Source organism: Rhodococcus sp. GA1 (assembly GCF_024321955.1).
In the GTDB taxonomy this organism is placed as follows: domain Bacteria; phylum Actinomycetota; class Actinomycetes; order Mycobacteriales; family Mycobacteriaceae; genus Rhodococcus; species Rhodococcus pyridinivorans.
Genome location: NZ_CP097186.1, coordinates 862,131 through 977,473 on the forward strand (window position 1 = coordinate 862,131; position 115,343 = coordinate 977,473).

General features: G+C 65.9%; 80 protein-coding genes and 4 pseudogenes (2 of these 84 cut by a window edge). 45 read left to right on the top strand and 39 right to left on the bottom strand.

All coding sequences use genetic code 11. From position 1 onward, the window contains the following. Both M3330_RS04155 and M3330_RS04160 read right to left on the bottom strand, forming a co-directional pair. A protein-coding gene (locus M3330_RS04155; protein ID WP_019288924.1) for a long-chain fatty acid--CoA ligase crosses the window boundary here: on the bottom strand, positions 1–478 show its 5' portion. It extends 1,313 nt beyond the left edge of the window; 478 of the gene's 1,791 nt are visible here — the first part of the coding sequence; its start codon is at positions 476–478; its stop codon lies off the left edge, out of view. Next, positions 471–959: a MarR family winged helix-turn-helix transcriptional regulator gene (locus M3330_RS04160; protein WP_024103658.1), complete on the bottom strand. Its 489-nt coding sequence runs from the start codon at positions 957–959 to the stop codon at positions 471–473. Before M3330_RS04160 ends, M3330_RS04155 begins: the two co-directional genes overlap by 8 nt. A 175-nt stretch (positions 960–1,134) precedes the next feature. On the opposite strand from M3330_RS04160, the gene M3330_RS04165 reads away from it, so the two are divergent. Genes M3330_RS04165 through M3330_RS04175 form a run of 3 tightly spaced genes read left to right on the top strand, consistent with a single transcriptional unit; the run spans position 1,135 to position 8,029 of the window. Further along, positions 1,135–2,664 carry a DUF2397 domain-containing protein gene (locus tag M3330_RS04165; protein WP_255027079.1) on the top strand — a complete coding sequence of 510 codons (1,530 nt, stop codon included), beginning with the start codon at positions 1,135–1,137 and terminating at the stop codon, positions 2,662–2,664. Next, positions 2,661–3,806, top strand: a complete 1,146-nt coding sequence (locus M3330_RS04170; RefSeq protein ID WP_039587769.1) for a TIGR02678 family protein — start codon at positions 2,661–2,663, stop codon at positions 3,804–3,806. The genes M3330_RS04165 and M3330_RS04170 overlap by 4 nt, the downstream gene beginning before the upstream one ends. After that, on the top strand, positions 3,803–8,029 hold the full coding sequence (locus M3330_RS04175; protein WP_255027080.1) for a TIGR02680 family protein: 4,227 nt from the start codon (positions 3,803–3,805) through the stop codon (positions 8,027–8,029). Before M3330_RS04170 ends, M3330_RS04175 begins: the two co-directional genes overlap by 4 nt. 60 nt (positions 8,030–8,089) lie before the next feature. Here M3330_RS04175 and M3330_RS04180 read toward each other — a convergent pair whose 3' ends face one another. Together M3330_RS04180 and M3330_RS04185 are read right to left on the bottom strand one after the other, a co-directional pair. Further along, positions 8,090–9,274 (bottom strand): thiolase family protein, encoded by a 1,185-nt coding sequence (locus M3330_RS04180; RefSeq protein ID WP_006552890.1) that lies wholly within the window; start codon positions 9,272–9,274, stop codon positions 8,090–8,092. A gap of 192 nt (positions 9,275–9,466) precedes the next feature. Further along, complete coding sequence (locus M3330_RS04185) at positions 9,467–10,468, bottom strand: hypothetical protein (RefSeq protein ID WP_255027081.1); 1,002 nt, start codon at positions 10,466–10,468, stop codon at positions 9,467–9,469. A gap of 319 nt (positions 10,469–10,787) precedes the next feature. Here M3330_RS04185 and M3330_RS04190 point away from each other — a divergent pair, with 319 nt between their 5' ends. Both M3330_RS04190 and M3330_RS04195 read left to right on the top strand, forming a co-directional pair. Beyond that, a complete protein-coding gene (locus tag M3330_RS04190) occupies positions 10,788–11,084 on the top strand; it encodes a chorismate mutase (protein WP_019288919.1) in 297 nt (98 codons plus the stop codon). A 148-nt stretch (positions 11,085–11,232) separates the two neighbouring features. Then, positions 11,233–12,030, top strand: a complete 798-nt coding sequence (locus M3330_RS04195) for an SDR family NAD(P)-dependent oxidoreductase (RefSeq protein ID WP_255027083.1) — start codon at positions 11,233–11,235, stop codon at positions 12,028–12,030. 138 nt (positions 12,031–12,168) lie between these two features. Here the strand turns inward: M3330_RS04195 and M3330_RS04200 are convergent, their stop codons facing one another. Continuing rightward, complete coding sequence (locus M3330_RS04200; RefSeq protein ID WP_024103652.1) at positions 12,169–13,593, bottom strand: aldehyde dehydrogenase family protein; 1,425 nt, start codon at positions 13,591–13,593, stop codon at positions 12,169–12,171. A gap of 326 nt (positions 13,594–13,919) precedes the next feature. Between M3330_RS04200 and M3330_RS04205 the strand changes: the two genes are divergently transcribed. The 6 genes from M3330_RS04205 to M3330_RS04230 all read left to right on the top strand — a co-directional run bounded on the left by M3330_RS04205 (position 13,920) and on the right by M3330_RS04230 (position 24,981). Next, the gene (locus M3330_RS04205) at positions 13,920–19,415 is read left to right on the top strand and encodes a glutamate synthase-related protein (protein ID WP_255027086.1); all 5,496 of its coding nucleotides are present in this window, start codon (positions 13,920–13,922) and stop codon (positions 19,413–19,415) included. Continuing rightward, the gene (locus tag M3330_RS04210) at positions 19,412–21,166 is read left to right on the top strand and encodes a sulfite reductase subunit alpha (protein ID WP_255027087.1); all 1,755 of its coding nucleotides are present in this window, start codon (positions 19,412–19,414) and stop codon (positions 21,164–21,166) included. Before M3330_RS04205 ends, M3330_RS04210 begins: the two co-directional genes overlap by 4 nt. Before the next feature lie 151 nt (positions 21,167–21,317). Further along, complete coding sequence (locus M3330_RS04215; protein WP_255027088.1) at positions 21,318–23,360, top strand: elongation factor G-like protein EF-G2; 2,043 nt, start codon at positions 21,318–21,320, stop codon at positions 23,358–23,360. Between the two features lie 38 nt (positions 23,361–23,398). After that, complete coding sequence (locus M3330_RS04220; protein WP_039587793.1) at positions 23,399–24,172, top strand: PIG-L deacetylase family protein; 774 nt, start codon at positions 23,399–23,401, stop codon at positions 24,170–24,172. Positions 24,173–24,195: 23 nt separating this feature from the next. Continuing rightward, the gene (locus M3330_RS04225) at positions 24,196–24,657 is read left to right on the top strand and encodes an SRPBCC family protein (RefSeq protein ID WP_039587779.1); all 462 of its coding nucleotides are present in this window, start codon (positions 24,196–24,198) and stop codon (positions 24,655–24,657) included. 129 nt (positions 24,658–24,786) lie between these two features. After that, on the top strand, positions 24,787–24,981 hold the full coding sequence (locus M3330_RS04230; RefSeq protein WP_006552878.1) for a hypothetical protein: 195 nt from the start codon (positions 24,787–24,789) through the stop codon (positions 24,979–24,981). A 7-nt stretch (positions 24,982–24,988) separates the two neighbouring features. Here M3330_RS04230 and M3330_RS04235 read toward each other — a convergent pair whose 3' ends face one another. Continuing rightward, complete coding sequence (locus M3330_RS04235; RefSeq protein WP_255028821.1) at positions 24,989–26,119, bottom strand: iron-containing alcohol dehydrogenase; 1,131 nt, start codon at positions 26,117–26,119, stop codon at positions 24,989–24,991. Positions 26,120–26,235: 116 nt separating this feature from the next. Further along, positions 26,236–27,216, bottom strand: coding sequence for an ADP-ribosylglycohydrolase family protein (locus tag M3330_RS04240; protein WP_247848794.1), 981 nt, complete (start codon positions 27,214–27,216; stop codon positions 26,236–26,238). A gap of 61 nt (positions 27,217–27,277) precedes the next feature. Here M3330_RS04240 and M3330_RS04245 point away from each other — a divergent pair, with 61 nt between their 5' ends. Further along, a complete protein-coding gene (locus M3330_RS04245; protein ID WP_024103645.1) occupies positions 27,278–27,943 on the top strand; it encodes an NUDIX domain-containing protein in 666 nt (221 codons plus the stop codon). 30 nt (positions 27,944–27,973) lie between these two features. On the opposite strand, the gene M3330_RS04250 is transcribed toward M3330_RS04245, so the two are convergent. Further along, positions 27,974–28,882: a pseudouridine-5'-phosphate glycosidase gene (locus tag M3330_RS04250; RefSeq protein WP_033098016.1), complete on the bottom strand. Its 909-nt coding sequence runs from the start codon at positions 28,880–28,882 to the stop codon at positions 27,974–27,976. Between the two features lie 20 nt (positions 28,883–28,902). Beyond that, complete coding sequence (locus M3330_RS04255; protein WP_255027089.1) at positions 28,903–29,463, bottom strand: maleylpyruvate isomerase family mycothiol-dependent enzyme; 561 nt, start codon at positions 29,461–29,463, stop codon at positions 28,903–28,905. 36 nt (positions 29,464–29,499) lie between these two features. Here M3330_RS04255 and M3330_RS04260 point away from each other — a divergent pair, with 36 nt between their 5' ends. Both M3330_RS04260 and M3330_RS04265 read left to right on the top strand, forming a co-directional pair. Continuing rightward, the gene (locus M3330_RS04260) at positions 29,500–30,372 is read left to right on the top strand and encodes an AraC family transcriptional regulator (protein WP_255027091.1); all 873 of its coding nucleotides are present in this window, start codon (positions 29,500–29,502) and stop codon (positions 30,370–30,372) included. Positions 30,373–30,527: 155 nt separating this feature from the next. Then, positions 30,528–30,803 (top strand): hypothetical protein, encoded by a 276-nt coding sequence (locus M3330_RS04265; protein ID WP_006552872.1) that lies wholly within the window; start codon positions 30,528–30,530, stop codon positions 30,801–30,803. 102 nt (positions 30,804–30,905) lie between these two features. Here M3330_RS04265 and M3330_RS04270 read toward each other — a convergent pair whose 3' ends face one another. Beyond that, complete coding sequence (locus tag M3330_RS04270; RefSeq protein WP_094980693.1) at positions 30,906–31,685, bottom strand: maleylpyruvate isomerase family mycothiol-dependent enzyme; 780 nt, start codon at positions 31,683–31,685, stop codon at positions 30,906–30,908. 66 nt (positions 31,686–31,751) lie between these two features. On the opposite strand from M3330_RS04270, the gene M3330_RS04275 reads away from it, so the two are divergent. Then, complete coding sequence (locus M3330_RS04275) at positions 31,752–32,180, top strand: PPOX class F420-dependent oxidoreductase (protein ID WP_033098018.1); 429 nt, start codon at positions 31,752–31,754, stop codon at positions 32,178–32,180. A 78-nt stretch (positions 32,181–32,258) separates the two neighbouring features. On the opposite strand, the gene M3330_RS04280 is transcribed toward M3330_RS04275, so the two are convergent. Beyond that, positions 32,259–33,221, bottom strand: a complete 963-nt coding sequence (locus M3330_RS04280; RefSeq protein ID WP_071936348.1) for a nitroreductase family protein — start codon at positions 33,219–33,221, stop codon at positions 32,259–32,261. Positions 33,222–33,325: 104 nt separating this feature from the next. Between M3330_RS04280 and M3330_RS04285 the strand changes: the two genes are divergently transcribed. Together M3330_RS04285 and M3330_RS04290 are read left to right on the top strand one after the other, a co-directional pair. Beyond that, complete coding sequence (locus M3330_RS04285; RefSeq protein ID WP_006552868.1) at positions 33,326–33,523, top strand: DUF4177 domain-containing protein; 198 nt, start codon at positions 33,326–33,328, stop codon at positions 33,521–33,523. 90 nt (positions 33,524–33,613) lie between these two features. After that, complete coding sequence (locus M3330_RS04290) at positions 33,614–35,218, top strand: MFS transporter (protein WP_019288905.1); 1,605 nt, start codon at positions 33,614–33,616, stop codon at positions 35,216–35,218. Between the two features lie 64 nt (positions 35,219–35,282). Here M3330_RS04290 and M3330_RS04295 read toward each other — a convergent pair whose 3' ends face one another. Then, positions 35,283–35,765, bottom strand: coding sequence for a flavin reductase family protein (locus M3330_RS04295; RefSeq protein WP_006552866.1), 483 nt, complete (start codon positions 35,763–35,765; stop codon positions 35,283–35,285). Beyond that, on the bottom strand, positions 35,762–36,028 hold the full coding sequence (locus M3330_RS04300) for a hypothetical protein (RefSeq protein ID WP_019288904.1): 267 nt from the start codon (positions 36,026–36,028) through the stop codon (positions 35,762–35,764). Before M3330_RS04300 ends, M3330_RS04295 begins: the two co-directional genes overlap by 4 nt. Before the next feature lie 136 nt (positions 36,029–36,164). Here M3330_RS04300 and M3330_RS04305 point away from each other — a divergent pair, with 136 nt between their 5' ends. Continuing rightward, positions 36,165–36,824, top strand: coding sequence for a DedA family protein (locus tag M3330_RS04305; protein WP_230810661.1), 660 nt, complete (start codon positions 36,165–36,167; stop codon positions 36,822–36,824). 4 nt (positions 36,825–36,828) lie between these two features. On the opposite strand, the gene M3330_RS04310 is transcribed toward M3330_RS04305, so the two are convergent. The 13 genes and pseudogenes from M3330_RS04310 to M3330_RS04370 form a co-directional block, all read right to left on the bottom strand. Beyond that, positions 36,829–37,626: an energy-coupling factor transporter transmembrane protein EcfT gene (locus tag M3330_RS04310; protein WP_255027094.1), complete on the bottom strand. Its 798-nt coding sequence runs from the start codon at positions 37,624–37,626 to the stop codon at positions 36,829–36,831. Next, positions 37,623–39,620: a DUF2232 domain-containing protein gene (locus tag M3330_RS04315; protein ID WP_247848791.1), complete on the bottom strand. Its 1,998-nt coding sequence runs from the start codon at positions 39,618–39,620 to the stop codon at positions 37,623–37,625. Before M3330_RS04315 ends, M3330_RS04310 begins: the two co-directional genes overlap by 4 nt. Positions 39,621–39,669: 49 nt before the next feature. Then, positions 39,670–39,900 (bottom strand): annotated as a pseudogene (locus M3330_RS04320) (DNA polymerase IV); the annotation flags it as partial. A gap of 159 nt (positions 39,901–40,059) precedes the next feature. Continuing rightward, the gene (locus M3330_RS04325) at positions 40,060–40,860 is read right to left on the bottom strand and encodes an ABC transporter ATP-binding protein (protein WP_033098034.1); all 801 of its coding nucleotides are present in this window, start codon (positions 40,858–40,860) and stop codon (positions 40,060–40,062) included. Continuing rightward, positions 40,857–41,909, bottom strand: a complete 1,053-nt coding sequence (locus tag M3330_RS04330) for an iron chelate uptake ABC transporter family permease subunit (RefSeq protein WP_255027098.1) — start codon at positions 41,907–41,909, stop codon at positions 40,857–40,859. Before M3330_RS04330 ends, M3330_RS04325 begins: the two co-directional genes overlap by 4 nt. After that, complete coding sequence (locus tag M3330_RS04335) at positions 41,906–42,949, bottom strand: iron ABC transporter permease (protein WP_255027100.1); 1,044 nt, start codon at positions 42,947–42,949, stop codon at positions 41,906–41,908. Before M3330_RS04335 ends, M3330_RS04330 begins: the two co-directional genes overlap by 4 nt. Next, the gene (locus M3330_RS04340; protein ID WP_033098037.1) at positions 42,946–43,983 is read right to left on the bottom strand and encodes an iron-siderophore ABC transporter substrate-binding protein; all 1,038 of its coding nucleotides are present in this window, start codon (positions 43,981–43,983) and stop codon (positions 42,946–42,948) included. The genes M3330_RS04335 and M3330_RS04340 overlap by 4 nt, the downstream gene beginning before the upstream one ends. 141 nt (positions 43,984–44,124) lie before the next feature. Continuing rightward, positions 44,125–44,910, bottom strand: coding sequence for an AraC family transcriptional regulator (locus M3330_RS04345; protein ID WP_255027102.1), 786 nt, complete (start codon positions 44,908–44,910; stop codon positions 44,125–44,127). 60 nt (positions 44,911–44,970) lie between these two features. Beyond that, positions 44,971–47,520 (bottom strand): phosphoenolpyruvate synthase, encoded by a 2,550-nt coding sequence (locus M3330_RS04350; RefSeq protein ID WP_255027104.1) that lies wholly within the window; start codon positions 47,518–47,520, stop codon positions 44,971–44,973. Positions 47,521–47,634: 114 nt separating this feature from the next. Beyond that, complete coding sequence (locus tag M3330_RS04355; RefSeq protein WP_255027105.1) at positions 47,635–48,690, bottom strand: AAA family ATPase; 1,056 nt, start codon at positions 48,688–48,690, stop codon at positions 47,635–47,637. After that, positions 48,690–49,319, bottom strand: coding sequence for a nicotinamide riboside transporter PnuC (gene pnuC, locus M3330_RS04360; protein WP_064256648.1), 630 nt, complete (start codon positions 49,317–49,319; stop codon positions 48,690–48,692). Before pnuC ends, M3330_RS04355 begins: the two co-directional genes overlap by 1 nt. A gap of 121 nt (positions 49,320–49,440) precedes the next feature. Next, positions 49,441–50,319, bottom strand: coding sequence for a sulfurtransferase (locus tag M3330_RS04365; protein WP_112319981.1), 879 nt, complete (start codon positions 50,317–50,319; stop codon positions 49,441–49,443). A gap of 82 nt (positions 50,320–50,401) precedes the next feature. Continuing rightward, on the bottom strand, positions 50,402–51,622 hold the full coding sequence (locus tag M3330_RS04370) for an MFS transporter (RefSeq protein ID WP_006552828.1): 1,221 nt from the start codon (positions 51,620–51,622) through the stop codon (positions 50,402–50,404). An 11-nt stretch (positions 51,623–51,633) separates the two neighbouring features. On the opposite strand from M3330_RS04370, the gene M3330_RS04375 reads away from it, so the two are divergent. Next, positions 51,634–52,299 carry a FadR/GntR family transcriptional regulator gene (locus tag M3330_RS04375; protein ID WP_255027108.1) on the top strand — a complete coding sequence of 222 codons (666 nt, stop codon included), beginning with the start codon at positions 51,634–51,636 and terminating at the stop codon, positions 52,297–52,299. A 9-nt stretch (positions 52,300–52,308) separates the two neighbouring features. Here M3330_RS04375 and M3330_RS04380 read toward each other — a convergent pair whose 3' ends face one another. Then, positions 52,309–52,668: a hypothetical protein gene (locus M3330_RS04380; protein WP_255027110.1), complete on the bottom strand. Its 360-nt coding sequence runs from the start codon at positions 52,666–52,668 to the stop codon at positions 52,309–52,311. A gap of 82 nt (positions 52,669–52,750) precedes the next feature. Here M3330_RS04380 and M3330_RS04385 point away from each other — a divergent pair, with 82 nt between their 5' ends. The 3 genes from M3330_RS04385 (at position 52,751) to M3330_RS04395 (ending at position 54,957) form a co-directional block, all read left to right on the top strand. Then, positions 52,751–53,302 (top strand): helix-turn-helix domain-containing protein, encoded by a 552-nt coding sequence (locus M3330_RS04385; RefSeq protein ID WP_060654406.1) that lies wholly within the window; start codon positions 52,751–52,753, stop codon positions 53,300–53,302. Positions 53,303–53,442: 140 nt separating this feature from the next. After that, entirely contained in the window at positions 53,443–53,796 is a 354-nt protein-coding gene (locus tag M3330_RS04390; RefSeq protein WP_255027114.1) for a hypothetical protein, read from the top strand. 171 nt (positions 53,797–53,967) lie between these two features. Beyond that, entirely contained in the window at positions 53,968–54,957 is a 990-nt protein-coding gene (locus tag M3330_RS04395; protein ID WP_024103618.1) for a rod shape-determining protein, read from the top strand. Between the two features lie 4 nt (positions 54,958–54,961). Here the strand turns inward: M3330_RS04395 and M3330_RS04400 are convergent, their stop codons facing one another. The 3 genes from M3330_RS04400 to M3330_RS04410 form a co-directional block, all read right to left on the bottom strand. After that, on the bottom strand, positions 54,962–57,790 hold the full coding sequence (locus M3330_RS04400) for an FtsW/RodA/SpoVE family cell cycle protein (RefSeq protein WP_255027117.1): 2,829 nt from the start codon (positions 57,788–57,790) through the stop codon (positions 54,962–54,964). Beyond that, positions 57,777–58,877 carry a hypothetical protein gene (locus tag M3330_RS04405; RefSeq protein ID WP_255027119.1) on the bottom strand — a complete coding sequence of 367 codons (1,101 nt, stop codon included), beginning with the start codon at positions 58,875–58,877 and terminating at the stop codon, positions 57,777–57,779. The genes M3330_RS04400 and M3330_RS04405 overlap by 14 nt, the downstream gene beginning before the upstream one ends. Positions 58,878–59,214: 337 nt before the next feature. After that, a complete protein-coding gene (locus tag M3330_RS04410) occupies positions 59,215–59,952 on the bottom strand; it encodes a hypothetical protein (RefSeq protein WP_255027121.1) in 738 nt (245 codons plus the stop codon). A 109-nt stretch (positions 59,953–60,061) separates the two neighbouring features. On the opposite strand from M3330_RS04410, the gene M3330_RS04415 reads away from it, so the two are divergent. After that, positions 60,062–61,606, top strand: a complete 1,545-nt coding sequence (locus tag M3330_RS04415; RefSeq protein WP_255027123.1) for an HD domain-containing phosphohydrolase — start codon at positions 60,062–60,064, stop codon at positions 61,604–61,606. Between the two features lie 208 nt (positions 61,607–61,814). Here the strand turns inward: M3330_RS04415 and M3330_RS04420 are convergent, their stop codons facing one another. Next, the gene (locus M3330_RS04420) at positions 61,815–62,180 is read right to left on the bottom strand and encodes a VOC family protein (RefSeq protein WP_064061388.1); all 366 of its coding nucleotides are present in this window, start codon (positions 62,178–62,180) and stop codon (positions 61,815–61,817) included. Between the two features lie 533 nt (positions 62,181–62,713). Between M3330_RS04420 and M3330_RS04425 the strand changes: the two genes are divergently transcribed. The 5 genes from M3330_RS04425 to M3330_RS04445 all read left to right on the top strand — a co-directional run bounded on the left by M3330_RS04425 (position 62,714) and on the right by M3330_RS04445 (position 66,380). Further along, positions 62,714–62,926 carry a hypothetical protein gene (locus M3330_RS04425; RefSeq protein ID WP_255027126.1) on the top strand — a complete coding sequence of 71 codons (213 nt, stop codon included), beginning with the start codon at positions 62,714–62,716 and terminating at the stop codon, positions 62,924–62,926. A 362-nt stretch (positions 62,927–63,288) separates the two neighbouring features. After that, a complete protein-coding gene (locus M3330_RS04430) occupies positions 63,289–63,849 on the top strand; it encodes a hypothetical protein (RefSeq protein WP_255027128.1) in 561 nt (186 codons plus the stop codon). 343 nt (positions 63,850–64,192) lie between these two features. Beyond that, entirely contained in the window at positions 64,193–64,762 is a 570-nt protein-coding gene (locus tag M3330_RS04435; protein WP_255027130.1) for a hypothetical protein, read from the top strand. Between the two features lie 29 nt (positions 64,763–64,791). After that, positions 64,792–66,006 carry a hypothetical protein gene (locus M3330_RS04440; protein ID WP_255027132.1) on the top strand — a complete coding sequence of 405 codons (1,215 nt, stop codon included), beginning with the start codon at positions 64,792–64,794 and terminating at the stop codon, positions 66,004–66,006. Then, complete coding sequence (locus M3330_RS04445) at positions 66,003–66,380, top strand: hypothetical protein (protein WP_255027133.1); 378 nt, start codon at positions 66,003–66,005, stop codon at positions 66,378–66,380. Before M3330_RS04440 ends, M3330_RS04445 begins: the two co-directional genes overlap by 4 nt. Positions 66,381–66,412: 32 nt before the next feature. Here the strand turns inward: M3330_RS04445 and M3330_RS04450 are convergent. Continuing rightward, a pseudogene (locus tag M3330_RS04450) lies at positions 66,413–67,781 on the bottom strand (ISL3 family transposase). A 90-nt stretch (positions 67,782–67,871) separates the two neighbouring features. Here M3330_RS04450 and M3330_RS04455 point away from each other — a divergent pair. Next, complete coding sequence (locus M3330_RS04455; RefSeq protein ID WP_255027134.1) at positions 67,872–68,213, top strand: hypothetical protein; 342 nt, start codon at positions 67,872–67,874, stop codon at positions 68,211–68,213. Here M3330_RS04455 and M3330_RS04460 read toward each other — a convergent pair. Next, a pseudogene (locus M3330_RS04460) lies at positions 68,183–69,390 on the bottom strand (IS3 family transposase). The gene M3330_RS04455 and the pseudogene M3330_RS04460 sit on opposite strands and share 31 nt — an antisense overlap. Positions 69,391–69,434: 44 nt before the next feature. On the opposite strand from M3330_RS04460, the gene M3330_RS04465 reads away from it, so the two are divergent. The 10 genes from M3330_RS04465 (at position 69,435) to M3330_RS04510 (ending at position 93,555) form a co-directional block, all read left to right on the top strand. Further along, positions 69,435–70,892 carry a DNA/RNA non-specific endonuclease gene (locus M3330_RS04465; RefSeq protein ID WP_255027135.1) on the top strand — a complete coding sequence of 486 codons (1,458 nt, stop codon included), beginning with the start codon at positions 69,435–69,437 and terminating at the stop codon, positions 70,890–70,892. 258 nt (positions 70,893–71,150) lie between these two features. Next, positions 71,151–72,695, top strand: coding sequence for a hypothetical protein (locus M3330_RS04470; protein ID WP_255027136.1), 1,545 nt, complete (start codon positions 71,151–71,153; stop codon positions 72,693–72,695). Between the two features lie 202 nt (positions 72,696–72,897). Beyond that, complete coding sequence (locus tag M3330_RS04475; protein WP_255027137.1) at positions 72,898–73,671, top strand: helix-turn-helix domain-containing protein; 774 nt, start codon at positions 72,898–72,900, stop codon at positions 73,669–73,671. A 218-nt stretch (positions 73,672–73,889) separates the two neighbouring features. Beyond that, the gene (locus M3330_RS04480; RefSeq protein ID WP_255027138.1) at positions 73,890–79,031 is read left to right on the top strand and encodes a DEAD/DEAH box helicase; all 5,142 of its coding nucleotides are present in this window, start codon (positions 73,890–73,892) and stop codon (positions 79,029–79,031) included. Between the two features lie 5 nt (positions 79,032–79,036). Continuing rightward, positions 79,037–81,853 carry a helicase-related protein gene (locus tag M3330_RS04485; protein ID WP_255027140.1) on the top strand — a complete coding sequence of 939 codons (2,817 nt, stop codon included), beginning with the start codon at positions 79,037–79,039 and terminating at the stop codon, positions 81,851–81,853. After that, a complete protein-coding gene (locus tag M3330_RS04490) occupies positions 81,850–85,788 on the top strand; it encodes an N-6 DNA methylase (protein ID WP_255027142.1) in 3,939 nt (1,312 codons plus the stop codon). The genes M3330_RS04485 and M3330_RS04490 overlap by 4 nt, the downstream gene beginning before the upstream one ends. 45 nt (positions 85,789–85,833) lie before the next feature. Continuing rightward, positions 85,834–87,288: an McrB family protein gene (locus M3330_RS04495; RefSeq protein ID WP_255027144.1), complete on the top strand. Its 1,455-nt coding sequence runs from the start codon at positions 85,834–85,836 to the stop codon at positions 87,286–87,288. Continuing rightward, positions 87,263–88,456 (top strand): McrC family protein, encoded by a 1,194-nt coding sequence (locus tag M3330_RS04500; protein ID WP_255027146.1) that lies wholly within the window; start codon positions 87,263–87,265, stop codon positions 88,454–88,456. The genes M3330_RS04495 and M3330_RS04500 overlap by 26 nt, the downstream gene beginning before the upstream one ends. A gap of 118 nt (positions 88,457–88,574) precedes the next feature. Next, positions 88,575–90,668: a UvrD-helicase domain-containing protein gene (locus tag M3330_RS04505; protein WP_255027148.1), complete on the top strand. Its 2,094-nt coding sequence runs from the start codon at positions 88,575–88,577 to the stop codon at positions 90,666–90,668. A gap of 34 nt (positions 90,669–90,702) precedes the next feature. Next, positions 90,703–93,555 carry a DUF262 domain-containing protein gene (locus M3330_RS04510; RefSeq protein WP_255027150.1) on the top strand — a complete coding sequence of 951 codons (2,853 nt, stop codon included), beginning with the start codon at positions 90,703–90,705 and terminating at the stop codon, positions 93,553–93,555. A 169-nt stretch (positions 93,556–93,724) separates the two neighbouring features. Here M3330_RS04510 and M3330_RS04515 read toward each other — a convergent pair whose 3' ends face one another. Next, positions 93,725–94,456 carry an HNH endonuclease gene (locus M3330_RS04515; RefSeq protein WP_255027152.1) on the bottom strand — a complete coding sequence of 244 codons (732 nt, stop codon included), beginning with the start codon at positions 94,454–94,456 and terminating at the stop codon, positions 93,725–93,727. 927 nt (positions 94,457–95,383) lie between these two features. On the opposite strand from M3330_RS04515, the pseudogene M3330_RS04520 reads away from it, so the two are divergent. The 3 genes and pseudogenes from M3330_RS04520 to M3330_RS04530 form a co-directional block, all read left to right on the top strand. Further along, positions 95,384–96,574, top strand: a pseudogene (locus M3330_RS04520) (IS1634 family transposase); the annotation flags it as partial. Positions 96,575–96,725: 151 nt separating this feature from the next. Further along, positions 96,726–98,354, top strand: coding sequence for an IS1634 family transposase (locus tag M3330_RS04525; protein ID WP_255027154.1), 1,629 nt, complete (start codon positions 96,726–96,728; stop codon positions 98,352–98,354). A gap of 50 nt (positions 98,355–98,404) precedes the next feature. After that, entirely contained in the window at positions 98,405–98,788 is a 384-nt protein-coding gene (locus M3330_RS04530; protein ID WP_255027156.1) for a transposase, read from the top strand. 390 nt (positions 98,789–99,178) lie between these two features. On the opposite strand, the gene M3330_RS04535 is transcribed toward M3330_RS04530, so the two are convergent. From M3330_RS04535 to M3330_RS04550, 4 genes are all read right to left on the bottom strand, one after another. Beyond that, positions 99,179–101,797, bottom strand: a complete 2,619-nt coding sequence (locus tag M3330_RS04535; RefSeq protein WP_255027158.1) for a DUF3320 domain-containing protein — start codon at positions 101,795–101,797, stop codon at positions 99,179–99,181. 249 nt (positions 101,798–102,046) lie between these two features. Further along, entirely contained in the window at positions 102,047–102,931 is an 885-nt protein-coding gene (locus M3330_RS04540; RefSeq protein WP_204650704.1) for an IS3 family transposase, read from the bottom strand. Further along, positions 102,928–103,221 carry a transposase gene (locus M3330_RS04545; protein ID WP_006898371.1) on the bottom strand — a complete coding sequence of 98 codons (294 nt, stop codon included), beginning with the start codon at positions 103,219–103,221 and terminating at the stop codon, positions 102,928–102,930. Before M3330_RS04545 ends, M3330_RS04540 begins: the two co-directional genes overlap by 4 nt. Continuing rightward, positions 103,170–107,147 carry a DUF4011 domain-containing protein gene (locus M3330_RS04550; RefSeq protein ID WP_255027160.1) on the bottom strand — a complete coding sequence of 1,326 codons (3,978 nt, stop codon included), beginning with the start codon at positions 107,145–107,147 and terminating at the stop codon, positions 103,170–103,172. The genes M3330_RS04545 and M3330_RS04550 overlap by 52 nt, the downstream gene beginning before the upstream one ends. Positions 107,148–107,567: 420 nt before the next feature. On the opposite strand from M3330_RS04550, the gene M3330_RS04555 reads away from it, so the two are divergent. The 3 genes from M3330_RS04555 (at position 107,568) to M3330_RS04565 (ending at position 112,301) form a co-directional block, all read left to right on the top strand. Beyond that, positions 107,568–109,286 (top strand): alpha/beta-hydrolase family protein, encoded by a 1,719-nt coding sequence (locus M3330_RS04555; protein WP_255027162.1) that lies wholly within the window; start codon positions 107,568–107,570, stop codon positions 109,284–109,286. Between the two features lie 109 nt (positions 109,287–109,395). After that, complete coding sequence (locus M3330_RS04560; RefSeq protein WP_255027164.1) at positions 109,396–111,132, top strand: alpha/beta-hydrolase family protein; 1,737 nt, start codon at positions 109,396–109,398, stop codon at positions 111,130–111,132. A gap of 179 nt (positions 111,133–111,311) precedes the next feature. Continuing rightward, positions 111,312–112,301: a linear amide C-N hydrolase gene (locus M3330_RS04565; RefSeq protein WP_255027166.1), complete on the top strand. Its 990-nt coding sequence runs from the start codon at positions 111,312–111,314 to the stop codon at positions 112,299–112,301. A gap of 90 nt (positions 112,302–112,391) precedes the next feature. Here the strand turns inward: M3330_RS04565 and M3330_RS04570 are convergent, their stop codons facing one another. Then, positions 112,392–115,343, bottom strand: partial view of an AAA domain-containing protein gene (locus M3330_RS04570; protein ID WP_255027168.1) — the 3' portion only. The gene runs 1,392 nt beyond the window's last position; 2,952 of the gene's 4,344 nt are visible here — the last part of the coding sequence; its start codon lies off the right edge, out of view; the stop codon is at positions 112,392–112,394.

The window sequence follows — 115,343 nt, forward strand, 5'->3', positions numbered from 1 at the left end:
CCTCGGCACCGTCGGCCGCGAGCGTGTTCACCGCGCCGTCCTCGATCTGCAGGATGCGACGGAGGGTGTCGGGCATGTCGACGAAGAGCTTCTCGTGCCGCGCGGTTTCGACGACGGCGAGGACGGCCCCGGAGTCCTGGAGGATCCAGCGAATCTGCTCGGTGGACGAGGAGTCGTAGATCGGTACCGACACCGCGCCGGCCGTCCAGATCGCGTAGTCGAACAGCGACCACTCGTAGCGGGTGGCCGAGAGCAGCGCGACACGATCGCCGGGCTGCACACCGTTGGCGATCAGGCCCTTTGCGACGGCCTTCACTTGGTCGGCGAACTGCTGCGCAGTGACCGCGACCCAGTCGTCACCCTGCGGCCGGGAGTACATCACGCGGTGCGGAGTCTTCTCCGCATGGGTGAACACCGTGTGGACGACCGATTCGTCGTCACCGATGGTGAACGGGGCCGGGGTCGAGTACTCACGCACTGCAATCTCCATCGTTCTGGTCGGGAGTCCGGTCGTCGGAATCGATTCCTGCGCGGAAGCGGCGCAGGAGATCCACGAAGCGTTCGAGTTCGTTCTCGTCCCAGCCCTCGAGGCCGGCGCGGACGTCGTCGAGACGACGCACGACCGCACCTTCGAGAACTGTCGCTCCGTGGTCGGTGAGCCGGAGCGGATGTCCGGCACGTGCCGGACCCGTCCCCGCCTCGACCCAGCCCGCATCGACGGCGTGACGCAGTTGGCGCGACACGGTCGAGCGGTGGACACCGAAGACCTCGGATATGTCGGTGGCGCGGCAGCCCGGATTTCGGGAGATGAAGCCGAGAAGCGAATGCTGGACCAGCGAGAGTCCGCTGTCCTGCGTTCGTGCTCCGGACGTCAGGAAGCGCACGAGAAGCACGAACTCCTCGTATACGCGGGCAACGCCGTCCGTAGACGGCCGCCGGGCCTGCCGATTGTGTTGCACAGGGCAACTATAAACGCGAGTGAGGCACGGCACGAATCCGCGCGGTGTCCTGCCGATTTCCGGCCTGCCTCTCCACAGCCCGTGCGCGCACCCGGTGAACTCGTCCGCCCCGCTCGGCGTTCACCGGGCTAGCCTGTCTGTCCGTACGGCGTCAGCACTCGGGAGAAGGGGTCGGATGGGCGAACACATCGGTCGCGACCTGTTCCGTCATCTCGTCGCCGACGAAGCGGACGAGTACCTCGCGGTGATGGACTGCTTCACCGACCTCCTGCTCGCCGATCTGTCCGCCGACGATATCGCGGTCTCGTGTGCGCGGCGCGGGGTGGCGCTCGACATCGCGGTCGTCGATGCCCGGTGTCGCAGCCTGGTCCGGTGGGGCAATCTCGCACTCACCAGCGGCGGAACCGACGGTGGCGGCTCCCACCGGCGGAGCGCTCCCGAGACCGCCTCGACCGAGGTCCGTGCCCGATACCGGCCGACACCGGCCGGGCTGCGGGTGCACCGCGAGACCGGCAGGCTTCTCTCCACCTCCGACGACGTGCGCGGCGTGGCACGCGTGTCGCTCCGTTGTGTCGCGGACGGGCTCGCCCGCATCGAGGAGCTGCTGGTGGACGACGGGAACGTGCCCGATCGGGACGAGCTGGCCGCCCACGTCACCGCCCTGTTCGCGCACCACCGGATGTTCACCGACAGCGTCGCCGATTTCTATTCGCACCTCGCCGAGATCCTGAGCCGTCTCGAGCACTCCGGCCGTCCCGAACACTCATCCGATCGCGAACGCGCCGGGGCGGTCGACGATTACGCGGAGACCAAGAACCTGCTCCTCGACTACGTCGACGTCATCGGTTCGGACGTCGAGCGCCTCGCCCCTCTCGTCGCCGGCAGGCTCGACCGGATCAGGCCGCGTCTGGACTCCCTGCTCGGCGCGTTGCGCGAGTCCGGCCTGCCGAACACCGTGCCCGGGTCCCCCGGTCGCCGTCGCACCGACTGGGACGAACTGGCGCAGTGGTACGCCGAGGACGCCGGCCCGCGCCGCATGCGCGAGGCAGCGGCGGAGGCGCTGAACCGGCTGCTCGTGCGCACTCGGCGGATCATGGCGAGCACACCGGGCTTCTCGCACCGCGCAGATCTCCTGCGCCTGGCCCGGTGGTTCACCGAGTCCTCCGACGAGCAGGGCCACCGGTTGTTCGCCGCGACCTTCGGTGCCTTCCCGAGCCGGCACCTGCTGCTCGGCCCCGACGAGACCGACCCGCGAGTGGGTGCAGGCACGTCGTGGTGGCGGGCCGATCCCGTCGTCGTGCCCGTGTCGTTGCGCGAACGCGGCGACCACACGTCCCTCGGGGCCGTCGGCCGACTCCCCGATTCGATGCCCGGCCGGGTCCGGGCCGACGAACTCGCCCGGCGAGAGTCGCGCCGCCGCTCCGACGCCGTCGCCGAACTGAGTGCGGCGGGCGATCTGCACGGAGCGGACCTGTCGGCGGAGGCGCGCGACGTCCTGCTCGACGTCCTCGCCGCCGCGCTCGCGGGCCACCTCACCACCGACGGTCCGGTGCAGGTGGACGATCCCGATCTCGGGTTGTCGCTGACGGCGGAGCCCGGCGCCGACACCGTGGTGCACTCCCCCGACGGCGATCTCACCGTGCACGGTTTCCGGCTGCGCACGTCGGTCACGGCATCGGTCGATCACAGTGCGGCGGCGCCATGAGCACCTCGCACGCGAGCACGGTGTCCGGGGACGTCTCCGGTCGGCGGGACGCGGCGCGGGCGCTGCTGCAACAGCCGATCGTCACCGCCGCGAGCGAACGGGAGACCTTCGACCTCGTTCGGCGCCACGCCCCGGCCCTGAAGTCGATGTTCGCCGACCGCCTCGGATACCGGCTCGTCGTCGAACCGACCTTCGCCCGTCTGATCAAGGCACCGCTCGGGCCCACCTCACCGCACCGGGCGCTCCGCCACGCCGACGGCACCGAGTTCGGCGCGATCACCTACGCGTGTCTCGCGCTGGTGTGCGCGGCACTGCTCGAACCCGGGACCGGCGAGAGGGTGTCCGTCGACGACCTGCTCGAGCAGGTGCGCGCCGATGCGCGCGAGAACGGGATCGTGTTCGGCGACCCGGTGTCCGAGGAGCGGAACCTCGCTGCGGCCCTGCGCGTCCTCGAGGAATGGGGCGTGATCGCCGAGTCCGGTCACGGGGACGAGGTGAGCGGCGACGAGGTGAGGGGCGACGAGCCGCATCTCGACGTCCACCGCGACCTGCTCTCCCAGCTGCTCGACACTCCCCTCCATGGGATGCCCGGTCCCGCAGCGGCACTCACACGTCACGAGCACGAACCCGCCGCTCTCCGCCTGTACCGCAGGCTCGTCGAGGACCCGTTCGTCGCGCGCGACGAACTGGACGACGAGTCGGCGACGATCCTCGCCCGCGACCGGCACGAGCTCGCCCGGATGCTGGAGAACGACTTCGGCCTCGTGCTCGAGGTGCGTGCCGAGGGCGCGCTCGCGTACGACCCGGCCGGCGTGCTCACCGACGAGGCGTTCCCGGGGTCGGGCACCCTGAAGCACGCCAGCCTGCTGCTCCTGGCCGAACTCACCGAACGGTTCGGCGACTCCGCGGCGACCACATTGCACGTCGACGCGCACACCCTCGACTCGGTTCTCGCCGATCTCGCCGCCGCGCGTTCCCGCACCTGGAAGAGCATCTATGTCCGCGATTTCGCGCTCCTGCGCCGGGACGTCGTCGCCCTGCTCTTCCGGCTCGGGCTGGCGCGCCCGCACGAGAACGGACTCGAACTGACCGCACCCGCCGCCCGCTACCGCCCCGTCCCCGCCGAAAGCAAGTGTCGATGACCCACTCGTCCGACCCGTCCGCCCTCGACGAGAACTCTCCACCCCGTTTCCCGGATCGCTGGCGTCTCCACCGCGCCGGCATCGTGAACGTGTGGCACTACCTGGACGTCGAGTTCGTCCTGTCCGGTGGGCGGATGATCCTGCGCGGCACCAACGGATCGGGGAAGTCCCGCGCCCTCGAGATGTTGCTGCCCTTCCTGCTCGACGCCGACCGCAGGCGCATGGACGCGACGGGCGCCGCGAAGGTCGATCTCGACGAACTCATGCGTACCGGGGCCTCGGACACCACCGACCGTGTCGGCTATCTCTGGCTCGAACTGGCGCGCCCCAGCGGACATCTCACCGTCGGGGCGCAGGTCCGGCACCGCGCCGACGCCCGTCGCAGCGACGTGCACTTCTTCACGACACCTTTGCGTGTCGGCACCGAGTTGCACCTCATCGATGACGCCCGCATCCCGCTCTCGCGGGAGCGACTCGCCGAACTCGTCGGTGCCGACAACCTCACCCGTGATCCGGAGCGGCATCGCGAGACCGTGCGGAAGTCGGTGTTCGGCCTGCACGCGCAGACGGGACGCGAACGCTACGACGGCTTGTTGCAACTGCTGCACACCCTGCGCTCACCCGATGTCGGCCACCGCATCGACGAGGGACGCCTCCCTCAGATCCTGTCGGATGCGCTGCCACCGCTGACGGAGAACATGCTCGCCGAAGCGGGAGGTCGCCTCGACCTGCTCGGTGACACCCGCCAGGAACAGGTCCGTCTCGAAGCGGCGCACGCACACGTGCTGCGGTTCCACGAGGTGTACCGGCAGTACGCTGCGGATCTGCTGCGCGCCGGCGCCGAGACCGCGCGCGACCTCGCGCAGCGGGTCGTCGAGACGCGACGCGCACTCACCGTCGCGGAAGCCGAGGCGGCCGACCTCGACGCGCAGGCCGCCGCCGTGGACACCCGCCTGAAGGAGCGCCGCGACCAGGTCGCCGAACTCGACCGCGCGATCCGCGGACTGGAGACCCACGAGATGTTCCGGTCCGCGGACGATCTCGCGCAGCGCCAGCTCGCCGTCGATGCGCTCCGCCGCGCCGCCGAGCACGCAACCGCCGCCGCCGATCGCAGCCGCATGCAGGAACGGCGCCACACCGACCACGCGGCCCGCCTCCTCGACGAACTGACCTTCTCGGTCACGCGTGCCGCGAGACGGCTTGCGACGGTAGGTCGCGACCTGCTGTCGGTGGGTCTTCCGCACGACACCGCGCCGACCACGCTGCACTTCTCCGCCGACCGTCCACCCGCTGTGCTCGAGCCCGTGCGCACCGGCATCGACGACACCACCGAGCCGGTGGTGCGGCCGGTGGTCGCGACGGTCTCCCTCGACGCCGGGCACGTCGACGAGGTCCGGGGCGCGATCCTGCGTGCCGCCGAGGCGACCCGTCGCCGGCGGGACCAGGCGGGTCGGCGACTGCTCGAGGCGCGTCGACTCGACGCCGCCGCGCATGCGGTCCGGGAAGCCGAGGCGGCGGCCGACCGCGCGGCCCGCGACGCCGAGCAGCGTGCCGTCGAGGCCGCCGAGACGGATGCCGGTGTCGGTGCGGCCGCCGCCGGTCTGCAGCACCGGTGGCGCGAGTGGATCACCGCCGACCGCACGACGGCTCTGCTGCCGGAACTCGATCGGGATCGGGTCATCCTGATGCGCCGACTGTCCACGCGACTCGACGCACTGATCGACTCGTCCCCCACCGACACCGGCGACACGGACTCCGAGGACATCGACCTCGATTCGGCACTCGCAGAGCTGGATTCGCTGCCCACGACCGCCGCTCGGTCCGCCCTGAGCGACCTCGCCGGCGCCCCGGCCGAGCGCGAGCGCCGCGAACGTGAGGCGCGGACCGCGCGCGAGGACCTCGTCCGCGAACAGGCGGCACTCGACGCGATCGGCGAGGGACCGGAACAGGCGCCCTGGCACGTGCGCACCGACGGTGTCCCACTGTGGCGGGCGGTCGAGTTCGTCGACACCCTCGGGGACGACGATCGCGCCGGAATCGAGGCGGCGTTGCTCTCCGCGGGTTTCCTCACCGCCACGGTCGACGGCGAGGGCCGCTTGCGTGCGCTCGGCGGCCAGGTCCTCGTCTCGCCGCGCGGTGAACCACCGGCGCAGCCCCTGTCGACGGTCCTGCGTCCCGACCCCGAGGCCGACGTACCGCGCCCGGCGATCGAGGCGGTCCTCAACACGATCGGATTCGAGGACGCCACCGCGGTGGCCTCGGTCTCACGGGACGGCCGCTGGCACAACGGAGTTCTGCGCGGGCGCCACACCGCCGAGGCCCCGCGCAGCATCGGCAGTCCTGCCCGGGAGGCCGCAACCGCGGCACGTCGGGTGCGTCTCGACGAGATCCGCGCCGAACTCATCCGGATCGACCTGGCGGTGGAACAGCTGCGCGTCGACTATCCCGACGCGGCGCACCGGCGGGCGGAGATCGACGCACACCTGTCGACCGCGCCGACCTCACATGCTCTGCGCGCCGCGCTCGAACGACGTCGGCACGCGTACGCGCACGTGCGGTCCGCGGCGAACACCGCGGTGGAACTGCGCGAGCGGGCGACGACGCTGCGTGCTCGCTGGACCGCCGAGCTCGACGCACACCGCACAGCGTGCGAGCACTTCGGCGTGCCCGGCGATGTTCCGGAACTCGAGGCGCTGGTCGCCGGATGCGCCTCCGCAGAGACACTGTGCACCGAGCTGGCACGCGATCTCGGTGACGTCCTTGCTGCCCACGTCCGGTTCACGGATGCCGCCGAACGGTGCGTGCAGGCCACCTCCGAGCGGATCGACTCGGAGGAGATCGCCGAATCGTGCCGCTACGAATGGCACGCGAAGGCCGCGGTGGTCGCTGCCCAGACCGCCGCTGTCGACGTCGACGCCGCCGACCTGGCGCAGGAACTGCGTGACTCGGAGGCCGAACGGGCACGCGCCGACGAACAGTTCCGGCGCACGGTCGCCCATCGCGACCATCTCGGCCGTGCCGTCGCCGAGGTGCTGCAGCGATGTGCTGCCGCACGCGAACGGCTCGACCGCGACCGTCGCGAACTCGCCGCGGCCGCCGAACTGCTCGCCGCTCACCTGCAGCTGCCCGAACTACGCGGCGCACTCGAGGAGGATCCGGAGTCGGACTCCGCCTCTGCCCGGACGGTTCTGCCTCCCGTCCACCTCGAGGATCCGGATCACGTGCTCTCCGTGGCCCGCACCCTGCTGGCCACGTTGCCGCCACGCACGGGAGTCGACGAGAACGCGATGCTCGTCGCGCTGCAACAGTTCGACCGCGACCTCACGGCCCGGTTCGACATCGAGCACACGGTGACGCACGGCGCCCATCGCGTCCGGATCGCCGGGGCGGGTGACGACACCACGCCCGCGGGTCTCTCAGCCACCCTGACCCGGCAGGTCGAGGACGGCCGGCGGGCACTGTCGCAACGCGAACACGACGTGTTCACGGGATTCGTGCTCGGCGGTGTGGCCGACGAACTGCGCCGGCGGATCGAGCGGGCACGACAGGTGATCGCCGCGATGAACGACAGTCTCGCCGACAGCCGCACGACGCACGGGATCGGCGTGAGGATCGAGTGGCGCCCCGGTGGCGAGGACGCCGACGCGGCGCGGCTGACGCAGCTGCTCACCGCCACCGAGCGGTCACCCGAGGATGCGTCCGAACTGGTCGGGATGCTGCGGCGCCGGGTGGAATCCGCCCACACCGCCGATCCGTCCGCCGGCTACGCGCAGCACCTGTCGCAGGCACTGGACTACCGGCGCTGGCACGAGGTCGAGGTGACCATCCTCGGCCCCGAACCGGACCGGGAGAGGCGGATCTCCGCGCGCGCCAAGATATCCCAGGGTGAGACCCGATTCGTGTCGTACGTGGCGCTGTTCGCGGCGGCGGACGGCTATCTCTCGGGCCTACCCGACACCGGCACCGCACTGCGGCTCGTGCTGCTCGACGACGCGTTCGCCAAGATCGACGACCCGACGATCGGTGAACTCATGGGTCTGCTCGTACGGCAGGATATCGACTTCGTCATGACCGGGCACGCACTGTGGGGTTGTGTGCCGGAGGTGCCCGAGCTCGACGTCTACGAGGTCCGGCGACTCGCCGACGGCGCGGCCGTGACGACCCGCGTGCACTGGGACGGGCGCGTCCGGCAACTCCGACCGCTCACCGAGCTGCAGACATGACAGTGGTGGGAGCGATACGTATCGCTCCCACCACTGTCGGTCCTTCGAAACCTGCCCGGATCAGGATACGCGGCGCAGCAGCGCGGCGAGTGCCTGTCCGCCACCGATGCACATGGTGACGACGCCGAGTTCGAGATCGCGACGGATCAGGTCCTTGGCGACGCGCAGCGTCAGGATCGCGCCGGTCGCGCCGACCGGGTGGCCCAGGGCGATGGCACCGCCGTAGGGGTTGGTCTTCTCCGGGTCGAGCTTGGCGTCGCGCGCCACCGCCACGGCCTGCGAGGCGAAGGCCTCGTTGAGCTCGACGGTGTCGATGTCGGCCGGGGTCAGGCCGTTCTGCTCGAACAGCTTCACCAGGGCGAGGGTCGGGGCGTAGCCCATCAGCTCGGGCTCCATCGCCGAGGTGACGACCGACTCGAGCACGACAGAGGCACCGAGACCGCGTTCACGGGCGACCGACTCGCGGGCCAGGACGAGCGCGGCAGCGCCGTCGTTGATCCCGGAGGCATTACCGGCGGTGACGGTGCCGTCCTTGATGAACGCCGAGCGCAGCTTGCCGAGCACCTCGAGGGTGGTGTCGGGCTTGGGGTGCTCGTCCTCGGTGACGGTGACGGGCTTGCGGCCACCGATCTCGACCGGGGTGATCTCCTCGGCGAAGGCGGCCTTCGCGGCGTCGGTGGCGGCGCGGCGCTGCGATTCGAGGGCGAACTCGTCCTGCTGCTCGCGGCTGACGCCGTACTCGCGGGCGACGTTCTCGGCCGTGACGCCCATGTGCAGTCCGCTGAACGGATCGGTGAGCATGCCGACGGTGCCGTCGACGAGCTCGCGGTTGCCGAGCTTGTAACCGTTGCGGGCACCGAAGTCGTAGAACGGCATGCGCGACATGCTCTCGTCGCCACCGGCGACGGTGATCTCCGCGGCACCCCAACGGATCTCCTGGGCTGCGGACCACACGGCCTGCAGACCCGAGCCGCACAGGCGGTTGACGGTGAGGGCCGGGGTGGAGACGGGAAGTCCGGCGGCGAGGGTGACGCGACGGGCGTTGTAGGCGTCGGCACCGACCTGGCCGATGCAACCCATGACAACCTCGTCGATGTCCTCACCTGCGACACCCGCGCGCTGCAGCGCCTCGCGGACCGCGGTGGCGCCGAGTTCGTGCGCGGGTACGTCCTTGAGTGCGCCGCCGAAGCTGCCGACGGGGGTGCGTGCGCCGTCGACGATGACGATGCGTTCCGGAGCGGTCATTTCTCGTCCAATCTGGTCGAACACCTGGGGTCCACGCGCCGGCACCGCCGAGCGCACAGATCTTCGGGAAGGCGTCCTCCCGAAGCGTCTGACTCGATGCTACGGCACCGAGTGCCGCACTTGTGAAGGTCCGAACACGAGTTGCAGGAACGGGAACGGAAACGCCATTCTGCAATACGGACTACGTTATTTTCACTCGTCGTCGACGGTGAACGGAGGACCCTCCGCGAGACGTTCCGCAGCCGCCGGTGTGCCCAGTTCACGGCGGTGGCGAGGGTGCTCCACGTAGAACTCGAGGAAACGGTACAACTGCACCGGATCGACGGCCAGATGCCGTGAGTCCACCTCGATCCGGGGCTCGGACGGCAGGCGCTCGAAGGGGAACACCCGACTCGTGCGCCGACGCGCCCACGCCGCCGACCCGTGCCCCTCGATCCAGATCTCCGGGAACCCCCGGTCGACCGCACGAAGACCCCGCACCGACACCCACGGCAGATAGGACTCCACGAACCAGCCGCGCAGCCTGATCCCGTCCGGCCCGAGAACCAGCGAACCGGCCCGGATGCGCCCGAGTGCCACCTCCACGAGGAAGGCCAGACACACCCCGGCGACGAGCGCCAGCACCAGCGCCACGAGAGGTAGACCCTCGTTCCCGACCACGATCTCCACGGCTGCGCCGAGCGAGAGGAACGTCCCGCACAGCACCATCGCGAGCAGCAGACCGAAGACGGGGCGACGGCCCGCGATCTCGGTACTGCCGCGATCGGCCGTCTCGACGTACCGGAACCGCGGTGTGCGGCTCGGAGGCCACGACGACGGTCGCCGGGCCCCAGATCCGGCAGGCCACCAGAAGGTGGCGCCGAAGGCCGCCGTCAGCAGCATCAGCACCGCCAGGATCGAATAGAAGCGGTCGGCGCCCACCGAATCGGTGCCCCACGCGCTCGCTCCGCGGGCCGCGGCGAAAATCGCCACGAGCACCGCCGCACCGGCCGCTGCGTACACGTGCAGATTGCGCGTGCCGTGCTGCCATTCGCTCGGCGGTTCGATGTGGGATGTCGGTTCGGCACCGAAAGTCGGTTCGGCACCGGAAGTCGGTTCGGTACCGGAAGTCGGTTCGGCACCGGAAGTCGGTTCGGTACCGGAAGTCGCAGCCTCCGTGCCGCGCCCACCCCACGGGACAACAGGTCGTCGCATCGGTCTCCCCTCCAGGTGTACCGAGGAGCCCCGACGTCCTCGGCCCTGCCGGTCGGCCGGAACGCTACCTCGAGCGGCGGACCCGATGCGGACCCTTCGGGCGCGGCGTCACCGACGGACACACGAGTTGGCACCGGTCGGTGTGACAATTAACATACCCCCCGGCCATCAGGGTGTTGAACCAGGTCACGGCCGTTTATGAAGGAACAGGACGCGCATGGGAGAATCTCGCGAGAATTTTTCCCTACGTGTCGGTAACACCCATAGGTGTAAGCACGACACAATCTGTGACGATTCAGACGAGACCGGAGGAGTCTGCATGACTGTCCAGCTTGATTCGCCTGGCCTTGCGTCCGTCGGCGAAGCTTCGTCGGCCGAGGCAGAGCTCGGGGAGCTGTTCGAGCAGATCAAGGAGCTCGACGCTCAGCTGCTCGCGGTGATCAAGCGGCGTTCGGAGCTCGTTCAGCGCGCCGGAGCATCCGCGAAGGGCACCGACGCGAGCCGCGAAGCACAGGCCGAGGAAATGGCCGTCATGGGACGCTTCGCCGAACTCGGCACCGACGGCAGCACGCTCGCGATGACGCTGCTGCGCCTCGGCCGCACCCGCAAGGCCTGAGACCTACCACCGACGGCCCCCGCACCACATGGTGCGGGGGCCGTCGCCGTAGCCGTCCACCGCTTCGCATCACGCCGGTCGCAAATGTGGCCGCCCGCTCCCCTGTCGGCATACCGTCGGGACATCCCCGAAGAACGGACAAGGCAGCATGGATCTCGGACTCGCTGCCAAGCGGTCCATCGTCACCGGCGGTAGCCGCGGCATCGGCTACGCCATCGCGCGGGCACTGGCCACCGAAGGTGCCGACGTGGTGATCGCGGCCCGTACCGCGGCCGATCTCGACATCGCGGCGAAGACCCTCTCGGAGGAGACCGGGCGACGAATCGTTCCCGTGCCCACCGACACCAGCGACCAGGCCTCGGTCGACGCACTCGTCGCGCGGGCCGTCGCCGAACTCGGTGGCGTCGACATCCTCGTCAACTCCGCCGCCACACCCTGGACCGCCGACAAGCCGACGAGTTTCGCCGCGACCACCGACGACATCGTGCGCAACGAAGTCGAGATCAAGATCCTCGGCTGTCTGCGCACCGCACGCGCCGTCGCCCCCTACCTGATCGAGCAGGGCTGGGGCCGGATCATCAACATCAGCGGGCTCGGCGCGCGCAGCGCGAACTCCATCGCCCAGACGGTCCGGAACGTCAGCGTTGCAGCCGTGACGAAGAACCTCGCCGACGAACTCGGCCCGCACGGCATCAACGTCACCGTGGTCCACCCCGGCCGCACCCGCACCGAACGGCTGGCGGCGCGACTGGCCGAGGAGTCCGCCGAGACGGGCACGCCGATAGCCGAACTGGAACAGCAGATCGCGAAGAACTCCGTGAACCGCCTCATCGACGCGAGCGAGGTCGCCGACGTCGTCGCGTTCCTCGCGAGCCCGCGCAGCATCGGCATCACCCGCGATGCGATCGCCGTGGGCGGCGGCGTACCCGGCGCGGTCTACTACTGACCGGTCCGACGAAACGATACGGCACCGCCGTCAGCGCAAGATTCGACGGCACCGCCGTCAGCGCAAGATTCGACGGCACCGCCGTCAGCGCAAGATTCGACGGCACCGCCGTCAGCGCAAGATTCGACGGCACCGCCGTCAGCGCAGGATCGTTTTGATCTCCAGGAACTCCTCGAGCCCGAAGACACCGGCCTCGCGTCCGATACCCGACTGCTTGTAACCACCGAAAGGTGCGTCGGTGTTGAAGGCGCCGCCGTTGATGTAGACCTGACCGGTGCGCATACGGCGGGCCACGGCCTCCGCTCGCGCTGGGTCGGCCGACCAGACCCCACCGGACAGGCCGTACTCGCTGTCGTTGGCAATGCGCACCGCATCGTCCTCGTCCTGGTATCCGATGATCGACAGCACCGGCCCGAAGATCTCCTCGCGGGCGATCGTCATCTCCGGCGCGACGTTCGTGAACACGGTCGGGCCGACGAAGTAGCCGGTGGTGAACTCGGTTTCGCGTCCGTCGAGCACCAGTTCGGCCCCCTCCTCGACGCCCTTGTCGATGTACGCCTTCACGCGTGCCTGCTGCGTGCCGCTGACGAGCGGGCCCAGCTTCGACGACGGATCGTCGGGCAGCCCGAGGGTGTAGGCCCGCGCGACCTGCTCGGCGACGGCGGTGGCCTCCTGCAGACGGTCGGCGGGGACGAGCATGCGGGTCAGGGCGGTGCAGGTCTGGCCGGAGTTGAGGAAGCACTTGCCGACACCCTCGGTGACGGCGGCGGTGAGGTCGGCATCGTCGAGGATGATGTTGGCCGACTTGCCGCCGAGTTCGAGCGCGACCTTCTTCACCGTCTCCGCAGCGACGACCGAGACGCGCTTGCCGGCACGCGTCGAGCCCGTGAACGACACCATGTCGACGTCGGGGTGTGCGGCGATGGCCTCGCCGACGACCGGTCCGTAACCGCTGACGAGGTTGAACACGCCCGGCGGCAGGCCGGCCTCGTCGACGATGTCGACGAGCGCGTAGGTCACCAGCGGCGCGACCTCGGTGGGCTTGAGCACCACGGTGCACCCGGCGGCGAGCGCGGCGAACACCTTGAGCACCACCTGGTGCAGCGGGTAGTTCCACGGGGTGATCGCCCCGACGACCCCGATGGGTTCGCGTACGACCAGGGCGTTGCCGATCTCCTGGTCGTCGAAGTCGTACGTTCCGGCCAGCGACGCATAGGCGGCAATATTCTTCAGCGGCATCCCGACCTGGATGGCACGCGCGAAGTGAGCGGGCATCCCCATGTCCTGGGAGACGACGCTCGTGAGTTCGTCGGCACGCTCGTTCGCCAGCGAGGAGACCTTCTCCAGGTAGGCGGCGCGCGACGCACCACTGAGCGCGGACCAGGCCGGGAAGGCCGCCTTCGCTGCGGCGACCGCCCGATCGACATCGGAGGCGGCACCCTCGGCGACCGCGGCGACGACCTCTTCGGTCGTCGGGTTCACGACCTCGATGCGGCCGGCGCCGTCGGAGTCCACCCACTGCCCGTCGATGTAGATCTTCGTGCGGTCGAGAATGTCGGTCATATCGCTCTCCCTGCTCGTAGTCCGGCCTGTCGACGCGGTTGGGCGCGAGCGTAGCGAAGACCCTCCCGCAATAAAGCGTTTACTCCCGGCGGGTTGTGATGTATCCCGCCGTCACCGGAGTTAACACGTGCGCTACACTTGCCATTGCTGCTCGCGCGCTCCACCGTCGCAACGCACGGCGCATTCGGACAAAGACGTCTGCATTCACACACATCGTCTCCGGCACACGTCTATGCACCTCAGGAGCTGCGCCTTCCCACGCGTTCCCCTTCTTCGCATCGTCACTGCCGGTCGACGTCGAATTCGATGCACCGAGGAGGACGTCCGTGACGCACGCCAGTGACACCGGCCTGTACGACAGCACGCTGGACAAGAGCAGTTGTGGTGTCGGTTTCATCACCCGCAAGGACGGCGTGCAGACCCACGACGTGCTCACCCGCGGTCACGAGGCCCTGTGCGTCGTGCCGCACCGCGGTGGCATGTCCGCCGAGGGTGTCGGCGACGGAGCCGGCATCAACGTGGACCTGTCGGTCGCCTTCTTCTCCGAGATCACCGGAAAGCCCTTGCAGGAAGGGCACTTCGGCGTCGGAAACTTCTTCCTCCCCACCGATCCCGCGGCGCATGCCGATGCCGAGGAACTCGTCTCGTCGGCACTCGCCGGAGCCGGGGTCACCGTGCTCACGATGCGCGACGTCCCCGTCGACGACAGCGTGTTGCGTCCTGCCGCAACGAAATACCAGCTGCCGATCCGTCAGTGGATCTTCACGCGGCCCGATGCGTGCGACTCCGTCGACGAGTTCGACCGACTGCTGCACGGCGTGCTCCTCGAGGTCGAGGCCCGCGCCTACACCGAGCCGGAACTGGGCGGGCTGTACCCGCTCTCGCTCAGTGCGCGCACGCAGGTTCTCAAGAACCGCTTGAACTCTCACGAGGTCATCCCGTACTTCCGCGATCTCACCGATCCGCGGCACGCGGTGCACACCCTGTTCTTCCACACCCGGTTCTCGACGAACACCGATCCGCATCCGACGATGGCGCAGCCGTTCCGCCTCATGGCGCACAACGGTGAGCTGAACACCGATCGCAAGAACCGGCTGTTCGAGGGCGCCCTCGCCCGCGCGATGGGCCGTGACATCATTCGCCCGCCGGGACAGTCCGACAGCTGCCGCTTCGACCAGACCCTGGCCTCGCGTATCGCCCACAACGAACTCGACCTCGTCACCGCCGTCGTGCAGATGATGCCGCCTGCCTGGGAGAACGACACCGAGCTGTCGCCACAGGTCCGCGCGATGCTCGAGTTCTTCTCCCTGTACGAGGAGAAGAACGACGGCCCCGCGGCGCTGGTCTTCGGCAACGGCACCGTCGTCGGCGCGCGCCTCGACCGCCTCGGCCTGCGTCCGCTGCGCACCGTGGAGACCGAAGAGTACCTCGCCGTCACCTCCGAGGCCGGCCAGTTCGACTTCGCGCCCGAGACCGTGCTGCGTCGCGGCCGCATCGAGGCCGGTGGCATGCTGTACTTCGATCACCGCACGCGCCGCTCCTACGGAGCGGATGAGGCGCTCGAACTTCTTGCTGCCCGGCAGAATTACGCGTCGCTCGTCGACGAGGCCCGCCGCAATCTCGATGCCCTGCCCGAGGTTCCCGCCGAGAAGGCCGGTTCCCCGCTGCGCTACAACGGCGATCTCGAGCGTTACCAGCGCTACGTGTCCTACAGCATCAACCAGGAATCCTTCCGGTTCATGCTCGACCCGATGCTCGCGTCGGGTCAGGAGCGCATCTCCGCGATGGGTTACGGCAACGCCATCAACGCCCTGTCGGATCAGGAAGGCGGTGTGGCCAAGTACTTCTCGCAGCGCTTCGCCCAGGTCACCAACCCGTCGCTGGACTCGATCCGCGAAGCGGACGGCATGACCCTGCGCGTCGCGCTCGGTGCTCGCCCCGGTAGCGGTGCTCCCGTCTCGTCCGCGACCCAGATCGTGGTGCCCACCCCGATCCTCACGCACCTCGACATGCTGCGTATCCGCGAGCAGTCCGACACCCCGGTGCGGCGTTTCGAGATGCTGTACTCCCCCGTCTTCGACGACGCCAAGGCGAACGCGGCCGCGCTCGCCGCCGCGATCGACGGTACGGCCGAGGCCATTGCCGATTTCGCCCGCGAATCCGGTGGCATCGCCGTGCTCACCGACCGCCACGTCTCCACCGACCGCGCCGGACTGCCGATGGTGCTCACCGTCGCGGCGGTCAACCAGCGCCTGATCGACGAGGGATTGCGTCTGCGCGTGTCCGTCATCGTCGAATCCGGACAGCTGTTCTCGTCGCATCACATCGCCGCGACCCTCGGTTTCGGTGCCGCTGCGGTGTATCCGCTCACGGTGCAGATGCGCGCCGAGGAGAAGTTCGGCGACGATGCCGACGCCGCGTTCCTGAAGTTCCGCAAGGCGGCCGAGAAGTCGCTCATGAAGACGATGGGACGCGTCGGCCTGTGCACCGTCGAGTCGTACATCGGCGGTGAGTTCTTCGAGCCGAGCTATCTCGACACGAGTGACGAGGTGCTCGCGCGCTGGTTCCCGAACGTGAAGTCCCCGGTCGGCGGTGTCGGTTTCACCACCCTCGCGCAGGCCGTCGCCGACTGGCACCGTCGCGCTCTCACCGTGGAGACGGAGAAGGACGTCCCGCTGCTGGGTCTGTTCAAGGAGCGCGCCGAGGGCGCCGGTCACTCGTTCGGCACGACCGCCGTGCGCGGCTTCGTGGACATGACCGAGGAGCCCTTCGCGCTGCCCGTGGAGAAGGAGGCCGAGCCGGATCTGACCGACGCGCTGCGTCTGCTGCCGCTGCACCGGCTCTCCGACGCGCACGGTCTCGACGACGCGTCGTACCGCTACGGCGGCTTCCGCGCCCTGACACCCGCCGAGATCGATGCCTTCGAGATCACCCCGGGTTACCGCGCGTTCGCCCGCACGATGGCCGACGAGCGCACACAGCGTCCCGCGGCGCTGCGCGACGTGCTCGCCCTGCCCGCCGACGTCACCTACGCCGTCACCGCCGAGGACTTCACCAAGGAGATGGGCCGCTTCGCGCGGTTCGGCAACAACTCGATGCTCGTGCGCGGGATCTCCGCGGCGCGGGTCGGTGAGAGCGAATTCGTCCTGCGTCTGACCGGTCCGCTCGCAGACGACCACCGTCGTCCCGATGCGCTCGCGGCCTCGCTCGTCGCGCGCTTCGGTGACGGCATCGTCTCGCACCGTTGCTACGGCGACACCCTGACCGTGCACGCGATCGGTGACGCCGCGCGCTATCTCGAGCAGGTCCGCCAGGCCCCGCTGAGCGTGCGGCTCGACCGGGTGCAGCCGGCGCACGAGATCACCCCGGCGCTCGCGTCGGGTGCGATGAGCCATGGCGCGCTCAACTCCAACGCCCACGAGGCCGTCGCCCACGGCACCAACATGGTCGGCGGCATCTCGAACTGCGGTGAGGGCGGCGAGCACATCTCCCGCTACGGCACCATCCGCGGGTCGCGCATCAAGCAGTTCGCGTCCGGCCGCTTCGGTGTGTGGGCCGGTTATCTCGCCGATCCGATGCTCGAGGAGATCGAGATCAAGATCGCGCAGGGCGCGAAGCCCGGTGAGGGCGGCCAGTTGCCCGCCAAGAAGGTCACGGTGGAGATCGCCGCGGCGCGCGGTGCGACCCCGGGCGTCGAGCTGGTCTCGCCGCCGCCGCACCACGACACCTACTCCATCGAGGACCTCGCCCAGCTCATCCACGACGCCAAGGCGGCGCGGGTGCGGGTGATCGTCAAGCTCGTCTCCTCGGAGGGCATCGGCACGATCGCCGTGGGTGTCGCGAAGGCCGGCGCCGACGTCATCAACGTCGCCGGCAACACCGGCGGCACGGGTGCCGCCTCGGTGACCTCGCTGAAGTACGCGGGCCGGTCCGCGGAGATCGGTGTGGCCGAGGTCCACCAGGCCCTCACGGCCAACGGTCTGCGCGACAAGGTCGTGCTGCGCTGCTCGGGTGCGCACCAGACGGCGTCGGACGTCATCGTCTCCGCGCTGCTCGGCGCCGACAGCTTCGAGTTCGGCACCACCGCGCTGATGATGCTCGGCTGCGTCATGGCGAAGAACTGCAACGTCAAGTGCCCGGCAGGTCTGACCACGAATCCCGAAGTGTTCAACGGCGATCCGCGGGCGATGGCCCAGTATCTGCTCAACGTCGCGCACGAGACCCGAGAGCTGCTCGCCCGCCTGGGTCTGCGGTCGCTGCGCGACGCACGTGGCCGCGCCGACCTGCTGCACCTGCTCGACCACCCGTCGAGCGTGGGCCGGCTGGACCTGCGGGCGATGCTCGCGGTGCTGCCCGAGGTGCACATCGACAATCCGGTCTACATGGAGAAGGACTACTCGCTCGACGAGGCGTGGGTGGCCCGGCTGCGCGAGGCCCTCGTCGATGCGAAGGAGCTCACCGTCTCGCTCGGCGACGGCGTGCAGCTGACGAACAACAACAAGAGCGTCGGCGCGCAGCTGGCGATCGACATCGAGCGCATGCTCAACCACGAGGATCTCGGCGCCCTGCCGGCCGTGCTCGACGACGAGCGCGGACGCCGCTGGCTGCGCGACGGCACCGTCACCATCACCACCTCCGGTTCGGCGGGCCTGTCCTTCGGGGCGTTCTGCAACGACGGCATGCACATCGAGCACACCGGTACCGCCAACGACGGCGTCGGCAAGGGCCAGTGCGGCGGGCAGATCGTGCTGCACTCCCCCGGCGGCGGCAGCGACCGACGCGGCGGCAACGTGCTCATCGGCAACTTCGCGCTCTTCGGTGCGACCGGTGGTCGCCTGTTCGTCGAGGGTGAGGCCGGCGACCGCTTCGCGGTGCGCAACTCCGGCGCCACCGCCGTCGTCGAGGGTGTCGGCGAGTTCGCCTGCGAGTACATGACCAACGGCGCGGTGCTCAACATCGGCGAGTTCGGCAAGGGCTTCGGCAACGGCATGTCGGGCGGGTTCGTCTACCAGTACGACCCCGAGGGCCTGCTCCCCCGCAAGGCCAGCGCCGACTCGATCGTCCTCGGGTCGATCACCGGTGACGACCCGCAGGCCGCGATCCACAACGCCGCCGTGCTGCAGCTGCTGCACCTGCACGTCGAGGCGACCGGCTCGGTGAAGGCCCGCTTCCTGATCGACAACTGGCAGGTCGAGCAGCACCGCTTCGCGTACGGCATGCCGCGCGCGCTGCTGCAGTACCAGGACCTCGACGAGATCCTCGCCGCAGCGTCGCGCAAGGATCTCGCCGCCGAGGTCGCCACGGCGCTGGTCGCGCACCAGGTGCGCAAGTTCAAGGAGAACTACCGCTCGGGTGTTCCCGTCGCCGGTGGTGTCACCCCGGACGCGACCGACACCGAGGCCATGTACGCGCTGCTCAACAACTACACGGTGCTCGCCGCCGCGCAGGAGATGGCGCTGCAGAAGGTCCCCGACGCGACCGACGTGTCGGATCCGGCGGTGCAGAAGGCCGCTCGCAATCTGCTGCTCACGGAGGACTTCTTCCTCGTCGCGAAGCTCGAGCGCTACGCCCTCGCGGCGATCGCCGATCACACCGACGAGCAGCTCGCGGCGCTGGTCGCCGACAAGCGCCTGAACGACTACAAGCAGGCCCTGGCCCTGCGCAACGTCCGCTCGGTCGATGCGCCGGGTACCTACGGCTGGATCCTCTTGCAGAGCCGCAAGAATCTCGACGCCGCAGGTCGCCTGCCCGGTTACGAGGAACTGTTCGCACGCAACGCCGTCCCGAACGTCCTCACCTCCACGATGGGAGTCTCCGCGTGACCACCACCGGCCCGTTCATTCCCCTCGACGCTCCGTTCACCACCGATCAGCGGTCGTGGCTCTCCGGCTTCGTCGCCGGGATGCAGACCCGCCTGTTCTCCGGTGGTCCCGCCGCCGATGCCGGGACCGTCGGCTCGGCGCCTGCTCTGCACGTGCTCTACGGCTCGCAGACCGGCAATGCCGAAGCCGTCGCCGAGGACGCCGCGGCTGCAGCGCGCACCCAGGGCTTCGCGCCCGTCGTGTGCGCTCTCGACGACATGGACCTCGACCGGTTCGCCGGTCTGGGCCAGGTCCTGATCGTCACATCCACCTACGGCGAGGGCGAGATGCCCGACAACGCCGAGCTGTTCTGGGAGGCACTGTCGGCCGAGAGCGCGCCGCGCCTCGACGGCATGAACTTCGCGGTGCTCGCCCTCGGCGACACCGGTTACGACGGGTTCTGCCAGGCCGGCAAGCTCATCGACATGCGTCTCGAGCAGCTCGGTGCGCAGCGCATCGTGCCGCGGGTGGACTGCGACGTCGAGTTCGAGGAGCTCGCCGCGACGTGGATCGCGGAGACGCTGCCGCTCGTCGCGGCCGTCGAGGGCATCGTGGGCGATGGCGCTCCCGCCCCCGCGGCGCCGGCCCGGGCGAAGTCGCAGTGGACCCGCAAGAATCCCTATCCGGCGGTGCTGACGTCGAACGTGCTCCTGTCCGGGGAGGACTCGGCCAAGGAGATTCGGCACTACGAGTTCGCGCTCGCCGATTCCGGTCTCGAATACGAAGCGGGCGACGCGCTGAACGTGGTGCCCGTCAACGACACCGAACTCGTGCACGCGATCCTCGGTCGGCTCGGTCTCGACGGCGCGACCGTCCCCGAGGGTCACGACGACACGCTCGAGCACCTCCTCACCTACAACTACGAGATCACCGCTCCGTCCGTCGATCTCCTCGAGGAGATCGAGAAACACACGGGTAACGAGGAACTCACCTATGTGCTGCGGCACGGCGACAAGGCCGCGCTCGACGAATGGTTGTGGGGCCGCGACATTCTCGACGTGCTCCTGCTCGATCCTGCGCCCGAGCTGTCGGCCGAGCAGTTCCTGGCGCTGCTGCGTCCGCTGCAGCACCGGGCGTACTCGATCTCGTCGAGCCCGAACGCGTGCGACGGTTCGGTGCACCTGACGGTCGCGGCGGTGCGCTACGGCACCGACGGCCGCGAGCGTCGCGGGGTGTGCTCGACCTTCCTCGCCGATCGTGTCGGTGAAGGCAAGGTCGGCATCTTCGTGTCGAAGAACAAGGCCTTCCGCGTGCCCGCCGACGACACCGCACCGATGATCATGGTCGGTCCGGGCACCGGCATCGCACCCTTCCGCGGCTTCCTGCAGGAACGTCGCGCACGGGGTGCGACGGGGAAGAACTGGCTGTTCTTCGGCGACCAGAAGCGCGGCTGCGACTACATCTACGAACAGGAGTTGGCCGAGTTCGCCGACTCGGGTGTGCTCACGCGCCTGGACCTGGCGTTCTCCCGCGATCAGGCCGAGAAGATCTACGTGCAGACCCGCATGAAGGAGCACGGCGCGGAACTGTTCGCGTGGCTCGAGGAGGGTGGACACTTCTACATCTGCGGCGACGCGTCGCGGATGGCGAAGGACGTCGACCGTGCGCTGCACGAGATCGTCGCCGAGCACGGCGGCATGAAAGACGAGCAGGCCGCCGAGTACGTCACCACCCTCAAGCGCGAGAAGCGGTACGTGCGCGACGTGTACTGAGCAGGCCGGGGGTACGCACCGCCGCCGCGAGGCTCGCAACACCATCGGTCACCGGTGGCGTTGCGAGCCCCGAGCGCGTGTTGCGAACCTCCCCGGAGGCACCATCGGAATGCCTTAGACTGTGCTGCAGGTCACACGAGGGAGTAGCTCGATGCCCGATCGCTCCGCAGCACGCAGCCGGCAGGCACCGACCGCCGACAGTCCCGACCGGATCCGCAACGTTGCCCTGGTGGGGTGCAGCGGCTCCGGGAAAACCACCCTCACCGAATCCCTCGCCGTCGCAGCGGGCGCCGTCGGGCGCGCCGGGCGCGTGGCAGAGGGCACCACGGTGTCCGACTACGAGGGGATCGAGCAGCGCCACCGCAGGTCGGTGCAGCTGTCCGTCGTCCCCCTCGAATGGAACGACATCAAGATCAACCTGATCGACACGCCGGGACACCCCGACTTCGACGCCGAGGTCCGCGCAGCCCTGCACGCGGCCGACGCGGCGATCTTCGTCGTCTCCGCCACCGATCCCATCAGCGCAGCGACCCGCGCGCTCTGGCGCGAATGCGACGACGAGGCGATCCCCCGCGCGATCGTGGTGAACAAACTCGATGTCGCCCGGCACAGCTTCGACGACATGCTCACCGACTGTCACGTCGCCTTCGGATTGGGACCGGACACCCTGAGGGCCATGTTCTATCCCGTCTACGACGGCGACCGCCCGATCGGGTCGATGGGTCTGCTGACGGGCCGCAGCTACGGCGAACCCGGTCCGTGCCCGGTGTCCACCGAAGCGCGCGAGAGCCTCGTGGAGGCCATCTCCGGCCAGGACGACACGCTCATGGAGCGGTTCATCGCCGGCGAGCAACTCGACACGGCCTCCCTGCAGGAAGGACTCACCCGCGAGATCCTGGCGTGCACCCTGCACCCGGCCGTTCCCGCCGACGAGACGGGGATCGGTGCCGTCGAACTGCTCGAATTGATCACCACCGGATTCCCCGCACCGACGCAGCGCGGTCGTGGTGCACCGCCGTGCGATCCGGACGGTCCGCTCGCCGCGCAGGTCGTGCGCGTGGCCGGCGACTCCTATGTCGGGCGGATCAGCCTGGTGCGCGTGTACGCCGGCACGCTGCGACCCGACACGATCGTCGCACTGGCCGACGGCGACCGCGACAGCCGCGAACGCATTCCCGCCCTGACGAGCCCGTTCGGCAAGCAACAGCGCCCGGTCGGTGAAGCCGTGGCGGGAGACATCGCCTCCGTCGGGAAGCTCGCGACGGCACAACCCGGTGACGTCCTGTACGACCCCGACCATCCGGTCCCGCTCGACCGGTGGCCCACCCCGACTCCCCTGCTCCCCGTCGCGATCGAGGCACACACCCGCACCGACGACGACAAGCTGTCCCAGGCCCTGTCGCGCCTCGCCTCCGAGGATCCCGCGCTGCGCGTCGAGCAGAATCCCGAGACCCATCAGCTCGTGCTGTGGTGCACGGGTGAAGCGCACGCCGAACTGGTCCTCGAACGGTTGCGCACCCGGCACGGTGTCCAGGTCGACACGGTCGAGCATCGGGTGCCGCTCGAGGAGACCTTCGCCGGCCCCGCGAAAGGCCACGGCAGGCTCGTCAAACAATCCGGCGGGCACGGTCAGTACGCGGTCGTCGACGTCGAGGTCGAACCACTGCCGGTGGGCAGCGGGGTGGTGTTCGCCGAGAAGGTGGTGGGCGGTGCGGTTCCGCGCCAGTTCGTCCCGTCCGTGGAGAAGGGCGTGTACGCGCAGGCCGAGAAGGGCGTGACGACGGGATATCCGCTCGTCGACGTGCAAGTCACCCTGGTCGACGGCAAGGCCCACTCGGTGGATTCGTCCGACGCGGCCTTCCAGGCCGCCGCCGGGCTGGCCCTACGGGATGCGGCCTCACACAGCACCGTTCGCGTACTCGAACCGGTCGCCGCCGTGCGGGTGATCGTGCCGGAGGAGCATCTCGGCGCGGTCCTCGGCGATCTGTCGGCCCGGCGCGGACGGGTGCTCGGCACCGAATCCCCCGAGCCGGGTATCGCCCTGTTGCGCGCGGAGGTTCCCGAGCTCGAACTCGGCCGCTATCCGGTGGAACTGCGGGCCATCACGCAGGGCACCGCCGATTTCGCCCGCCAGTATCTGCGGCACGAACCGATGCCCGAGAATCTCGCGGCCCGCTACGGCGAGTCGGACTGACCGCTGCACCGCACGAGCAGCGTGTCAGCATGAACGCCATGAGCGTTCTGCTGTGCTTTCACGCACACCCCGACGACGAGGTGTTCCTCACCGGTGGCGTGATGCGCCGAGCCGCCGACGCCGGGCATCGCGTCGTCCTCGTCGTCGCCACCGACGGTGCCCGCGGCGAATATCCCGACGGGCTGCTCGCGCCCGGCGAATCCCTCGCCGCCCGCCGCACGAAGGAACTCGAGGAATCGGCCCGGGCGCTGGGTGCGGCGCGGGTGGTGCCCTTCGGATACGGCGATTCGGGGATGGCCGGCACCGCCGGCAACCACGACCCGAATGCCTTCACCAACGCCGATCCGAGCAAGGTGGGAGCCAGGCTGGCCGCCGTGATCGAGCAGGAACGCGCCGATGTCGTCACGATCTACGACGCGCACGGCGGCTACGGTCATCCCGATCACGTCCAGGTCCACCGGGCCGGGATCCATGCCGAACGGATCACCGGACACGACGCCGTCTACGAGGCATCGAGCAACCGGGACCACCTGATGCGGCTGCTCTCGGCGCTGCCGGACACCCCCGACGACGTGCGCCCACCGGACCTCGAGACGTTCGGCCTACCGGAATCGGAACTGACCACCGCGGTGGACGTGTCGACGGCGCTGGCCGCCAAACGCGCTGCCATGATCGGCTATGAGTCGCAGATCGGAGACTTCGGGCCGATGCTGAACATGCCCGAGGAACACCTGCGGGCCGCCTTCGGTGTCGAATGGTTCCGGCGCCGCGGTGTTCCGCCCGGGCTGCAGGAGACCGAGCTCCCGCTCTGACCCGAACGATCACGAGGAGAGAAGTGGAACAACGCATCGAGGTCTCGCGCAACATCGCCGCACCACCATCCGCGGTGTGGCGGGTGCTCACCGCGCTGGACGAGGCGCCCACCACCCTGCGTGCGGTGAAGGCCGTGGAACGACTGGACGGCACCGGCTACGAGGTGGGCACACGGTGGCGGGAGACCCGCGTGATGTTCGGGCAGTCGGCGACCGAGGAGATGCAGGTCGCCGAGGCGGATCCGGAGCGGCGCACCGTCGTCGTCGCCGAATCCCGCGGCGCCCGCTACCGGACCGTCTTCGATCTGACCCCCTCGGCGGGCGGCACGGATCTGTCCGTGGAGTTCTCCGGCGAGAGCGGACCCCTCGGCGCCTTCGCTCAGCTTGCGATGACCGTGTTCGCGCCGCTCGCGAAACGCGCGACCCGCAAGGCCCTCGAACAGGACCTCGCCGACATCGCCGCCGCAGCCGAGCGGGCGGGATGAGCTAGGCGGCGGGAACGGTCTCATCGAGCTTGCCGGTGGTGATCGGTGTGAGCAGAACCGTTGCCCGTTTGACCGTTCCGGCGCTCGGGTACCGCTCCCCTGCACCCTACGAACGAAGGACGGACGTCGATGGACAACGCCCCCAAGCACGGTTCGGGCCGCCCAGAGGACAACGACGACCTCACCGGGCAGAAGATCAAACATCTCGTCGACAAGCTCGAGCAGAAGGTCGAGAAGGAACGCGAGGAGGAGGGTGCGCCCGGCAACGTCGCGGACCGGGTGAGGACGGAGAAGGTCGAGCCCGACGATCAGGCTCCCGAATGAGTCGGCCTCAGGCGTAGATCCGCCCGTAGAGATCGCAGATCTCCTCGGCCGTCGGGATCCTCGGGTTGTTGTTCGGGGATCCCGACGCCAGCGCCTGCTCGGCCATGACCGGGAGCCTCTCGTCCCAGGTCTGCTTGTCGATGCCGTACGACTTCGGTGTCGGCACCTCCACGTCGCGGCACAGTTCCTTCAGCGCGACGACCAGGTCTGCGGCGGCGGTCGCATCCGAGGCGTCCGTCGAGGCCGCGCCGAGCGCGCGGGCGCAGTCGGCATAGCGGGACTCGGCGGCATCCACCGAGAACTCGGTGACCGCCGGGAACAGCATCGCGTTGGACAGTCCGTGCGCAACATGGAAGTGCGCCCCGATCGGACGGCTCATGCCGTGCACGAGCGCGACGCTGGAGTTGGAGAAGGCGATGCCCGCCTGCGTGGCGGCCAGCATCATCCGCTCGCGCGCCTCGGCGTCCTGCCCGTCCGCGTAGACGCGCCGCAGTACCTGTCCGATGGTGTCGATCGCGACGAGCGCGAGGCTGTCGGAGAACGGGTTCGCCTTCCTGCTGACATAGGCCTCGATGGCATGGGTGAGTGCATCCACGCCGGTGTCCGCCGTCAGGCGCGGGGGCATCGTCATGGTGAGCCGATAGTCGACGATCGCAGCGACCGGCAGGAAGGCCTGGCCCGTGCACAGCATCTTCTCGTCGGACTCGCTGTCGCTGATGATCGTGAACTGGGTTGCCTCCGAGCCGCTTCCCGCCGTGGTCGGCACGGCGATCACCGGTAGCGCCGGGCCGATGTTGTCGCGCGGCACCTTGTAGTCGCGCATGTGACCGCCCTTCCGGGCGAGCAGGCCGAGGGCCTTGGCCGTGTCCATCGGGCTTCCTCCACCGAGCCCGATCACACAGTCGGCGTCGTGCTCGGCGACCGCTGCGGCACCCGCGTCGAGCGAGGCGGTGGTGGGGTCGGGCACGGTCTCGGCGAAGACGGCCGGCCGCAGTCCGGCGGCCTCGAGCTGCGCGACCATCCGATCCACCGCACCGGTGCCGACCAGGAATTTGTCGGTCACCACCAGGGGCCGGGCGAGTCCGAGTCCGGCGACTACCTCACCGATCTCCTCGACGGCGCCCCCGCCGACGCGCATGATGCGTGGAAGTGCGATGGAAGCCACGTGCGATCCCTCCTCGAGTATCCGTCGGACGGGTCGTGTCTACCGCATCACAACCGCGAGTGGAGACATCCGGCGGATCTCGGGGAGTCTCAGCTCCGGACGATCCGTAGGACGTTCCCGCCTGCCCCGGAGCCCTTCCGCGCGGTGAGCAGCCCGAGGCGCTCGAGGTCGTCCGCGCGGTAACCGGGCCATCCGTGCAGCATGCGACGCCACCGTTCCGGCACTGCGGACGCACCCCACCGGGCGCCGAGCAGTCCGCCCGCGATGGCCGCGACCGTGTCGGTGTCGTTGCCTGCGCGCACGGCCAGTTCGAGCGCCTCCGGCAGGTGTCCGGGGCCGTCGGTGCGGGCGTGTGTGATCGCCCACCACGCCGCCTGCAGGGCGTGGACGACCCAGCCGTTGTTGTCGAACACGCGCGGACTCGGCGCGGTCTCCGCCTCGTCCAGCAGCGCCGTCCACCGCTGTGCGGCGGGCTGGGACAGGCAGGACAGGGCGACCCGCACCCCGTCGAAGGTGCCGTGGAGGACGGCGTGACGGATCGCGAACGACCACAGTCGGCATGCCTCGGATGCCTGCTCGTCCGCGTGGGTGAGGCTGCTGATCGCATGCGCCGTGGACAGGCACCGCTCGGCGTCGTCGAGGTAGGCGAGCCCGACGGGTGCGGTGCGCATGAGCGATCCGTTGCCACCGGTGCGTCCGGGGAGGCTGCGGGCGCGCGCCGTCATGGTGACGGCGGTGGGGCCCGCCTCGCGCAGGACGGCACGCGTCTGGTTGCCGATGTCCTTGGGGTTCGTGGCGTACCAGCGGAGGAACTGCGCCGCGACCGCGTCGAGTCCGGCGCCCTCACCGATGTCGACGCCGGTCGCCGAGACCTCGGCGATCGCGAGGGCCATGGAGGTGTCGTCGGTCCACTCACCGGGCGCGAACGGCCCGAGTCCGCCGCCGATCATGTCGATGGGCGTGGTGTCCGTCGGATACGTGAATTCGTATCCGGCCCCGAGTGCGTCGCCTGCTGCGGTGGCGAGCAGGACTCCGGCTGCCCGGTCGTTCTGTGCTGCGGTTGTTTCCATGAACCCCTCTATTCGATCAAGTCTGCGCTAACGTTAGCGCATCAATGATTGAATGTCCATCATGGGCACACCGACCGACTCGACCGGCAGGTCGCTCACCGACTACCCGCGCCCCTCGGTGGCCGTGGACGTCGCCGTCCTCACCATCGACGAAGTACTGAAGGTACTGGTCGTCGAACGTCCCGACGGCACCTTCGCCCTGCCGGGCACCTTCCTGCACCCCGGTGAGCGACTCGCCGAGGCCGCCGAACGCGCCCTGCGCGACAAGGCCGGACTCACGGGTGTCGACTTCCACCAGCTGGCCATGCTCGACGATCCCGAGCGCGACGACCGCGGGTGGGTGCTGTCGATGGCCCACGGCGCCGCGGTGCCGGTCGCCGAGATCCCCGCCGAGGCGTATCTCGTGCCGACCACCGAGACCTCCGACCTCGCCTTCGACCATGCCGAGATCGTCGACCTGGCCGTCGCCGACCTGCGACGCCGGTACTCCGCCGAGGTCGACCCCGGCAACTTCCTCGGCGAGCAGTTCACCGTGCTCGACCTGCGACTGCTGTACGAGACCGTCTATGCCCGCAGCTATCCCAAGGACACCTTCCGCCGGCACCTGCTGCACGGCCTCGAACCCACCGGCGAACTGCACAGGGAGGGCACGGGCCGGCCCGCCGAGATCTACCGCCGGCGCGGCACTCCCCTGCCGTCGTCCACCGCCGCCTTCCTCCTGCAGTGAGAAATCAGGCCGTCGGCCTGCAACGAAGAATCAGGACGCCAGCGCGTGCGCGATCTCCGCGGCGACCGCGACGTTCCCGCGATAGACCGCGACATTCGTCTCGAGCGAGTGCCCCTCGGTGGCCCGGTGCATGTGTTCGAGCAGGAACGGGGTGATCGCCTTGCCGCGTGTCCCGGCCTCGGCTGCGGCGTGTTCGGCCTCGGCGAGCACGCGATCGTGCAGTTCCGGATCGATCTGAGCCTCGGCCGCCACCGGATTCCCGACGAGCACCGCCGCCCGCAGACCCAGCCCGTCCCGCGCCCGCGCCACCGCCGCGGCCTGCTCCGCCGACTCCACCTCGTCGACATCGCAGCCGCTGTCGCGCACATAGAAGCCGGGAAAACGCGTGGTCCGATAGCCGACCACGACCACCCCGAGCGTCTCGAGCCGTTCGAGTGTGGCAGGGATGTCGAGGACGGATTTGACGCCGCCGCTCACCACGAGGATCGGAAGTGTCGCCAGCGCAACGAGATCCGCGCTCTCGTCGAAGGTCGACGAAGCCCCCCGATGCACGCCGCCCAGGCCGCCGGTGGCGAATACGTCGATCCCGGCGCGATGCGCGAGCAGCGCCGTCGCCGACACCGTGGTCCCCCCGTGCAATCCCTTCGCCGCCGCGACCGGCAGGTCGCGGATACCGAGCTTGACGACCGGGACGTCCTCGGCACCGAGCATGCGGATCTGCTGTTCCGACAAACCGACCGTCGGCGTGCCGTCGACAACCCCGATGGTCGCGGGCAGCACCCCGGAATCGCGCAGACGTTTCTCGGCCTCGAGGGCGACCTCGACGTTGCGTGGCCGGGTGAGGCCGTGTGTGAAGATAGTCGATTCGAGCGCCACGACCGGCCGTCCGGCCGCGATCGCTTCGCGCACGTAGTCCGCGACGCGGATCGTTTCGCTCATACGACCGACGATAACGCGGCCTAACCGATCGACGCGGCCGTGCGACGTCCCATCTTCGCGAGGATCCGGGCCGTGCGGTCTGCGTCCTCGGAAACCGGCACCGCCGGAGCACAGACACCGTCCATGTAGAGCGCGTCGCCGAAACTGTCGGCGCCGGCCTCCATCCGGTCGAGTTCGGCGTCCGAGAAGGTCACATCGACCCCCGCGCTGCGTGCGATGTCCCAGCGATGCACGAGCATGTCCCAGAGGTAGAACTGTTCGAAGGTCGCACCCACCGTGGTCGGCCCGAAGTATCCGTCGTATGTCGTCGAGACGAACGAGTCGTCCGCGAGGATCTCGGCGATCCGTGCCGTGTGCGTCCTCCACGCCTCGACAGGACGGTCGGTCTCGGGCCGCTCCCCCATCTCGACGCCGCGTCCGGCGAAGAAGTCCCGCTGCGTGTCGATGACGTGGGCCAGGACGTCGCGCGCCGTCCACCCCTCACACGGCGACTGCGCATCCCAGTCGGTGCCGCGGAGCGACGAGATCACGTCGGTGAGCGGCTTGTCGGCCTCTGCGTGTCGCAGTGCTGTTGTATTCATGACTCGATACTGACGACCGGCGAGCGTGAGGTATTGATGAAACCCGACGGCGGCGACCCCCTCGGCGGTCACGACGACACCGACCGTGTCGGCGGTCGCGACGACATCGAACGTGCCCACCTGAAGGATCCGCACGACGCCTCGCACACCATCCACCGTTATCCCGCCGCTTCCGACCTCACGGATCTGATGCAGCGGTACTGGATTCCCGTGTGGTCGGTGCCGGCCGGGCGGGAGGCACCCCAGCGGGTGCTGCGCTATCCGGTCTGCCAACTGGTGGTTGCGCACGATTACGCGCGCTTCTACGGTGTCGAACACGGACTGTCCACGGTCACCCTCACCGGCGAGGGCTGGGCGGTCGGGTCCATGCTCAGCCCGGCGGCCGGGGCACTGATCACGGGCACCTCGCTCGCGGCGTTCACCGACCGGGCCGTCGACCTCACCGATGTCCTCGGCGATGCCGGCGCGCGTCTGATCACGCGGGTTCGGGAGGCGATGGCACACGGCCCGGACTCTCGCGAGTCGCACCGCGCCGCGACGGAGGCGTTCGACGACGTGCTGCGCACCCATCTGCCGATCGATGAGGAGGGGCGACTGGTCAACCGGGTGGTGGCGTTCGTCGAGGAGAACTCCGACGTCCTGCGGGTCGAGCAGGTGCGCGCGGAGTTCGGTCTCGGCGAGCGCGCGCTGCAACGCCTCGTCCAGCGACGGATCGGGCTGACCCCGAAGTGGCTGATCCAGCGGCGGCGACTGCAGGAGGCCGCCGGTCGCCTGCGCGAGAAGCCCGGTTCGTTGTCGGAGGTCGCCGCGGTCCTCGGTTACGCCGACCAGCCGCATTTCGTACGTGATTTCGCGAGGGTCATGGGCATGACGCCGGGCGCGTTCGCGGCTCGCTACGGCGGTGGATGATCGCCCTTGTCCGACAGGTCCGTCGGATTCGGGCGGGTGTACCACATAGTGGAAGGTCCTAAACCTGCGACGCTTCTCGATCAGGTGAATGTAACGAAGCGCACAGTGAAGACGACCTACCTGTCGAAGCACGAGAAGGAACGAAGGGGTTCACCGTGGGACACGACCGCCTACTTTTCATCGGACGTCCGGATGCGGACGAGGTCGCACACTGGAGCACTCTGCGCGAGCTCGCTCCTCAGCGAGGATGGAAGCCCACCCGGACGTTCGAGCCCGGCGAAGTCGCCTGGGCCGTCGCCGCCGGTAGCGCCTTCGAGCAGTCCGGACCGATCGCCGAGGTGATCCATTCGCTGCAGGAAGCTCATATTCCCTGCACCAGCGCACTCGACGCGATCCGCCACGCGTACTCGGCCTCGCGCCTGTCGGTCTAGTTCATAGGTGGGGGCCGCGTCTCGCCGTCGCGGTGCGACTACTCGGGCCCGTCGCGGTGCGACCACTCGGGCCCGTCGCGGTGCGGCCACCCGCTGTGCGTTCTATCCGAAGGGACTGACGTCGAGCCAGGACGCCAGGAACCCGGAGTCGCCGAAGACCTCCACGTCGGCTGCGCCCACAGCGCGCCGACGATAGAGCACCAACAGCAGTTCCGTCAGCGGGCCGCGTACCGCCACGGCACTCTTCTCGTGGGCATGCCGCCACGCGAAGTCCTCGCCGGACAGGTCCACGACCCATTCCGCCGACGTGTCCGTCGCGTGGAAATGCAGCGTCCGGTCGGGTCCGTGCAACGCGCGGTGCCGTTCGACATCGAGTCGTGGCCAGGTGACGACCGCCAGGTCGAGCCATTCGTCCACGCAGTCCACCGCAAGATCGTGGGCCGGCTCGAAGTCCGCTCCCAGTGCGAGTGCAGCGTCGGCGCGATGCACCACGGTCTCGTGGGCGAAGCGTCGGGCGAAGAACTCCGGGGTCTTCTTGCCACCCGGGATCGGTGTCCACACCCGCATGTTCGGACCGACCTCCCGCAACGCGGCCCCGAATTCGCGCGCTCCTTCCCGTAACCACGGAATCAGCTCGTCCGGATCCTCGTCGACGTAGTCCGCCAACTCCCGCATCGCGCGGTCGGTGCGCGGCATCGACCCTTCACCGCGGACCGCCTCGCTCGCCCAGCGGTGGCCGTAGCCGATGTGTCGGGCGAGCTGACCGAGGTTCCATCCCGGGCACGACGGCACCGGTGTGGTCATGTCCTGCCCGGCCAGTGAGTCCACCAGCAGTTCCGTCTGTTCGACGATCTCTCCGCAGTAACGCGCGTAGTCCAGCATGCCTACCCTTCGTACTCGGCCCGATACCCGCCCCGATTCTGCACGGTCGGCCGTAGGCTGGGCGCCATGCCGGCCGACGAGAGCGCACTCGAAGCCCTGTTCCCTCCCACCGGTGTCGCTGTGCTCGCGACGATCAAGCGCGACGGGCGACCCCAGTTGTCGAACGTCACCTACCGGTACGAGCCCGCGACCCGCACGTTCTCCGTCTCCATCACCGACGACCGGGCAAAGACCCGGAACGTGCGCCGCGACCCGCGTGTGAGCCTGTTCGTCGACTCCGACGACAAGTGGTCCTACGCCGTCGCGGAGGGCGAGGCCGAGCTGACGCCGGTGGCCGCGGACCCCCACGACGACACCGTCGAGCAGCTCGTCGAGTTGTATCGAGCGGTGCAGGGCGAGCATCCGGACTGGGACGACTTCCGGGCCGCGATGGTCGCCGATCGCAGGTTGCTGCTGCGTGTACGGGTCTCCCGCTTCTACGGCGCCGCCCGCTGATCCGGGCTTTTGTTGTCCTCGAACTATTCTGGTGGTTTCGACGTCGCTGAGCTCGGTCGGGAACACCGAAGTTCGGGATCAGGATTGCTTGCGGAACAGAATCGCGGAAGTCGGACGGCGCGGCGTCGCCGCATCCGGACCCGGTCCCGCGCGTACACCGACCCGGATCATCACTTGCGGCACGCCCTCGATGCGGGCCGTTTCCCGCAGGAACGCACGTGAGGATTCGGATTCCGTCAGGTGCGTGACGGAGCAGGTGGCCAGTCCACGGGCGGTGCACGCGAGGAGCACGGCCGATAGGGCTTCACCGCTCCGCAGCCAGTCGAGCCGCGTGTCCGTCGTGGTCGACAGGAGAAGTATCGCGGCTCGGTCCTCCGTCTCTGCCGACTCGCCGGTCGCGTTGCCGGGAGGGAACTCCCGCTCCGTCGCTACCGTGCGCCGTCCCGGTGGGAGTGCGTCCGGAGGTATTCCGTCCGGGTGCATCCCGTGCCCGGCCCACCAGGAAAGTTCCGTCTGGTAGGCCGCATCGGAGCGACGCTCACCGCCGATGCGACGGGACAACTCTTCCAGTGCAGGTCGCTCGTGTTCGGCGATGGCACTCAGGCGGACACCCGCGGGCTCGGCGAACATCTGCAGAGCGCTCTCGGTCCGAGCCCACTCCTGCGGAGCCCCCATCGGTAACCGCTCGGTACGTCGGCGGCCGATCGCCTCTGCCATCCGGAGGTCGGTGTCGGTCACCGCGTCAACTCGGCGGAAGCGCAGCGTCGCGAGACAACGACGATTCGTCGCGTCCGGCATCCGTTCGACCACCGTGGCCCAGCGCCGGGCGGTGAGCGCCACCCGCAGATGGTGCAGCACCGCTCCACAGGACAACACCATCTGACGACCGGACGGATCGGTGGCCGGAAGGATGCGATCACTGTCGCTGAACAGCGCAAGCTCGTCCGCGTCCAGAGTCCACCGCCACGGCTGGCTGTTGTGAAGCGACGGCGCTCGACCCGCGAGCGCAACTGCCGACTCGAGAGTCCGACGGTCCGGCATCGTCTCCACTGCTGCCTCCGGGTTCCGAAAACGTCACCTTCCAGTGTCACGTACAGCCGTCGGATTTCGACGAGATTCTCGCGGGACGACCGTAAGCTGAACGGGTGTACTCGTACAAGGTGATCGAGATCCGCGAGGGCATGCTCGGCGGGAAGATGTCCGGCGGCAAGCTCGAGAAGATCCTCAACGATCATGCCCGAGATGGGTGGCGCCTGAAGGCGATCACCTCCGCCGACATCAAGGGACGGATCGGTCCCGGTGGCGTCGAGGGAATGCTCGTGACGTTCGAACGCGAAGAATAGAAGTCATGTCGCAGCGGATGCCGGTGCCCACCGGTAGCGGCAGTAGCTCCTGTCGGCCGTTGCCGGCGACCTGAGCCGAAGGACGGACAGGTGTCGTCGCAGCCGGAGGTCCGCTCGGGTTCGACACTGGTACTCGCAGTGCTGGCGTCGGGCCAGTTCCTGATGACGCTCGACAGCTCGGTGATGAACGTGTCGATGGCGACCGTCGCGCAGGACGTCGGCACCACGATCACCGGCATCCAGACCGCGATCACCCTCTACACCCTCGTGATGGCATCCTTGATGATCACCGGCGGGAAGGTCGGCACGATCCTCGGTCGACGTCGCGCGTTCGGTGTCGGACTGGTCATCTACGGCATCGGCTCGTTCACCACCGGACTCGCCCCGAACCTCGCGGTCCTACTGGTGGGCTGGTCGTTGCTCGAAGGCATCGGCGCGGCCCTGATCATGCCCGCGATCGTCTCGCTCGTCGCGGCCAACTTCGCTCCCGAGCGACGTTCCGCAGCGTACGGTCTGGTCGCGGCGGCCGGTGCATCGGCCGTGGCCGTGGGTCCGTTGCTGGGCGGGGCCGTCACGACGTTCGCGTCGTGGCGTTACGTCTTCTTCGGCGAGGTCGTCCTGGTGGTGCTGATCCTGCTGGTGCTGCGCCGTATCGAGGACGTTCCCCCTCACCGCGTCCACCTCGACCTCGTGGGATCCGCACTGTCCGTACTCGGTCTGGGATCCGTCGTCTACGGCGTCCTGCGTTCGAGCGAATGGGGCTGGGTGCGGGCCGAGCCGGGCGCACCCGCCGTACTGGGTCTGTCCCCGGTCATCTGGCTTCTCGTCGCGGGCTCGCTGGTGCTCTATGCATTCATGCGGTGGCAGAGCGCTCTCGTCAGCAAGGGTCGCGACCCGCTGATCGATCCGGGGCTGTTCGCCAACCGACAGCTCGTCGGTGGTCTGACGATGTTCTTCGCACAGTTCGCGGTGCAGGCCGGAGTCTTCTTCTCCGTCCCTCTCTTCCTGTCGGTCGTACTCGAACTCAGCGCAGTCCAGACAGGTGTGCGGATCCTGCCGTTGTCGATCGCGCTGGTGCTGGCCGCAACGGTGATCCCGAAAGTGCGACCCCACGCCGATCCCCGACGCGTGGTGCGTATGGGTCTGGGTTCGATGATCCTGGGGATCCTGATCCTCGTTGCCGGTATGGACCCGGGTGCCGATGCGGCCGTGGTGTCGATACCGATGTTGTTGATGGGTCTCGGCCTGGGAGCGTTGGCGTCCCAGCTCGGCGCGATCACGGTCTCGTCGGTACCGGATTCCCAGAGCGCCGAAGTCGGCGGTGTGCAGAACACCGCAACGAATCTCGGGGCGTCGCTGGGCACCGCACTGATCGGATCGATCCTGATCGCCACCCTCACCACATCGGTCGTTGCCGGAATCGAGGACAACTCCGACATCCCGCCGTCGGTGCAGCAGCAGGCGACGACCGAGCTGGCCTCCGGTGTGCCGTTCCTGTCCACGACCCAATTGCGGGCCGGGCTCGACGAGGCGGGTGTCGACCCGTCCACAACGGAAGCACTCGTCGCGGTCAACGCCGACGCTCGACTCGAAGGGCTACGCGCCGCGTTCGCTGTGACAGCGCTCCTCGCGATCGCGGCGCTGTTCGGAACCGGACGGCTGCCGCGACGATCGGTCGGAACACCACCGCCCTAGAGAACTTCGGTGGTTCCACCCGCGCTGAACGGGGGTGGAACCACCGAAATCGATCGTATGCAGGTCAGGACGCGAGCAGTCGACGGAACGAACTGCGGTGGAACACGATGGGTTCGACATCGGCGTCGGTGAGCAGTTCGTTGATGCGCAGTACGACGATCGCGTGGTCGCCCGCCGGAACCTCCTGCTGCACAGTCACGTCCATGCGCACGCTCGTGCCCGAGACGAACAGCGCGCCGCCTTCGCGGCTCTCGATGTCGATCCCGGCGAAGCGATCGCCGTTCTTCGCGGCGAGCACCCGCGCGGCACCGTCGTGCTCCTCGCTCAGCACGCTGATGCCGAGATGCGGGAGCGACGCCAGACGCGGCCATGTGGTCGAGGTGTTCTGTACGCAGAACGAGACGAGCGGCGGATCGAGCGACACCGGCACGAAAGTGCTCGCCGCCATCCCGATCCGCTCTCCGTCCATCTCCGCGCAGATCGCGACGACGCCCGAGGGGACGTGCGCGAATGCCTGGCGCAGAGACGGTCCGTCGAGAGTGGTCATGAGGCGGCCTCGTTTCGAAGTGCGGCGGACAGCACCGACGACCAGCGTTCGGCGTAGTCCGCAATACGGATCTCGGTTGTGTAGGTCGAATCGTGAAGATACAGGCCGGGGGCCGGGCATAGCGCCCCAGTTCTACCACCGAGTGTGATCACATCCACAACGTGATCGGGCTCTCGTCCGGTGAGGGCCGTGGCGAGGCGGGCTCCGGCGTCGAGGGTGCGGGACGCGAGCTTCGGGTTGCCCGCGACGACAACGATCGTCACTGGAGATCACCTTCCGGATCGGCCCTCGGGGTGGAGAGCGACATTCGCCGCCATCCTTCTCGCCGATCGAGCAGACCGGAACTGTTTCGATCCGTACGAGCGGAAACCTCGACGACCCCTCGGTAGGGTCGGGTGGATGAGTGTCGCGGATTCACAGTCAGCCCCCACGGACGGTCTCGCAGGATGGGCGCTCGAGTTGATGGATCGCCTCGGCGGTGTCGGCGCCGGCATCGCGATCGCTCTCGAGAACTTCTTTCCGCCGCTTCCCAGCGAGGTCATCCTGCCGCTCGCCGGGTTCGCCGCGAGCCTGGGCAGTTTCACCCTGTTCGGTGCGCTGTTCTGGACGACCCTCGGTTCCGTGGTCGGCGCTCTCGGTCTCTATTCGATCGGCCGTTGGGTGGGTGAGGACAGGATTCGCGCGGTCGTGCGGAAGCTTCCACTCGTCGATGTCGAGGACCTCGACCGTTCGACCGCCTGGTTCCAGCGGCACGGACGCAAGGCCGTCTTCTTCGGCCGGATGGTGCCCGTCTTCCGGAGCCTCATCTCCATCCCCGCCGGTGTCACACGGATGCCGATCTGGCAGTTCCTCGCGTTCACCACCGCGGGCAGCCTCATCTGGAACTCGATCTTCGTGCTGGCCGGTTATCAGCTCGGCGAGAACTGGAGCGCCGTCGAACCGTACGCCTCGGCGCTGCAGTACGTCGTGATCGCCGTCGTCGTGGCGGTGATCGGCTACGGGATCGTCCGGCGCATCCGCTCGCGTTCGAAGGACACCGCTTCGCACAACCGCAACTGACGGGTCAACCCCACACGGTGATCGCCGTGCACGCGCCCGCCACGACCAGCACCGTCAGGACGTCCCCGAGCCGCAGTCGCAGCGGCCGGCGGGTCGCCGATCGAGGACCCCGGCGGGTCGCCGATCGTGGTCCCCGTACCGCCAGCGCGTCGCCGAGATCGCGGACCTGGCGCATGGATACCGACACCACCGCGCCGACGGAGTCGGCCACCTCCTGCCACCATCCCGCCGGAGTGCGGATGCCGGGCCGGCCGCGGACCTTGCGCGCGGCGAACAGCACCCGCATCTCGGCGCGAACGGTCGGCAGCATCCGCAGCGCCAGCGCGCACACCGTCACCCATTCGTCGACGGGTAGCCGTAACAGTCGCAGCGGGGCGAACAACACGGGCAGGGCGTCGACGAGGTCGGACAGTCGCGTCGTCCACCCGACCAGCGACGCAAGGACCAGCAAACCCACGCCGAGCAGCATCGTCCGGACGTAGGCGGTGAGCCCGCCACCCGCTGCGTTGAGGACCAGGCCGACGGCGAGGACCGCGAACACCCACCACGGAATCGTCGGGACCACCCCGCGCGGGATCCGTGCGACGAGCACACCTACGACCAGCACGCTGAGCAGGATGCCGAGTCCGGTCCAGCTCGGAGCGAAGCTCGCCGCCACCGACAGCGCCGCTGCCGACAGGACCTTCGTGCCGGCCCACACCCGGTGCAGGGGTGTCTCCCGAGGCACGGGCCGCAGCAGGATGATCGGGCGCCGCTGGCGTGTGCGCGTGCGTGTGCGTGTGCGTGTGCGTGTGCGACTCATGCGATCACCGCTCCCGTCTGCTCCACGATGCGTCCGTCCTCGAGTACCACGGTGCGTGAACACACCTCTTCCATTCCGTGCAGGTCGTGGGAGATGACGACGACGGTGACGTGCTCGACCGCGCGTAGATGGGCGAGGATCGACACGACCTCGCGGCGGCCCTGCAGGTCCAGTCCGGCCAGCGGTTCGTCGAGCACGAGCACCCGCGGGGTGCGGGCGAGTTGGGCGGCGATCGCGACCCGCCGCATCTCGCCTCCGCTGAGCCGGTCGATCGGCCGGTCGATCAGTTCGGGACGCAGACCCACCCGGTGCAGGACGGCGGCGACGTAGCCGCGGTCGGTGTGCGGAAGCCCGGCCACCTCGGAGATCTCCTGGGCCACGGTCGGTCGTTGCAATTGCAGCCGTGCCTGCTGGAAGACCATGCCCACTTCTCCGTGCAGATCGGCCGTCGGGGTGTCGTGCAGCACGGCCGTTCCGCGCGTGGGGCGCATCAGTCCGGCGACGATCCACGCGAGCGTGGACTTGCCCGAACCGTTCTCCCCGACGACCAGTACCCCTTCACCGCGGCAGATCGTCAGCGACACGTCGCGCAGCGCGGTGTGTGCCCAAGGTGTGCCGGCCGCGTAGATGTGCGTGACGTCGCGCAGTTCGAGGATCGGCTGCGGGAAGGACGGGACGGTAGCAGGCACCGGCGCCGGGGGTGGCGGCGCCGCGACCCGCGGGACGATCCGGCCGTCGGCGATGTGCACGATCCGGTCGGCGGCGCGGGCCTCGTCGTCGAGGTGGGTGACGAGCACGACCGCGGTGCCCTCCCGCGCGGCGTCGGCGAGCAGGCGGATCAGGTCCGCGCGGCTGTCGGCGTCGACCATCGCGGTGATCTCGTCGGCGATGAGCAGTGCGGGTCGCCGGGCGAGTGCGCCCGCCAGTGCCAGTCGCTGCAGTTGCCCGCCGGACAGATCTTCCGTGGCGCGGTCCGCCATCCCGGCCAGGCCGACGCGGGCGAGCAGATCGTCGACGTCGACGTCGTCGATCCCCCACCGCAGGTCCTCGGCGACCGTGCGACCGAGCACCTGGCTCTCGGGATGTTGCAGGATCATCGCGGTGCCACCGGGGCGTCCCGGCCCGACGGGTCCGGGCCGGTCGACCAGGCCGACGGTCGGCTCGAGTCCCGCGAGCAGCCGCACGAGTGTCGACTTGCCCGAGCCGTTGCCGCCGACGATCGCGACGAACTCCCCCGGGTCGATCGTGAGGTCGATGTCCGACAGGGCGTCGCGGTCGGTTCCCGGATACCGGTAGCCGGCCAGACGCAGTGCGACGGGCAGCGGAGCCGGGTCGGCCGTGGGGTCCTGCTCGGGCCAGTCGACCGATCGGGTCGCCCACGTACTGCGCAGGGCGACCACCCGGAAGATCCCGAAGCACAGCAGTGCGGTGCCCACGGTCCCGATGAGCACTGCGCCACCGATCCACACCCACCACAGCCGCACCATGATCTCGAGGGTCCGGTCCCAGGTGTCGACGAACTGCTCACCCGCACCTGCGGCTTCGAACGCACGGAGCGTGCCGCGCATCGAGGCTTCCAGTGCCTCGAGCAGCAGGATCCGGGTCCGGTCGAACAACAGCAGCAGACCGCACGCGACCGCCGCGAGCAGCAGCCCGGCCGGGACGGATCCAGCCAGCACCGCGAGCACCGCCGCGTGACCCCACCGACGGTGCGCGAACCCGACGAGGGTTCCGATACCGGACAGGACGACGACCGCGGCGACGGCGAACGGCCCACCGGCCACGAGCGCAACGACCCCGGCGGCGACCGTCGCAGCGACGATCGCGCGCAGGCGGCCGGTGGCGGCGAGGAAGGCGACGGGGAGCGCGACGAGCACCTGGGCGACTCCGACGGGTATCAGTCCCGCGACGACCGACAGCACAGCCGTCAACGTCCCGAAGACCGCCGCTGCGGCGGCCTCCGGTGGTCGTAGAGGTCCCCGTGTCCTGGTCACCGATCGCACCGGGTCCAGTCTGCCAGCCGCTAGTGCGACCGCACGTTCCCGCGTCGGGGATCTTGCGCACGGCGACCCGCAGTGGCATCCCCGATCCCACCCCGTGCTCGCGCGCCTCGTAGGAGGCGGTGGAGACCACTCCGCGCGCGGTGGGATCGCCGCGACCGCCGACCACCACCGGCCGGCCCGCCAATTCCGGATTGCGCAGAACCTCGACCGCGGCGATGAACTGGTCGAGGTCGACGTGAAGGACCCACTGGTCGATGCCGGGCGTGCCCATGCCGACAACCGTAGGACGCTCGCCACGGGTGCGGGCCCGGATTCCGGGTGAGCGGTGCGGATCGACCGAACAGTCCTTGCCTCGAGCATTCGCTACCGCTCTTGCCGTCCGCTATGGCAACTGCCGTAGCGGATGACCATTCCTGTAGCGGATGGACGATCACATGATGTGGTGCCGACCCACCGGCAGCACCAGCGGCTTGCCGGAGACCGGATCGGAGATCACGCGACTGTCCAGACCGAAGACCGCCTTCACGGTCTCCCCGGTGAGCACCTCGGAGGGATCCCCCGACGCATAGATGCTGCCGTCGGCCATCGCGACGAGGTGGTCGGCGTACCGCGCGGCGAGGTTGAGGTCGTGCAGGACCATGACGATGGTCGTCCCGCGGTCGCGGTTGAGGTCGGTGAGCAGGTCGAGCACCTCCACCTGGTGGCTGACGTCGAGGAAGGTGGTGGGTTCGTCGAGTAGCAGCAGGTCGGTCTGCTGCGCGAGCACCATCGCGATCCACACGCGCTGCCGCTGACCGCCCGACAGTTCGTCCACGGAACGCTCGGCGAGTTCGGTGGTGTGGGTGGCGGCGAGCGCATCGGCCACTGCCGCGTCGTCCTCCCGGCTCCAGCGCGAGAGCACCCGCTGGTGCGGATGCCGGCCGCGGCCCACCAGATCGGCGACGACGATGCCCTCGGGGGCGATCGGCGACTGCGGCAGCAGCCCGAGCGTGCGGGCGAGCTTCTTGGCGGGCAAGCGGTGGACGTCCTTGCCGTCGAGCAGGACGTGGCCGCCGCGCGGCGACAATAATCGCGACATCGACCGCAGCAGCGTCGATTTCCCGCACGCGTTGGCACCGACGATGCACGTGATCCGCCCCGGCGGCACCTGCAGGTCGAGGTTCTCGACGACGGTGCGGTTGCCGTAGCCGAGTTCGAGGTTCTCGGCGATCAGGGCGTGCGTTGCGGTCACAGCGAGCCTCCTGCGCGGTTGGAGCGAATGATGAGGTAGACGAGATAGGGCGCGCCGAGCGCACCCGTCACCACCCCCACCGGGTAGCGCGTGCCGAAGGCGTATTGGCCGACGAAATCCGCGACCAGCACGAGCAGCGCCCCGACGAGTGCCGCCGGGACGAACAGCGACGTGCCCCGCCCCACGATCCGCGCGGCGATCGGGCCGGACAGGAAGGCGACGAATGCGATGGGTCCGGCCGCGGCGGTCGCGAACGCGATGAGTCCGACCGCGGAGACGATCGCGAACACGCGTGTGCGTTCGACCCGCACGCCGAGTGCCTGCGCGGCATCGTCGCCGAGCTGGACCATCGACAGGTTGCGTGTCTGCACGAGCAGCACGGGCCCGAGCACCAGGAGGGCGGCGACGACGGGCACCGTCGCACCCCACGTCGCACCGTTGAGGCTGCCGGTGAGCCAGCGCATCGTCTCCTGCAGATCCCAGGTCGCCGCGGTGCTCAGCAGGTAGGAGGTGACGCTGTCGAGCATGGCGGCGATACCGATGCCGATGAGGATCAGGCGTGTGCCCGCCACCCCGCCGCGATAGGACAGGCCGTAGATCAGGAGAGCCACGGCGAGACCGGCGACGATCGCGACGACCGACACCCCGGTGCCACCGAGTCCGAGCACGATGATGGCGAAGGCCGCCGCGGCACCGGCCCCGGAGCTGATGCCGATGATGTCGGGGCTCGCGAGCGGGTTGCGCAGCATCGTCTGGAAGGTGATGCCACCGAGGCCGAAGCAGATTCCGGCGACCACCGCGAGGACCGCGCGGGGAAGTCTCAGGCGGCCGACGGTGAAGTTCGCGCCGGCCACGTCCTGTCCGAGGACGACGCGCAGCACGTCCGCGGGCGGATAGAACGTCTTGCCGAACATCAGATTCGCGGCGAAGGCTGCGGCCACGAGAGTCGTGAGCACGGCGATGACGAGGTGTCGACGCCGTCCGCGCCGCACTCTGCTCGCGGCGAGTTCGTCGATGTCGGGTTCGGTGGTCTCGAGTGTGATTGTCACAGTTCGCGCAGCTTCTGCCGTCGGACGATGTATACGAAGAAGGGCGCTCCGATGAGCGCGGTGATGATGCCGACGTCGATCTCGGCGGGTCGCGCCACGATGCGGCCCACGACGTCGGCGGCGGTCAGCAGTCCCGCTCCCACGAGAGCGGAGAAGGGCAGCAGCCATCGGTTGTCGATGCCGATGAGCAACCGGCACAGGTGCGGCACGACGAGGCCGACGAATGCGATGGGACCGGCGATGGCGGTCGCCGCCCCGCACAACAGCACCGCACCGAGCGCGGCGGTGCCCCGGACGAGAGCGACACGCTCCCCGAGTCCGGCGGCCATGTCGTCACCGAGCGCGAGCGAATTGAGGCTGCGCGCCGACAGCAGGCAGATGGCGAAGCCGACGCCGAAGAACGGCAGCGCCTGGGAGATGGCGTCGTAGTTCGCTCCGCCCACACCGCCGATCTGCCACGACCGCACGCTGCCGGCGATGTCGCCGCGCGGCAGGATCACGGCGGTGACGAACGATGCGAGCGCCGCCGAGGTGGCGGCACCGGCGAGAGCGAGTTTGAGGGGTGTCGCTCCCCCGCGCCCGAGCGACCCGATCGTGTAGACGAACACCGCAGCAGCGGCGGCACCGATGATCGCGACCCAGATCATCGAGGTCTGCGTCCACAGTCCGAACCACGCCATGCCGATCACGACGGCGAGCGAGGCGCCCATGTTGACGCCGAGAATGCCCGGGTCCGCCAAGGGATTACGGGTCACCCCCTGCATCACGGCACCGGCGAGACCGAGCGCCGCGCCGACCAGCAGCGCGAGCACCGTGCGCGGGATGCGTTTGGCGATCGCGCCCTGACCGATGTTGTCGGTGGCGCCGCCGAGGGCCGCGACGATGTCGGCCCAGTCGACGTTGCGCGAACCGATCGTGATCGATGCGATCACCAACAGGACGAGCACACCGAGCAGAACGAGAAGCCAGACGGAATTGCCGATGGCCGAGCGCCCCTTCTCGGAGGCGCTCGGCATCGACTCGTCGTGTAGTGCGGTCACTCCGCGTTCGTCTTGGCAGCTGCGTCGGAGAGCAGCTGGACGTAGTCGGACAGAACCCAGGAGATCGCCAGCGGCGTCGGGTTCGCTGCGGTGCCGAGCGGGCCGGAGCCGTCGAGGAAGACGATCGAGCCGTTGCGGACGGCGGGCATCTGCGACAGCAGCGGGTCGGCCTCGAGCGCGTCGACGAGTTCCTGGTCGCCGTAGGTGACGATGATCTGCACGTCGTCGAAGACGTCGACCTGCTCGGCGCTGACCTTCTTGGAGAAGGCGTCGTCGGTGGAGGCGTCCGCGACGCTCTTCGGGGTGGCCAGTCCGAGGTCCTCGAAGAAGGCGGCGCGGGTGTCGTTGGCGGTGTAGAAGCTGACCTGGCTCAGGTCGGCGGTGTCGACGTGGGTGAGGAACATCGTCGCCTTGCCCTCGAGTTCGGGGTGGGCGGCGGCCGCGTCGGCGATCTCCTGTTCGAGGCTCGCGACGAGCTCCTCGCCCTCCTCGGCCATGCCCAGGCCGGCGCTGTTGAGCTCGATCATGTCGCGCCACGAGGTGGCCCAGGGAGCCTCCGGGTACGCGACGACGGGAGCGATCTCGCTGAGGGTCTCGTAGTCCTCCTGCGTCAGACCGGAGTAGGCGGCGAGGATGACGTCGGGGTTCGTGTCGGACACGGCCTCGAAGTCGATGCCGTCGGTCTCGTCGAACAGCACGGGGGTCTCGGCGCCGAGTTCCTCGAGACGTTCCTCGACCCACGGCAGCATGCCGTTGCCGTCGTCGTCACCGAAGTTGGCGGCCGCCATACCCACGGGTACGACGCCGAGCGCGAGCGGCACCTCGTGGTTGGCCCAGTTGACCGTGGCGACGCGTTCGGGTTTCTCGTCGAGGGTGACGGTGCCGAGCGCGTGCTCGATGGTGATCGGGTACTCGCCCGAACCGGCGGAGCCGGAGTCGGCGGTGTCCGAGGAGTCGGAGGATCCACAGGCGGTGAGACCGACGGCGACCGCGACGGATGCGGCGGCGATCGTCAGGAGGCGCTTCGAACGCATGGAGGCAGAACTCACTCTCGTACGGGGTGGGGACTCGGCCTTACCACCGGCGGCAGTTAGGCGAGGTTTGCCTAAACCGTAATGTTCGCCCGGATCCGACGCAATCGCTCGATCGGGACATCCCCTGTAGCGATCGGGACATCAGCCCACCCGGAACATTCCCGGTGTCGTGCCGGTGACCCTGCGGAAGGCCGCGCCGAACGCGCTCGCCGATCGGTAGCCCACCTGTTCGGCGACGTCGTCGACATCCGTGCCGTGGCCGAGCAGCATCACCGCTCGCTGCGCACGGACCGCCGCGACCCAGCGTCCGAGACTCAGGCCGGTCTCCGACCGGAAGGTGCGGGTGATGGTGCGGGTGCTCACCCCGAGTTCGGCCGCCCAATCCGAGAGCGTCCGCGGATCGCTCGGGTCCTCGGCGATCGCCTCGACGATCGGTCGCACGACCGTCGACGACGGCACCTGCACCATCAGTTCGTGCTCGGCGGGGGTGAGCACGTCGAGCACCATGCGCTCGGTCAACGACCGCGACTCGTCGCCGAGACGATCGTCCGCCAGCCGGTCGAGCAGCAGTCGCAGCAGGGGTGCCATCTCCACCGCGACCGGACCGTCGGACAGCGAGGGAGCGGAGTCGATCCCGAAATGCGCGGTGCGGTACCAGGTTCCGGCGGGCATGACACCCCAGTGCAGCAGGCCCGCCGGAATCCACAGTCCCATCGTCGAGGTGATGGTCCATGTGCGCGACCCGATGGTCGCGCTGGACGCACCCCGGTCGTTCCACAGCAACTCGTGCGTCGGGTGCGAATGCGGCTCGAAGCGGGTCTCGCGGGAGACGAGTTCGTCCATGCCTGCGATGACGAACAGCACGTCGATCTCGCCGGCCTCGTAGACCGGCAACGTCCTGCTCTCCGCCGCCTCGACACTCTTCACTCGGCCTCCTCCGCTGCACGACGACGACAATCCTCACACGTCGCGCTGCCGAGGCGCCGGTCAGGACAGGATCTCGACGTACCCTTCCGTGCCGTGCACGCGGATGCGCTGTCCGTCGCGGATGATGCGGGTGGCGTCCTCCACGCCCACCACGGCCGGCAGCCCGTACTCGCGCGCGATCACCGCGCCGTGGGTCATCACGCCGCCGACCTCCGTCACCAGCGCGCTGACGGTGACGAACGCCGGGGTCCAGCTGGGGTCGGTGAACGCCGTGACCAGGATGTCACCGGGTTCGAGATCGGCCCGGTCCATGTCGGTGACCACGCGGGCGCGGCCCTCCACGACACCGGTGGACACCGCGATACCGGGTAGCGCCCCGTCGGGCAGGCCGTCACGGCTGTACGCACCGGTGAGCGTCTCACCTGTCGACAGCAGCACCCGAGGCGGCGTCAGTGCGGCGAACGTTGCGAACTCCCGCTTCCGCTCTGCAACGAGGTCACCGACCGGTTGTGGCGCGCGCACGACGTCCTCGAGTTCGTCGAACCGCAGGAAGAAGATGTCCTCCTCGTCGTCGATCACCCCGGCTCGGACGAGACGTTCCGCTTCCCGCAACAATGCCTGCTTGTAGACGAAGTAGCGGCCGATCATCCCGTACTTCGGATACTCCCGATATCCCGCGAACGCGCGGACCCGGTCGACGAGCCTCTCGATCTCCCGCTCCTTCTGCTCTCCGTCGGGCAGACCCCGCACACGTTCGAGGAGTTCGCGCTTCTTCTCCTCCGCCTGGCGGCGACCATCGTCGAAACGCTTTGTCGGGGCACCGGTTTCGAAGTTGTCGAGATTGCTCACGATCATCGGGACCAGTATCGTGGGGCGCTCACCCCATCTGGGCCGGGTGATGTCGATTTCCCCGACACACCGCCTGCCGTACTTGTCGAGGAAGTCCTCGAGTGCCGCTCGTACCTGCGATCCGCCCTCACGCGCGCCGAGTTCGCCGAGGAAGCGTGCGTCGTCGAAGCCCTCCTCGTCGACTTGCCGCAGGAACGCCACGACGTCCGGGTACGGGCGTGCGGCATCGGCGACGTCGAGCAGCGCCAACCCCATCTCCGAAGTGACGTTGTAGGGCACCGAGCGCGAGACGACGTCCGCAACGTTCTTCTCCCCCAACCATTTCTGCCCCACCTCGTTGAGACGCTCGGCGGCCTGCATACCGGCGGCGAGCACCTCTCCGACCTCCTTACCGAACAGCGAATCTTGCAGTTCGCGGATGTCGGTGCGGATGAAATCGAGCAGTGCCGAACCGGTTTCGTTCTCGATGCGACGCGCCGATTCGGCGATCGCGGCCTCGTTGCGCGCGACGAGTTCGGGCACGACGGCCGGGTCGATCTCGTCCGGAGCGGGTGGCAGGCCGACCCGCGAGGCGGCAGGGTCATCCGGGCGCGTCGGGACGAATCCTCGATCGAGCACGGTTCGCAGCGCGTCGCCGAAGAGCGGGTCGGACCTGCCGATCATGTCCACGATGCCCGGTCCCTGGGTGGGTGAGGCCAGCATGGGCGTGACGTCGACGAACAGCCGCCCACCCGCGTGTCGCATGGGCGCACGGCTGGTCAACTGCCACAAGGAGATTCCCAACGGTTTCAGCGGATCGGTCATCATCTGCTGATGTCCGACGGACAGGTACACGTGATTGTCGTCGTCGCCGGCCTCCGGGACGGGGAACAGCGTGGTGATCGGTCGACTCTGCACGATGTGGAAGACGCCGTCGGCCAGGCACCATTCGATGTCCTGGGGACGCCCGAAGTGCGCTTCGAGGCGCCTGCCCAACCCGACGAGTTCGACGAGGTGCGTGTCGCTCAGCACCGGTGTCTCCTGCCGTTGCGTCCGGTCCACGACCTCGTCGGCACGCACCGCGTACGCGTCGGCGTTCACCAGGCCCGACACCAGGTCGTCACCGAGCCCGGCGACCGCATCCACGCGGGACACCGTGCGGTCCGAAGTGACGGGATCGGCGGTGAACAGCACACCCGATGCCTGCGGGAACACCATCCTCTGCACGACCACGGCCATGTACACCTTCCGGTGGTCGAAACCGTTGTTCACCCGGTAGGCGACGGCACGCTCGGTGAACAACGAGGCCCAGCACCTGCTCACGTGCCGGAGAACGTCCTCGACACCCCGGATGTCCAGGTAGCTGTCCTGTTGCCCGGCGAACGACACCGTCGGCAGATCCTCGGCGGTCGCGGACGAGCGCACCGCGACGGGCACGTCCTCCCCGAGTTCGCGGACCCGCGCGGCGATCTCCTCCGCGATGTCACCGGGGATCGTGCACTCTTCGATCTCCGTACGGATCTGTGTGCTCAGCGCTGCGATGTCGTCGGGTTCGGCCTTCGCGAGTCGCTCGAGCAGGTCATCGATACGCGGTAGCTCGGAGAGCACCGTTCGATAGGCGTCCGTCGTCACGCAGAACCCGTCGGGCACGTCGACGTCGTCGGCGGACGTATTGCCGCGGAGCGGCACGAGGCGCCACAACTCCCCCAGGCTCGCTCCCTTGCCACCCACGATCGACACCGCCGTGCGGTCGGTCTCCCGAAAATTCTGTATGTAACCCATTCCAGCTCCCCACCTGCGGCTTCAATGCGTGTGGGCGAGTATGAACCCACTTTTCGATCCTCATGAGGGCCAAGGATCCGGTATAACGTGAGAAGGGGAAGACGAATTTCGACGCTACAGCGGCGCGCCGAACTGCGAGCCCAGCCGCAATGCCTGGTCCGCCACCAGTTCCGCCAGGTCGACCCGCTCCTCGAGACTGCCGGTGAGCATCACCCACGAGCGTCCCGTGGCAGTGAGCGCGTCGACGAACCACTCCGTCATCTGCGCGCGGATGTGTTCGCCGTCCCGGATGCCGTCCTGCACGAAGGGAACACCGTTGTGGTCGGTGAGCAAGTACAGCGCTCGCCGGTCGCGGACACCGCGCCACGCCCGTTCACTGCTGCCGAGATAGCGTCGCTCCCACACGGTGGTCGCGAACGCGTCGGTGTCGCAGACGAGCAGCGGAGACCCTTCCCGTGCTGCCTGTTCCTCGAGTCGCGTCTGTTCGACCGCGATGTTCTCGAAATCGTCGCCGGTCCAGATGATGTCGCTCACTTCTCCGGTGCGGAGCTTGTCGTAGGTGACCTGTCGTCCGTATTCCGGCACCCAGCCGGTTCGTTCCCACACACCATCGCGATTTCGGAATCGACGCACCAACTCTCGGCTCACGGTGGTGGTGCCCGTGGATTCGGAGCCGAGGACGACGATGCGGGTCGTGAGGCCGGCACGGGCCGGTGCGTCGAGATCGTCCCAGCGCCCGGCGAGATCATTACGGCAGGCTGTGCCGGAGGCGGGATGCGCGACACGGAGCGGGTCGACGCACACGTGCGTGGCCGAGAAGCGTCGCGCGAGCTCGTCGCCGTACTTCTCGCTGGAGACCACCGCATCGACCGGAACATCGGTGACGGTGCGCGCGGCTGCTTTCATACAGGCGACCTGCGCGGCCCATACGGTGTCCGATTCCAGGTCCATCGGTGCGTCGCACGGAACTCCCGTCACGGTGACCGTCGTGTCGACGGCGTGTGATTCGCGCATCCACGACACGCGGTCACCCAACGGAATCGTCTCTGCTACAGAGGACATGACGACGACGGTGATGCGTTCGGCGATTTCCGCAGCGCGCCGGACGAGGTGATGGTGACCGACGTGAGGTGGATAGAACTTCCCGATGACGAGTGCGTGCCGATACATCACTGCACCTCCACCAGTTGCCGCTCGACCGCCATGGAGCGTCGCCAGGCAACCAGGCCCCGAACGCACAGGAGCAGGAAACCTGCGTACAGCAACGCCGTGAGCGTCAGTCCCTTGTGCAGGTAGAGCGGGATGTAGATCAGGTCGGCGACGATCCAGAGCAGCCACGACTCCCACCGCTTCTTCGCCTGCCCCCACGTCGCGAGCAACGACAGCACGGTGGTGGTCGCGTCCCAGAACGCGACGGTCGAGTTCGTCGCGACCTCCAGCAACGCTGTCAGCCCGATCACCGCAGCGACACCGACGACCGCGAGCACGCTCCACTCGGTCGTGTTCGTGCCCGTCACCGGCAGGGCATCCCCGTCCCTGCCCCGCGCCCAGTTGCTCCAACCCCACACAGCGAGCACGATGTACACGACCTGCAGTCCGGAATCGGCGTAGAGCCCGGCGGTCGCGAAGAGCAGGATCCACACGAGGTTGTTGGCGATCCCGATCGGCCAGTTGAGGATCGACTGCCGTCCCACCAGATACACGCACCACGCGCCGCTGACGAAGCCGAACACTTCGGCCCAGGTGGTGGGCGTACCGAGTGCGGTGAATGCCGTCGAGTTCAGAAATGCGATCATCATCGCCGCCTTTCGCTTGTGGCAGCGATTAGATCATGTTTGCTCTAACTGATGCAACGGTGAAATCGACTTCGGTGTTCTCGACGGCGCTATACGACGTCGAGAACACCGAAGTTTCGGAGGATCAGCGGGGGTCGGGGCCCTCCACGAGCGGCAGGGATTCGTCGGCGGTCCACGCGTTGAGCGAACCGTCGTACACCGCAACGTCCGACCGACCTGCAGCTGCGAGCGCGTGCGCGAGTCCGGAGGCCGCGATGCCGCCGCCACAGTAGGTCACCGGCTTGACGTCCGGATTCAGGGCACCCGCCTTGTCGAAGATCTCGCGCAGTTCCGCCGCCGGCTTCAAGCGTCCGGTCGACGGGTCGACGAGGTCGCCGAAGGGGATGTTGATGCTGCCGGGGATGTGTCCGCGCCGCGGGTAGGAGGGGCTCTCACCGCGGTAGGTCGCAGGATCCAGGGCGTTGATGATCAGCGTGTTCGGGTCGTCGAGCGACGCCGCGATCTCCTCCGTCGACCGCACGAGCTCGGGCCGATGCTGCGAGGTGAAGGTCGCACCGTGCGGGACCACCTGCTCGTCGGAGACCGGATAGCCGGCAGCCTTCCAGGCGGGCAGTCCGCCGTCGAGCACGGCGGCGTCGCCGAAACCTTCGAGCCGCAGCTGCCACCACAGTCGCGCGGCCCAGATGCCGTTCTTCTGGTCGTACAGCACCACGCGGCGTCCCTCACCGATGCCGACCGCACCGGCGGCGGTGGCGAACCGTTCCGACGACGCCGCGGTGAACGGTTGCGGCGCTTCGTGATCGGAGAAGTCCGTGAACAGGTCGGCGTAGACCGCGCCGGGAATGTGCTCTTCCAGGTAGGTCGCCAACCCGGGTTCGATGTGCACGGACCCGTCCGGCGGCGTGCTCAGGTGCACGGTGGCGTCGACGATGACGAGGTCCTCGTCCCCCAACTGCTCGTACAGCCACTCCGCGGAGACGGTGTTCGGCTTCGTGTCGCTCATCGAGGTCCTCCTCTGCTCTCGGAATCTCCTTCCAGTAGAGCAGCCATACGACTTGGGTGGGTTCGTCCCCGCTGAGCGGTGTCTAACCCACCGAGATCGGGCGGGTGTTCCAGCTGTCCTCGACCACCCGCGGCTTGCAGGCCTGATAGGCGCCGGCCACCAGTACCGCGACGGCGACCGTCATGAAGGCGAACGAGGCCGCCCAGCCCGAGGTGAGGTCGTGGAAGACACCGAACAGCAGCGGGCCCAGGCACGCCACGGTGTAGCCGACACCCTGGGTGAATCCCGACAGGGCTGCGGATCCGGCGTGGCTGCGGGAGCGCAGATTGATGAGGGTCAGGGCCATCGGGAACGTGCTCGGCCCGAGTCCGAGCAGCACGATCCACAGGATCGGTGCACTCATCGGCGCGATCCACAGGCCTGCGAAGGCGACGAGGAAGCACGACGCGCACGCCACGACCACGGGGAACGGATTCGTCATCCGCGCGCACAGCGACGGAGCGCCGAATGCGGAGACCAGTCCGAGCAGGGCGAACAGCCCCACCATCGCGCCTCCGAAAGCGGGGCTGGCACCGGCGTCGGCGAGGATGTCCGGGATCCACGTGAACATCGAATAGGTGACGAGCGACGTCATGCCGAACATGCCGACCATCCCCCAACCCACCGGCGACCGCCAGACCCTGCCGTCGACGTTCCGGTCGACGGGAGCCACTTCCCCGGCATCGGCATTCCGATGACGCAGCAGCACCCACACCCACGGAACGGCCGCAGCGAATCCGACGAGCGCCCACACTCCGAGCGAGACGCGCCAGCCGAAGGCGTCGGCGAGAGGAACCGCGACGAAGGCGGGCACGATGGTGCTCAGCTGCACGCCGACGATGTACACCGAGCTGACGAGTGCCAGCGTGTCGGAGAAGTAGCGCTTGACCAGAGGAGGGATGACGACGTTGCCGATGCCCATCCCACCGAGCGCGAGCCCCGACAGGAGCAGCAGCGACCAGGTGTCGGTCATGAGCGCGCGGGTCGCCATGCCCACGCCGGCCATGAGCATGGCGATCAGCGCGGTGCGTTCGAGTCCCCATCGTCGGCCGAGCGCCGGGGTGGCGAGGCCGAAGGCCGCGAACATCGCGGTCGGGATCATGCCGAAGACACCGACGACCGTGGACGAGAAGCCGATCTCCTCACTGATCTGCGCGGCGAGCGGGCTGAACGAGGTGACCGCAACTCTCAGCACGAGGGCCGACATCGCGATCGCACAGAACACCAGCAGCCGGCCACGCAGAAGACTCACACCGGAAATCATAGGATGATGGGATGACTTCGGGAAAACCTGTTCAGCGAACGAACCTGATCGAGCAGGTCACCGAGCAGTTGCGCAGCGAGATCTGCAGCGGTCGCTGGAAGGTCGGTGAGAAGATCCCCACCGAACCGCACCTGTGCGAATTCACCGGCACCGGCCGCAACACCGTCCGCGAAGCCGTGCAGGCCCTCGTCCACACCGGCATGCTCGAACGTCGCCAGGGCTCGGGCACCTACGTCCTCGCGACCTCCGACGTCACCGGCACCCTCGGCAAGTATTTCGCCACGGCCCACGAACGCGATGTGCTCGAACTGCGGCAGGCCCTCGACGTCACCGCCGCCGTCCTGGCCGCGCGCCGGCGCACCCCCGACGACGTGGCCCGGCTCGAACAGTTGCTCGCCGAGCGCAACCGATTGTTCGCCGGATCCGACATCGACGCCGCGGTGGCCGCCGACGTCGCCCTGCACCGCGGCATCGTCGAGGCCAGCCACAACGCGGTGTACCTCGAGTTCTACGACTCGCTGCTTCCGTCGATCCGCCGCACCATCGACCGGCACGTCCGCGTCACGGGCCTGGGTTTCGAACCCGAACACACCACCGTGGTCGCCGCCGTCATCGCCGGCGACGAGGACGCCACCGTGGAGGCGGCGCAGGGGCTCTTCGCGGAACTCACCGACTGACGCCGCCGCTCATCGAACCCCGGCCGAACGCAGGCCGTCCGCGAGGGTGTACGCCTCCGGAGAGCTCAGGAGAAGTTCGTCGAACTCGACGCCCGGGCCGCCCAGCGCGACGCGCAGCACCGGATGGCCTCGCTTCATGACGACCAGGCGTTTGATGCCGCGCGGGTGCCGGAAGGTGCCCACCTTCAAGAAGCCGGAGATCACCATGCCCGATCTGATGCCGAGGATCTCGGACGTCCATCCCGGAAGGACCTCCACGCCGGTGATCGCCGAGATCGGCACCTCCATCGCGGATCGGCGGACCATGAAGGCTTCCCACCGAGAGAAGGACAGGTGGAGGGTTGCGTTGTCGTATGTCGTTTCGGCCATGACGTCGGACCTTCCGTCGACGGTAAACTGACTACAGCACTGAGAACATTATCACGGTGATAACAATGATGGGTAGGTACCGATGGCGAAGACGTCCCCGATCGCGGAAGTCGTGCTGCATCCGGTTCGACTGCGGATCGTGCAGCAACTCGGAGGACGGCAGCTGACCACGAGCGAACTCCGGTCGGCACTACCCGACGTCACCCAGGCCACGCTCTACCGGCACGTCGCAGCATTGATCGACGCCGAGATCGTCACCGTCGTCGACGAACGTCGCGTGCGTGGAACCGTAGAACGCACCCTCGCGCTCGGTGACCGCATGGCACACGTCGGCCACGACGACCTCGCGGCGATGAGCGACGCCGAACTGCGCAATGCCTTCGTCACCTTCCTGGGTGCGCTCGGTGAGAGCTTCGACAAGTTCATCGGGGACGACGATCGGAGCCTGCGGGACTATCTGGGTTTCGGGACCACCCCGCTCTATGTCACGACCGACGATCTCGCGGAGATCCAGAGCAGGCTCGCCGACATCCTCGCCCCGTATCGCACGGATACCGGTGACGACCGAATGCGCATCACCCTGACGACCGCGGTGATACCGGCTCCTCCCAGCACTGCTTCCGAAGAGGGGTAGAGGCCGGCAGAGGAGTAGACCTCAGCGGAACTCGTCGACGTGCGCGTCGGCCCACTGCGCGAAGATCGTCGTGGGCCGGCCGAAGTCGAACCGATGTCGGACGGTTACGCCTTCCCGTACCGTGTCTGCGGGAGGTAGACATGACAGTTGCCGGTACGTTGTTCCGTCTCGCAGGCCCCTTCAACTCCATGGTCATGGCAGCCGCCGGTCTACCCGTCATCGGTAACCGGATCCGCAGCTATGTCGCACCGATCACGTACACGGGTCGAAGATCCGGCAGGACGATCACGTTGCCGATCAGTTACCGACGTTCGGGCGACTCCGTGACGATCGGCGTCGCGATGCCCGACGAGAAGTCCTGGTGGCGCAACTTTCTCGGCGCCGGTGCTCCCATGAGCATCCAACTCGACGACGAGGAACGCACCGGCCACGCCGTCGCGACACGCGACGAACGCGGTCGCGTCGAGGTTGTGCTGCAACTCGATCCCGCCTGATCCGGTCATCCGAGACGAGCGGGGCACTCAGCGGCACAACGCGGCATATCATTCCGGTGAACAACGCGCGTAACAGAATTCGGCGGCGGTAACCTGAGCGGTACACGACATCATCACGATGCCGTTGGACACCATCCGGAAAATTTCGCTGGGATCCTCTCGGAGGCCGACGTGCGTGGATTCGGTATCGATCTCGGAACAGCCAACACCGTAGTCGGAACGCCCGACGAGGGCATAGTGCTCAACGAACCGTCGCTGATGATGGTGCGGACGAAGGAACCGCGCCGAGCGCTCGCGATCGGCAAGGAGGCGAGTGACCTCGTCGACCGCACACCCGGTGGGATCACTCCCGTCCACCCGATACGCGACGGGGTGATCGTGGATCTCGAAACGGCACGGACATTCGTCACGGCCGTGCTCGCCCAGCTCGCGCCCCGACGTCGCTACGGCATCCGGCCCGTGGGCGTCATCGCGGCTCCCGCCGGGGCCACGCCGCTCGAGCGTCGTGCGCTGCTCGAGGTGGGGCACGAGGCCGGTCTGCGGAAGGTCGGATTGATTCCCGAGCCGGTCGCCGGTGCCATCGGGTGCGGGATCGACCCGCTCGAGCCCCGAACCCATCTCGTCGTCGACATCGGCGGCGGCACTGCGGAAGTCACCGCTCTCTGCTACGGCGGTGTCCTGTCGCACCGTAGCTGCCGCATCGCCGGGGACGACCTGACGAGCGCGATCCTCCGGTATCTCCGCGCCGAACACCAGATCATCGTCGGCGAACTCACTGCCGAGCGCGCCAAGGTGGGTGCGCCCGAGACCGCCGACGAACGGTCGCTCGTGGTGGAAGGTCGCGACGCCGCGACCGGCCGCGCGCGTCTGGTGACACTCGAGACCGAAGAGATCATGGATGCGGTCCGGCCCACCACGACGAGCATCGTGCAGACGCTGTCGAGCTGCCTGGACGACCTGCCGCCGCGCGCGATCAGCGACGTGATGGCCGAAGGCATCCTGGCGATCGGCGGCGGATCGATGCTGCGCGGCGTGCCGCAACTGCTCGAGGAGGCCTTCGGCCTGCCGGTGAAGACCGCCGAGCGTCCGCTCACCTGCGTCGCCGAGGGCGCGACCTCGTGCATCGAGCACGCCGACGTGATCGCCGCCTACGCCGCCTGACCTGTCAGGGATTCGGCGTCCGGAGCTGCGCGAGGTAACGCTCGAGCAGACCTTTGACGACCGGTCCCGAGGTGGCCGATCCGAAACCGCCACCGCGCACCAGCGCTGTCACCACGACCTCCGGCGACTCGGCGGGCACGACCGCGGAGAACCAGGCGTTGAGCCCCTTGCCCGGTGCCGAGGGATCCTCTGCCGTGCCGGTCTTGGCGGCGGCCGTGACCGGCAGGCTCGCGAGCTGACCAGCAGTGCCGGCCGAGGCCGACGCCCGCATGCCGGCGCGCACCGGTTCGAGTTTGTCGGCGAACGACAACGGCCGAGGTTGCTCGGTGGGAATCGGGACCGCGTCGCCGGGTCCGTAGGCGGCAGCGAGCTTCGGGGTCACCATCTGACCCGACGCGATACCCGCCGTCCACCGCGCGACCTGGATCGGCGTGGCCGTGACGGTGCCCTGGCCGATACCCATGAGCAGGGTCGAACCCGGATACCAGGCACCTCCGATGCTCTCGACGTTGTCCGGGGTACCGAGGAAGCCTGCGGACTCGGCCGGCAGATCGATCCCCGAGGGGGCACCCGCGCCGAGCTCGGAAGCGATCTGCGCGATGCGGTAGGGACCGAGAAGGTCGGCCAGTTGGTAGAAGTAGACGTTGTCGGACCACTGGATCGCCCCGAGCAGGTTGTTCGGGCCCATCGGCTGCCAATTGGCGAAGGTGTGACCGCCGTAGGTGTAGGCCGCGCCGCCCGCCAGGAAGGCATCCGGGGACAGCACGTCGAACGCCGCGTTCGTCGACGCTGTGACGATCTTGAACGTCGACCCCGGTGGCGCTGCCGTCTGCACCGCATGGTTGAGCATGCGGCCCGGACCCGATGCCGCGGTCTGCGCCGCGATCGCGGCGAGGTCGGCCGGGGGTCCGTAGACGTTGTTGTCGTAGCCGGGAACGCTGGCCAGCGCCAGCACCGCGCCGGTGCGGGCGTCCATCACGACCGCGGCGCCGAGGTCGCCTCCGCTGGTGCGCACCGTCTGGGCGAGCGCGTCGGTCGCGGCCCGCTGCATGCCGACATCGAGATGCAACCGCAGGTCGTGGCCGCGGACCGGATCCACCCGCTCCCCCGTGCCCACCGGACGTCCTGACGGATCGACGTACACGCACTGCTTGCCGTCGACGCCGCGCAGCAACGCGTCGTACTGCCGCTCGAGCCCGGCCTTGCCGACCCGGGATCCGAGCGCGAGGGTCGGCCAGAGTTCCATGTCCTGCTCGTCCGCGATCCCGACGTATCCGAGGAGCGACGCCAGCATCTCCCCGTGCGGGTACTGTCTGCGGCCCGTCGGGTAGACGAGCACCCAGGGCAGCCGAGCGTCCACGATCGCCCGGGCCTGTTCGGGACCGACGCGTCCGAGCACGACCTGGATCTCCCCGCCCGTACTGCTCCGCAGTTCCTCGTCGAGCTTCTCCAGTGGCATGCCGAGGAGCGCCGCGAGTTCGTAGCGCGCCGACGGGGCACCTTCGGCGAACATCCGGGCGACCACCGCGACGGTGTACTCGGCGACGTTCGTCGCGACGGGAACGCCGGTCCGGTCGAGGATCTGACCACGCTCGGCGGGCAGACGGATGCAGCGGAGCATCTGCGTGTCGCTCGTCGCGCGGAACTCGGTGCCGTGCGCGGTCTGCATCTGCCACGCGAAGACCGACATCGCGGCGAGCGAGGCCGTCAGCGTCAGCGCACCCACCGACACTCCGCGCGGCAGACGGCGCTTCTTTGGTTCGGTCACCCACAGCGGCCGGGTCACGCCGTCGCGGCGCACCGCGAGCACCAAGCCGATCGAGACGAACCCGATGATCGAGGCGGTGCCTCCGTAGCTGAAGATCGGGATCGGCATGCCGGTGTGCGGCAACAGCGACAGGCTCTGGGCCACCGACACCACGGTGTGCAGCCCGAACACACCGCCGATACCCGCTGCGACGAGTGCCGCCTCCCGAGTGCGTGCGACGCGGGCGGCGACCACGGAACGCCACACGATGATCACGACGGCCGCCACGACGGCGATGCCGGCCACCAGGCCCCACCCGTACACGAGACTCGCGAAGGCCAGGTCGTGTTCCGACTCGGGGAGGTACTGGGCCCGCAAGTCGTAGTCCGGTTCGCGCCCGAGACCCCACCACCCCGCACTGCCGATCGCGATGTCCGCTTGCCACGCCGCCCAACCCGATCCCTGCGGGTCGGCGTCGTTCGACAGGAAGACGTGGATCCGCTCGAGCTGGTACGGACGCAGGAACAACACGGCCATCGGCAGCGACGCGAGCCCGAGCGCGAACAGCGGGAACAGCGACCGCAATGGGACTCTCGCCAGGATCAGCATGAGCAGCACGGTCGCCACGAGCACCACGGCGGTCGAAAGGTCGGGTTGCAGCGCCACCAGGGCGATCGGCACCGCCGACACGATCAGAACACCGACGAACCTGCCGAGCGTGTACCCACCGGCCAGTATTGCGGCGGGAACCATGACCAGCGCGAGCTTGGCGATCTCGGAGGGCTGCAGGGTGAACACGCCGAGATCCAGCCAGCGTTGAGCGCCCTTGGTCGCGATACCCACCAGCGGCACCGCCGCGAGCAGGACCACCGAGGCGGCGAACAGCGCCCACCCGAAACGGCTCAGAGCGGCGATCCGCATGCGCGACGTCACCCACATCGCACCGAGCCCCACGGCCGCGAGCGCGGCGTGACGCACTGCGAGCGACGACATGCCCGTCGAGATCATGTTGAGCATGCCGAGAGCGACCAGAGCGACGGACGCCGCGACGAGCCAGGGATCGGATGGGTGCCTATCCGCCGTCACGAGAGCCCCCGGGCACACAGGCGGCATTCTCGGTGGGAACGTATATCGGCTCGGACGCGGCCGCCGCGGGGACGGTGGTGACCGCGGCGACGGCGAGTGCCGACCCGGGTGGCAGGTCGACGCTGCCGATGCCGTAGGCCTCCGGGCCTCCCGCCGGCACCGGCAGGGTGATCGCCCCGCCCGGTAGTGTCACGCCCGTACATCGGTCGTAGACGGTCAGATTCCATGTGACCGCACCGATATCCGCCGCGGGGTCGAGCCCGACGTCGACGCGGACGGTGCACGATCGTCCCGGCTCGCACGGACCGTTCGCGAAGCTCGCGGCGACCTGCGTGATCGGTCCGGCGTTCGCGGGAAGACCGGTGTCGACGGGACCCGGCACGCCCGCCTCCGGTGCCGCTTCGGGCACCGGTGGCGGTGGTGAGACCGGATCGATCCGGTCGTCCATCGACGAGTCCACCGGGTCGAGAAGGGTGTGCCAGCCCCGATTCAGCTCCGACCACGCTGCGGGAGCTACCCACGCCAGCCCGACGAGCGCGATGATCGCGACCAGCGCGATGACCGTCCGGCGTCGCGGCAGCCGTCGCTTCTTGCGATGCCACACCGTCCCGGCCGGCGGGCGACGTCGATTCGGGACGAAGGTCCTCTCCTCCGTCACGCGCGGCACGTCTGCCCGTTCCGCCGTACCGTCCACCGGACGAGCATGCCCCTTCACCACCGAGACGAGCGCGGCGATCTGCGATCGTTTCCTTCCTACCTCGGTTTCGTCGAATTCGGTTGCGGCAGCATAACGAACGCGTCTCGCCAGGCCGACGAGATCCGACGACTCGGCGATCGCCGCGTCCACCCTCTCCTCGAGCGCTTCGTTGCGGCAGTTCGTCACGATTCGGCGAAGAAGTCCGGCCGTCGCGTCGCGCACCTCGTCCCAGGAGCCCGCGTTCTTGACGCAGTCGATGGTGAGCTGACCATCCTCGGACACCATCACGGCGTCGCCTCGGAGGCGCATCGGATGGTGGCCCCGGGTGTGCGCGAGTTCGAGTTGATCGACCGTATCGGTGACGAGCAGCGTGGCCTGCGCAGGCGTCAAAGTCGCTACGGCAAGCAGTCTTCCGAGTTCTACGCCGCCCCCTGCGTCGTCGTCCGTCCGTGTGGGCGGGACGGATCGAACCTCGACGGGCTCGTAGTCTCTCGCATGGATTCCCAAGGCTGCTTCGATCATCGCGCATCCCGAAAACGCCAGGCCTCCCGCAAGTGTCAGCCAGACCGGAGCGGGCGGGTGAATTGACCTTGAATTGCCTTTCCCACTTGACGACTCGTTACCGAAATCCATTGTGTGTCATTTGCGCAAGAGTTGCCTCGACTTTCGAACGAAACCTTGCGGCACTTCTGCCCCAGAGGCTGTTACCGCCGGGAACACCCACCGATCACTCGCCGTCCGCATACACCGTGTCGGAGCGTGCCGGGTGGTGGCGCCGGGCGTCGAACGGTTCGAGCCAGACCTGCACCGTCGCGAACAGGCCGCGCTGCGGGAGCCGGAAGTCGCCGAAGCGGTCCTGGTGAGTCAGTGGACCTTCCGGTCCGAGATCCACTCCACCGACGACGGCACGCTCGGTGTGCGCGGCCCACAGTTGCCGCGGGTTGGCCCGGAACCACTGCCCGTTCGGCAGGTGCCCATCGAGCCGCATCCGGCCGGCGCCGAGCACCGGTCCGGCGACGCGACCCATCGCGGCCAGCACCGTCGGACTGTGCCAGAGGGCGTCGGGCATCAGACTGCCCGCCGCGTTCATGACGGTGGTCGCCGGCGAGGTCGTCATCCGGAGATCCCACTCCAGTTCGGTACCGACGGTCACGTGCAGGTCGGCGGGGCCGGTCCACTCGGCGCGCACGTCGGTCTGCTCGGTGCGGCTCAGCGCGCGACCGAGATAGCGCGGGCAGCTCAGCTCGGCCGGGACGTCGCTGTACACCGTCCACGTGCCGTCCGGGTCGCGATGCCATACCGATGTGAAGCCGTCGCCGATGCTGTTGGTCGGGAATCTGCGCAGCGCGAGATAGTGGCCGCTCGCGAACGGCGCGCCGATCACGGCGTAGCCGGCGAAACGCTCCCCGGAAACCCGGGGCAGTTCGCAGGACTGCTGGGCGGCTACGTGCGGGGTGATGGTCATGTCGTCCTCCTCGATTGCGGGTACTTCGATCCTGGGCTGACCACCTCCGCACGTCATGAGGCCGCTGCCTCATCTTTCGGACCGGGCATCGTGCGAGGACACTGAGTCCATGACGTCCACGGGCGACGGTCCGCGACGGGCGGAACTGGTCGCCGCGCTGTCCCTCGCCATCGATCTGGGTCTCGGGCAGCCGATGGAACACATGCTGCGCTCGGCAGTGATCGCCACACGCATGGCCGACCGGATGGGACTGAGCGCCGACCAGCGGGACGTCGTCTTCTACGCCAACCTAGTGGCCTGGATCGGATGCCACGCGGACTCCCACGAACTGGCACGGATGTTCGGCGACGACATCGCGTTCCGCGCCGATACCTACGCGGTGGACATGACGGGACTCCCCTTCTTCCGCATGCTGATGGGGCACAGCGGGCGGGGACTGCCGTACGCGGAGCGTTTCCTCCACGCCACGGCCTTCCTGTTCACCGCGCGCCGGCAGGTGTCCGATCTCATCCGGTCCCACTGCGGGTCCGCGAGTGTTCTCTCCGATCGCGTCGGGCTGGACCCTCGGGTGAGCGCGATGCTGACCTTCACCTTCGAGCGCTGGGACGGTGCGGGGCTACCTTCTGGCGTTCGCGGTGACGAGATTCCTGTCGAGATGCAGATCGTACAGTTGGCCGACGTCGCCGAGGTGTACGTCCGTCTCGGTGGGTCCGCGCAGGCGGTCGCTGTCGCTCGTGCGCGGAGCGGCACCCAGTTCGGCCCGCGCGTGGCGCAGGTGTTCGTCGACGACGTCGACGCGATCACGGCGGGTGTGCTCGAACAGGACGCGTGGTCGGCGGCGCTCGTCCAGGCGTCCGATCGTGACTACACACTGAGCAGACCCGAACTGGATGAGATGCTGCGCGCGATGGCCGACTTCGTCGACCTCAAATGTCCTTACCTATTGGGACATTCGAGGCGCGTGGCGGATCTGGCGGCGGCAGCGGGTCGGCAGCGCGGGCTTCCGGTCGCCGAGGTCGAACTCCTCTACCGCGCGGGTCTCGTGCACGGACTGGGACGGATGGGTGTGCCCAATCAGATCTGGGAGAAGGTCGGTCCGCTCACGACCGCGGAATGGGAACGGGTCCGCTTGTATCCGTATCTGACCGGACGGATCCTCAGCCGCGTCGGCGGGCTGGAGTCCGTCGTCGCCGTCGCAGTGACGCACCGCGAGCGACTCGACGGCTCCGGATATCCCGGCGCACTCCGGGCCGCCGATCTGAGCGTGACGGCGCGGATCCTCGCCGCCGCGGAGACCTATCAGCGGCTACGAGAGCCTCGACCGCACCGCAAGGCACTGACGGCCGAGGCCGCGGCGGCCAGGATGTGCCGCGACGCGCAGGCCGGCCTGTTCGACACGGAAGCGGTCGAGGCCGTGCTGCTCGCGGCGGGGCACCCGACGAAGCGACGCGCGCCCTGGCCTGCGGGACTGACGGGTCGCGAGGTGGAGATCCTCAGACTCGTCGCTCTGGGTTATTCGAACCGGCAGATCGCCGACGAGCTGGGTATCGCGCACAAGACGACGCGCAATCACGTCGAGCACGTGTACACGAAGCTCGACGTCCACAACCGCACCCAAGCAGGACTCGCCGCGATCGACCTCGGCCTGAGCTGATCCGTGTGGACTCAGCCTTGCTATCCGGGTCGAACCCACACAAAGCAGTGTCCGCCTCAGGCGATGCACCAGATGTATGCCGACGTGCTTCAGGACTGGGTACTTCCTCGCCTCCGCACGCGCCGGCGCGACGAGCCGGAAGATCTGGTGCTCTCGACCGTCATATACGCCGTCGAGAACACCGGATCGGAACGGCGTCCTCGTCCCCCTATCGCGTGTCGTCGGAGTGGCTGACGACGTTGACGACCGTGCCGTCCGGTGCGCGAACGAAGAACCGCCGCACTCCCCACGGTTCCATCGTCAGCGGATACACGATCTCGAACCCGCGACGCTGCGCCTCCTCGTAGGCGGCTTCCACCTCGTCGCCGACGTGGACGGAGATCGCCGAGTCCACGGGAGCCGATTCGTCACCGCTGACCAACTGGACGACGGCACGACCGTCGGGAGTGGTGAACCGCGCGACCCATCCGAGATTCATCTCCTCGACGCTCAGCCCCAGATAGTCCGCGTAGAAGCTCCGCGCCTCCCCGATATCCGGAACGTTGATATTCGTGGTGATGCCGGTCGGACGCATGCGGTCACTCCTTCGACGATCCTCGGTGGATTCGACCCGCTCAGCGGGGTTCATTCCACACAAATCGGGCTGATGGGTCATCTCGAATTCGAGTACACCACTACCCGCGCTTCGGAGTCCCGAGAATGAGTACGCAACCCGGACAGTGGCGGCTGTTGGACGAAGCCGAGGCTGCCGCACTCTCCCTGGCCGACGAATCGCACACCCCGCCCCGAGAAGGACGAACTCACCGTCCCTGTGCGAAAGTTCATCCGCACCAAGGGCGCCGACTACCTCGATGATCCGAACGTCTCGTCCGTCGGCGTCGGATACAGGCATGTGGACGGCAAACCCACCGGCGGGCTCGCCGTGCAGTTCACAGCGAATGAGAAGGTATCGGAGCCCGAAGCTCTCGAAGCATTGGGCGCCTCCCCCGCTTCCCGAGAGCATCACCGTGAACGGTGTGAAGGTTCCGACCGATGTGATCGAGAGGTCGTACGAACCCGCATTCCATCGCGTCCCGGAAGACGCGACTGGATCCGATCGTCCCGGGTGTGAGCGTCGGGCACACGAGTGTCAGTGCCGAGAACCTCGACCAGCTCGAGGTGCTCGACCTCGACGAGTTCCGGGTCTTCCACGTTCCGCTGGCCGAGATCGAACAGCGCGCACTGCTGCGGTTCCCGCAGGCCATGCGTGATGCGGATCTGCAGGTCGCGACGGAGGCGATCACCGAGCCACTGAATTCGGTGGCCGCCATCCACTGGTGACGGCTCGACAGACGTGGGATCGTTTGCGTCCCTTTAACTCTCGCGCGCTGAACCGAGGCTCGCTTCGCGTGTAGCGCGAACGAGCCTCGGTTCAGCGCGTCAAGTTGCGCCTGTTACAGTCGCCGCGCTGGTCTCGAGGGGGTCGAGATCAAGCCGAAGGGGGGCGCGTGAAGTCGTTTCTGCTGCGTAAGGTACTGCCGATAATCGGCGGGATAACAGCACTGTTGCTACTTCCTCGGGTGTCCTCGTTTCTCGGTCCCGAAGTCCCGTCCGTATCTACCTTGGTGCCGACCACCGTCGCGGCATCGGGCCCTTCCACACCGCAGACCACGCGACCTCCCCTTCCGGAGGGTTTTCCCTCCATGTTGTTTCCCCCACCGAAGATCGACGTCGAGCCAGGGCAACCGCAACCGATCGACACCAGATACGGCCTCACCTATGAGATTCCGGCGGACTGGAAGAACGACCACGGCGCTAGCTCCGGATGGTCCGGTGAGGAAGGCCATGCCGTCTACGGCAGCGTCGGTTCGTTCGGCTACAGGTCCTGTCCCGAAAAGGACGGAGGCTGGCTGGCGATATCCGGCGTGGCGGGCTCGCGAGATATCGACCTCGAAACCGTAGCTACCGAGAGGATCCGAGACGTCGAGTGGATCTTCGACGACAACGCCGGCACGCGGCCGACAGTCGAGTACGCCGCCCCCGTATGGTTCGAGATCGCTGACCGCCCCGCCGTTCGAATTTCCGCCCGTATCACTGATATTCCGCAGGTCAGCGGTTGCGAACCCGACGCCGCCAGGTTCGACATCGTTGCCACCCCGGGCTATGCGACGGCGCAGACCATGGTGTTGATGGTGCAGGTCAACGAAGGCGCGTACGATGTCGACGTCGCCGACGACATCATCGCAACGCTCCGACCGTCTTGATCGACTTTTGGACTCATTGACATGCAGCACTGTGCAGATCCCAGTCGATGGAGCTCTCGTCGAGTGCACTCGACGAGACGAACCGCGGCACCTGTTACAGTCTCCGCGCTGATCTCGAGGGGGTCGAGATCCAGTCGGGAGGGGGCACGTGAAGTCGTTTCTGTTGCGCACCGTACTGCCTATTGCAGGAGGGATAGCAGCAATCCTGCTGCTACCGCGGGTGTCCTCGATTGTCGGCCCTGACGTCCCCTCGGTTCCGACTTTGGTGCCGACTACCTCCGCGCCATCGGCACCGGTGGGTCCACGAGCCTCTCCCCCGCCATTGCCGGAGGGGTTCCCCTCGATGCTGCGCCCACCGCCTCAGGTGACCGCCGCTCCAGGTGCGCCGCAACCGATCAGCACGAGATACGGTCTTACATACGATATTCCGGCGGACTGGACCAACGACTACCGTTCTATCGCCGGATGGTCCAACGAGAACGACAAGGCCAGTTATGGAGCTGTCGGGTTCTTCGGTTACGGTTATTGCCCGGAGGAAGACGGGGGCTGGCTTGCGATCTCCGGCGCGGCAGGGTCGCGGGACCTGGACCTCGAATCGGTAGCGCAACAAGAGGTCCGCGCCGTCGAGTGGATTTTCGACGACAATGCCGGAACATTGCCGACGGTCGAGTACACCGGCCCTGTATGGTTCGAAGTCGCAGGGCGGCCTGCGGTCCGCGTCTCAGCCCTCGTTACCGATATCCCGCGAATCAGTTCGTGCGAACCAGGCTCGGCCCGCTTCGACGTCGTGGCGACGCCAGGTTACGCCACCGCAGAAACCATGGTGTTGATGGTCGAAGTCCACCAGGATATCGATGGCGCATACGACGGCGGGGTTGCAGACACCATCATTTCGACGCTTCGACCCACCTAACGAAGCGCATCAAGAAGACAGAAAGTGTCATGGGCGAAACATTCAAGGCAGCTCCCGAAGAAGTAGCCGGAGTCGCTGTGTTATTCGATGACATTGCCGACGACGCCTCGGCCTCCACCGACTACATACGTGCGGAATGCAGTGTTCAGCAAGGATTGGGCGCAGGTGTACTTGCACTATTGAGCGACCCTCTGGCAGCGACCGCGGACTTCATGTCTTCCCGGTACGGCGGCTTGGCGGCGGTTACTCGGTCGACCGGTGTGGAGCTCAACCGAGTTGCGTGGATGTACGCAGACCAAGAGGCCCAAACATATGACGCTCTCAACGCGAAAATATTGTTCGAAGAGCTGATCGACGCCCACTACGACTCGTACACCCCAGCGCCCGGCCCCGCAGCTCCGTTCCTCGACCCGGTGACTTACCGGAAGGCAGAGGAAGTAGACCTTCCGCTGTCCGAAGTAGGAGCCGAGGATATTCGGCAAGTCATCGCGGACGCAGCAGGTTGGCTCGGAGATGTAGACGACGCGATTCACGCTGCAGCGGGATGGAGTCCGCTCCTGCAGTTCGTGGAACCTTTGACGGGAAACTGGAACGAGCTGAAGCGTATCGGCGACGCATACCGCATTGCATCCGAAGGTATGGAGACGTGCGGTTCCAACGTCCGTGCAGGCTATGAACAGCTCGATCCGCATTGGGACGGTGCGGCCGCTCAGAGCTTCACCGAACACGCTGAACGCCAAGCAGCAGCTATGGAGTGGGAAGGCCCGGTAGGCAGAGTAGCGAAGGAGGTGTGTTTCTTCACCTCCGACAAGGTCAGGGATGCTGCAATCAGTGGGGTTCGGCGACTCGCCACGATGCTGGAAGCGGAAGTCTCACTCGAGAACACCACCCAGGCATTGAAGTTCGCCGTCAAGAAGATCCCCTGGATCGGCACGTACATCCAGGTGAACGCCATTGTCGAGATCATCAGACAAGCGGCTTCGCAGATCGATGATCTCGTCGATAGCGTGCGGGAGATCGTCGAGGCGCTCGAAGGATTCCTTGCGGCGATGGCATCTCCGTCCGGCTATCTCAACGAGAAGTTCGAAGAGAAGCTTGCACCGATAACCGACGCTTACAACGACACCAAGACCAAGGCCGAGCTGACCATGGACATCGCCCGCGTGGCCGATGCAGGCGATACGTACAACGCCCCCAAATCCGGCTATGCCGTCGGCGACGATCCCTGGGCGGATGCCGTATGAGGGACGTCCCGCTCCACCTGGAAGCAGCCGTCCGCAGGATCCAGGACGCCGGACAGGCCATCGACACCCGCCGCATCCGCGCCGACCAGGTGAGCAACGGTGACTGGGATATGCGCATCGACGTCGACGAAGCACTGATGAGCCGGCTCGCCGAAACCGACGCCGCATCCGACGCGCTCCGAGCCTTCGCGGCCCGCGTCGACGCAGGCACAGCCGAATGGCGCGACATCGAACGGATCCTTCGCACTCTCCCACCGGAGGTGATCGAACTGAAGGCATCGAAGCATTACCGCTGGCGTTGGGATCATCAGCCACCTGTCGCAACTCCGGTCGAGGACGAGCCAGGGCCGTACAGAATTCCCTGGCAGCGATGATCGACCATCACGTGCTTCGTGGCTTTTCGCAGTTAGCAGTGGCACTGGCGCCGGCTGGATGCGACCCGACGTGATCGTCGAGTGCAGGCCCACCGTACCCGGCGGCGTTGGTTCTCCGGGGTACGGAATCCGAACGCGATGCGGCCGACGTGCTTGACGATGCGGTTGTAGCCTTCACTGCGCGCATTCGACAGGCCGGTGGTGATCGCCAGGATCATCGGTTCCTGCCACGCCGAGACGGTCGTCGCCAGCTTGCCGATCTCCGGGACACGGCACGCCGCGCAGAACGTGTAGAACCGATACAGTCTGTCCCGGATCTCATGGCGAAGGCCACCACGATCGGTGCAGCGCAACACATCGCGCAGCAGTTCCTTCGCGATCCATGCCGCAGCGATGTCCCCGTGCGGGTCGGCGGAGGTCAGCTTCTCGAACAGGGCCGATCGTTGCTCATCGGTTAGGCGCTCCGCGGCCCGCAACAACCGTCGTCGATTGATCCATTCGACATCGCTCTTGCGGCCGCGCCGACCCCGCTCGGCCTGGGTGACCCTGCGCCGGACGGTATCGACCATCTCGTTGGCCTTCTTGACCAGGTGGAACCGGTCCACCACCAGTTGTGCGTGCGGCAGTGCCTCGCGCACCGCCTTCGCATACACCGACGACATGTCGATCGCGACATGGGTGATCTGTGCCTTCCACGTCTCGTCGCGGGCGTCGAACCAGTCGATCACCACCGCCGAGGTGCGTCCGTTGACCTGCGCCAGCAACCCTTGATCGCCGGTCAGGTCGACCAGTCCGGTGTCCCACCGGTCCACCCATCTCCGTTCCCCGGTCTCGGGGCAAGTTTCCCATTTCGCCTTCCCGCGTCGGGTCTCATCGATCCCGAGGACGACCACCGGTTCGGGTTCGTCGCCAAGGGCGGCGTCGGCGACCACGACGAGGTGCTCGTGGACGGTGTGCCAGGCGCACCCGTAGTCGCCCGCGACCGCGGACACCGACCGGTCCCCGTCGAGGACCGCCTCGACCAGCAGCGCCTTCGCTCGGGGCGTGACCCGCGCCCGGGACGGCACCCCCGGCGTCGACTCGGTGAACACCTTACGGTCACAGGAGGTATTGGTGCACAACCATTTCCGTTTCCGCCACACCAACAGCGGACGGTCGGGTCCGACCTGCACATCCCGCGGTCTGGTGGTGACCCAACCCTTCGAACGCGTGGACTTCTGCCCGCACTCCGGACAGACCCCGACCCATTCGGGTGCCGTCGCGATCTGCACGATCCGGCTGCCCTCGACCGTGCGCTGCACCGATTCGACGACGAGGCCGTCGAGATCGAGCAGCAATGAACTACCGTGGTGCATGCCCGCGTTCCTTGCTGTCCTGGATGCCTGAGAACACCCAGCTCACAAGGGCGCGGGCCCTTTTTCAATCACCGACACGGCAACGGGGTCGATCGGCACCAGCCCCTACCAAGTGCGAAGAGCCGGTTACAAACACGTGGACGGCAAACCGACCGACGAGCTCGCCGTGCAGTTCACGGTGAACGAGAAGGTATCGGAGCCCGAGGCTCTCGAAGCACTGGGCACCTCCCCGCTTCCCGAGAGCATCACCGTGAACGGTGTGGAGGTTCCGACCGATGTGATCGAACGATCGTACGAACCCGCATTCCGCCGCGTCCCGGAGGCAGCGACGCCGCCCCGCAAGACGCGGCTGGATCCGATCGTTCCGGGTGTGAGCGTCGGGCACACGAGTGTCAGTGCCGGGACGATCGGATGCGGGCGTTCCCCCAGAGATGTGGACACCAGTTTCTATGCGGCGGTGGCCAGCGTAGCCGATTGATGTTCGAAGTCGATCGGACAGATTTGACCGAGGGTGGAGTGCCTTCGTTTCGTGTTGTAGCGCGTGCCCCAGCGGAACACGGCAGTACGTGCTTCACCGGCACCGTTCCAGCGTTTGCGGCCCTGCAGCGTCTCCCGTTTCAACGTCGCGTTGAACGACTCCGCTGCAGCGCCCACCGCCGACGTCCCGACCGCACCCCGCGACCGGATCACTCCCAACTCCCGGCACACGGCGGCGAACTCCGTCGACGCGTATTGGGCCCCATTGTCGCTGTGAAAGATTGCGCCGCCCAACCCACCGGCACCGCGCACCGACGCGGCCGCCCGCAGCGCATCGGTGACCAGCTCGGTGCGCATACGGTCGGCAATCGACCACCCTGCCAGACGCTTGGAGTGCAGGTCCAATACCGTTGCCAGATAGAGGAATTTGCCGTCACCGACCGGGAGGTACGTGATGTCCCCGACGTAGCGGGTGTTCGGTGTGCTCGCGGTGAAGTCCCGCTGAATCAAATCCGGGACCGCAGCCGCGTCCGGGGCGGGCACGGTGGTGCGCACCGGTTTGCGCAGGTGGACCCCGACGATCCCGTGCTCGCGCATCACCCGCTCGACCCGTTTGTGGTTCACCTCGAGTCCGGCCTCACGCAGCTCCGCGGTCGTAGGTGTCGTCGGAGTCGGCGTGGATAACGCGGATCTGCTCGGCCAACTCCTGATCGGCGCGGGCGCGTTCGGTCCGGGCCGGCGCCGAGGCCCGCCATCGGTAGAAACCGCCAGCGGGACACCTCGAGGATCTGGCACAGCCACTTCACCGGGAAGGTGTTGCGGTGGTCGTCGACGAACTTCGAAGCGGCTCACCAATTCGTCTCGCCCGCGAAATATTTCGCGGCCCTGCGCAGGATCTCCCGTTCCGGCTCGAGCTTCCGGATCTGCGCTCTGAGCTGCTTGTTCTCTTCTTCCAACACGGACTCGGACGATACCTCGAGCCCTGAGCTCAGGGTCCTGGGTGGACGTGGGGTCTCGGATGTACCAGTTCGTTTACGTTCGGCGCGTACCCAGTTGCGTAAAGTTTCTCGGCTGATCCCCAGGTCCTTGCCGATGCCCCCATAGGTGTGGTTCGGGTCGGACAGGTACAGCGCGACGGCATCGGCCTTGAACTCTGCCGAGTATGCCTTCATCGCCATCAGTGACATCTCTTCCTCTGGATCCTCACGATCCAGTGTTCACGATGTCCTCACTTCTGGGGGAACTCCCTGCCGTCTACGACGTCGACAACCATACCCCGTACATGCTCAGCAACTGGCACGTGCTGCACAACGCGACCGGTCGGGTGGGTGACACGATCGTCCAACCCGGTCCGCACGACGACAACCGCATCGACGACAACCGGGTAGGACGACTTGTGCGGTCGCACCTGGGGCCGGCCGGGGACTGTGCCGTGGCGACGGTCGAGGATCGGCAGTTCGATCCGGAGATCTGTGGGCTCGGCGTGGTCCCGGACGCGATCGGGGAACCCGAGCTCGGCGACAAGGTGATCAAGAGTGGTCGTACCACCGGCATCACCCACGGTCTGGTGCGTCGTGTCGATGTGATCGCCAAGATCACGTATCGAGGGGTCGGCACGAAGTCCATCGGTGGGTTCGAGATCGGACCCGACCCGAAGCACCCGGCAGCCGACGGTGAGATCAGCAGCGGCGGCGACTCCGGAGCGGCGTGGATGTTCCGATCCGGAACCGGCGCGGCGACCACCGTCCTCGCCGGTCTGCATTTCGCCGGCGAGGCCAACGGCAACTCCGACGAACACGCATTGGCGTGCCTGCCGCAGTCCGTCTTCGAGAAGCTGGGTGTAACTCTCACCCCGCCGGCCTCGGAAGAGGCGGTCGCGGCCGTCGGCTACGACCCGAACTTCCTGTCGACGCCCGTCCCGCTTCCCGAAGTAACGGCCGAGGTGAAGCCCGACATCGCGAAGGCGAACGACGGGTCCGAGGTGCTGCACTACACGCACTTCTCGCTGACGATGCGGAAGTCGCGCCGGTTCGCGGCCTGGGTGGCGTGGAACATCGACGGCGGATCCATGAAGAAGCTCAGCCGCAAGAACATCGACTTCGTGAAGGATCCACGCCTGGCAGCGGACGCCCAGGTCGGCAACGAGCTGTACCGAGCGAACCGACTCGATCGCGGGCATCTCGCACGACGGGCCGACCTGCTGTGGGGCAGCACGAGCGAGGCGAAGAAGGCGAACACCGACTCGTTCTTCTACACCAACATCACCCCGCAGATGGACGACTTCAACCAGAGCGCCCGCGACGGCGTCTGGGGCAAGCTCGAGGACGCGGTCTTCGCAGACGTGGACGTCGATGATCTGAAGGTATCGGTGTTCGGCGGTCCGGTGTTCGCGGACGACGACCGCGAGTTCCGGAGGGTGAAGATCCCCCGCGAGTTCTGGAAAGTGCTCGTGTTCGTGGAGAACGGCGAGCTCAAGGCCCGAGGCTTCCTGTTGAGCCAGAACCTCGACCAGCTCGAGGTGCTCGATCTCGACGAGTTCCGGGTCTTCCAGGTGCCGTTGACCGAGATCGAACAGCGCGCACTGCTGCAGTTCCCGCAGGCCTTGCGTGATGCGGATCTGCAGGTCGCGGCGGAGGCGATCACCGAGCCGCTGGATTCGGTCGCCGCCATCCAGTGGTGACGTGGTGGAGGGTTCGTAGACCAGCTGACCGTGGTCTTACCTCCGGTCCGTCTGCGTCGGTATAACTCTCGCGCGCTGAACCGAGGCTCGCCGCGCGTGTAGCGCGAGCGAAGCTCGGTTCAGCGCGTTGATAGGCGCCCTACTACAGTCTCTGCACTGATCACCAACCACGCTGTTACGTTCGTCCCCTTTGCGGCGATGTCCGAACCGCAGGGTAGTTTCCCGGTCCGTCGGGGCCGATCGGAGGAGAACAGGCAGATGAGCGAGTTGGTAGGGGCTACGGGCACGGATGTCGTCCCGATGGACGAACAACCCGATACGGATCTGACGCTGTGCGTCGAGCCGGAAGGACTGCTGGTCTGTGGCGATCAGAGTGTGGTCACCAAATACATCGCGCAGCTTCGCCTCCTCACCGAAGATGCCATCGAGACAGCCGATATCTCCCCCACCATGGCCGGCCACGCAGCCGCGGCCGCTGCAGGCGGTTGGTCCTTGGCAGCCCAGGCGGGAGAATTCGTCCGGCTGGCCCCGAAGACCGTAAAGAATCTGCAGAGCAACCATGCCATCCCCACCGGGGATGGATACTTCCACGGAGTCCTGAGGAACTCCGCCGGGAAGTTCAGTCACCAGGTGCAATGGCAACCAGCAAACCTGGCGCCCGCCAAACTTCTGTCCGTTCAGATGTTCGCCGTACAGGTGGCGCTCGCCACCGCAATCGACTCGGTTCAGCAATCGATCGAGCGGGTCGAGGGCAAAGTCGAGCGCGTACTGGCATTGGCCGAAGCATCGCGGGCGGGTGACGTCCGCGGCCACTACGTCGTGCTCGAGCGCCTCGTCGGACGGCTCGACGAACACCACGTCCTCACCAATACCGACTGGGAATCCGTAGCCGGGCTGGGCCCGGAACTCATACGGACCATCGAACAACTCCGCGAACACATCAAACGTACCCTCGCCGGTTTCGACCCGACCAAACCGATCAACGAACGTGCCGATTACCTCAGGCGAGCCGTGGAGGACAACCGCCTCGGCGAAACCCTGCATCTCCTGGTGGTCAGTGAGCAGTCGCTGTACCTGTGGCAGCGGTTGCGTATCGCGCGGGTACAGGCAGTCGAGCCCGAGCACCTCGAGGTGGTGCTCGCCGACGCCCGTGACCTGCTCGCCAAGCACACCGCGCAGGACGGCAGGCTCCTCAATCACGCGCGGGAACACTTGTCCGAGTATTCGCGAATGAACCGCCTCGACGGATTTCGCTGGGGCGCAACACACAACCTCGCGCACGACATCACCCAACTTCGAAGCGATCTCGACGGCTTCGCACTGGCCAGAGGCCAACAGGTCTCGGAGTGGGTCGACCCCGAAAAGCCGACGGTCGGCGATGCCCTGGCAGAAGTCGGCAGCATCGCCGTCGCGGCGGGTGGTTCCGCCGCTTCTGCAGCCGGTAGGGCCATCGGAGCGGGAGCAGGTTTGCTCGGTCGAGCCGTCGGCAACCTGGTCGGTGCCGCAGGTAACGACGCCGGAGACAAGGTCATTGTCGAGGAGTGGGTCAGCCCCGGTAGCACCGGTGCCCTATACGAACACATGTGCAACGGCCTGCTGAAGGAGGGAGACGAACTGCGCTTCCACGACCCTCGAACAAACGCATCTCACGTCGCCACGGTGACGGCCGCCGGGAACATCACCGTCGAAGGACACACGTACTCGGACCCGTCAGCTCCTCTGATCGAGAGGGTCGACCGCGCCCGCAACGGCTGGCGCGACTGGAAGCTGACCGACGGCCGTTCGCTGCGCCACCTGGGGTAAGCCCAATATCGGCCCGGATGTTCGCTGCGCCCGACGTAATCCGTTGGACGCGGCGAACATCCGTCGCATCCTTGCGCTTTCTGTACACGTGATGCCATGATCTCGAGATCGTCACCGATCCGCGTGACGTCACAAGTGAAGAAGGCCCGCCAGGAGCGGCAACTCCCGACGGGCCGGATGTCCGACTGAACAGGAGTCGAACGTGGGCCAGAATACCCTGGCCGGCGGCGTGCGTCGTGGACCGCGCCTTGCCGGCAACTTCACCATCCTCAGCAACGCCGTCATCAACGACGAGCGCCTCTCCTTCCGAGCACGCGGCGTACTCATCTGGCTGTTGTCCAAACCGGACGACTGGCGCACCCGCTCCGACTCGATCGCGGGGCACTCCCCCAAGGAAGGCCGCGACGCGATTCGCTCCGCACTCCGCGAACTCGCAGAACTCGGGTATCTGATCCGGGAAAAGATTCAGAACGAGCGCGGCCAGTGGATCACCATCCAAACGATCTACGAAGAACCCGTCACCGGCCCGACGCCTGAAAAACCGACTTGCGGTGCGGCGGACAACGGAAAGCCAGGCGATCTTTTAAGTACTGATCTTCCAAGGACGAAAACAAACACCGCGCCTCGCGTTGCGACCGCATCGCTCAGTCCAGCAGTAGCCGGCCTGGCAGAAGCATGCAGGGAAGCGGGATTGTCTGCGATCTTCACCTACATAAAGCCTGAGGTCGCGGCAGCCATGGAAGCACTGATCGAGACGCACGGGGTCCCGAAGCTGGTCGCGACCGCGAAAGCCGCGCACCGCCCCGCGAACCCCATGAGATACGCGCAGGCGTGGCTACCGCTGTGGCAGGGATTGGCGGTGCCGCGGGTCGTGCCTGAGAAATGCGACGGGTGCGACGAGTACGGGTGGCTACCGGATGACGAGCACGGGCGGGCGGTGCGGTGCCCGTGCCGTAGTGCTGACCTCGTTGCATAGCGCGCGCCAAGCACCTGATACCGGCCGTCCGAGGTCGCGTCCAAGTTGCAGAGCAACACACGGGGGCACGTGTCACATTTCGCCCCCGAGAAACGACTAAGTTGTTAGCCAGACAGACGTCCAGGAGATGCACCTTTGATCATGCTGAAATCGCCACCTGCGCTTGTACCTCTCACCGCCGGTCGCCTGCGATTCTGCGGCGCGTGTGAGTGACTGAGATGGATATTTTCGACGTACACCGCCAATTGGTGGACGACTACCGATCCTTCACCACCGCCGCTGTCGATGTGCGTGACCCCCGCCTGAAACAGCATGTCGACGAACTGGTGGCACGCGGCGAGCAATGGCCCGAGCCGTGGCTGGCGCTCAATCCGTTGTTCGCCCGCGGCGGCGCGATCGGCGACCTGGTGACCGAGGGGCTTCTACACCCCGAATGCGAACGGATCTTCCGCCCCAAGTCGGACTCTTCCGATCGGGGTGCCCGAGCGATCACGCTGCACAAGCACCAGCGTGAGGCAGTCGAGGCGGCACGCACGGGCCTGTCGTATGTGCTCACCACGGGCACCGGGTCGGGTAAGTCGCTGGCCTACATCATTCCGATCGTCGATCGGGTGCTCCGCATGCCCGAGCGCACTCCCGGGGTGAAGGCGATCATCGTCTACCCGATGAACGCACTCGCGAACAGTCAAGTCGGCGAGCTCGAGAAGTTCCTGCGGTACGGGTACGCGACGGGTGCCGAGCCCGTGACGTTCGCCCGATACACCGGGCAGGAGAAGGGGGAGGAACGCGAGCGGATCCTGCGCGATCCGCCGGACATCCTGCTGACGAACTACGTCATGCTCGAGTTGGTTCTCACCCGCCCCGAAGAGCGCAGGCGCCTGGTGCAGGCGGCGCAGGGCTTGCAGTTCCTCGTTCTCGACGAGCTTCATACCTATCGAGGCCGGCAAGGCGCGGATGTCGCGATGCTGGTTCGGCGCGTGCGCGATGCCTGCCAATCGCCGGACCTGCAGTGTGTCGGCACGTCGGCGACGATGGCGAGTGCTGGCACCGTCGACGACCAGCGCAATGTCGTCGCGCAGGTGGCGAGCCAGATCTTCGGGGCTCCGGTCACCGCCGATCGGGTCATCGGGGAAACACTTGATCGAGCCACCCTCGGCGATCCGAGCGACGTTGCGGGTCTAACCGTCGACGTCCGACGTGGCGGCGCCCGAGGGGACTACGACGCACTCGCCTCCTCCGCCCTCGCTACCTGGATCGAGTCCACCTTCGGTTTGGACGAAGAGCCCGAGACCGGCCGAATCGTGCGTCAGCAGCCTGCACGGGTCCGCGAGTCTGCAGCTAGGCTGGCGGCGCAGACGGCATGCACCGTCGACGAGTGCGAACAGGCAATCCGCGCCACCCTGCTCGCGGGATCGTCGGTTCGGCATCCGGAGACTCATCGACCGTTGTTCGCCTTCCGGTTGCACCAATTCTTCTCGAAGGGCGACACGGTATACGTCTCGATCGAGCCGCAGGACCGGCGGCACGTCACCTCGACGTATCAGGTAGCCGTTCCAGGCGACGCCGACAAGGCGTTGATGCCGCTGGCATTCTGCCGCGAGTGCGGCCAGGAGTATCTCGTCGTGGCGCGCACCGACGACCACGGCACGGTTCGTTACCGGCCGCGCCGCGACCGCGATGCCAGCGGTGGCGACGAGGCCAACGGCTATCTTTACGTATCTGCCGACCAACCATGGCCCGCGGACCCGTTGGCCGAGGGACGGTTCCCCGAATCCTGGCTCGCGGATGGACAGGTACTCGACCGGCTGCGCAAATACCAGCCGCGGCTGGTACGCGTCGATGTGTCCGGAGCGGAATCCCCCGACGGCCTGATCGCCGCATACGTGCCGTCCCCGTTTCGATTCTGCCTACGCTGCAAGGTCTCCTACGAGCAGAGCCGTGGCAGCGACTTTGCGAAGCTCGCCACGCTCGATGCCGAGGGCCGCAGTTCGGCGGTATCGGTGATCAGTGCAGCGATCGTCCGAGCGTTGAAGCAACTGCCAGCGGATGAACTCGACGAGGATGCGCGGAAGCTACTCACGTTCGTCGACAATCGGCAGGACGCCAGCCTACAGGCCGGACATTTCAACGACTTCGTGCAGATCACGCAGTTGCGAGGTGCCCTGTACCGGGCGGTGAGCACATCTCCGCTTCGGCACGACGACGTCGCCCAGCGCGTCGTCGAAGCATTGGGGTTGGACTTCGCGGATTACGCGCTGCACCCTGACGCGGTCTACGGCCCGCGCACAGCCGCCCAACGCGCGTTCAAGGAGTTCATCGAGTACCGCCTCTACACCGACCTCCAGCGCGGGTGGCGGGTCACGATGCCGAATCTCGAACAGACCGGCCTGCTGCGCATCGATTACGAGTCTCTGCGGGAAATCGCCGCCGACACCCACCTGTGGGACGACTGTCCTGCAGCGCTGCGTGATGCACGCCCCGGTGAGCGCGAGGATCTGGGCCGTATCGTTCTGGACGAGTTCCGGCGCGAGCTTGCCATCGACGTGTACTGCCTCACCGAAGATGGTCACGGGCGCCTCCGACGGCAATCCGAGCAACATCTGACGGGACTCTGGTCGCTACCTCCCCGGGAGCCTGCTCCTCCTTTGGCATCGGTGTCGACCCGCACGGGTGCACCGGGCCGGCCCCGGGCGGAGGTTCGCTTGACGGGCCGTTCCGCATTGGGCAAATTCCTCAGGGAACGCAGCGGTCTGACCAATCCGGATGGCTCATCGCTGGATACAGCCGACGCCCAGGAGATCATCGAGCATCTCCTCGTTGTCTTCGAACGAACCGGATTGCTCACCAAAATCGACCTCCCGAAGCAGGACGGCCCGAGCTATCGGCTGAAAGCATCGGCGTTGATCTGGACCGTCGGTGACGGCCGCACCGCAGCCCCCTCACCACTACGGATGAGCGTAGATCCGGAGCGCGGTGCCCGGATCAATCCGTTCTTCCGCGATCTCTACAGCAACACAGCGATGACATTGGCCGGCCTGCACGCACGGGAGCACACCGCGCAGGTGAATACGTCTGCTCGACAGGACCGTGAAGACCGTTTCCGTTCCGGCGAGCTTCCATTGCTGTTCTGTTCTCCCACGATGGAACTGGGCGTGGACATCGCAAGCCTCAACGCGGTCGGACTACGCAACGTTCCGCCGACGCCGGCGAACTACGCCCAGCGCAGCGGCCGCGCCGGCCGATCCGGGCAGCCGGCGCTGGTGGTCACGTACTGTGCTACCGGAAACGCGCACGACCAGTACTACTTCCGGCGTTCGCGCGACATGGTTGCCGGGTCCGTCGCAGCCCCGCGACTCGACCTGACCAACGAATCGCTTCTCGCTTCGCATCTGCACGCGTTGTGGCTCGCCGAGACCGGGGCGGACCTGCGCACCCGGATGCCTCAGCTTCTCGATCTGGACGCGGAGGGGATGCCTCTGCTGCCCGACTTGGCGCGCGCACTCACCGACCAAGACACCATCCGTCGCGCGACCGATCGCGCACGTGCGGTCGTTGCCCCGCTTCACAGCGAGCTACGCACCTCCGCGTGGTGGCATGAGGGTTGGGCCGAAGCGGTGATCGCGGCAGCGCCGAGGTCGTTCGACAGTGCGTGTGACCGGTGGCGCGAGCTGTATCGAGCGGCGCTCGCCGATCAGCAGGAACAGAACCGGATCGTGCTCGATACATCCGTCTCCGCAAGGGCCCGAGCCGGCGCCGAAGCCCGTCGGCGCGAGGCGGAGAGTCAGCTTCGGTTGCTGCGCAACGAGGATTCGGATCGCGGACATTCGGATTTCTACACCTACCGATACTTCGCTTCCGAGGGGTTCCTGCCTGGTTACAGCTTCCCGAGGCTTCCGCTCGCCGCCTACATTCCCGGGGTTCGTGCCTCCGGCGCCGGAATGGACGGAGGCGACTACCTGCAGCGCCCGCGGTTCCTCGCGATCAGCGAGTTCGGCCCGGGCGCGCTCATCTACCACGAGGGTGCGCGTTACGAGGTGCGCCGGGTTCAGGTGCCGATGGCTTCCGGTGGCGTGGGCACCGTCGACCTTCAGGACGCGCGTCGCTGCGATGAGTGCGGCTACCACCACGTGCGGCAAGCCGGCGTCGATGTGTGCGAGAACTGTGCTGCACCCCTGGGGGTTCCGCGCTACAACTTGATGCGGATGCAGACGGTCTTCACGCGACGCCGCGAACGGATCTCGTCCGACGAGGAAGAACGGCGCCGCGCGGGCTTCGAGCTCGAGACGTCGTTCCGGTTCAGCCAGTCCGGCCCTCGCCTGAGCCGCCTCGATGCCGAAGTCGTTGGAGGTGACGGTCCGATTGCGTCCCTCACTTACGGCGATACCGCCGTGGTGCGGGTGACCAACCTGGGTCGGCGTCGCCGCAAGAATCCGAACGAACTGGGTTACTGGCTCGACACCGTGAAGGGCAATTGGCTCAGCGAGAAGGACGCCACGGACACGACCCCACAGGATGAGGATCTCGAGGACGCGGCCGACACACCGACGAAGCAGAAGGTGATCCCGTTCGTCGAGGACACCCGCAACATTGCGGTGCTGCGCCTGACTGCACCTGTCGACGAGGTCGTCGCGACCACACTGCGATACGCGCTCGAGCGCGGCATCGAGGCTGAATTCCAGCTCGAGGATTCCGAACTGTCGAGTGAGGCGATGCCGGACACGCAGGAGCGGTCCCGGATGTTGTTCACCGAATCTGCAGAAGGTGGCGCGGGTGTGCTGCGCCGTCTGCACGGCGAACCCGACGCACTGCCGCGCGCCGCGCGCCGCGCGCTGCAGATCGCGCATTTCGACGTCGACGGCAACGACCTCGACCAAGCGGAGGGCGCGACCGAACGGTGCGAAAAAGCTTGCTACGACTGCTTGCTCTCGTACAGCAACCAGTCGGACCACCAGCGGATCGATCGGCATGCGGTGCGCGCGTTGCTACTCGAACTGGCCGGTAGTCGCACCGCGACGGACACCCCGGCGGGTGTCGGAACGGGTGCTGCCGACGGGTTGCGGGGCGAGTGCCGGTCCGAAGCCGAGCGGGCATTCGTGGACTTGCTGGTCGAGCACGAGTTCACGCTCCCCGATGGAGTTCACGAAACCATCGGCTCGGTGTCTGTCGACTTCGTGTTCCGCAGCGACAACAGCCCCACCGCGGTGTTCGTAGATGACGGCACTCCAGGTTCCGGCAGGGATCACACCGCCGAGGATGATCTGATGGATCTCGGCTGGTCCGTCGTCCGGTTTGGTCCGGGTGACGATTGGCTCGACGTGCTGCGTTCGCACAGTTATGTGTTCGGCGAGGGAAGGAAGTAGGCGATATGGGATTCGCTCCCGGCAACCTGGTCACGGCGCGCGGGCGCGAATGGGTGGTCTTGCCCGACAGCACCGACGACTTCCTCGTGCTGCGTCCTCTCGGCGGTCTCGACGACGACATCGCTGGTGTCCTCGTCAGCGAGGGTGTCACGCCGGCGACGTTCCCGCCTCCGACGCCGGACGACCTGGGCGACCATTTCAGCGCGCGTCTGCTCACGGGTGCATTGCGGATCGGCTTCCGCTCCACCACCGGCCCGTTCCGTTGCCTGGCCTCGATCGCCGTCGAGCCGCGTGCCTATCAGCTCGTGCCGTTGATGATGGCGCTTCGGCAGGACGTGGTGCGGCTGCTGATCGCTGACGATGTGGGTATCGGCAAAACCATCGAAGCCGGCCTGGTCGCCTCCGAGCTTCTCGCCGTCGGCGAGGCGCGCGGCTTGGCAGTGTTGTGCAGCCCGGCCCTGGCGGAACAATGGCAATCGGAGCTCCGTGAGAAGTTCGGGTTGGAAGCGGAGCTGGTGCTTCCGTCCACGGTGCGCCGGCTTGAACGCGGCCGGATCGGCACCGAGTCGATCTTCGAGCGTTACCCGGTCACCGTCGTGTCGACCGACTTCATCAAGAGCTCGCGACGTCGTCACGAGTTCCTGCGGACCTGCCCGGATCTGGTGATCGTCGACGAGGTGCACACGTGTGTGGCAGCAGCCGGCCAGGGCGGCGCTGGCCGCACGCAACGCTACGAGCTCATCCGTGACCTGTCGCTAAATCCGCAGCGGCACATGATCTTCGCAAGTGCCACACCACACAGCGGCAAGGAGGAATCGTTCCGCAACCTGCTGGGCCTGCTGGATCCGGCGTTGGAGACGGTTGACTTGGAAACACGGAAGGGCCGCGAAACCCTCGCCCGCCATTTCGTGCAACGTCGCCGAGGTGATATCCGGCGCTATCTCGACGAAGACACCCCGTTCCCCAAGGACAGGCTCACCAAGGAACTTTCCTACGCGCTGTCACCGGAATACCGTGAGCTGTTCGACAAGGTGCTCGAGTATGCGCGCGAAACTGTACGAACGGGCGATGGTGAGCTGACCAAGCGGGTGAACTGGTGGTCGGCGCTCGCACTGCTGCGCGCGTTGGCGTCGTCACCTCGCGCGGCGGCGCAAACACTGCGGACCCGTGCCGCGTCGGCAGCGGCGGGGACACCCGACGAAGCGGACGCAATCGGTCGGGCGATCGTGCTCGATCACGGCGATGACGAGTCGGTGGAATCCGCAGACACCACACCGGGCGCGGACTCGGGTGAGCACAGCGCGACCGCAACCGAGCGTCGTCTGCGCCGGTTCCTCGCAGACGCACAGAAGCTGGAAGGCAAGGCCGACACGAAACTCGCGGCGCTGACGAAGGAAGTCAAACAGCTTCTCGCCGATGGGTGCGATCCGATCGTCTTCTGCCGGTTCATCGATACCGCCGAGTATGTGGCTGATCACCTCGACAAGGCACTGGGCAAGAACGTCACGGTCCGCGCTGTAACGGGTACATTGCCGCCGGACGAGCGCGTGGCCAGGATCGACGAGCTCACCTCTGTTCAGGGTCGGCATGTGCTGGTTGCGACCGACTGTCTGTCGGAGGGCGTCAACCTGCAGGAGAGTTTCCAGGCGGTGGTCCACTACGACCTGGCGTGGAATCCGACCCGGCACGAGCAGCGCGAAGGTCGTGTGGACCGGTTCGGGCAACGTGCAGAGCAGGTCCGCGCCGTCACGCTTTACGGACGGGACAATCAGATCGACGGTATCGTTCTCGAGGTGCTGCTGCGCAAACACGAGGCAATCCGTAAGGCTACGGGTGTGTCGGTTCCGGTGCCGGACAACAACGCAGCGGTGGTCGAGGCGCTGATGGAAGGGCTGCTGCTGCGAGGCCAGGACGCCGAGCAACTCACCCTCGATCTTGGGGTGCAGGAGAAGCAACTCAGCCTGTACGACGAGTGGCAGTCCGCCGCCGACCGGGAGAAGCTGGCCCAGACGAAGTACGCGCAGCACGCGATCAAGCCGGAGGAGGTGTCCGCCGAGGTCAGCGCAGCCCGCGCTTCACTCGGTACTCGCGCGGAGGTCGCCGAGTGTGTTGAGCATGCGCTCCGGGCGCTGCGATCGACCGTGTCGCCGACCGACGACGGGTTCACCGCGACCCTCGGCCCTCTGCCCCTCGGACTTCGGGACGCGTTGCCCCCCGGACGTAAGGACCCGTTACCGTTCCACCGCGATCTTCCGGTCGCACGCGGCGAAGCGGTTCTGACTCGGACCGATGCATCGGTCGAGGCGGTGGCGCAATACGTAATGGAATCCGCCCTGGACCCCGCGCTGGACGCCTCGTTACGTCCAGCACGCAGATGCGCGGTGATCCGCACCGATGCGGTCTCCACCCGCACGACGCTGCTCGTGACGCGCTACCGATTCCATATGACGCTGCCGTCACGCAGCGGCACCCGTGAACTTGTGGCAGAAGATGTCGCGACCCTCGCGTTCGAGGGTGCGCCCGACCGCGCACGCTGGCTCGATGCCGACGCCACGGCGGCACTGCTCGCCGCGGCACCCTCCGGCAATGTGCCGGCGCCCCAAGCTCAGCAGTTCCTCACGCGAGTCCTCGACGGTCTCGACGAGCTACGTCCACATCTGGAGGACCACGGCGTGCACCTCGCCGAGACGATGCTGGCCGCGCACCGCAGGGTGCGCCAGGCCTCCGCCGAGATCGTGCGAGGACTCAAGGTGACACCGGAAGCGGGCGCCGACATTCTCGGTGCCTTCGTGTTCGTTCCGCAGGCGGGAGGCAGCAAGTGAGCGACGCATCGTTCGTCGGAGTCCGGATTCAGGGTGGGCTCCTTCCCGCCGATCTCCCGTCCCAGCTCGCAACGGGTAACGATCCGTCAGGAGTTACGCTCTCGCCGAAGGACTATCATCTCGCTGCCGGGGAAACTGTGCGTGATGCTGCCAACCGTGTGTGGGCGTACCTGCGCGGTGCATGGACCGGATACCGGGACGCGTTGGCGCAGTTGCCTCACGACGCGTCCACGACGGGTCTGACACGTGAGCGCTTCCTGCTCGTGCTGTTCGATCAGCTCGGCTACGGTCGCGTCCCCACCACCGGACGCGGTGGCATCACCGTCGATGGTCAACCCTTCCCCGTCTCACACGTGTGGCAGTCGGTGCCCATTCATCTGCTCGGATGGGGAACCGCCCTCGACACCCGCACGAAAGGGGTGGCGGGCGCGGCCGGATCATCGCCGCAGTCGATGGTGCAAGAGCTTCTCAACCGTAGCGACGAGCACCTGTGGGCGTTTCTGTCCAACGGTCAGGTACTACGCCTACTGCGCGACTCGACCTCGCTCGTGGGGTCCGCCTACGTCGAGTTCGATCTCGAGGCGATTTTCGACGGTGATCTGTTCGCCGATTTCCTGCTGCTGTACACCATGTGCCAGGTGTCGCGGGTCGAGACACGTGACGACGAGATCGGACCGGCTTCGTGCCGGATCGAACAGTGGCGGACAGAGGCCGTCGAAAACGGTTCGCGCGCACTCAATCTCCTACGAGACGGGGTCGTCGACGCCCTGCGTACCCTTGGCCGCGGATTCCTGACGCATCCCGCGAACGGAGAACTGAGGCAGGACCTTTCCGACGGACGGATCTCGGTGTCCGACGTCAACCACGCCTTGCTGCGCGTCGCGTATCGGTTGCTGTTCACCTTCGTCACAGAAGACCGCGGGGCACTGCTCGACCCCACCGCCGACCCCTCCGCCCGTCGCCGCTACGCAGAGTTCTTCTCGACGGAACGGTTGCGCCGGGCCGCCCGCCGTCGCCGTGGTGGACGTTACGGCGACCGCTGGAAAGCCCTGACACTCGTGTGGCACGGTCTCGGCAGCGAGACGGGGTTGCCCGAACTGGGCGTGCCTGGGATCGGTGGCCTCTTCGACGCAGGTGAACTGGACTTCCTTACCGAGTGCGAGCTGTCGAACGACGCCTTGATGTCGGCGGTGCGGTCGCTGTCCCTGGTGCGGGAACCGAAGTCCGGAGTGCTGCGGGTGGTCGACTATCGCAACCTCGGTGCGGAGGAACTCGGCAGCATCTACGAAGCGCTGCTCGAGTTCGTGCCGCAGTGGGATCCGGCGACGAAAACCTACACCCTCAATGTCGCATCCGGGAATCAACGTAAGGACACCGGTTCCTACTACACGCCCACATCCCTCGTAGAATCGCTTCTCAACACTGCGCTGGATCCGGTCCTCGACGATGCGGTGAAGTCGACGAACGATTCCGAGGGGCAGATTCAAGCTCTCCTGGCCACCACCGTCTGCGATCCTGCTTGTGGTAGTGGGCACTTCCTAGTCGGCGCCGCTCGACGCATCGCGAAGCGAGTGGCAGCGATCCGCACCGGAGACCCGGAACCCGCCCCAGACCAGGTGCGAGCAGCCATGCGAGAGGTGGTTGCGCAGTGTATCTACGGCGTCGACGTCAATCCGCTCGCAGCCGAGCTGGCCAAGTTGTCGCTGTGGATGGAGGCTATAGAGCCCGGCCGCCCCCTTGCATATTTGGACGCACAGATCAAGGTGGGCAACACCTTAATGGGGGCGACTCCTGCCCTGTTGGCCGAGGGACTTCCTGATGCGGCGTTAAAACCGATCGAAGGTGACCTCAAGACGATCGCAACCGAAGTTACGCGCGCTAATAGAGCCGAACGCAAGGGGCAGGGCGGTCTCTTTGATCTAAGTGAGGCAATCGCCGCAAACACTGGGCTGGCAAAGACAGTCGAGCAGGTGGTTGGCACGAAAGCGCTCTCACTGGCCGATATACACGTGCAGCGGAAACGATTGAAGTCCTTCACGGATTCGGAGGAATATCGCCAGGCACGGCTTGCCGCCGACGCATGGTGTGCTGCGTTCGTATGGCCCCTTCAGTTAGACGCGGCGCGGCCAATTACGCACTCGACCATCAGCGCACTCTGCAACGGCATCAACGCACTCGACAACGGCCAGACGGCCGAACTGGAACGCCTGGCTGCAGAGTATCGATTCTTTCATTGGCACCTAGAATTTCCCCATATATTCCGCATTTCGACCACAGATGAGGCTCTCGATAGCACCTCACATGGCTGGACAGGCGGATTTTCTGTTGTAATAGGTAATCCCCCGTGGGAACAAGTCGAGATTGACGAAACCGAGTATTTCTCCACGCTCAGCACGGAAATTTCCGAGGAGAAACGTGCTACGCAACGAAAAAAACTCATATCCAAATTGCTGGTCGAGAACGATCATATTAACACAAGGTATCAACACGACAAGCGTCATGTCGCTGCCGCCGCACATTTCCTCAAACAAAGCGGAGCATATCCACTCAGCGTGAGCAGACGCCTCAACACCTATCGACTATTCGCAGAACGGTTCAGTCAAATTGTGGGCCACCGGGGCGCGTGCGGAATTATTACCCCGACCGGACTTGCCACAGAACCTAGTGCCGCAAATTTCAGGAAGGATCTCATACGGTCATCACGCCTTCAGTCTGTTTTCGATTTCGTAAACACCCGGCGAACCTATCTATACGAACCCCGGTTCTTTGTTGCAGTCCCAAGCCACTATCGGTTCGCGCTGACCACATTCGGAGGCGCGGGTCGAAATCATGCGCAAATTCTTGTAGCAACGCAGCTGAATGACCCGTCACAAACCGCCCTGGCCACACTGCCCCTAGAGCCCCACGTCGTGGAGCGGCTGTCCTCCGAGACTTTCGCCGTACCGCTTTTTGCAAGCCACTCCGATGCGACAATCACCGTGCGAGCATACAAGTCTTCCATAATTTTCTCCGAGACAGGGTTGCACACCCGACAAGGATTTATAAATCTCAGTTCAGACCACTCTGAACTGAGAACGTTCGAACAGCTTACCGAGTCCGGAGCGAAACTTGTAAACGATCAATTCGTCACAGATAGTGAACTCTTTTTCCCGGTCCAAGAAGGTAAACTTTTTGGGGCCTACGACAACTATCGGTCCACTTTTGCAGGAGTCCCACTCAGTCGACGGTTCAACAAGAAGGCAGTGCCCGCACCGAGACGCTCTGGTGAATGGCCCATCCCCCGCTATTGGGCACCTAGCGAACTAGTTAATCGAAAGTGGCCTTCTAGCAGATCCTGGATACTGACCGGCAAAGAGATGATGAATGACTTAACTTCGCCTCGAACATCAATTTTCTGCATTCAGCCAAAATCTGCAGTGGCATACACGTGCCAGAACATTATCGGCGATAAACTTCCGAGGCAAGCACTACTTCACTATCTTGCTTGCTTAAACTCCATACCGTTTGATTATTTTGTGCGCCAAAAAAAGGTTGGCGCGCACCTCACTGCAGATATTCTGAATCAACTACCACTTCCCAGTCCGGATACACCATTTCTGGGAGCCGCAGCATCAGAATTTACCGCCCCCCGTGCAGCCGCGATATCCGCAAGATCACCCCTTGCATCGAGTTACTCCGAAGCCTGGGAGGGCCAGGCCGGCGAGGAGCTCGACCATAGAGACGCGACCAGCCTGAGAGCTGAGCTTGACGCAGCATTTCTAATTCTTTACGGGATCGAACGCGAGGAAATCGAGAATGTTTTTTCGGCCTTTCCAGTACTAAAACGGACCGAAGAAAAAAGTTACGGAGAATTCAGATCCCTTCAGCGCACCATAGAAGTGTACGAAAATCTCATACAAAAGTTTGACGATTCGCCGCGCGGAAGGGGCGCCTAACTGTGGTCGCCCGGAAACCATCCGACTCCAAGGAAGAAGACTGGCATGCAGCCCACGTTCGTACCTGCACCGAGCGACGAGGTAACTCATGCCTGGAAGATCTACGGATCGAACGTAGCCGGTGAAGACATGGTGCCCATTTGGCGCATCAAGGGCACTGTCTCACTCGCCGCGAAGTTCCTCCGTCCCGTCGAACCCGACGTCAGTAGAGAGGAACTCAGAGGTTTCGTCGAAGAAGACTACCGTTCTTCCGGATACGCCGTTCGACAGGAGAAAGTCGACGAATTCTACTCGTTCCTTGCCCGTATGCATCCAGGCGACCTCATCCTCACTGTCAGCCAGGGCAGCGTCTACTTCGGCACCGTGACCGGGGAAGCCGAGTATGTGCGCAGCAGTGACGGCCGCTCCAACCTTCGACGCCCAGTAAAATGGGAATCCCGGTATCTGCGAAGTTCAGACCTCCCATTGGAGATTGCCTCGCGGCTCACCACTCAGGGCGACGTGGTCGATCTGACGGGGCAGATCGACAGCATCCGCGAACTCATGGGTCAGCGCCGCCAAGTCGTTCCTGCTGCTGGGCTCAATGTGCCCGATGCCGACGACCAACTCGCCGCGCGGCTACATGTTCCTCGAGAATGGCTGCAAGAGTGTGTCGAGCTCCTCCGCGACCGGCCACAGCTCATCTTTAACGGGCCCCCCGGAACCGGCAAGACCTTCATCGCAAAGGAACTTGCTCGACATCTCGCCGGTGAGTCCAATGTCAAGCTCGTGCAGTTTCATCCGGCGTACTCGTACGAGGATTTTTTCGAGGGATACCGCCCGGCGCAGCACGGTGCGGGGCAAGTCGGCTTCGAGCTGCGACCCGGGCCGCTCCGGACACTCGTCGACCGTGCCGTCGAGAATCCCGACGCTGTATACGTCCTAGTCATCGACGAGATCAACCGCGGTAATCTCGCAAAGATCTTTGGCGAATTGTACTTCCTTCTCGAATACCGCGACGAGAGCATCGATCTGCTCTACGGATCGGGCGACTCGGAACCATTCATGTTGCCACGCAACGTGGTCGTCATCGGAACGATGAACACTGCAGATCGGTCGATCGCCCTCGTCGATGCAGCGATGCGCAGACGTTTCGCATTCCTTCCACTGCATCCATCCGAGGAACCTACCTCCGGCATCCTCCGCAGCTGGCTGGACAATCATGGTCATCCAATGGAAGCCGCCGACCTACTCGACGAGCTCAACGCGCTCATAGACGACGAGGACTTCAAGATCGGCCCGTCCTACTTCATGCGTCCGGCAGTATTCGCTCCCCACGGCCTCGAACGAGTATGGAGGTATAACATCCTGCCCCTCCTCGAGGAATTCCACTACGGCGACCGCGAAATCGACGTGACTTCCACCTACGGGCTCGAAGTGGTCCGAAAGCGACTGGCTGCAAAAACCAGATCCACTACCGGGGGTGCACCGGGCGATGCCGCCGACACTGACGCTGGTTGAGGGCGATGAGGCGCGACTCGTCGAGCTATCTATCAACGAGTACGAGGCACTGAGCCGACTCGCCATTGTTGACGTCACTCCCACTCACGAAGCCGGGTGGTACATGCTGGCGGCGGGCCGGAAGATCGGCGCAGTTTCCCTCGGAGATCGTCACGTGATTGTCCGACCCAAGATCACCAACTTGAATCGACTCGTATTCCTGCTCGGATACGCGCGGAGCAGCGATATCTGGCGGGACGACACGGTGCGGCTCACTGGAGCCGATGAGCTCCTCCCGGCTCTCGCCGCGGTGTTTTCTCGACTTGCTGCCCGAGCCACCGAACAGGGGCTGCTGCAGGGATACCGCACGGTCTCCGACACGTTGCCGGTTCTACGCGGCCGAGTACGCACAGGCGAGCAGATGACCCGCCGCTTCGGCCTGCCTGTGCCTCTGGCCGTCGAGTACGACGACTTCACAGTTGACATCGTTGAGAACCGTGTGCTTCTCGCGGCGACGTTGCGCCTGCTTACCATTCCGCAATTATCGCCGGATTCACGACGCCGACTGCAGCGGCTACGCATCGCATTCGCGGACGTGACCACGCCCAGGCGAGGCCAACCAGTCCCCGAGTGGTATCCGAGCCGGCTCAATATCCGCTATCAGAACGCGCTCCGACTGGCAGAAATCGTCCTGACGGCACAATCGTTCGAGCAACGTGTGGGCCGGCTTGTGGTCACCGGTTTCATGTTCGACATGTGGAGGATCTTCGAGGACTTCGTCTGCACCGCTCTGAGTGAATCGCTTTCCCGACGGTACGGACGATGCGCTACGCAGTACTCGCTCCACCTGGACGAGGCATCTCGAGTCCGCATGCGCCCCGACCTCGTCTGGATGACACCCGCGGGGATGATCCGAGCGGTAATCGACGCCAAGTACAAGGCCGAGCGACCCGCGGGGTTCCCTGACGCCGATCTGTACCAGATGCTCGCTTACTGCACCGTCCTCGGTCTGAAGGACGGTCACCTCGTGTATGCGAAAGGGAACGAACCCGTCCGCATCCACCGAGTAGCGCGAGCAGATGTGCAGTTGCACTGTCATGCCCTTGACCTCGGACTCCCACCGGCCGAGCTACTTGCGCAGGTGGACTTACTAGCCGAACACATCGCATCACCGCAGCACCTCTCGTGAGTACGTCGCGGGCGTAGTAGCGGTGTCGCCGGGGCGGGGTAATGTCTCCCGGCATCGAAGCGAAAGACACGTCGGGCACGCATTTCGGCGGGTCCACCGGCACTGGGGAGGCAGACGAGTGGCATCACTGGCAATCGACAAAGATTTCCTGCTCGACTTTGCGAAACTCGACCAGTCGGTGCAAACCCGGGTATACGAAGTGTTCGGGAAGTTCGACGCCGCTACCCACACTGGATTGCATCTGGAGAAGATCAAGAACGCCCGGAACCCTCAGTTCCGGTCGATCCGCATCACCCAGTTTTGGCGCGGGATCGTGCTTGCTCCGCAAACAGGCGATACCTACACCCTGCTGAAGGTCCTACCGCATGACGATGCCTACGTATGGGCGGAACGCCGCAACGTCTCAGTGAACAAGGCAACCGGCGGGATCGAGGTTCGCGATGACGCCGCACTCGACGAACAACTCGCCAACCTCGACGAGCAGACCACCGGCAGAACCAGCGGATACCTGTTCGAACACATCAAAGACAGCGACCTCACGCGGCTCGGCCTCGACGAGAAGGCTGTACGGTTCGCACGGCTCCTCACCGACGACTCCCAGCTGGATGCGGCTCAGCCCTACTTTCCCACCACTCAATGGCAGGTGCTATACGGTCTCGCAGCCGGCATGACCCCCGACGAGGTGTGGGCCGACCTCGGTGCGGAGATTCTCGACGATCCCGTCGACACCAACGATCTGGACGCCGCTATTCGCCGAAGTGCCCATCGAGTTCTCCTCGTCGACGGTCCGGACGAGATGATGGCTGTATTCGCCAACCCGTTCGCCCTCTGGCGGATCTACCTTCACCCCGCGCAGCAGAGCGCCGTTGATGCAACGTACCGGGGTCCTGCGCGCGTGACAGGTGGCCCCGGTACCGGCAAGACCGTCGTCGCTCTGCACCGAGCACGGCGACTCGCCGAACGCAGGGAAGGCAGCGTCCTCGTCACGACGTTCACCTCGACGCTCGCCGAATCGTTGGAAGACGGCATCCTTATGCTCATCGACAACCCGGAGGTCGAGTCCCGCATCGTCGTCCAACACGTCGATCGTCTCGCACACCGCGTCTTCCGGGATGCACATGGCACTCCACACGTCATCAGCTCCGCCGACGAGAGAAAACTTTGGCGCGGCATCACCGACGACTTGGGGATCGACTTCTCCGAGACGTTCCTCGGTGAAGAATGGCGTCAAGTGGTTCTCGCTCAGCGGGTATCCACAGCAGACGACTACCTCAAGGCGAAACGCACCGGACGCGGACGTCGTTTGGGAGCATCGCAGAAGGCTCAGGTATGGCAGGCCATTTGGGAATTCGAACAGGCGCTGGAACGCAGAGCACTCCACACCCATGAGACCATCCGGCGAGAAGCCACGCGCCTCCTCGAAAACCGCGACGACAAGCCGTACCGGCACATCGTCGTCGACGAGGCTCAAGACCTCAGTCCCGACCAATGGCGTCTGCTGAGAGCTGCGGCACCTGAAGCTCCGGATGACCTCTTCATCGCCGGCGACACCCACCAGCGCATCTACAACAACCATGTGAGCTTGCGCGAGGTAGGCATCAACGTGACCGGACGATCGAGTCGTTTGTCGATCAACTACCGCACCACGGCGGAAATTCTTCGTTGGAGTCTCCAGCTGATGCACGGCACCCAGTTCGACGATATGAACGACCAACTCGACTCGATCGCTGGGTGCCGGTCAGAAATCCACGGTGATGAGCCAATTGTCGAAGGGTTCAGCACTCGCGAAGCAGAATTCGCATTCCTGGCCGAGAGAATTGCGGGGTGGATCGCAGGTGGGGTCGAGCCATCCGAGATCGGGATCGCTGTCCGTTCCAAAGCCCTTGGGGATGCCGTAGCTAAGGCGCTGAAGAAGCACCGGATTCTAAGTAGCTCCTTATCTGAAGGTCGAGGAGCTTCAGACAGCGTCTCCATAGGCACCATGCACCGGATGAAGGGTCTCGAGTTCCGATGCCTCGCAGTCTGCGCTGTCTCCAGCAAGCAAATGCCAGCGCTGTCAGCTGTCACTCCTTTGAGCGACGACGAACATACCCACCAACGTGATCTCCAGCGCGAGCGATCCCTCTTATTCGTCGCGTGCACCCGAGCCCGTGAGCAGTTGCTCGTCACATGGCACGGTGAGCCCAGCCCATTCCTCGCTCCGCTCGTCTGAGTTCTATTGTTCCGAGAGTTCCAGAGAGGTACTTATGCCCAAACTATCCACCCTCCTCGACGAGATCGATTCGGGCACTGTGCTACTCCCCGAGTTCCAACGCGGCTACGTCTGGAATCGTGATCAGGTCCGAGGTCTGATGCGCTCGCTCTACCGGAGTTATCCCGTAGGCGGCTTGTTGATGTGGGAGACCGCGACCAGCGAGATCGCTGTACGTGGCGAGATCACCAGCGGTGGCGTCCGACAGCTTCTGCTCGACGGACAGCAGCGCGTCACCTCACTGTACGGCGTGGTGCGTGGCACCCCTCCCCCGTTCTTCGAGGGCGACCCCTCAGCGTTCACGGGGATGTACTTCAATGTCGAGTCGGAGGTCTTCGAGTTCTATCGTCCGACGGTCATGGCCGAGGACCCGTGTTGGGTCAGTGTCACTCAACTGTTTCGCGAGGGCCTGAAGCCGTTCTTCACCGCCTTCACCGATCATGGCGAAAAGGCCAGTACCTACCTCGACCGCCTGAATACGTTGTCGCAGATTCAGCAGCGAGAATTCAACGTCGAGAAGATCACCGGCTCGGACAAGTCCGTCGATGAGGTCGTCGACATCTTCAACCGGGTGAATTCAGGTGGCACAAAGCTGTCGAAAGGCGACCTTGCCCTCGCGTCCCTGTGCGCGCAGTGGCCGCCCGCTCGGCAGGAGATGCGTGATCACCTCGCTGTATGGAAGAAGGCAGGCTTCGATTTCACGCTGGACTGGCTACTTCGTAACGCAACGGCGGTGGCACGAGGCCGCGCGCTGTTCACTGCTCTGAGTAATGTCAAAGCCGACGAGTTCGAACGCGCACTCACATCCTCCGTCGCCCACATCGGCACGTTCCTCGATGCAGCCTCCGGACGTCTCGGACTCGACCACGACAGAGTTCTTATGGGTCGCTACGCGATTCCCGTCGTGTCGCGTCTACTCGAGCTGAATGGCGGCAAGTTCACCGACGCAGCCCACCGCGACAAGGTCCTGTACTGGTATGTCCACTCCGCTCTGTGGGGCCGGTTCGGTGGATCGACCGAGACCTACTTGCAGCAGGACTACGACACCGTGCGCGACTCCGGGGTAGACGGGCTGATCGCCACTCTCGAACGCGTTCGCGGTGGACGCCTCGAGATCCTCCCCCACGATTTCGACGGTTCCACCCGAGGATCTCGCTTCTACCCGCTGCTCTACCTACTCACCCGTGTGAAGGGTGCCCGCGACTTCGGCAGCGGCCTGGAGCTGCGTGCAGAACTGCTTGGGAAACTCACCAGCCTCCAGGTGCATCACATCTTCCCGAAGGCCATGCTGCGCGATCGATACGATCGCAATGAGATCAATGCGATTGCGAACTTCTGCTTCCTCACCCAGGCCACCAACCTGGAGATCGGCAAGCGCGCGCCAGAAGAGTACTTCGCGGAAGTCGAAGCGAAGAATCCCGGTGTACTCGCGTCTCAGTGGATTCCGACCGACCCAGCACTCTGGACCGTCGACCGCTACCCCGACTTCCTCGCCGCTCGACGCGAACTGCTCGCAGAGGCTGCGCAATCCTTCCTTGAAGAACTACGGTCGGGTTCGCAGAGCGCCGAGGAGTCCCTGCAGCCGCTCGCCGTCACTGAAACTGAGCCCGATGACCCGAGAACCCTGCAGATTCAGGCAATGATCGCGGAGCTCCATGACCTCGGATTCGCGGAACCTGAGGTCGATACCGAAATCACCGATCCGACGAGCGGCCGCTTCCTGTCCATGGCAGAAGCATTCTGGCCTGATGGGCTGCAGCACGGAGTCGGCGATCCTGTCATCCTCGAACTCGATCCCGACGAGGCCGACCTCCCCAGACTCGAGGAACTCGGCTACAAGGTGTTCACGTCCGTCGACGCGCTGCTCGGCTTCGTCAACAACCTTAACGAGGCAGCTGCCGGCGTCCCGGAACCGACCGCGCCGCTTGTCGTGTCGGAGCCGATCAGCGATGACACGACGGAGCTCGAGGCCGAGTTCGGATCACGCGTCCGCGCACTTTACGAACGCGCTCGACGCGAAGCCGGCTACAACGCCACCCAGTTCATCAGTATGGTCGCCAATATCGGCCCGTTGACTACAGCGAAGAAGCTCCTCGCATCGCGAACTATTTCGGATGGGTTCTCCGAGTTGTGGGAACGAGGACGCATCGATCTCACCGTCGAAGCTCTCGTCGTCGAGCCCACCTTCGAATCGTTGTTCACCGACACCGAGCTCGACGTCGCTCGCCACCGGCTCACCCAGTTCGGTTACACGCCAGGATCATCGGCCGCGAGTTCACCGCGTGCGACGCGCACGTCGCTCGATGTCTCTGAACCCGGCAACGGAAGCGCGGCGTCCGCCTCGGAGAAGCCCGAGTGGAACGGGCAGGACTGGTACGTCTGTCTGGGGGAAGTCAACGATTCCCGTAACTGGGACGACGCGCGCAAGTACGGGTTCGTGTCAGCCGGCGGCGGCCGCTGGTACTCCGACACCCTCAAGAACCTCCAGGTGGGAGATCGTGTCTTCGTCTATGTCCCGAAAGTCGGCTATGTGGGTGCCGGTACGGTTGCCGACTCAGCCGCTCCGGCGGACGAGGCGACCCTTGAGGTCGACGGCAAGCCGGTGAACTTCCGCAGTCTCGACCTCGTTGGCCCCTACACACACGAGGTTGATAACCCGGACCCTGCCGAGGATTACCAGGAGTGGATCGTCCCCGTCGTGTGGGAACGAACCGTTGATCGCGAGTCGGCACTACGCGAGGCTGGGTTGTTCGCGAACCAAAATTCCGCCTGCAGGCTTCGCGACGAGCACACGCTGAACCGCGTGACAGAGTTCTTCGGCATTGCGGAGCCCGATCGGGAGTCATAGGCGATGCAGGACTAGAAGCATTCGGGGTGTGCGCGGCGAGTCAGATCCGCCGTGCACACCCCGGGCTACGGGGTGCATTCTGCACATACTCGGAGCCAAAGTCCACAGGCCCCGAGAGCCCGCACCTACAACGCAGCCGTTCTTATCCGACCCAACCCCATCGGACGTGTCAGACAGACACGAAAATCTTGGTTCGATGCCAACCAAGATATGTCTTGTCAGGCGGTTGCGCCGTACTCGGGAGAATTAATTTCTCTGCCAGCGGGGGCTTTCCGAAAGCTCGACGCAGTGGCTCGTCCTCTGCCAACGCACGCTCGAGGTCTCTCGCATAAGTAATGGAGAGGTCTTCGGCAACTGTGATCAATCCCGTGTCGAAGGCAACGTCGTGGGTCGGACAGGCAGCCAATCCATTCAGATGGTCGAGCCTCTCCTTGCTCGAGCTGTCCCGCCATGGCTTGATATGACTCGCGGTGAGCATCCTCGGTCGACGTCGACCTCCGACGACGCTGCTCATTCCACAGAAAACACAACGATTCCCGTGATTGTGCAATACCGCTCTCGCGAAGCGATGCTGTCCGATTCGTATCGTTGAAGTAAGTACCCGTTGCGTTACTTCGATCGGGACATCGGTGCGATCGCGTGCCCACTTCTCGACTGCCCCTTCCAACTCAGACTCGATCTCACTCGCAACGAGTTCCTCCTGTCCTGCCAGCAAGAGAGTTCCCCCGTCCTCCAGTTCGAGAAAGTCGGGCAATGCAGTGCGATCGATCCCCTCTGCTCGGGCCGCTGCCAGAATACGAGTATAGACATCTTGCAGGAGTGCACTATCCGACATCATCCGGGCCGACACTTCGAGTTCGTGTCGTCCCCCATTGCTCCGTGTTCCATCCAGATTCGCCATCTTCGCCAGGATGCTGGTGGGTGGCCGCTTATACAGTCTTGCAAGCTCTTTCACTGGGAACCCTGCACGGTGTGCGCTACTGCTTCCGAACCTGCTGTGGTCTACGAGTAGCGAGGCACACAGACAGAGGATGACCTCGCTCGGCACGAAGTTTACCTGCCGCTGCCCTTGTGCCATTTCCTGGCGAGCTAAGACCGAGCGCCATTCCTCTCGTAGTGATTGGGCGGTCGGTTCCAAAAAGTCACTGAGGCTGTGCGCGCCCCGGCGATTCACCACGCTCCGTGCCTCCTGATCAAGATTTCGTCCACACCATCGCGGGTCCGATTGCAACCCATAGTTATAGCTGCCACGTCCGGTCAAACATGCCTATCACAAAGAGGTCGACGAGCCCCTCTGGGCTTGCTTTCTCCGGTCGGCCCCATCCCGCTGCAGCTCACATACTTGCGTTCGCACATGTCGACAACACACGTCCCTACGCCAAATCACAATGTCTGCAATGCAGGCGCGTCGTGTCGAGTTTGTTCCAGTGCCACTACCCACTGCGGCAACGACGGTCTCGTACCCCAGCGCCGGTCGCTCGCGACCACAAATCACTCCGCGTCGTGGAACCGCAGAGCTCGGCTGCTCCTCGTACGACCCGACTTCCCGATAGGCGGACATGATGTCCATACGGCCCTCGCAGACTTCGATGGAAATCACCGGGGGCGCGGTATGTGGTTGGCGGCTTAACCGTCACCGCTCGGACCACGAGTTCCTGATCGCCACGACGAACGCGGGGTGGGGAGTCTTATCTGGCCATGAGTGCGGGCCTCGCCCGAGTTGGCTCACATCTTCGGGATGAACGATGGCTTACGTCTGTGAACTGCAGTTTCTCGTCGGGATCGGTCTGATTTCACGCACTAACGACGCTGGTTCTAGGCTCGGCGGGTGGCGTTTGTCAGGAAGGTGCGCACCAAGTCCGGGGCCACGGCTGTGCAGGTCGCCCGATACGTGGGCGGCCGGCAGGAGATCGTCAAACACATCGGTTCCGCCCACACCGACGTCGAACTCGGCATGCTTCTCGAACGCGCCCGTGCCTGGCTCGACCCCGACCAGCAGGCCCTCGACCTGGACGTCACCCCGCAGGTTCCGGTCGACAAGGCCCTGGTGGGCGGGCAGAGTGCTCTGTTCGAGCCGGCGCCCGGACCTGCGCAGGTCGATGCGCCGGGACGGACCGAATCGACCGGGTCGGTGCTCCTGCGGCAGGTGCTGACCGATGTCTACGACCAACTCGGATTCGGAGTCGTCAACGATACGGTGTTCCGCGATCTGGTGATCGCTCGCATCGTCGAGCCCGGCTCGAAACTCGACGCCGGTCGGGTCCTGCAGGATCTCGGGGCGGACCCGCCGAGTTACGCCACGATCAAACGCCACCTGAAGCAGATCATCACCGGCAAGTACCGGGACAAGGTCGCCGAGCAGTGCTTCGAGTATGCCGCCGAAACCGGTGGTCTGAGCCTGTTGTTGTACGACGTGACCACCTTGTACTTCGAGGCCGAGAAGGAAGACGACCTGCGCAAGGTCGGGTACTCGAAGGAACGTCGGGTGGACCCGCAGATCGTCGTGGGACTGCTGGTAGACAGAACCGGGTTTCCGCTGGAGATCGGTTGCTACGAAGGGAACTCGGCCGAAACCCGCACGATCGTGCCGATCGTGCGGCAGTTCCAGGCCCGCCACGACCTCGACGGGGTTGAGATGGTCGTCGCCGCCGACGCCGGGATGCTGTCGGCCGCCAACCTCGCAGCGTTGGACGAGGCCGGGCTGAAGTTCATCGTCGGCTCCCGCACCACGAAGGCACCCGGTGATCTCGCCTCGCATTTCCATTGGAACGGCAATGTTTTCACCGACGGGCAGATCATCGACACCATCACGCCGCGGCATGGCCGCTCCGTGGTCAACAATCCCCGGCGACGGGCCGAGCCCATCTGGAACGAGACGGACCATCCGAATGCGTGGCGGGCGATCTGGCAGTACTCGCGCAGCCGCGCCGCCCGGGACGAGAAGACCCTCAACGCCCAGGAAGCCCGTGCCCGAGCGGTGGTCGACGGGGACACGGTCCCGAAATCGACACGGTTCGTGACGGTCACCGCGAAAGGCCGGCGTCTGGACACCGCCTCCCGAGTTGGCTCACATCTTCGGGATGAACGATGGCTTACGTCTGTGAACTGCAGTTTCTCGTCGGGATCGGTCTGATTTCACGCACTAACGACGCTGGTTCTAGGCTCGGCGGGTGGCGTTTGTCAGGAAGGTGCGCACCAAGTCCGGGGCCACGGCTGTGCAGGTCGCCCGATACGTGGGCGGCCGGCAGGAGATCGTCAAACACATCGGTTCCGCCCACACCGACGTCGAACTCGGCATGCTTCTCGAACGCGCCCGTGCCTGGCTCGACCCCGACCAGCAGGCCCTCGACCTGGACGTCACCCCGCAGGTTCCGGTCGACAAGGCCCTGGTGGGCGGGCAGAGTGCTCTGTTCGAGCCGGCGCCCGGACCTGCGCAGGTCGATGCGCCGGGACGGACCGAATCGACCGGGTCGGTGCTCCTGCGGCAGGTGCTGACCGATGTCTACGACCAACTCGGATTCGGAGTCGTCAACGATACGGTGTTCCGCGATCTGGTGATCGCTCGCATCGTCGAGCCCGGCTCGAAACTCGACGCCGGTCGGGTCCTGCAGGATCTCGGGGCGGACCCGCCGAGTTACGCCACGATCAAACGCCACCTGAAGCAGATCATCACCGGCAAGTACCGGGACAAGGTCGCCGAGCAGTGCTTCGAGTATGCCGCCGAAACCGGTGGTCTGAGCCTGTTGTTGTACGACGTGACCACCTTGTACTTCGAGGCCGAGAAGGAAGACGACCTGCGCAAGGTCGGGTACTCGAAGGAACGTCGGGTGGACCCGCAGATCGTCGTGGGACTGCTGGTAGACAGAACCGGGTTTCCGCTGGAGATCGGTTGCTACGAAGGGAACTCGGCCGAAACCCGCACGATCGTGCCGATCGTGCGGCAGTTCCAGGCCCGCCACGACCTCGACGGGGTTGAGATGGTCGTCGCCGCCGACGCCGGGATGCTGTCGGCCGCCAACCTCGCAGCGTTGGACGAGGCCGGGCTGAAGTTCATCGTCGGCTCCCGCACCACGAAGGCACCCGGTGATCTCGCCTCGCATTTCCATTGGAACGGCAATGTTTTCACCGACGGGCAGATCATCGACACCATCACGCCGCGGCATGGCCGCTCCGTGGTCAACAATCCCCGGCGACGGGCCGAGCCCATCTGGAACGAGACGGACCATCCGAATGCGTGGCGGGCGATCTGGCAGTACTCGCGCAGCCGCGCCGCCCGGGACGAGAAGACCCTCAACGCCCAGGAAGCCCGTGCCCGAGCGGTGGTCGACGGGGACACGGTCCCGAAATCGACACGGTTCGTGACGGTCACCGCGAAAGGCCGGCGTCTGGACACCGCCTCGCTCGAACGAGCCAGGATGCTCGTCGGCCTGAAAGGCTACGTCACCAATCTCCCTGTCTCGTTGATGGATCCAGGAGAGGTGATCGGCAAGTATCACGAGTTGTGGCATGTCGAGCAGTCGTTTCGAATGTCGAAAACGGATCTGCGGGCCCGGCCGATTTTCCACCGCACCAAGGACGCGATCGAGGCGCACCTGACCGTGGTGTTTACGGCGTTGGCCGTCTCTCGGGTGGTCCAGGAACGAAGTGGGCTCGCGATCGGCAAGGTGGTGAAACTGCTGCGGCCGCTGCGGTCGGCGACCATCGCGATCAACGGAACCCGACACACCTTTCCACCGCAGGTCGACGCCGACCTACAAGCCCTGCTCGACCGGATTTCAGGACCTGGACTCACGCACTAACGAAATGAGCCAACTCGGGTCTGGACACCGCCTCGCTCGAACGAGCCAGGATGCTCGTCGGCCTGAAAGGCTACGTCACCAATCTCCCTGTCTCGTTGATGGATCCAGGAGAGGTGATCGGCAAGTATCACGAGTTGTGGCATGTCGAGCAGTCGTTTCGAATGTCGAAAACGGATCTGCGGGCCCGGCCGATTTTCCACCGCACCAAGGACGCGATCGAGGCGCACCTGACCGTGGTGTTTACGGCGTTGGCCGTCTCTCGGGTGGTCCAGGAACGAAGTGGGCTCGCGATCGGCAAGGTGGTGAAACTGCTGCGGCCGCTGCGGTCGGCGACCATCGCGATCAACGGAACCCGACACACCTTTCCACCGCAGGTCGACGCCGACCTACAAGCCCTGCTCGACCGGATTTCAGGACCTGGACTCACGCACTAACGAAATGAGCCAACTCGGGCCACGACGAACGCGGGGTGGGGAGTCTTATCTGGCCATGAGTGCGGGCCTCGACCCGCCCGCCTGTGGGTACTATCTCACGGCTACTCCACCGTTCCGCATGGATGGGTTCACGTGTTGCCGCGAGGATTACGCATGCCGGTACCCTGCTTGTCCAGTTCTCGACTCAACTGCTCAGTCAAAGGTGCAAAAGCCACGTCTTCAAAGAAGTGTTGTAGCCGATACCTAGGTCGATGCCATGGTGACTTCGGTGCGACTCCAACCTCGCAATTGCTTCGGACCTAGGAATCCTTGGTTAGGACGGAATAGCGATACGCGTCAAGCGCACCCCCCGTCAGACGACACTAGTCACCCCACATCCACACCATTTACCTAGGCAGTGTCGATAGAACCCGAAACCGCTGAGAACCCTTGTCCGTTTGTCACAATCGTTCCGGACTTGATCAAATCCTCGATATCGCTGTTCAGCAACATCTTGATATCCGAACCGAGTCGGGCCCAACCGAAGAACCTAGCAGTCTCGCGAAGCAACTCCGCCCTCGACAATCCTGGACAATCCTGGGCCAGTTTCTGAAGCACAAGCCGCCTTTCGATGGCCGGAACATGTCCCGCCTTTCGGACACATTGCGCTGTCGGAGTCCGCGCTACGCGCGTTTCACGTCCGGCTATGTCGTACGCCGTTCCATAAGAGACAATCTTCTCCTTCTTCAACAAGTTCTTCAGTACCGCGCGGATCGTCTTTTGGATGACCTGTCCTGATCTCGCCAACATCCACGCCGACCGAACGCGTGAAAGAATCAGTTCTTCCTCGATCGGTCCTTCTCGATCGACTACCGCAAGAACGACTTGGGTGACTGCCCGCGTGGACCGGTCATCCTGTAGATCGATCCAGTGATAACCGAGATCGTCTACCGCTTCCTGCCGGATCACTTGAAGCTCGGCGTCGCTCAGAAATGTGTACTCCGCGGCCCATTCCGGCGCGCCTTCCTCGACCGATACGAACTCCACCGCGCGCGTTGCCGGGGTGATTTCGGGCATCACCGCCGCAGTATCGGGCACCGTCGGCGATACCTCCAGCACATTCCTGTGACGCTCTGCCTGCACCACGTGTGGGTTCACCACACAGGCCTCTTCCACCGCCGCCTTCAGACGCGCGATAGCCTCACCACGACTCCGGTACCAATCGGTTCCCCATATTCTGTGGAGTTTCCATCCCAGGTCACGAAGAACCGATTCGCGCAGACGGTCCCGGTCACGCGCGGCTCTTGAGGAGTGATACATCACGCCATCACATTCGATACCCAGCGCGTATGTCCCTGGTGCCTCGGGATGACGAACAGCCATGTCGATTCGATATCCAGCAACGCCGACCTGAGGTTGGACCAAATACCCCATCTCCCTCAGGACGGTGATCACAGACTCCTCGAAGGGGCTCTCCGGCACCGCCTCAGGATCAGCAACCTGTGTGGCAAGAACGTTCGGACCGTGCTCCGCATACTCCAGGTAACGCTTCAAATGCTGCACACTCTTGTTCGCGCTGTCCGGCAGCTGGCTTCCGTGGAACGAGGCGACGACTTCCATGCGGCGCCGGGCACGGGTGACTGCGACGTTCAAGCGTCTCCATCCCCCGTCCCTATTGATCGGACCGAACTCGGATCGAAGGCGTCCCTGCGCGTCCGGTCCATATCCGATCGAGAGGATGATGACATCACGTTCATCGCCCTGAACGGTTTCCAGGTTCTTGATGAAGAAGCCATCCAAACGGTTGTCCGTGAAGTACCGCGATAGCCCCGGACGAGTCTTCAATGCTTTGTCGACCGCTTCCTCGATGGCCTCGGCCTGAACCTTCGACAGTGCAACGACACCGAGTGTCAGATGCGGCCGAGTTTCGAAGTGATGGATGACTCTCTGTGCGACATACGCAGCTTCAACCTGATTATCTCGCCGGCCGCCACGGTCGTAGATGCCGTCGACCTTGAAGAACTCGACACCGATGTCGTGTCCGTCCTCCCGAGATCCTGGGAAGGTCACCATCGAGTTCTCGTAGAACTCGTGATTGCTGAAAGCGATGAGATGCTCGTGCCGGCTTCGATAATGCCAACGGAGCGGCAGAGAACGCAGGATGCCGCTTGCTTTGCAGGTATCAAGGATGGACTCGAACCCTAGATCGTCGTCTTCCATCTCGTCTTCATCATCACTGTCATTTGCCGCGTTGAAGAAGGACGTAGGGGGAAGCTGCCGTGGGTCGCCCGCAACCACGAGCGCGTCCCCGCGATAGATCGAATTCACTGCATCTTGAGGGAGCACCTGCGATGCCTCGTCGAAAATGACCACATCGAACCTGAAGTCACTCGACAGGAATTGACTCACGGTAAGGGGGCTCATCATGAAACAAGGCTTGATGAGTTGCACTACATCTCGCGTTTCGTCGAGCAGCCGACGAACCGGCATGTGCCGGCGCTGCTTCATTGATTCGCGTCGCAACACGGCAGCTTGGCCGATTGTGGTCTTCCGTGGGCGTCTCGCATTGCATGCAGCGATCACCTCTCCATGTGCCGCCTCGACAAGCTCGCGGTCCAATTCCTGGAACCGAGCAACCAACTCGTCTCTATCCGCGCCTCGATGAGGCTTCAGACGACTGTCGGACGAAAAATGGTGCTCTACCCACGAGACCAACACCGCGCGCTCTACAGCCGCGGGGAATTCCTCTCCTGAGACACCTCGCTGTGCGAGTTGATACGGAAGGTCTCGAAGCCGATACATGTCCAGCACATTGAGAGCTTGGGTACATGTGACCCATGTTTCCGGCCCGTAGGGATCACTGGCCAGTCGATCGAGCACATTTGTCGCAGCTGTTAGAGACTCCACGATCTCGCTCTTGATCTCGTTGCGTCGTTTGGGTTTGAAACACTCGAGAAACTGATTTTTCTGGCGCTTCCAATCCTCCAGATACCGAGGCAACAAGTCGTCCTGCTCGATGGTGAGCAACATTTTCGCCGTAGGGATTTGCAGTGGCTTCGAAACACCCTCGTTGACCGCACGGCGCACTGCATGGGCCCATGCCATTGCATCCCGGATTTCAGCAGGCGTCGTACCGAATGCGTTGTACAGACCGCCCAGCAGTTCGCGATGCGCACGTTCATTGTCCGAGAATTCTTGCTCGAGACGCCGAGCCGCTGCGGCATTCGATACCCCAGCACGTGCTGACTTGGAGTGTTCCCGCTAAAGTGGCCACTGCAATTAAGCGGCGAGTTCGTATATGTCTCTGAATCCTAGTTCAAACTCGGCTGGTGTCAAATAGCCCAGTGTGGAATGTCGTCGGGCCCTATTGTAGTACTCCTCAATCCAGGTGAATGTGCTCTTTTTGAGTGCTTTTAGAGTGGGCCACGGGCGCGTGTGAATGAGTTCCTTCTTGTAGCTCGCGAAGAATGATTCTGCGACCGCGTTGTCGAAACAAATGCCAGTGCGCCCCAATGATCGTCGGATATTGTTTTTCGTGCAGTACTTATCGAAGTCGGTGGACGTGTATTGAGTTCCGCGATCGCTGTGGAATATGACTTTTCCGGGTGGTCGACGACGAGCGATGGCCATGTCCAGTGCGTCGGTGACCAGCTCGGTTCGCATGTGGTCGGCCACGGCCCATCCGACGACCATCCGGGAGTGCAGATCGATGACGGTGGCCAGGTACGCCCAGCCGTTCCAGGTCCGTACGTAAGTAATATCGCCGCACCATTTGGTGTTCGCCTCGGCCGCCGTGAAGTCGCGGCCGATGAGGTCAGGTGCCCCAACGGGGCTGTCTCCGGCGACGGTGGTGCGTTTCCACGCCTTCGGGTGGCGGCCTTCCAGACCTGCGACCTTCATGAGCCGCCACACCCGCTTGTGCGAGACCCGGTGGCCGCCGGCGGCGAGTTCCGCACGCATGCGCCGAACGCCGGGACGGCCGTTGAGGTGCTCGTAGTGGTACTCGATCAGCGCTGTTAACTCGTCGTCTCGGAGGTCTCGAGCTGAGCGCGACTTGCCGCGCCACTTGTAGTAGCCAGAAGTCGATACGCCGAGTTGAGCACACATGAACGTGACCGGATATGAATCGGATTCAGCCCAGTCCGCGATAGCCGCGAATTTCACCGCGGGTCTTTCGCGAACCAGGTCGCTACTTTTTTTGCGAACTCCACCTCCATCCGGGCGTGCTTCACTTCTTCGCGAAGGCGCTCGAGTTCCGCCCGCTCGTCCTCATTCAACGGGCGGTCAGACTCACCGTTTCCCTCGTCTCGAGTCTTCTTCACCCATTTCCCCAACGTCATCTCGTGAACGCCGATACTGCGTGCAACTTCGGCGATCGCACGGCCATCATCGATGACCAAACTTACCGCGTTGGCCTTGTACTCGGCAGTGAAGCTCCGACGAGTAGATCCCATAATCCGCTCCCTCTATCTTGGGGGAACTCACCGCTCATCTCCGGGTGTCCACCAGAGCGGGAACGGTCCAACTCTACGTTGAGCCGCCGATCGTCGACCACGCGCGATACGGTGCTGACGAGATCCAGCGCTTGGGTCAACGGGTCCAGATGCGCGTGCATCCAACTCGCAGCACTGCCAGCAGTGACTTCGAACAGGGCCGGACCCGACGGCCCCACGACTGCTTGTCGAACGTCGCCTTTCCAATTCGCGACCATCTTGCGCGCGTCTTCGGCTCGCTCCAGCCAGCCCTCGGGAACAGAACGTCCATCAGCAAGCGCCCATGCCATCTTGCTCCGGCGACCGAGGTCGTCGAGAACATCGGATGCGTAATGCGCGACGGACTCGGCAGCTCCCAGAGCAACGGACAAAGGTTCTACGTCCGGGTTGCCGTCCTGGGCGTAGCGACCGAGGAATTCGATCTGAGCGGAGGTGAGATGCCCTACCTCGTCATTCGTCAGGTCCTCGATCGCCTCACGCAACAGCCGACTCGCGGAGCGGGAGTCACTGGCGACCGCATCTACTACAGCCTCGAATGCTGTATCCAATCCGGTATAAAGCATTCCCAGAAGTTTCCGGTCCTCGCTCTCCGTGCTCAGAAACGTCGCGAGCTCATCCTGCGCGTGGTGCGCAGCCATCACAGCAGCCCGAGCACTGCCCAGCGTGTGTTCGCTGCCGTCCCCCCGGAAGCGACCGATGATTCGCAATACTTCGTCCATGAAATCGCACGCCAACGCGAGCGGCTCGAGGTGAGCCTGGACCCAGTAGGTAGTGCGCCCCAGTGACAGGCGAGCCAAGGCTGGTGCAATCTCGGACAATTCCCGAATTTCGAGAACGTGCGTCCACGCCTGGAGGTGTTTGTCGAGACGCCGGCTCGTACTGACAAGGGCGGAGTCCAATGCATCACCGTCTCCCAGTCGCTCACCCAGGATATTCCGCATCCTCGGATTCACAAGTAGGTTCGGCACGAGCTCGTGGATCGTCTCTGCATGAGTAAGAGCTGCCCGAAGCTGCTCAGTCCTGATTTCGAGAGCGTCAGCGTCCACGAAACGTCCGAGGAGGTTCTCGTAGGACGTGCACATGCGAGAATGTTCGCGATGTGCCGCTTGCCATTCCTGCGCCAGGTGCAAGGCATCGTAGAGGTCAGCCTTCCAGCTACCGTTCACCGTATGCCCAGCTATGACCTTCCGATCCGAACGCACCTGCCGCGAGAACAGCGCCCCGAATCCACGAGGACCCTCCGTCAGTCGTGTGATGACGTCAGAAAGATCGGGCACTTCTACGACCGATGGAAGAAAGAAGCCACCCGCTTCCTCCTTGACAGCTTGTAGGTGATCCACTGCTGATTCGATCCGCCCCACGGCTTCGTGGACCTGCACGAGCACATCGAGATCGAACCACTCCTTGAGGGCCCTGTCTCGACCAGCACTCCGGTGGACAAGTTCGATCAGTGTCCGCACATCTTCTATATTTTCGGGTTCGTTGCAACCAAGAATGTGAGCAAGCGACGTCGCGAGTTCATCGGCGTTCGCCAACCCTTCAACAGATTCGTCGAACACTTCCCTGATCCGACGAAGTTGTCTGCTGTTCCACCGTTCGAGATCCATTCCTGAGGGATCCAGGCTTGTGAGTGCAAGCTCGCCGCTCGACCGGCCGGCTACGAGCGAACGATCAAGCTGCTGCCATCTGCGTCCTGCTTCAGCCGAGGCCGACTCGATCGCCTGCTGCGTATTGTCCCGTCTGGTAAAGAAGCTCGTCAGTTTCTCACCCGTCAAAGCAGTCGCAATTTTCCGCGCCCTCAGCACGCCCTCTGGTACGAACCACCCCTCCAGCGGACGGTGGTCGACTAGAGAAAGCTCGGCGATCTTGCACACGATCTCTGCCTCATGCCCGTCACGGGGAGGGAACATGCCCAAGTCATCTGCTAGCGCCGAAATATGCAGGTGGGTCCGTTCCAGAGATTCGGATAGGCGCCGGAACTCGATGAGAGTGTTACGCAGGCTGTTCTCGTCGAGCGTGGCAAGGACGAGCCCCGTCGGCGTCAGTTCTCCAAGTGCACGCTCGGAGTTGCCCGCCTCCGACTCGAGTCGAAGGGGAAGCTCCCTCCAACGCTCACCGCCGGTCGAGTGAGCACCGGAGACGGCTTCGTGAACCGTTCCCAGCTCTTCCAGAAATCGGTCCACCACTTCCTCGACGTCGTCGACGAAATCCAGCGTGGTGAGCCACCACTGCGGAATGTCGAGACGCGACTTCACGAGTCGTAGCAACTGCAGGAACCGATCGACATCATGCTCGTTCGCGAGAGATAGTGTGCTCTCGGATATCTCGCGGTAGCGCTCAACCGCCGCAGTCAACACATGAAGTGCTGCCTGCGCCTGTTCGAGCGACGGCCGGATGTTCGTTGCCTCCGGACGGAGCTTCCGCCATGGGAACTGAGGATCAGCGACCGCTACCCAACCGCGAGCAACAGTCTCGGCCGCGTCAACGATCTTGGCCAAGTCACGACCGGTTAGCGCCTGCGAATTGAAACGACCCCCTTCCTCGGGTGAATCAACGTACGCAACAGGGGCATCGGCGAGATTTGCGATTCGGCCTATCGCATCATGCAGTGTACGCTGGAGCGGCCGACGCACCTCGTTCATAGCATCCGCGTACCCCGTAAGCAGTTCGCGTGCTCGCTCGATCTCTTCTTTCGTTCCATGTTCCAGTCGCGGAGCGCGCGGCTCCTCCTCCACTGCACGACCCAATTCCTTGGCAACGGCGGCACGACTCGTGGATTTGCTGTGCAACGCAAGTACGTACGAATCCAGACCGACTGAGTGAAGGCGATCGAGCACGACATCGAGCGCGGCCGCCTTCTCGCTGACAAAGAGCACACTTCGCCCTGCATGGATCAGCGCAGCGATCATGTTGGTGATGGTCTGGCTCTTGCCCGTCCCCGGCGGCCCATCCATGACGAATGAGTGCCCGGCGACCGCGGCAGCTACCGCTTGTCGCTGAGATGCGTCCGCATCCAGGACGAGCGGGCTGTCTTCCGGCGGAGAAAGCTCATCAATTCGGTCGAGTTCGATTTCCTCGAAATCGAAGCGGTCGGATGCCAGGTTGGCGCTGGGCCCGAGCGCCAACGCCTGAATCAGGTCACTGCGGACCACTTCAGCTTCGTTGTCCAAGAGATCCTGATACATGGATTCCTTGTGCGAAGCGAAGAGTCCCAGCACGACTCGATCGGAAACCGTCCACCCGCTCTTGCCGTCCACACAGGCTTCGACCGCCGTCAAGACAGCATCGATATCAGTAGGATCCAGTTCCGCAACAGGAGACCAGTCGATGTAGAACTGCTCCAGTTTGACCGGAAGTGCAGGATTGAGTTTCGGCTCCTCGTCTTCGTTCAACACAAGGCGGGTTCGCCCAGTCGATGTACGTTCGAGAAGGACCGGTACCAAGATCAGTGGGGCGTCACTCCCATTTTCTGCTCCGTCCTCTCGCCAGTTGAGCATTCCGAAGCCCAATTGCAGGGTCCAAATGCCGTAGTCATTGAAGACCTGGGTCGATCGTCGGCGAAGATTCTGAAGCGCCCGGTCGAGAGTGGGGGCGGTGGTCTTCTGCGTGACGATGCCTTCACCCTCGTGGTCGGCAACCGCCCGGGGACGGGCGCCTGCTTGAGGCTCCTCCTCCGGGAGCGGGGCAAAATCCCAACCGCGTTCGAGGCCAAGGAACAGCTCGTCGAGCGAAGGTTGCTTGATCTCCAGAGTCGCGGCTTGTGTATGACGAAAGTTCAGTAGTCGATTTCGGCCACTCAGATCTACCAACGACGTACGCCACCGACCGATAATGCTCTTCAACCGTTCGAGGTCGTTTTCATTGCCGAAGCTCGTCGGAGTCGTCACGCTGATCCTTGCTATCGATATCGTCGGGCTGGCTGCCTGCGAGCGGGAGCCAGGGGGTCCTACACGCCCGGTACTTCTGATGAGTTCGTCTGTTCTGCTCTACACGCTCACACTCGTATGCCCCGAACACGCACCGCCACATCAACCTCCCCGCCCTCGTCACTACAGGCAGCCGCCCGCACATCTCAGACATTCTTACCGTTCAGTCCGACAGGCGAGAAGGCGCCCTGCCATTCCGCAGTCCCTGTAACAAGATCGCCGATTACAGCGATGAACCAGGTCTCCTACCCGCGAATTGTCAGAGTCTGCCCGCAAGCGGAGTTGCAATGGTTTGGATGATTTGCACCTCGCATTCCTACGGTGTACCTGTAGGGAAGCGGACGTCAGGCCGTAGCGCTGCGTAGCAGTTACTGTCGCATCGTGACCGCTCCCGCCACGCCCCTCGAAATCGACGAGTCGAGTAAGAACACCCGACGCCACCTCTCCGTCTTCGGCCTCGACTTCGTCGGTCTCGTCGTCGCCCTGTTCTTCTTCGCGTGGAGCCTGAGTCCCTCCCTCATCCCCCGCGAGTGGTACTTCCAGGGACTCATCAGTGGCGTGACGGGCACCGTCGGCTACGGCATCGGTGTGCTCGTCGCGTTTCCCGCGCGGCGGTGGATCGCCCCGCGTCTCGCGTGGTGGCGCCGGCGCCATACGGTCCGCCGCATCGCCGAAGTGCTGGTCGCTCTCATCGCGGTGGGAACACTCCTGGGGAGTCTGCTCGCCGCGGCGGGATGGCAGAACGAAATCCGTGCCCTCATGGGTATCGAGACCACGACGGGCTTCGCGTATCTCCGCACCGGACTGGTGAGCGTCGCGGTCTTCGCTGCCCTCCTCTACATCGCACGCGGATTGCGGTGGGTCGGACGACGCTTCGCGGAGTTCCTCGCGACCCGCCTGCGTGTTCCGGTCGTCGCGGCCGGCGTTCTCGCACCGGTGATCCTCGTGCTCGCGGTGGTCGTGTTCGTCGACCAGGTTCTGCTCGCGAGCAGTTCTATGGCAGCACGCATCGTCTTCGCCGACGACAACAACAGCACCGACCCCGGTGTGGAGCAGCCCCAGATTCCTGAGCGGTCGGGCAGCCCGGCGTCGACGTCGTCGTGGGAGAGTCTCGGACGTCAGGGACGCACGTTCGTCGCCGGTGGGATGGACGCCGAGCAGTTGACCGAACTGAACGACGCTCCCGCTCTCGAACCCATACGGGTGTACGCGGGACTCGAAGCCGACGGCACCACCGATGAGCAGGTGCAGCTGATCCTCGACGAACTCGACCGCACGAAGGCGTGGGAGCGGGAGATCCTCGTCGTCGCCGGCACCACGGGAACCGGGTGGGTGAACCCGTTCGCCGCCGACTCGATCGAAGCGATCTACAACGGCAACTCGGCGATCGCCGCGATCCAGTATTCCTTCCTGCCGAGCTGGATCTCCTTCCTCGTCGACGGCTCCGCCGCCAAGGCCGCCGGCAACACACTGATCAACGGTGTCCACGAACGCTGGTCGCAACTGCCGGAGGACCAGCGACCCAAGCTCGTCGTCTACGGCGAGAGCCTCGGCTCGCAATCCGCCGAAGCCGCCTTCGACGACCTCACCGACATGCGCAGCCAGATCGACGGCGCGCTGTTCGTCGGACCGCCGAACTCGAACCAGCTGTGGCGCAGCATCGTCGACCATCGTGATCCCGGCAGCCCCGAGGTCCTGCCCGTCTACGAAGACGGCGTCGCGGTGCGGTTCGCCTCCGACCTGCAGACGCTCGAGGACCAGCAAGGACCGTGGAACGACCCGCGGGTCCTGTATCTGCAGCACGCGTCCGATCCGGTGGTGTGGTGGGGACCGGGACTGCTCTTCGAGCGACCCGACTGGCTCGCCGAACCTCCGGGCACGGATCGCTCACCGTCGATGCGGTGGTACCCCATCGTCACCTTCGCTCAGGTCGCAGCCGACATCATGGTCGGCACGTCGCCACCCGTCGGTCACGGCCACAACTACGAGGACCTCATCCCCTACGGCTGGGCCGCCGTGACGTCCCCAGAGGGGTGGACGCTCACCGACACGCAGCGGATCGCCGAGGCCGTCGAACAGTTGAACACCGCAGACGAGTAGTCGAACACGGCACGCTGCCCGAGGCTCTGCTAGCTTCTCCCCTACGGCTTCGCATTCCGACTCTTCGCCATGCCTTCCTGCGCCCTGGTACCGACGAAAGCGACCGCTGATGACCACGACCCTCGATACACAGCCCGCACCTCCTGAGCCATCCCCATCGTTCTCGGCTCGGCTGAAGGACGGGACCCTGAGGTGGCTGGGCCGGTTCCATCCGGTCGGCCTCGCCGTAGCGCTGCTGTTCTACTGCTGGTCGCTGTCGCCGTCCCTGCTTCCACGCCCCTGGTACCTGCAGGGTGTCGCGACCGGCATCAGCGTCATCACGGGCTACGGCATCGGCGTGCTCCTCGCGTGGATCGTCCGCAAGTGCGGCTTCGAGACGAACTGGTCGGCGACCGTCAAGAAGGTCGGTTGGTACCTGCTCGCAGCGGTCGCCGTCGTGGTGGTGCCGACCTTCCTCGTCCTCGGTTCGTGGTGGCAGGACATCAGCCGCGAACTCGTCGGGATGGAACCCGGCAGTAGCTGGGACTATCCGGGTGTGCTGCTCGTCGCCGTGGTGGTGGCGCTGCTCCTGCTCGTCATCGGCCGCGGTCTGCGGCACGTGGCGCAATGGGTCACCGGACTCGTCGTCCGCGTATTGCCGGCTCCCCTGGCGCGCATCGTGAGTGTCGTGCTGGTCGGGTTGATCGTGTTCTGGGCGGTGGAAGGTCTGCTGTCGGTGGAGATCGCGCGGATCGCCAACGGATCCGCGATGGCTGTGGACGAAGGCACTGCAGACGGGGTCGAGCAGCCGCAGGCAACGGAACGATCCGGGTCGGACGCGTCGCTCGAACCGTGGGATTCGCTGGGCCGTGAGGGCCGCACGTTCGTCGCAGGCGGTCCGTCTCCGGAGGAGATCACCGCGGTGACCGGGGAACCCGCGATGATGCCGATCCGCGTCTACGCCGGTTACCGCTCCCTCGACAGTCTCGACGGTTACACGGACTACGACGAGATGGAGGTGCTCGCCTCGCATGTCGTTGCCGAACTCGACCGCACCGGTGCCTTCGACCGCGAGTACCTCGCCGTGGCCACGACGACCGGTCGTGGCTGGGTCAACCAGGACGTCGCCGCCGCACTGGAATACCTCTCCGACGGCAACTCTGCCATCGCGGCCATGCAGTATTCGTTCCTCGCCAGTCCCCTGGCTTTCCTCGCCGATCGGGTCTCGCCCCGCAATGCAGGTCGCGCGTTGTTCGAGGCGGTGTACGCGCGGTGGAGTGTTCTCGATCCGGAAACCCGGCCGAAGTTACTCGTCTTCGGCGAATCACTGGGCTCGTACGGAGGTCAATCGGCCTTCGCCGGCGTGCAGGACATGATCACCCGAACCGACGGCGCACTGTGGGTGGGCACACCGAATTTCACGGAGCAATGGCGACGAATCACCGATTCGCGCGATCCCGGCAGCCGCGAAATTCTTCCGGTCATCTACGGTGGCCAGAACGTGCGATTCGCTGCGACTCCCGACGACCTCACCGATCTCGACGGCCTCCGCGACTGGGAATCTCCCCGCATCGTGTACTGGCAGCATCCCAGCGATCCGATCGTGTGGTGGTCCTCCCAACTGGTTCGGCACCGCCCGGACTGGTTGCGCGAGGAGCGCGGCGCCGACATCGACAAGGGGATGACGTGGATTCCGTTCGTGACGTTCTGGCAGGTCACGCTTGACATGGTGTTTGCCGCCGAAGTCCCCGGCGGGCACGGCCACGCCTACACGACCGAGGCGGGATTTTTCTGGGCGGACATTCTCGGCATCGAGGACGAGGTGCGCGTGAAGGCGGTCTTCGACGCACTGTCGTCGGACGGGTGACGAGAAGAATTCACCCTCCCGCCTAATCCGGCGAACCGAGTTTTCTCCAGATTTCTCGCACCACCTCGTGATACAACCTCGATATCGCTTGTGAATCGACACAGGAATGCGAACCGGAGTACGTCGATTCACGAGGAGATAATTCATCGACACGGATCTACCGCCTGAAGGTGGCGCATATGTGCACACGAGTTGTGTGGAACGGCCCGTCCGGTCAAGTGCTCGTGGGACGCAACATGGATTACCACCGCGAAACCGCCACCAATCTGTGGGCGCTCCCCCGTGGCATCACCCGCGACGACGGTGTCGGTGGACAACTCTCGTGGACCTCGAAGTACGGCAGTGTGGTCGCGGGCGCCTACGACATGATGACCGTCGACGGACTCAACGAGGCCGGCCTCGGCGGACACATCCTGTGGCTCACCGAATCGGACTACGGCACCCACGACAAGAGCCGACCCGCGCTCAGTGTCGCGGTGTGGATGCAGTACTTCCTCGACAACTTCGCGACCGTCGCCGAGGCCGTCGACTGGATCGAGAAGACCGGCGTGCAGGTCGTTCCGCTGGGCGACCCGGCGACCGGTGAGGTACCCGCCGTGCATCTCGCACTCGACGACGCGACCGGCGACTCCGCGATCATCGAATACCTCGACGGCACACCGACGGTCTGGCACAGCCGCGACTACGCCGTCATGACGAACTCTCCCGCCTACGGTGAACAGCTGGAACTGCTGAAGAAGGTGAAGGGATTCGGCGGTGACGCACCACTTCCCGGTACCGGCGATGCGTCCGACAGGTTCGCTCGCGCAGCGCATTACGTCGGCAGTCTGCCGGAACCGCAGAGCCAGGTGCAGGCGATCGCGGGCGTTCTCAGCGTGATCCGCAATGCCGCGCAGCCGTTCCGCGTGCCCGAACCCGGAAAACCGTATGCCTCGCAAACGATCTGGCAGACGGTGGCCGACCTCGCCGAGAAGCGCTACGTGTTCGAGTCGACGACGCGCCCCAACATCGTGTGGGTCGACCTGAGCGATCTCGACCTCTCGGAGGGCGCACCGGCGGGCAAGCTCGATCTCCTGGGCGACACGGCACTCGAAGGTGGCCTCGCGGGCAATGTCAGCGGCCGATTCGAGAAGTCGGATCCGCTGACGTTCATCGCGATGCCGTCATAGATCTGCACACGAAAGATCCCCGGAGGCCTTGCCTTCGGGGATCTTTCCCCATCCGATGGCCACCGCGAACGCTGGGGCGGCCGAGTCGTCTCAGTAGTCGCCGATCCCCGTCATCGTTCGTGTACCCGCATCCACGGTGTCGTCGACGACCGTTGCATCCACCCGGCCCGGCGTGATTCCGCGACGCTCCAGCTCCTCCCAGAGTCCTGACAGGGCCGCGACCGGGTCGAGGTAGTACTCCGATTCCCGGACCCGCCAGAACTTCCAACCGCTGCGGTGCAGTTCGCGCTCCCGCTCCAGATCGGCGCTCTGCCGTTCGGGGCTCGTGTGCCACTGTTCGTCGTCACAAGCAACTGCCAGCTTGCCTGCCGCCCCGGTCACGACCAGATCGATGAAGTGACCGTTCACCTCGACCCGCGGGTTCACGTGATAGCCGCGAGCGGCGACGTCGAGGAAGACGTCCTGCTGGAAGAGGCTGTCGAACGCTTCGTGCCGCTCGTCGCGCGTCACGCCGTCGGGCATCGGCTCGGCCGGCCGCGGGGACGTCGTCCGCATGTGGGTGAGCAGCGAGTACCGCAGGTCGGTGCGACGCAGCGTGTCGACTGTCCTCGAGTGGAACAGCCACAGCTGGTCCTGGGCACGCGAGGCCGCAACGTTGAAGCGTCGCTGGTATTCGGTCCGGGTCAACGCCGCGATGTTCTGTTCGGGCGCCACGACCATCGACAAGAACACCACGTTCCGCTCGTCGCCCTGGAAGTCCGGGGGCGTGCCGACGCGGAGCCTGCGTTCGTCCCACTGCTCCGGCGTGAGGCGGTCCAGCAGTTCGTTCTGGATGATGTCGACCTGCAACTGCCCCTGCAGCACCACGACACCGAAGGTCTTGCCGTCGTAGGCCGGGTCCTCGACGCACTTCACGAGCGTGTCGACCAGGGCATGTGCCTCGGCGTAGTTCGTCAGCGTCGAGTTCTGCCCGGTGACGGCCCCGTCCTCGACGAGCGTGGTGCGTAGCGGCTGCAGACGATCGGAGCCGTACTGCCGCATGGGGACCAGCGGGTCGTCGGCGTAGAACTGGTCGCTGGACCACGCGATGATCTCCGGCATCGACCGGAAGTGCTCGCGCAACCGGACGATGCTGCCGAACCTCGACCGTAGCAACGAGAACAGACTCGACCGCGGAGTGAAGCTGTCGCGCAGGTAGTTCGGGATGTCGGGCAGATACGAATCGAGGCGGCTGAACACCCCGTCGAGCGCACCGAGCGACACCGCGCTCGGTGCACACTGCTTGTCGTCGCCGACGACGATCACGCGCGGCGCCAGCCACAGCAAGAACAGGCTGCTGATGTCGGTCTGGCTCGCTTCGTCGACGATGACGACGTCGAACGAATTCTGTTCGGGCGGAATCGAAGCCAGCACCTGCTGCAGCGGCATCACCCAGGCCGGCACCGCCCCCTGCGCGACCTGCATGGCCTCGCGTGCCGCGGCCCGATAGCGCTCCGCGTAGCGGCCGGTGCCCTTACCGATGCTCGCGATGTGATCGCGGTACGAATGGAGCGCCTGCACCTGCTCGGCCGTGGTGCGGTCGAGACACGCGCTCCATGCCTTCTCCTCGACGAGTTCGGTCGTGAGTCGCGCGATGTCCTTCTCGAGTGCGTCGAGGTCGCGTTCGAACTGTCCGTCGTCGCTGCGCTCGTGGAAGCGTCGCACCCATTCGTCGGCGCGTCGCCACGCCCACGCCTCGTCGATGTCGGCGAGACGAACCGGCCAGGCCAGGCTCAACGGATTCTCCGCGAGGGCCTGAGCGAGTGCGGGTGCTGCGGTGGTCAGGCGCGCGTGGAGGGAGACGAGTTCCAGTTCCTCACGCTGCTCCCCCGCCGCCCGGTCCCACGCATCCAGGGCCGCGTTGATGGCGTCGAAGTCGGCGTCGTGGAAGGCGCGGGCCAGCGCGCGTCCTTCGGGCGACGCTCCCCCGGAGATCTGACTCCGCACGTACATGCCGATGGATTCGAGCCAGTTCTTACTCGCTTCGGCGGTGCCCGCGGCGGCGATGGTCCGTGCCGACTCGGCGGTGGACCGCGCCTGCTCGATGCTCGTGATCCGCGGCGCCCCCGGATGAACCTCGCGCAGTGCCGTTTCGACGTCGTGTACCCGCGCCACGAGATTGTCGACGATGGCACGGTCGCGGTCGAGGAACGCGAGGGTGCCGACCGCGCGGCTGCGCGACTCGTCGAGTTCGATGTCGATACCGAGGTCGCGGAGGACCACCCGCGCGACCCGGATCGCCTCGAGCGCACGAAGGTGTTCGGCGACGATGCGCGCCGTCTGGGCGGTGGTGGCGGCGACACCCTCGACGGTCGCGATCTCACCGAGCGCCTCGACGGCGGATTGCTCGTCGCTGCGCCGGAACCGGGTGAATCCGCTGCGCCACGTGTCGCCGGCCTCGAGCTTGCGGGCGAGCGCGTCGTACGCCTCGAAGGCCTGATGTCCCGTCACGGAGGTGTCCACCGAGCTGGCACCGACGATCCGGTCGGCCTCCTGCGCGGCCTGCACGAGCCTGGCGAGCTCGGCGGTCTTCCCCCACAGGTGCTGGGCCCGGCCCGACAGGACGTCGTCGGCGACGCGTTGGATTCGGGCGTCGAGCCGGTCCGCGTCCTCGAGGGCACCCTGCAGTTGCTCGCACAGGTCGCGGATGCGGCCGAGTGCTTCGAGCGATGCACCCTCGAGGACCCGCAACAGCCCCTGTGTCTCGCCGTTGGTCGTGCCGCTCGACGCCTGGGAGACGGCGGCGCACGCGTACTGCAGTTCCCTCTGGGTGGGCAGGGACAATTCGGGGAAGCGCTGCTGGCGACGGCGCGCGCGCTCGACGCTCGACCGCTGATGCAACGAGTGAAGGGTGACGAGTTCGTCGACCGTCAGCGGTGGGGTGTCGGTGAGCAGAGGCGCGGGCAACCACGCGTACTTGGATTCGTGCGCGCGGACCCGCCGGACGATCGACGCGGCCGTCCCCTCGTAGCCGGCGGCGACATCGGCGTGGGCCTCGGTCTC

Excerpts from the sequence above, each read along its gene's own strand:
- M3330_RS04165 (WP_255027079.1), top strand. The coding sequence starts at position 1,135 with ATGGGCGAACACATCGGTCGCGACCTGTTCCGTCATCTCGTCGCCGAC.
- M3330_RS04170 (WP_039587769.1), top strand. The coding sequence starts at position 2,661 with ATGAGCACCTCGCACGCGAGCACGGTGTCCGGGGACGTCTCCGGTCGG.
- M3330_RS04175 (WP_255027080.1), top strand. The coding sequence starts at position 3,803 with ATGACCCACTCGTCCGACCCGTCCGCCCTCGACGAGAACTCTCCACCC.
- M3330_RS04180 (WP_006552890.1), bottom strand. The coding sequence starts at position 9,274 with ATGACCGCTCCGGAACGCATCGTCATCGTCGACGGCGCACGCACCCCC.
- M3330_RS04185 (WP_255027081.1), bottom strand. The coding sequence starts at position 10,468 with ATGCGACGACCTGTTGTCCCGTGGGGTGGGCGCGGCACGGAGGCTGCG.
- M3330_RS04190 (WP_019288919.1), top strand. The coding sequence starts at position 10,788 with ATGACTGTCCAGCTTGATTCGCCTGGCCTTGCGTCCGTCGGCGAAGCT.
- M3330_RS04195 (WP_255027083.1), top strand. The coding sequence starts at position 11,233 with ATGGATCTCGGACTCGCTGCCAAGCGGTCCATCGTCACCGGCGGTAGC.
- M3330_RS04200 (WP_024103652.1), bottom strand. The coding sequence starts at position 13,593 with ATGACCGACATTCTCGACCGCACGAAGATCTACATCGACGGGCAGTGG.
- M3330_RS04215 (WP_255027088.1), top strand. The coding sequence starts at position 21,318 with ATGCCCGATCGCTCCGCAGCACGCAGCCGGCAGGCACCGACCGCCGAC.
- M3330_RS04220 (WP_039587793.1), top strand. The coding sequence starts at position 23,399 with ATGAGCGTTCTGCTGTGCTTTCACGCACACCCCGACGACGAGGTGTTC.
- M3330_RS04230 (WP_006552878.1), top strand. The coding sequence starts at position 24,787 with ATGGACAACGCCCCCAAGCACGGTTCGGGCCGCCCAGAGGACAACGAC.
- M3330_RS04235 (WP_255028821.1), bottom strand. The coding sequence starts at position 26,119 with ATGCGCGTCGGCGGGGGCGCCGTCGAGGAGATCGGTGAGGTAGTCGCC.
- M3330_RS04240 (WP_247848794.1), bottom strand. The coding sequence starts at position 27,216 with ATGGAAACAACCGCAGCACAGAACGACCGGGCAGCCGGAGTCCTGCTC.
- M3330_RS04245 (WP_024103645.1), top strand. The coding sequence starts at position 27,278 with ATGGGCACACCGACCGACTCGACCGGCAGGTCGCTCACCGACTACCCG.
- M3330_RS04250 (WP_033098016.1), bottom strand. The coding sequence starts at position 28,882 with ATGAGCGAAACGATCCGCGTCGCGGACTACGTGCGCGAAGCGATCGCG.
- M3330_RS04255 (WP_255027089.1), bottom strand. The coding sequence starts at position 29,463 with ATGAATACAACAGCACTGCGACACGCAGAGGCCGACAAGCCGCTCACC.
- M3330_RS04260 (WP_255027091.1), top strand. The coding sequence starts at position 29,500 with ATGAAACCCGACGGCGGCGACCCCCTCGGCGGTCACGACGACACCGAC.
- M3330_RS04270 (WP_094980693.1), bottom strand. The coding sequence starts at position 31,685 with ATGCTGGACTACGCGCGTTACTGCGGAGAGATCGTCGAACAGACGGAA.
- M3330_RS04275 (WP_033098018.1), top strand. The coding sequence starts at position 31,752 with ATGCCGGCCGACGAGAGCGCACTCGAAGCCCTGTTCCCTCCCACCGGT.
- M3330_RS04280 (WP_071936348.1), bottom strand. The coding sequence starts at position 33,221 with ATGCCGGACCGTCGGACTCTCGAGTCGGCAGTTGCGCTCGCGGGTCGA.
- M3330_RS04295 (WP_006552866.1), bottom strand. The coding sequence starts at position 35,765 with ATGACCACTCTCGACGGACCGTCTCTGCGCCAGGCATTCGCGCACGTC.
- M3330_RS04305 (WP_230810661.1), top strand. The coding sequence starts at position 36,165 with ATGAGTGTCGCGGATTCACAGTCAGCCCCCACGGACGGTCTCGCAGGA.
- M3330_RS04310 (WP_255027094.1), bottom strand. The coding sequence starts at position 37,626 with ATGAGTCGCACACGCACACGCACACGCACACGCACGCGCACACGCCAG.
- M3330_RS04340 (WP_033098037.1), bottom strand. The coding sequence starts at position 43,983 with ATGCGTTCGAAGCGCCTCCTGACGATCGCCGCCGCATCCGTCGCGGTC.
- M3330_RS04350 (WP_255027104.1), bottom strand. The coding sequence starts at position 47,520 with ATGGGTTACATACAGAATTTTCGGGAGACCGACCGCACGGCGGTGTCG.
- M3330_RS04355 (WP_255027105.1), bottom strand. The coding sequence starts at position 48,690 with ATGTATCGGCACGCACTCGTCATCGGGAAGTTCTATCCACCTCACGTC.
- pnuC (WP_064256648.1), bottom strand. The coding sequence starts at position 49,319 with ATGATGATCGCATTTCTGAACTCGACGGCATTCACCGCACTCGGTACG.
- M3330_RS04365 (WP_112319981.1), bottom strand. The coding sequence starts at position 50,319 with ATGAGCGACACGAAGCCGAACACCGTCTCCGCGGAGTGGCTGTACGAG.
- M3330_RS04370 (WP_006552828.1), bottom strand. The coding sequence starts at position 51,622 with ATGATTTCCGGTGTGAGTCTTCTGCGTGGCCGGCTGCTGGTGTTCTGT.
- M3330_RS04375 (WP_255027108.1), top strand. The coding sequence starts at position 51,634 with ATGACTTCGGGAAAACCTGTTCAGCGAACGAACCTGATCGAGCAGGTC.
- M3330_RS04380 (WP_255027110.1), bottom strand. The coding sequence starts at position 52,668 with ATGGCCGAAACGACATACGACAACGCAACCCTCCACCTGTCCTTCTCT.
- M3330_RS04385 (WP_060654406.1), top strand. The coding sequence starts at position 52,751 with ATGGCGAAGACGTCCCCGATCGCGGAAGTCGTGCTGCATCCGGTTCGA.
- M3330_RS04390 (WP_255027114.1), top strand. The coding sequence starts at position 53,443 with ATGACAGTTGCCGGTACGTTGTTCCGTCTCGCAGGCCCCTTCAACTCC.
- M3330_RS04410 (WP_255027121.1), bottom strand. The coding sequence starts at position 59,952 with ATGACCATCACCCCGCACGTAGCCGCCCAGCAGTCCTGCGAACTGCCC.
- M3330_RS04415 (WP_255027123.1), top strand. The coding sequence starts at position 60,062 with ATGACGTCCACGGGCGACGGTCCGCGACGGGCGGAACTGGTCGCCGCG.
- M3330_RS04420 (WP_064061388.1), bottom strand. The coding sequence starts at position 62,180 with ATGCGTCCGACCGGCATCACCACGAATATCAACGTTCCGGATATCGGG.
- M3330_RS04430 (WP_255027128.1), top strand. The coding sequence starts at position 63,289 with ATGTTGTTTCCCCCACCGAAGATCGACGTCGAGCCAGGGCAACCGCAA.
- M3330_RS04435 (WP_255027130.1), top strand. The coding sequence starts at position 64,193 with ATGCTGCGCCCACCGCCTCAGGTGACCGCCGCTCCAGGTGCGCCGCAA.
- M3330_RS04440 (WP_255027132.1), top strand. The coding sequence starts at position 64,792 with ATGGGCGAAACATTCAAGGCAGCTCCCGAAGAAGTAGCCGGAGTCGCT.
- M3330_RS04445 (WP_255027133.1), top strand. The coding sequence starts at position 66,003 with ATGAGGGACGTCCCGCTCCACCTGGAAGCAGCCGTCCGCAGGATCCAG.
- M3330_RS04465 (WP_255027135.1), top strand. The coding sequence starts at position 69,435 with ATGTCCTCACTTCTGGGGGAACTCCCTGCCGTCTACGACGTCGACAAC.
- M3330_RS04470 (WP_255027136.1), top strand. The coding sequence starts at position 71,151 with ATGAGCGAGTTGGTAGGGGCTACGGGCACGGATGTCGTCCCGATGGAC.
- M3330_RS04480 (WP_255027138.1), top strand. The coding sequence starts at position 73,890 with ATGGATATTTTCGACGTACACCGCCAATTGGTGGACGACTACCGATCC.
- M3330_RS04485 (WP_255027140.1), top strand. The coding sequence starts at position 79,037 with ATGGGATTCGCTCCCGGCAACCTGGTCACGGCGCGCGGGCGCGAATGG.
- M3330_RS04495 (WP_255027144.1), top strand. The coding sequence starts at position 85,834 with ATGCAGCCCACGTTCGTACCTGCACCGAGCGACGAGGTAACTCATGCC.
- M3330_RS04500 (WP_255027146.1), top strand. The coding sequence starts at position 87,263 with ATGCCGCCGACACTGACGCTGGTTGAGGGCGATGAGGCGCGACTCGTC.
- M3330_RS04510 (WP_255027150.1), top strand. The coding sequence starts at position 90,703 with ATGCCCAAACTATCCACCCTCCTCGACGAGATCGATTCGGGCACTGTG.
- M3330_RS04515 (WP_255027152.1), bottom strand. The coding sequence starts at position 94,456 with ATGGCGAATCTGGATGGAACACGGAGCAATGGGGGACGACACGAACTC.
- M3330_RS04530 (WP_255027156.1), top strand. The coding sequence starts at position 98,405 with ATGCTCGTCGGCCTGAAAGGCTACGTCACCAATCTCCCTGTCTCGTTG.
- M3330_RS04535 (WP_255027158.1), bottom strand. The coding sequence starts at position 101,797 with ATGTTGCTCACCATCGAGCAGGACGACTTGTTGCCTCGGTATCTGGAG.
- M3330_RS04545 (WP_006898371.1), bottom strand. The coding sequence starts at position 103,221 with ATGGGATCTACTCGTCGGAGCTTCACTGCCGAGTACAAGGCCAACGCG.
- M3330_RS04560 (WP_255027164.1), top strand. The coding sequence starts at position 109,396 with ATGACCACGACCCTCGATACACAGCCCGCACCTCCTGAGCCATCCCCA.
- M3330_RS04565 (WP_255027166.1), top strand. The coding sequence starts at position 111,312 with ATGTGCACACGAGTTGTGTGGAACGGCCCGTCCGGTCAAGTGCTCGTG.